Source organism: Sphingomonas sp. S1-29, assembly GCF_026167545.1.
Classification (GTDB): domain Bacteria; phylum Pseudomonadota; class Alphaproteobacteria; order Sphingomonadales; family Sphingomonadaceae; genus Sphingomonas.
In genome coordinates this window covers 475,715-591,057 of the sequence record NZ_CP110678.1, presented here as the reverse complement: position 1 = coordinate 591,057, position 115,343 = coordinate 475,715, and the positions used below count along the sequence as shown (strand labels likewise).

Below are 115,343 nucleotides of genomic sequence, written 5' to 3'. Positions count from 1 at the left end.
AGGCGACCAGCAGGAACCCCTTGGCGCGCGCGATCGCGGCATAGGCATCGAACGCCTGCGGGGTCACGAAATCCTCGACCTTGGCGTGGCGCGGGGTCGGCTGGAGATATTGGCCCATCGTCAGGAAATCGACATCGGCCGAACGCATGTCGTCCATCACCTGATGCACTTCGAGGCGCTGCTCGCCCAGCCCCATCATCACGCCCGATTTGGTGAAGATCGTCGGGTCGTGGCGCTTGACGCTTTCGAGCAACCGCAGCGAGGCATAGTAGCGCGCGCCCGGCCGGATCGTCGGGTACAGCCGTGGGACCGTTTCCAGATTGTGGTTATAGACGTCGGGCCGCGCGGTGACGATCGCCTCGACCGCCGCCTGCGCCTTGTTGCGGAAATCGGGAGTCAGGATTTCGATCGTCGTATCCGGGGTGGTCCGTCGCAGCGCCTCGATCACCTTTACGAACTGCGACGCGCCGCCATCGGGCAGATCGTCGCGATCGACCGAGGTGATGACGATATGCTGCAGCCCCAGTTCGGCGGCGGCGTCGGCGGTGTGCTGCGGCTCGAGCGGATCGACCATCCGCGGCATCCCGGTCTTGACGTTGCAGAAGGCGCAGGCGCGGGTGCACACGTCGCCCAGGATCATCACCGTCGCGTGCTTCTTGGTCCAGCACTCGCCGATATTGGGGCAAGCCGCTTCCTCGCACACCGTCGCCAAGTTCAGGCGGCGCATCAGCGCTTTGGTTTCGGCAAAGCCGGTCGAGGTCGGCGCTTTCACCCGGATCCAGTCGGGCTTGCGCGCACGGGGCGGGCTAATTGCGGGGTTTGCGAGCGCGATACCGTCGTTCATGATGGCCAGATAGCCACCAACGGGCTGCAAAACAATGCCGGGAACCGCCGCGTATCCCGTCCATTTGTTAGGTAGGGCTAACTTCGAGTAAGTCCCGCTCAACCCATCTCGAGAGGAGAACGATGACCTATTTCACGAACCTGGTAGAAGGCTATCACCGCTTCCGCACGTCCGACCTTCGCCGTCAGCGCGACCGCTGGCTCGAATTGCGCGAAGGGCAGAGCCCCAAGGTGATGGTGATCGCCTGCTCGGACAGCCGCGTCGAACCCGCGCAGATCTTCGATACGCTTCCCGGCGAGATCTTCGTGGTCCGCAACGTCGCCGCGCTCGTGCCGCCGTTCGAAACCCGCGCGGGCTTTCATGGCGTGTCGGCAGCGCTTGAATTTGCGGTGACCAAGCTGAAGGTCGAAGAGATCGTCGTGATGGGCCACGGCGCCTGCGGCGGTTGCAATGCCGCGCTGAGCGGCGCGTTCCGCGACGCCGAACCCGGCGAAGGCGGCTTCATTGCCAGCTGGGTCACCATCCTCGACGACGCGCGCGAAGCGGTGAAATCGCGCTGTGGCGACGGCGACGATGCCGTTCGCGAAATGGAATATGAGGCGGTCCGCACCTCGCTTACCAACCTCCAGACCTTCCCCTTCGTGCAAAAGGCGATAGCCGCGGGATCGCTCGCGCTCCACGGCGCCTATTTTGCGATCGAGGACGGCCAGCTACGCGTGATGGGCGAAGATGGCCGTTTCGCGTTCGCCCAGCCCGAGACGGTAGATATCGAGACCATGACCGTCACCGAGGGTTAAGTCCGCGGCTGACCGAGCGCCGCCCGCGCCATCGCCTCGAAATCGGGGTCGAGCGTGGGCGGCGTCATCGGCACCCTTGCTTCGAGCGCGTCGGCGATCGCGGTAAGTGCGGCGATTCTCGCTGCCTTGCGGTTGTTGCCGTCGATGATCTGCCACGGTGCCAGTTCGGTCGAGGTGCGCGCGAGCATCTCGTCGATCGCCACCAGATAATCGCCGCGCCGGGCGCGGTTGCGATAATCCTCGGCGCCGGTCTTCCACTGCTTCCACGGATCGTCGAGCCGCTCGGCGAATTCGCGGTCCTGCGTCTCTTGCGTGATATGGACGAACAGCTTGACGATCGTGGTGCCGATCGCCGCCTGCTGGGCCTCGAACGCGTTGATCTCGGCATAGCCGCGTTGCCATTCGGCTTCGCTGGCATAGCCCTCGACGCGCTCGACCAGCACGCGGCCATACCAGCTGCGATCGGCGATATAGATATGGCCATGCGCGGGCAGATGCTGCCAGAAGCGCCAGAGGAAATGCCGGGCCTTTTCGGCAGCGGAGGGCGCGGCGATCGGCACCACTTCGAAGAAGCGCGGATCCCAGTTCGACGTTAGCCGCTTGATGATCCCGCCCTTGCCCGCGGCATCCCAGCCTTCGAGGACGATGATCGCCGCGCGCTTGTGGACGATATGCGCGACCTGAAGCTGCCACAGCCGCTCCTGCACCGCGTTCAGCGCATCGGTATAGTCGCCCTTGAACTTCTTGCCGCGTTCATGGTCGGCAAGGTTCAGGTCGCCCTTGCGCTTGGGCGGGGATTCCTCGGGCGTAGTTTTCGATTGTTTGGCCATGCGCTGGACCATGCCCACCCCCGCCCCCTCCCGCAAGCGGGAGGGGGGAATGGGATCACGGCTTGGGCGCTGGCTCGACCACGCGGATGTTGAGTTCGCGAAGCTGCTTGGGCGACACCGCCGACGGCGCGCTCATCATCAGATCTTCGGCGCGCTGGTTCATCGGGAACAGCACGACTTCGCGGATATTGGGCTCGCCCGCCAGCAGCATCACCATCCGGTCGATCCCCGGCGCCGAGCCGCCATGCGGCGGTGCGCCGCACTTGAAGGCGTTGATCATCCCTGCGAAATCGCGATCGACATCTTCCTGCGAATAGCCGGCGATCTCGAACGCCTTGTACATGATCTCGGGCTTGTGGTTCCGGATCGCGCCCGACGACAGCTCAACGCCATTGCAGACGATGTCATACTGGTACGCCAGAATATCGAGCGGGTCCTTGCCCTCGAGCGCGGCCATCTCGCCCTGCGGCATGCTGAAGGGGTTGTGGCTGAAATCGACCTTCTTGGCGTCCTCGTCATATTCGAACATCGGAAAGTCGACGATCCAGCAGAATTCGAAGCGGTTCTGGTCGATCAGCTCGAGCTGCTCGCCGATCCGGGTACGCGCTGCGCCCGCGAGCTTGGCCGCCTGCAATTCCTTGCCCGCAGCGAAGACGATGCCGTCATCGGGGCCGAGGCCTAGCGCCTCGACGAGCTTGCGCGTCGCTTCCTCGCCGTGATTCTTGGCGATCGGCCCGCCGAACTCGCCGCCCTTCTGGGTGATGTAGCCAAGCCCCGCATGGCCTTCGCTGCGCGCCCAATCGTTGAGGTCGTCGAAGAATTTGCGGCTCTTGCCCGCGGTGTTCGGCGCGGGGATCGCACGCACGACGCCGCCGCCTTCGACGATCCGGTCGAACAGCCCGAAGCCGCTCCCGCGGAAATGGTCGGTCACGTCGGTGATGACGATCGGGTTGCGAAGGTCGGGCTTGTCGCTGCCATATTTCAGCATCGATTCACGATAGGGAATGCGCGCGAACGGCAGCGGCGATACCTGGCGGCCCCGGCCCTGCCAGTCGGCGAATTCCTCGAACACGCCGTGCAGCACCGGCTCGATCGCCTGGAACACGTCTTCCTGCGTGACGAAGCTCATCTCGAAGTCGAGCTGGTAGAATTCGCCTGGGCTGCGGTCGGCGCGCGCGTCCTCGTCGCGAAAGCAGGGCGCGATCTGGAAATAGCGGTCGAAACCCGCAACCATGAGCAGCTGCTTGAACATCTGCGGCGCCTGCGGCAGCGCGTAGAATTTGCCCGGATGGACACGGCTGGGAACCAGATAGTCGCGCGCGCCCTCAGGGGAAGACGCGGTCAGGATCGGCGTCTGGAACTCGGTGAAGCCCTGGCCGATCATCCGGTTGCGCAGCGAAGCGATCACGTTCGAGCGCAGCATGATGTTAGCGTGGATTCGCTCCCGGCGCAGATCCAAGAAGCGATAGCGAAGGCGGATATCCTCGGGATAATCGGCCTCGGCAGATACCGGCAGCGGCAGGTCGTGCGCCATGCTCTGGACCGTGGCATCGACCGCGCGAACCTCGATCGCGCCGGTCGGCAGATTGGGGTTCACCGCCTCGGGCGAGCGCGCGACCACCTTGCCGGTGATCGTCACCACCGATTCACTACGCAGCGATTCGATTACCGCGAAGGCTGGGCCGTCGACTTCGGTGACGATCTGGGTGATGCCATAATGATCGCGCAGATCGACGAACACCAGGTCGCCATGGTCGCGCTTCTTGTGGACCCAACCCGATACGCGGACTTCCTGTCCGACATCTTCGGCGCGAAGGGCACCGCAATGGTGCGTGCGATAGGCGTGCATGGCTGTTCTTCCGTTTTTCGTCACCCCGGCAAAGCCTGGGGTCTCGCGCCGCGAGCACGACGCCGGTGGCACGAGACCCCAGCTTTCGCCCGGGTGACGGATAATTCCGTGGTGGCCGCGCTTTCCCTTCCACCCCCACTTTGTCAACCCGGCAGACCTCGCTATGGGGGCCCGATGCACATTCATGGTCTTATCGACGACAACGCCGCCATCGCCAATCTCTGCCACCGCCTGGCGCAGTCGCCCTATGTGGTGGTCGATACCGAGTTCATGCGCGAAAACAGCTATTGGCCCGAGCTCTGCCTGATCCAGATCGCCGACGCGAACGAAGCCGCGGCGATCGATCCGATGCAGCCCGGGATCGACATGAAGCCGCTGCTCGACCTGCTGACCGAGAATCAGGACGTGCTGAAGGTCTTCCACGCCGGCGGGCAGGATATCGAGATCGTCTACAACCTCACCGGCAAGACCCCGCACCCGCTGTTCGACACCCAGGTCGCGGCGATGGCGCTGGGGCAAGGCGAGCAGATCGGCTATTCGAACCTGGTCGACAGCTATCTCGGCATCACCGTCGACAAAGGCGCGCGCTTCACCGACTGGTCGCGCCGCCCGCTCGATGCGCGGCAGATCGACTATGCGATCGCCGACGTGACCCACCTTGCCGAAATCTTCCCCAAGATGCTCGAAAAGCTCCGCAAGACCGGCCGCGGACTGTGGCTCGACGAGGAGATGGAGCGCCTGGCCGATCCGTCGAACTACTTCAACGATCCTAATGACGTTTGGCGGCGGGTGCGGATTGCCAGTCGCAAGCCCGAAGTGCTCGGCCGGCTCAAGGCGCTAGCGAAGTGGCGCGAGATCGAGGCGCAGGCAAAGGATCTGCCGCGCGGACGGATCGTCAAGGACGAGACGATCGCCGATCTGGCAGGCAATCCGCCGCGCAAGCAAAGCGACCTTTCGCGCGTCCGCGGGCTTTCGGCGACCTGGGGCGGCAACGACATCGGCGCGCGGCTGATGGCGGCGATCGAATCGGCGGTGCCGATGCCCGCCGACGAAATGCCCGGGCGCGACGATCGCAAGAATGGCATGGGCAAGGATGGCGCGCTGGTCGCCGACCTGCTGAAGCTGCTGCTCAAGATCCGATCGCGCGACATCAACGTCGCCTCGAAGTTGCTCGCGCGCAGCGACGATCTCGAGGCCTTGGCCGGCGGCCAACGCGAAGGGCTCTCGATCCTCGAAGGCTGGCGGTTCGAACAATTCGGCCGCGACGCGCTCGCGCTGGTCGAGGGGCATCTTGCCTTTGCGGTGAAGGGCGGCAAGTTGAAGATGACTCGCGCGGAGGATGCCGAATGACCCGTCTGTTTCCCTTGCTGCTGCTCGGCTGCGTCGGTTGCGCGCCGACCCAGCCACCCGTGACAGCGCCGGCGGCCCCTGGTACCGAGTGCGACGTGAGCAAGATGATCGGCTTGGTCGGTGAGCGCGCTACCCCTGCCCTGGTCGAACGCGCGCGGCAGCAATCGGGTGCACGCACCGTGCGCCGCTACCAAACCGGGTCGGCGCTGACGATGGACTTTCGCAGCGACCGGCTGAACGTCGAGGTCGGCGAACTCGACCGGATCGTGAAGCTCAGCTGCGGCTGACCGACCCGCCGCTGACGCACGCCGCGGTCAGGTCGAATACCGATGCGAGCGCCTTATGGCGGCGCTCGACCGCTTCGCCGTAAAGGTCGCCTGCGCCGTCTTCGAGCCGTAGTTCGAGCGCGGTCGCGGTCTGCACCAGCGCGCTCGAATGCAGCGGCGATGCGACGCCGCCGCTCAGCCGCTGGCCCAACCGCATCGCCAGCCCCCAGCGCATCGCGGTCTCTAGCGCGTCGGGATCGGCCAGGCGCACCAATGGATCGGGCGATTCGGTGCCGCCGCCGAAACAGGTGAACAGCGCCTGCGCCAGCAAGGCGCGACCATGCGCATCGATCGCCACCCAATTGCCGTGCAGCGCGACCTCGAGCCCGCGCTCGGCGCGGAAGTCGGGGTTTGCGAGCCAGGCGACATCGGCGAGCAGGCACGCAGCGTGGCGCAACCGCGCGAGCGCTTCGTCCTCGTCACCGAACAAAGGCGCGATCCAGCGATCGAGCAGGTCGCCATGCTCGGGAAAACGGCCCAGCCGTTGCCCCTCTGCGCGCGCGGCGGCGATCAGCGGGTCTTGCGCCTGGGTTTCGGCATCGAGGCCTTGGAACAACAGCCCCTCGCGCAGCCCATAGGCCGAGGCGACCGCCTCGGTGGTCCCCAGATGCCGCATCAGCGAGCTCAGTACCGAAGCCGCATCGCGCATCGTCGGGATCCGTCCGCTCGACAAATTGGGGATCGCGCGCAATTTCCCCTTGGAAAGATGGCCGAGCGTCCGGATGATCCGCGCGATCGTGTCGGCGCTCATCGTATAGCCGTGGATCACCGGCAGCGGATAGCCGGTGCGATACATGTCGAGCCGCGCCAGCGCACGCCACGATCCGCCGACCAGATAGAGCGGTAGATCGACGCCCTTCCCGGTCCAACCCGATTCACGAAGGTGCTGCGCGATGTTGCGGTCGAGCACGCCCTTGCCCTGGTCGCGCAGCGCGCCGATGCGCAGCACCCCGAGCGGGAACGACACGCGTTCGTGGATCGTGCCGCCGCGGACGCGCACCAGCTCGAGGCTGCCGCCACCCAAGTCGCCGACGATGCCGTCGGCATCGGGGATCGCCGACAGGACCCCATGTCCCGCCGCCATCGCTTCTTCTTCGCCCGACAGGATCTCGACGCTCAGCCCCGACCGCTTGGCCATCGCGATCAACTCGCCGCCGTTGCTCGCGTCACGCACCGCTGCGGTGGCGACGGTGCGGACTTCGGTCACGTCCATCTCGCGCGCCAGCATCGCGAAGCGCGCGAGCGCTGGGCGGGCGACCGCCAGCCCCTCGTCCGAAATCCGCCCGGTCTCGGCAAGCCCGCGCCCGAGTCCCGCCATTACCTTTTCGTTGAACAAGGTCGCGGGCAGCCGCGGCGGGCCTTCATAGACGACCAGGCGGATCGAGTTCGAGCCGATGTCGATGATCGCGGTGCGCTTGCGCTCGGTGCGCGCCTCGGCGTGCGGTTTGCGGAAGAAGAGGCTCACGCCGCGCCGCCGTCGCCGGCGGGGGTCCGCCGGCGCCGCAGCGACAATTTGGGCACCGCCTCGCGCGCCGACAACGCGGCACCGCGGCCCGACAGTGATGGGTTGGTCATGAAGTAGCGATGCAGGTTGAACGGCCGCGTGCCGGGTTCGTCGCGCTCATATTGGCCATCGGGCTGCAGCTCCCAGCTTTGTTCGGTGTCGAGCAGATTGGCGACCATCACCTGGTCGAGAATCTGGTCGTGGACGGTCGGATTGAGGATCGGCAGCATATATTCGACTCGCCGATCGAGGTTGCGCGGCATCCAGTCGGCCGAAGAAATATACAGCCGCGCGCCGTCATTGGGCAGCGCCTTGCCGTTGCCGAACGCCCAGATGCGGCTGTGTTCGAGGAAGCGCCCGACCACCGACTTCACCCGAATATGGTCGGACATGCCAACGACGCCGGGGCGCAGGCAGCAGATGCCGCGGATGATCAGGTCGATCTCGACCCCTGCCCCGCTTGCTTCGTACAATTTCTCGATCACCGCGGGGTCGACGAGCGAGTTCATCTTCGCCCAGATCGCGCCGGGCTTGCCCGACCGCGCATTGGAGATCTCGCGATCGATAAGCTCGATCAGCGAATTGCGCAGGTCGCGCGGGCTGATGCTCAATTGTTCGAGCCCGACAGGTTCGACATAGCCGGTGATGTAGTTGAAGATCTTCGCGGCATCGCGCCCCAGCCGCGGATCGGCGGTGAAGAAGCTCAGGTCGGTATAGATTTTGGCGGTGACGGGGTGATAATTGCCCGTGCCGAAATGGCAGTAGGTGCGGAATTCATTGCCCTCGCGCCGGACCACCATCGACACCTTGGCGTGGGTCTTCCAGTCGATGAAGCCATAGACCACCTGGACGCCCGCGCGTTCGAGCGCCGAGGCCCAGAGCAAGTTCTGCTCCTCGTCGAAGCGCGCCTTCAGTTCGACGACGGCCGTCACCGACTTGCCTGCTTCGGCCGCGGCGATCAGCGCATTGACCACCGCCGATTGCTTGCCCGCGCGGTACAGCGTCTGCTTGATCGCAACGACGTCGGGATCGCCTGCCGCCTGCTTAAGGAACGCGAGCACCACGTCGAAGGATTCGTACGGGTGGTGAACGACGATGTCCTTGGCCTTGATCGCAGCGAAGCAATCGCCGCCATATTCGCGGATGCGTTCGGGGAAGCGCGGCGAGAAGGGCGGGAATTTGAGATCGGGGCGATCTTCCTCGACCAGCGCTGCGAGATCGCCGATCCCGAGGAAGCCGCCGGTTTCGGTAAGCAAGGCGTCGCTGCCGCCCAATTCTTCCTTCAATACCGCTTCGAGCTCGGGGCTGATGCCGGTTTCCATCTCGAGCCGGATCACCCGCCCGCGCCGCCGCCGCTTGATCGCGGTGCGGAAGTACAGGACCAGATCCTCGGCTTCTTCCTCCAGCTCGATATCGCTGTCGCGCAGCACACGGAACGACGCCGCCGCCTTGATCTCGTAGCCGGGAAACAGCAGCGGCGCGAACCGCTTAAGCATCGCATCGACGGTGACGTAGCGCGCGGGCTCGGTCGGCAGGCGGATGAAGCGCGGCAGTGTCGATGCCAGCAGCACCAGTTCGCGGATCGCCTGCCCGTCGGACTTGCGCACCAGGTCGAAGATGACGCTCGACCCCTTGTTGGGGATGAACGGGAAGGGATGCGCGGGATCGAGCGCCTGCGGGGTGAGGATCGGGAAGATCTGTTCGCGGAAATGCCGTTCGAGCCATTCGCCCGATGGCCCGGCGATCGTGCCAGGCTCGAGCACGTCGATACCCGCCTGCGTCAGGTCACCGCGGATATCGTCCCACACCGACTGCTGCGCGTCCGCCAGGTTGCTCGCATCGGCGACGATCGCGCTCAATTGCTGGCTGGGGGTCAGCCCGTCGACCGAGCGGAGCTCGACCTCCTGCAATTGCTGGCCCTTAAGCCCGGCGACGCGGACCATGAAGAATTCGTCGAGGTTCGATCCCGAGATCGACAGGAAGCGCAGCCGTTCGAGCAGCGGGTGGGCGCGGTTGCGCGCTTCCTCCATCACCCGGCGGTTGAACGCCAGCCACGACAATTCGCGGTTGAAATAGCGGCTGCCGGTGCGCGCGACGAAGGGATCATCGTCGGTGATGTCGACTCCGGGCGTTTCGAAATTGGGGCGTACCGGCCGGGTCATGCTTCCTCGCGCGGTGTTGCGACCGGGCGATCGCCCAGGTCCAGTTCGCCGCGCATGTGGACCAGCAGCCCCGCTGCTTGCAAGGCCGATCGGGCCAAGGGCAGCGATATCCGCCGCGTGTCGCGCGCCATCGCTTCGTTATCGAGCGCATCGACGATCCGCGTCAGCGCCAGATAGGTGCGCTCGACGCGCTTGAGCATCCACGCAATCGCTTCTTCCCGAACGTCGAGTTCGTGTCGGTCGAACTGCTGTCGCAGGATCGCCGCGAACAGCCCGTCATCGGGTTCGTCGATCCGCAATACCGGGGTGGCGGCAAGGCGCGAGCGCAGGTCGGGAAGCCGCACGCTCCATTCGGGGGGCGCGAAATCGGCGACGAGCAGCAGCGGCTTGTGATCGGCCTGCGCCAGGTTCCAGGCGTGGAAGATCGCGGTTTCAGACGCGCGCTCGGCGTCGTCGATTATCTGCCCGCCCGCGCGCTTCGTGAACAGCCGCGCCAACAGGCTGCGGCCCGATTTGCGCGGACCGACCAGCAACGCCGCCATGACCGGCCAGGTGCCCCAATGTTCGAGATGGTGGACGACGCGGGCATTGGCGTCGCCGACGATGAACTCGTCCTTGCGCGCTCCCTCGGGTCGTTGGAGCGGCAGGCGAAGCTGGGTCATTCGTCCTCCGCCGCCTCCGCCGGGGCCGGAGGTGCCACGGGCGTTGGCGCCGCTGCCGGCGCGCGCCGAATCCGCAAGGTGGTGCCGCTTTGGTCGACGTCCCACCCGCGCGCGGCGAGCGCCGCCGCCAGCCCCTCGGCGCTGCCGTCATAATTGACCCGCATCACCGATACCCCGCCCAGCGCCAGGCTGCCGGTGATCGCCGACTGCACGCCGGGAATGCCGCGCAGCGCCGCCTCGGAGGACGCGACCGCCGCCGCCGAGGGGGTATCGAACTGGATGCTGAACGTCGTCGCGGTAGCGGTGGGCGTTTCGAACAGCCCCTCGAGATCGACCGGCGCGATCGTTTCGGTCGGCGCGACGACCGCGTTGGGGTCGGGCGGACTGATTCGCAGCAAGGCGTCGGGCTGCAGCATGCCGCTGCGGAGCCCGGCCTGATAGGCCTCGTCCATCCGCTTCACGCCGGCGTCGAGCAAGGCAGGCAAGCCGTCGCCATTCTCGACGCGCAGGGTGAAGCGGGTGAGTTCGCGATTATCGGGGCCATAGCCCGCGCGGAACGCGCCGATCACCGGCCCGCCGGGCCATTGGCGATACAGCCGCACCTCGGGGAACAGCACATCGTCGGCGCCATATTGATCGAGGATCGTCCGCCACCAGCCGCGACCCGGCCGTTCCTGCTGGCCCGCATTGAGCAGCAGCGAATCGGGACCGCTCCCCGCGGGGCGGATATAATCGACCGAGCTGTTGCCCGTCCGGAAGCGGGCCCACGCGGCCTGCCACGGCGTCGCGGCATCGAAGGTCGTGCCGACCCCGCCCGACCATACGATCGGCATCACCAGCATCGGCGGCGAGCGCACCAGGCTGTTCGACACGCCCAGGATCTGCGCTGCGCGCGCGCGGTTGAACAGGATGCCGAGCTTGGCGATGTAGCGCTTGGGGCCGATCTGCTCGTTTTCGACGATGATTCCGGTCACCAGCGAATCGAGCGCCGAATCGGATAGCGATCCGTTGCGCCCGGTCAGCCGTTGCGACAGCTGCGCCCAGCCCTTGCGCTGCGCCAGCCGCCAGCCGCCCAGCCGCGCCGCCTCGGCATTGCCGGCGACGACGTCGACCGCGACCCCCGACACTTCGAAGCTTCCCGAACTGTCGATCGGCGCCGCGCCGCGGCTGCCCTCGATCTGCGCGAGCGCGAACCCGCCCGCCCAGATCAGGGCAAGGCCCGCACCGAGGCGGAGAGCGAGGGAAATCGATGGCTTGCGCATATCGGCGCCCTTTTGGCGAAGCGGACGTGGAAATCCAAGGGCGATATGGCTAGGCGCTGTTCGATGAGCGATTCCGATCGGAGCGGCGGCTCCTATACCTACGCACAAGCAGGCGTGTCGATCGCCGCGGGCAACGCCTTGGTGCGCGCGATTGCGCCGTTGGCCAAGGCAACGCGGCGGCCGGGTGCCGATGCGTCGCTGGGCGGCTTCGGCGGCGTGTTCGACCTCAAGGCGGCGGGGTTCACCGATCCGCTGCTGGTGGCGGCGAACGACGGCGTCGGCACCAAGCTGAAGCTCGCGATCGAGCATGACCGCCACGATGGGGTCGGGATAGACCTGGTGGCGATGTGCGCGAACGACCTGATCGTCCAGGGTGCCGAGCCGCTCTTCTTCCTCGATTACTATGCGAGCGGAAAGCTCGACAACGCGGTTGCCGAGCGCGTGATCGCGGGGATCGCCGAAGGATGCCGCCAGGCCGGATGCGCGCTGATCGGCGGCGAAACCGCCGAAATGCCCGGCATGTATGCCGATGGCGACTACGACCTGGCGGGCTTCTGCGTCGGTGCGGTCGAACGCGAGGCACTGCTCGACGGGAGCGCGGTGGCGCCCGGCGACGTCATCCTCGGGCTCGGCTCGGCGGGGGTGCATTCGAACGGTTATTCGCTGGTGCGCCGGCTCGCCGCCGATCGCGGGTGGAAGATGGATCGTCCGTCGCTGTTCGATCAGGACGTGCTGCTGATCGACGCGCTGATGGCCCCCACCCGGATTTATGTCGCCAGCCTGTTGCCGCTGCTGCGCGCGCGCCGGATCCATGGCCTGGCGCATATCACCGGCGGTGGCTTGCTCGAGAACGTCCCGCGGGTGCTGCCCGAAGGCTGCCATGCGATGATCGACGCCGATAGCTGGCCGCTGCCGCGGCTGATGGCGTTCCTGCAGGCACAAGGGCGAATCGAGCCCGAAGAACTCGCGCGCACCTTCAACTGCGGGATCGGGATGGTGGCGATCGTCGCCGCGGATGAGGCCGACGCGGTTCGCGCCGAGCTGGAAGCCGCTGGCGAAACGGTCCACCGGATCGGTCGTATCGAAGCGGGCGACAAGGGCTGCACCGTCGCCGGATCGGTCGAAACCTGGAGCGCGCGCGCCGCGTGGACTGCGACTCATGCGGGATAAGGCCCGCGTCGCGATCCTGATTTCGGGCAGCGGCACCAATATGGCGGCGTTGCTCTATGCGTCGCGCGCACCCGCCTGCCCCTATGAGGTGGTTCTGGTCGCATCGAACAATCCCGACGCGGCGGGGCTGAAGCTGGCCTCTGCGGAGGGTGTTGCCACCTTTGCGCTTTCGCACAAGGGAATGGACCGCGACGGCCACGACGCCGCGATGGACGCGGCGATCCGCGCGAGCGGGGCCGATCATGTCGCGCTTGCGGGTTATATGCGCATCCTCACGCCCGGCTTCGTTCGCAAGTGGGAGGGGCGGATGCTCAACATCCATCCCTCGCTGCTGCCCAAGTACAAGGGATTGCATACGCACCAGCGCGCGCTCGACGCGGGCGATGCGCTGGCGGGATGCAGCGTGCATCTGGTGACCGCCGAGCTCGACGACGGGCCGGTGCTGGGGCAGTGCGCGGTCGCGATCCAGCCCGGCGACACCACCGATACGCTGGCCGCGCGCGTGCTGATCGCCGAGCATCAGCTATATGCGCGGACCCTCAGCGACTATGTGTCGCGAGAGGCCGACCCTGACTGGATCGTCGCCAAGGTTGGCGAACTCGCGCTCGCGCTGCCCGAAACCGACGCGCGGCCCTCACATGGCGCCCCCGGCTGGCGGGTAGGCGGCGAGAAGACGGGCAAATATTTCGCCTATGTCTCCATCCATCGTCATGGCGAGGACGCGATCGCGTTGCTGGTCAAGACCAGCGGCGCCGACGAGCAGGCGGCGCTCGTCGACCAGGACCCCGAGCTATATTATCTGCCCAAATTCTACGCGCCCTCGGGCTGGATCGCGATCCGCCTCGATACCGGTCGCACCGATTGGGACCATATCGCCGACTGGCTCGGCCGCAGCTGGCGCAGCGTCGCGCCCAAGCGGCTGACCAAGCTGATGGACGTAGCAGCGGAGTTCTGACTCATATGAACGAAGAACAATTCGGTCGAACGATTCAGCTGTTTCTAGTGGGCGGCACTGCCAATGGGCTCCGTAAAGCTACGATCCATGGTTGGACAGGTCTCACCTTCGTCGCAACAGGCGCGACATTCAGTGCCCTGACCAGCAGAGCAGAGCTAGATCGGACGGGCATTTATATCTTGGCAGGGCCAGACACCGACGCGGTCGGCGGACTCCGGGTATATATTGGCTCGGCCAATAGTGTCCGCGAACGCATTAAACAAAGCGCTCAGCAGCGAGACTTTTGGGAAACGGCAATCGCCGTTACAACCAGCGATGATGACCTGTCGAAGGGGCATGTGGAGTATCTGGAAGCCCGACTTATCGAAATGGCGCTCGTTGCCAACCGGGTGACTTTGGACAACGGCACCAGCCCGGCAGGGCAACGGCGCCGTCTGCCCGAAGCAGATCAGGCAAACATGGAGCAGTTTTTAGCGAACCTGAAGATCATCCTGCCAGTTATCGGGCTGGATCTGCTCAAGCCTCAACCACGCGCGGTGGCGTACGTAAATACGCCGCCAGAACAGCGAACAGCTTTCGATACCAAATTCGAAATCCGCCACAAGTCAGGTGTTTCGGCGGAGGCTGTCGAAGAAGACGGTGAGTTCGTTGTATTGGAAGGATCTCAGGCGCTCGGTAACACCGGCTATGTCCAACAGAGTTACGCAGGCTTAAAAGAGAATCTTATCAACCTAGGCGTTCTGGTGATGCAGCCCGATGGAAAGTATAGTTTCGTGAGACCCTATAGTTTCAAAAGCCCGTCGGCAGCAGCAGCGGTAGTACTAGATCGCAACAGCAATGGGCGATCGGAATGGAAGGTTAAAGGCGAACGCCGTACTTACCACGAGTGGCAGCAGGCGCTAGCGCCTACTGCCACTTCGGCAATCGCCTTGGATTAGCCGACGATCTCTTCGGGCTTGAAGAAGAACGCGATTTCGGTCGCGGCATTTTCTTCGCTGTCCGAGCCGTGGACGCTGTTGGCTTCGATCGATTCGGCGAGTTCCTTGCGGATCGTGCCGGCATCGGCATTCGCGGGGTTGGTCGCGCCCATGATGTCGCGGTTGGCCTGGACCGCGTTCTCGCCTTCGAGAACCTGGACGACCACGGGACCCGAGATCATGAACTCGACCAGGTCGTTGAAGAACGGGCGTTCGCGATGGACGCCGTAAAAGCCCTCGGCCTGTTCGCGGGTCATCTGGATGCGCTTCGAAGCGACGACGCGCAGGCCGGCTTCCTCGAGCATCTTGGTGACCGCACCCGTCAGGTTGCGGCGGGTGGCATCGGGCTTGATGATCGAAAATGTGCGGGTCGCGGCCATGGCCGTTCGGCTCCTGCTATAAGGCGTGAATGGAATGGCCGCGCCTTAGTCGGGCACAGGTAGCGATGCAAGCGCACTCAGGCGGCCTGTTCCCAGCCGCTTTCGGTCTGCTTCCAATATCGCCGATCGACACCCTCGCGCTCGGCCAATCCCTTCCACGCGGCGCGGGCGGGATGGATCGCGTCGTCGTCGAAGAAATGGAACGCGCGCTCGAACGCCAGCGCCTCGTCGCGCCAGGTGCCGTCGATCAGCGCGATCATCCGCGCGGCGTTGGCAGGTGCCGGCGCGGACGCGATCAGAATCGGCTGCACCGTGTCATCGCCCGATCCCGCGCAGGCGTGCGGCAGGAAGCTGTCGGCGGCATAAGTCCACAGCAGCCGGTCGATCGCGCCGCGCTGTTCTTCGCTGTCCGACACGATCAGCAGCCGCTGCCCGCTGCCGAGCACCTTCTGCGCGATCTGCGGCAGCGCGCGCGCGAGCGGCGTAAGCGTCAGATGATAGAAATCGACCTGCACCCTTACGCCCCTTCGCCCCGATGCCGCCCGTTAGCCGGGCGGCAGCATTCATCCCTCGAAATTGTCGCGCACCAACCGGTCGAGCACGCGCACGCCGAAGCCGGTCGCGCCCTTGTCGTAGGTGTTGCCCGGCTTGTCCGACCACACCATCCCCGCAATGTCGAGATGCGCCCAGCGCACGCCCGGATCGACGAAGCGCTGGATGAACTGTGCCGCGGTGATCGATCCCGCGCCGCGCGGCCCGACATTCTTCATGTCGGCGATCGGCGAATCGATCAGCTTGTCGTAGGCGGGCGACATCGGGAAGCGCCACAAGGCATCGCCCGACGCCCGGCTTGCCGCAAGGATCTGCTCGGCGAGCGAATCGTCGTTAGCGAACAATCCGCCATGCTCGCTGCCCAGGCTGATGATCATCGCGCCGGTCAGCGTCGCCAGGTCGACGATCGTCTTGGGGCGATGCGCGTGCTGGACCCAGGTGATGACATCGGCGAGCACCAGCCGCCCTTCGGCATCGGTGTTGAGAATCTCGATCGTCTGCCCCGACATCGACGTCACGACGTCGCCCGGCCGCTGGGCGTTGCCGTCGGGCATGTTCTCGACCAGCCCGACGACGCCGATCACGTTCGCCTTGGCCTTGCGCGTGGCGAGTGCCTTCATCGCTCCCGCGACCGCGCCCGCGCCGCCCATGTCCCACTTCATGTCTTCCATGCCCGGCCCGGGCTTGAGCGAGATGCCGCCGGTGTCGAAGGTCACGCCCTTGCCGACCAGCGCGATATCGGGATCGCCGGTGCTGTCGGTGCCGTTCCAATGCATCGCCAGGATCCGCGCTTCGCGCACCGACCCCTGACTGACGCCGAGCAGCGCACCCATGCCGTGCTCGGCCATCGCGGCCTCGTCGAGGATCGTCAGCGTGACGCCGAGTTCCTCGAGGTGGCGGCAGCGGTCGACGAAGCTTTCAGGGTACAGGATGTTGGGCGGCTCCGAGACGAGCGTCCGCGTCAGTTCGAGCCCTTCGTTCAGCGCTTTGGCCTTGGCCCATGCCGCATCGGTGCCGTCGGGGGCGCCGGCGATGGTGATCGCGGTGAGCGTCGGCTTCTGTCGCTCGGGTTGCTTCGTACGATAGACGTCGAACCGCCAGGCGCGTGCCGCCGCCGCGCCCGCGAAGCGCGCGACCGCCGCGGGGCTCGGGCTGGTGCCCGCGAAATCGACGACGATGCCGGCAATACCCGCGGTGAGGAATCGTCCGGCGAGCGCGCCGCCCGCCTTTTCATGTTCGACCTCGTCGCCCGAGCCGATCCCCACCAACAAAACCCGCCCGGTCCCCTGCCCGTTGGGCACAAAGATTTCGGCGATCGTCCCGGCTTCGCCGTCGAAACGCGCGGCGGCGAGCGCGCCGGTTATCAGCGACCGCGTCGCGTCGTCGAAGCGATCGAGCGCGGGCTTGCCGTCGCGCTCGACGATCAGGGCGATCGTTTCGGCGGTTTCGGGGGCGGTGGCGGTAAAGTCGATCTGCATGCGCGAATGCTCTCTCCATCGGGCGCGGGGGTGCGCTGGGTTGCCACCATCTAGGGACTGGCGGCGCGACACGCAAAAGGCGCCGATTGCGGAAGCCAGCGTGCGGTGCGATAGGGCGCTGCTGGCCGCTTGTATCTCGCGGCAAAAGGGGACCCTGACCATCGTGAAGCGCCTGGCCCTGTTGCGTACCGCCGCGCTGCCGCTCTCGCTCGGCCTTGCGGTCGCGGCGCAGGCGCAGGCGCAGGCGCAGGATCTGCAGGATCGCGCCACCCCGCCGCCCGCCCCCGAGCAGACCGGCGCCGACCCGCGCAACGAAGACGAAATCGATTTCAGCGCCGATCTGCTCGAATATAATACCGATGGCGACGTCGTCGATGCCAGCGGCGACGTCCGGCTGTCGCGCCAGGGCGAACGGTTGCGCGCCGACAAGGTCACCTGGAACCGCACCACCGGCCAGGTCGTCGCCGAAGGCAATATCGCGGTCACCAACCCGCAGGGCGACATCGCCTATGGCGACCGGATCGAGCTGACCGACAGCCTGCGCGACGGCGTGGTGCAGAACATGCTGGTGGTTCTCGAACAGGGCGGGAGGCTTGCCGCTGAACGCGGTGTGCGCGAGCAAGGCGGCATCATCCGCGTGACACGCGCGGCCTATACCCCCTGCACCGTCACCACCGCCGCGAACTGCCCCAAGGAACCGAGCTGGAAGATCAATGCGCGCGAGGTGACCTACGACCCTGCCCGCAGCCGGGTGCGCTACAAGGGCGCGCGGATCACCCTGCTCGGCCTCACTCTGCCGCTGCCCAGCTTCTCGCACACGATCGGCGGCAAGAGCGCGGCAGGCGTGCTCGCCCCCGAAATCCGCTATGGCCGAGTCAACGGGCTCGAATTCGCGCTGCCCTATCATTTCGAAATGGGCCCCAATCGCGACCTGACGATCACCCCGCGGGTGTTCACCGGATCGCTGCCGATGCTCCAAGCCGATTATCGCGAACTCAACAGCCTCGGCGCGTTCCGCATCAATGCCTATGGCACCTATAGCCGGCGCAGCGACGACTTGATCGTCACCGACGTGCCGGCCACCAGCGAGAACGCGTTTCGCGGCTATGTCGATGCTTCGGGCCGCGCGCAATTCACCCCCGAATGGAGCGCCTATGCCTCGATCCGGGTAGCCACCGATCGCACTTTCCTGCGGCGCTACGACATTTCGCGCGACGACCGGCTGCGCAGCAATGTCGGGGTGATGCGGATCACCCCCGACAGCTATTTCGCCATCAATGGCTGGGCGGTGCAGTCGCTCCGGCTCGACGGTACCGGCACCGCGCAGCCGCTGGCGCTGCCCGAGATCGATTATCGCAAGCGGATAGAGGACGGCGTGCTCGGCGGCCGCTTCACCTTCCAGCTCAACAGCCTCGCGATCGGTCGCAAATCGGGCCAGGACACCCAGCGCGCCTTTGCCTCGGCGCTGTGGGAATTGCGCCGGGTGACGACACTCGGCCAGGAAGTCACCTTCAGCGCGCTTGCCCGTGCCGATGTGTACAACACCCAGGATACGCTGCTGACCAGCGTCGTGTCGTATCGCGGCGACGAAGGCTTTTCGGCGCGCGCGATCGGCGCCGCCGCGGTCGACGTCAAATGGCCGTTCATCGGCGAGGCGCTGGGGGGCACGCAGCGCTTTACGCCGCGCGTACAGATGGTGGTGGCGCCGCATGTCGAAAATCTGTCGATCCCCAACGAAGATGCACGCGCGGTCGACCTCGAGGATTCGAACCTCTTCGCGCTCAATCGCTTCCCCGGCTATGATCGGTTCGAGGATTCGACGCGGTTTACCTACGGGCTCGACTATGCGCTCGACCTGCCGGGGATCGCGATCAATGCCAATGTCGGGCAAAGCTATCGCCTGACCGACCGGTCCGTCTTGTTTCCCGACGGGACCGGGCTCAACGATCGCTGGTCCGATTTCGTCGGCCGCACCGAAATCCGCTTTCGCCAGTTCGTCAGCCTCACCCACCGCTATCGCATCGACAAGGACGGGCTCGCGCTCCGCCGCAACGAGATCGACGCGACGATCGGTTCGCGCCAGACCTATGCCCAGATCGGCTATCTCCGCCTGAACCGCGATATCGGGATCGAGCTGGAGGATCTGCGCGATCGCGAGGAAGCGCGCGTCGCGGGGCGGGTGGCGTTCGCGCGGCTGTGGTCGGTCTTCGGTTCGGCAACGGTCGACCTCACCGATCGTAGCGAGGACCCGCTGTCGTTGTCGGACGGGTTCGATCCCGTTCGCCATCGGATCGGGGTCGAATATGAGGACGATTGCCTGCGGCTCGGCGTCGCGTGGCGCCGCGACTATACCGATATCGGCGACGCACGGCGTGGGAACAGCTTCCTGCTGACGCTGGCATTGACGAACCTGGGGCGCTAAGGCGAGGTTCAGGCACGTAATGACATGGCAACGCGGCCGGCGGGCATTCGCCCCGGCGCGTGATGGGGTAACCGGATTTGGGTACGAAGATGAAGCGCCTCGGCGCATTTGCCGCCGCCACGATGCTCGCGGGGATCGCCGCTGCGCAGACGGTGAGCGATCCACAGGCGGGAGCCGGGCAGGACACGCCGGCAACCAACCTGAACCTGCCGAGCAATCTGCAGGTGTTCGGCAAGGTCGATCCCAACATCCGCAAGGCGACCGCGATCGTCAACGAAACCGTGATCACCGGCACCGACGTCGATCAGCGCCTCGCGATGATCACCGGGCTTCGCGGCGTACAGGTAAGCGATGCCGAGCGCGATCAGTTGCGGCTGCAGGTGCTGCGCGCGATTATCGACGAGACGCTGCAAATCCAGGCCGCGGCCAACGAAGACATCAAGGTCGCGCCCGCCGAGATCGAACAGAGCTTCACGCGGGTGTCGCGCAATTTCCAGCGCACGCCCGAACAGATGAAGGCGTTTCTCGAACAGATCGGTTCGTCCGAGCGGTCGCTGCGGCGGCAGATCGAGGGCGAGCTCGCCTGGACGCGGCTGCTGCGCCGCCAGGTCGAGCCCTTTATCAGTGTCGGCGAGGAAGAGGTGAAGGCGATCATCGCGCGCCTCGAGGCCGCCAAGGGGACCGAGGAAGCGCATCTGAAGGAAATCTACCTCAGCGCCACCCCCGATCGCGCGGCTGAAGTGCTCGAAAACGGTCGCAAGATGATCGAACAGATGCGCGGTGGCGCGCCGTTCGAGTATTTTGCGCGCAATTTCTCCGAGGCGACGACCAAGGCGGTCGAGGGTGATCTGGGCTGGATCAATCCCGCCGTGCTCCCCGATCAGCTGGCGGCGGCCGCCAAGACGATGCAGGTCGGCCAGATCGCTGGCCCGATCGCGATCCCCGGGGGCTATTCGATCCTGTACATGGTCGACAAGCGTCAGGTGCTGACCGCCGACCCGCGCGACGCGCGGCTCAGCCTGCGGCAGATGTCGGTGAAGTTCTCCACCGCGCTCACCCAGGAGCAGATCCAGGCGCGGGCCGCCGAGTTCGCGCAGGTGACGCAGAAGATCCAAGGCTGCGGCAACGTCAACGCGGTAGCGCAGCAGATCGGCGCCGAAGTGGTCGACAACGACGCGATCCGCATTCGCGAGCTGCCCGCGCAGCTGCAGGACCTGATGATCAACCTGCAGGTAGGCCAGGCAACGCCGCCGTTCGGTTCGCCGACCGAAGGCGTACGCGTGCTGGTGCTGTGCGGTCGTGACGATCCCGCCACCGCCAATGCGCCCAACCCCGAGCAGATCCAGGCAGGGCTCGAGCAGGAGCGCGTGAACCTGCGCGCCCAGCGGATGCTGCGCGATCTTCGCCGCGATGCGATCGTCGAATATCAATAACCCCGCGAGCCCCGGCGCGATGATCCGCCCGCTCGTCGTGCCGCTGGGCGATCCCGCCGGGATTGGGCCTGAAATCGTCGCCAAGGCGTGGGCGCATCGGCAGCTGCACGGCCTCGCACCGTTCTTTGCGGTGGGCGATCCGCGATCGATCGAGCAGGTCTGGGACGGCCCGGTGGCGCGAATCGCTTATCCCGACGAGGTGGCGGGCGTATTCGACACCGCGCTGCCGGTGCTGGCGGTGCACGATGCCGGGATGGTGACCCCCGGCACGCCCGATGGCGAGGGCGCACGCAGCGCGCTCGAATCGCTCGAGCTCGCGGTCGGGCTGGCACGATCGGGGGCGGCGGGGGCGCTGGTGACGGCGCCGGTATCGAAGACGCAGCTGTATCGCATCGGCTTCCAGCATCCGGGGCAGACCGAATTCATCGCCGAGCGGTGCGGCGTGGCGCCCGAGAATACGGTGATGATGCTCGCCGGGCCGACGCTGCGCGTGGTGCCGGTGACGACGCATGTCTCGCTGTCGGCGGTGCGTGGGTTGCTGTCGATCGAGCTGATCGTCGCCAAGGCGCGGGTGACGGCGCGCGGGCTGACCAAGAATTTCGGGATCGAGCGGCCGCGGCTCGCCTTTGCCGGGCTCAACCCGCATGCCGGCGAGGACGGCGCGCTGGGCACCGAGGAGATCGAGATCATCACCCCGGCGATCGAGCTGCTACGCGCCGAAGGGATCGACGCGGTCGGACCGCTTGCCGCCGACACGATGTTCCATGCCCGGGCGCGCGCTGGGTATGATGCGGCGATCTGTTGCTATCACGACCAGGCGCTGATCCCGCTGAAGACGCTGCATTTCGACGAGGGGGTGAACATCACGCTGGGGCTGCCGATCGTGCGGACTTCGCCCGACCATGGCACCGCGTTCGGGATTGCTGGGAAGGACTGTGCCGAGCCCGGCGCGATGATCGCGGCGATCCGGATGGCGGCGAGTGCTGCCGAACGTCGTCTGACCCGCAGCGCATGACGGTGGCCTTGCCGCCGCTGCGCGAGGTGATCCGGGCGCATGGGCTGACCGCGAGCAAGGCGCTGGGGCAGAATTTCCTGTTCGACCAGCAGTTGCTCGACCGGATCGCTCGGGTGCCGGGCGACCTGGCCGGGGCCGAGGTGCTCGAAGTGGGACCTGGCCCTGGCGGGCTTACGCGGTCGCTGCTCGCCGCCGGGGCGCGGGTGACGGCGATCGAGCGCGATCGGCGGTGTATTCCGGCGCTGGCCGAACTGGGCGAAGCATATCCGGGGCAACTGACCGTCATCGAAGGCGATGCGCTGGCGATCGATCATGCGGGGCTGTTCGAGGGCAAACCGCACGTGGTGGCCAACCTGCCCTACAATGTCGGCACCGCGTTGTTCGTCGGGTGGCTGTCCGCCCCCTGGACCCCTTGGTGGGAGAGCCTGACGCTGATGTTCCAGCGCGAGGTGGCCGACCGGATCGTCGCACAGGCCAATGACGACGCCTATGGGCGGCTGGCGGTGCTGGCGCAGTGGCGCAGCATCCCCAGAATCGCGATGCCGGTGCATCGATCGGCCTTCACCCCGCCGCCCAAGGTGATGTCGGCGGTGGTGCATGTCATGCCCGGCGAGCAGCCCGAGGGGGTGCGGCTGCGGACGCTCGAGACGCTGACCGCGGCGGCGTTCGGCCAGCGGCGCAAGATGCTGCGCGCCAGCCTGAAGGGGATGCCGGGGGCGCTGGCGGCGGTCGAGGGGTTGGGGATCGATCCTACGCGGCGGGCGGAGACGGTGAGCGTTGGCGAGTTTTGTGCGATTGCGCGGGTAATCGATGCGGGGAAATAGGGGTTAGCCCCCTGCCCCGTTCGCCCTGAGCTTGTCGAAGGGCTGTTCTTTCTCTCCGGCGTTGCGGAAGAAGGACGGTGCTTCGACAGGCTCAGCACGAACGGGGGGAGGTTAGTTCTTTCCCGCCGCCGCCGCAGCCGGCGCTGTCGTAGTCGCTGCCGCCGTTGCCGTTACCGGTGGCCCTTTCGCGATCACCGCGGCCAGCCTCGTCGCATCGCCGCATTCCGCCTTGCAGAGCGTGCGGATCTTGGCGAGGTTTTCCTTTGCCTTCACCACCGCGCCCTTCTGCACCAGCGCCTCGCCCTGGCCGCGCAAGGCCGCCACGTCGTTGGGCTCTAGCGACAGCGTCTCGCGGTACAGGCGGATCGCCTTGCCGGGCAGGTTCTGCGCGCGCGCGACCTCGGCCAGCACGACAAAGGCCTCGCGGTTGCGCGGATCGACCACCAGCGCGGTTTCGAGCAGGTCGTTCGCGCCGGTCAGATTGCCCGCGGCGCGTGCCGCCTTGGCGCGTTCGACCAAGGCCACCGATCGCGCGTCGATCTGGTCGTCGGGGCGCTGGCCGTGGAGCGAGGTCGAGATGCTGACCGCGGCGAGCGACAGGGCGATGGTGACGGTGGTGAACCGCATGATCTTCTCCGAAACAGACACAGCTAGCTGGCTATCATGTGGTGCGCAGCATCGCGACAAAAAAGCCGTCGGTCGAATCCGATGCCGGCGTCAGCCGCATCCCCGCGCCGTGGCGGGTGCCCGCGGGCAGATCGATCGCCGTGGCCTGCCAGCCGGGATGGCGTTCGAGGAAGGCGGCGGCCTGGTCGGCGCCCTCGGCATCGAGCAACGAGCACACGACATACACCACCGCGCCGCCGGGCCGCACCAAGGTCGCCGCGAGATCGAGCAGGCGCGCTTGCGTCGCCTCGAGCTTGGTCAGCCGATCGGCGGTGAGCCGCCAGCGCGCCTCGGGATTGCGGCGCCAGGTGCCGGTGCCCGAACAGGGCGCGTCGATCAGCACGACATCGGCGCGCGCGGTCTCGTCGGCGAGCATCTCGGCCTCATGCCCCGGATTGAGCAGCAAGGTGCGCGCGATCGTCACCCCGGCGCGCTCGGCGCGCGGCGGCAGGCGCTGCAGCCGCCCGCGATCGGTATCGGTGGCGAGCAGATCGCCCTGGTTCGCCATGGCGGCGGCGAGCGCGAGCGTCTTGCCCCCTGCCCCCGCGCACAGATCGATCACGCGCATGCCGGGCGCGACGCCGCAGGCAAGCGTCACCAGCTGGCTGCCGGCATCCTGCACCTCGATCAGCCCCGAATCATAGGCGGGATGCTTGTCGACCGAGGTGTCGGGGGGCAGCCGCAGCGCATCGGGGGCGAAGGCGAGCGGCTGCGCGCCCTCGATCACGATATCGTCGCGCGCGGCGAGCAGCCGGTTGACGCGGATGTCGAGCGGGGCGCGTTCGAGCAACGCTTCCTGCTCGGCCTCGCCCAGCCCCGAAGCGGCGAGCGCGGTGACCAGCCAGGCGGGGGCGACGCCGGGAACCGCCGCCTTTTCATTGGGGTTGATCGCGGGCGGGCCATAGGTGGAGCCGTCGAACGCCGCGGCGACGCCGGGGAGGCGCTGCGCCAGCGCGAGCATCGCCGCGCGCCCGTCGCGCGGCAGCTCGCCGCACAGCCGGATCGCGTCATAGACCAGGTTGCGCACCGCGCGCCGATCCTTCGACCCGGCATAGCGCCGTGCGGCGAATCCGCGCGCGATGATCGTATCGGCCGCCGCCCCGCCCTCGCGCGCCGCGGCGATGATGAGGTCGAGCAGGTCGATCGCGGCCTGGACGCGTGCCGGCGGCGTCATGCCGAAATGCTCGGAAGGCTACAAAAGCTACAGTACGTACCCCCCGGATTCGCCCCTTCCGGGTGGTGGCGGGGGGTGCGGATGGCGGCGCGGCTTCGCGCGCGCGGGATGCGGCGGGGCGGGTTCGACGGGGTGGTCGTGGTGCGGGTGTTGTGGGGGTACATGGGTTCTGGCGTAGCCGAATGGGGGCTTGTAGGACAGGGGGTTGGGCGTTGGCCCATTCTCATCCGACCACGACCGAGCTGGGGGCTATAAGGATATTGACAGTTACGGGCCCGGTGACCGATATCGAAAGGGCTTACGCGAACAAGACCGTTCAACGGTTGGTCTGGCGCTTCGCCGGATCGTATATTATTGGTAAGAAATATGTGCCCCAAACGGACGAAGGCTTCGTCCGCCCAAGGGCCGCTCCGCTCGGACGAATCCTTCGTCCGTTTGGGGCTTAGGTAAGCGATCCGGATGCTGACTACGTTTTGCAACAACGTGAACGTAGGAAGCGTCCGGGTTTATCCCCCAAAGCGCTACATTTTACTATGCGGCGGCGAAGTGTCGCACATAAATGATGCGCGGCCTCTCTCTTTGCGTGACGCCTATCTTCGCGGCGGAGCGATCGATGCCTTAAAAAACTCTGAGCCACTGCAAATCGAAGAAATTGAAGATTTCTTCGATAAGGGTGCGCCCTATGTCGACCTAGTGAAGTTCGAATTAGATATCGCGCAGATTTGCGAGCTTGTCCTTCTGTTTTCCGAAAGTCCAGGCAGCTTTGCTGAGCTAGGTAGCTTTTCGATGCTTAGCGGCATATCGGAAAAGCTTTTACTGGTTGTTCAAAGCAAATACCTAAACAAATCTACCTTTATAACAAAAGGACCCGTGGCAAATCTTCGCAGAGATTATCCCAAGTCGGTATTCTCGTTTGCGGATAGCACGGTTGGAATGGCTTCCGGTCAGATTGATTCAGTTGATCCTAATTTGCTTGTAAGAACGCTCTCCTCGCCCGTTGAGCAGCGCTTGCAAGAAACGGAAAACAGAACAACTCTTGATGTCACCAAGTTCAACCATCTTTGCAAGGTATATGTTGGCCTGCTGAGGGAAGCATATTGCTTGAAGGACGACGAACTATTATTGCTCTTATCTGAGTTTGGATTTGAGGTCGATAATGAGTTGCTCGATCGGGTATCGTTTTGCTGTTCAGCAATTCGATGGGCAGCGAGCGCAACATCTGGTTTTGACCGGGTGCATTTCGCAAAACTAAATCTGAACGAAGCGGCCAAATTTGAATTTAAAGAACCCCTACTCGATAAAACGCGTCGCCGATCGGATTTCAGAGCATATTGGGAAGAAAACGATCCGGATCGAGTGGCTGCCGTCGATCAGGAGCGCCAACGGCCATGACATTGACGGAAACACTTCTACGAGAACTCCGGATCAGCGAGCGCGAGCTTGCTACGCTGGTGAGGACCGCACCCGAACGCTACAAAGTGTACACCATCCCGAAGCGCACCGGTGGTACGCGCGAAATTGCTCATCCTGCTTCGGAGCTAAAGACTGCACAGAGAGTTGTCGTCAAATCATATCTTGAAACGCTTCCGGTGCATCCTTGCGCAACCGCTTACCGACCCGGAGCCTCGATCCGACAAAACGCGGAGCGACATAGCCATAATCGCGCCATCCTAAAGTATGACTTTACTGAATTTTTTCCTTCTATAACTGAGCGAGCTTGGCTTTCTTATTGTGACGAAAACGAAACTTTCGGCCGCCAAGATGCTATAATGTCGGGAAGGTTGCTCTTTAGAAGACCGAAGGGCGGACGTATTCTCCGCTTATCAATTGGCGCACCTTCATCGCCGATATTGAGCAATGTGCTCATGAATGCCTTTGATCGTGCAATTTATGACCGGGTTACACCGCACAAAATAACTTATACTCGGTATGCAGACGATCTGACATTTTCCGCCGAACGAACTTGGAATCTTAAGGTTGTCGATGGCATTATTAGATCCGTCATAAATAGACTTTCATATCCTAAATTGACGATCAACAATAAAAAAACAATTTTGGTAACTCCGAAATACCACAGGCAGATTACGGGATTAGTGCTGACGTTGGACGGGCGCGTTTCGCTTGGCAGGGACCGCAAAAGAAATATCAGGTCAGCAATATTTCATTATTCTCAGGGCAAGCTCGACAGGAAGGCCGAAGTGAAGTTGGCCGGCACTCTGGCATTCGCTAAAGACGTAGAACCTGAGTTCTATACGAGAATGGAAAGAGTTTATGGAAAAGAACTGATAGACAATATTAAGTTTTCGGTGAACGGCTATCAGAGAGATCAATAGTCAAATACAACTTTTTAAAGATGGTTCTGCCCCTTCATTCGCAGTAGCGTAGCCGGCGCTATGTGAGAAGACCGGGGGTACGTCATAGTTGGCTAGGCCCCTCCCCCCTAGCCCTCCTCCGCCTTCCGCATTACCCCCTCCCCCATGACCACCGAAGCCGCCGACCCGCATCCGCTCCTCCATTGGTGGCGCAACCACGTCATCACCAGCGTCGATCACCGATCGGTGGTGGAGAAGGTGGAGGACGAGGAGGCGTTCGACGGGCGCTATGCCTTCATGATCCTGATGTCGGCGGGGATCGCGGTGCTGGGGCTGTTGCTGTCCTCGCCCGCGGTGATCATCGGCGCGATGCTGATCTCGCCGCTGATGGGGCCGATCATCGGGCTGGGCTTCGGCGTCGCGCTGTTCGACGCGGTCGAGATCCGGCGGGCGCTGGTCGCCATGGTGCTCGGCACGATCATGGCGATCCTGTTCTGCGCGGCGATCGTGTCGATGTCGCCGCTGCAGACGGTGACCAGCGAGCTGGCCGCGCGCACCCGGCCCAATTTGTTCGACCTGCTGGTGGCGCTGTTTTCGGGGCTGGCGGGGGCCTATGCGATGATCCGCGGGCGCGAGGGCGCGATCGTCGGGGTGGCGATCGCCACCGCGCTGATGCCGCCGCTGGCGACCGTCGGCTTTGGCTTGGCGACCGCGAACTGGACGGTGTTCTTCGGCGCGCTGCTGTTGTTCTTCACCAACTTCATGGTGATCGCGCTGTCGGCGGCGATCATGGCGCGGCTATACGGCTTCGGCCCCAGGCTGTCGCCGCGGCAGACCTTGTTCCAGACCGCGGCGATGCTGGCGGTGTTCGCGGCGCTGGCGGTGCCGCTGGGGCTGACGCTGCGCCAGATCGCGTGGGAGACCAACGCCTCGCGCCAGGCGCGCGACATCGTGTCGCAGCAATTCGGCGACAATGCGCGGGTGAGCCAGCTCGAGATCGACTATACCGCCGAGCCGGTGCGCGTCGATGCGACGGTGCTGACGCCGAGCTTCGTCGCGCAGGCCGAGCGGAGCGTGAAGGCGAAGCTCGAGGCGGCGCTGGGGCGGCCGGTGGGGCTGACGATCGAGCAGTTCCGCGTCGGGGTGGGCGATGCCGAGGCGACGCAGCTCGCGCGCGCGCAGGCGAGCGAGCGCGCCACCCGCGAGGCGCGCGCGGTGACCCAGATCGGCGAGCAATTGTCGCTGGTGGCAGGCGTGCCGACCGACCGGGTGCTGGTCGACCGCGACCATCGCCGCGCGGTGGTGACCGCGACGCCGCTGCCGGGGGCGGGGCTCGAAGTGTATCGCGCGCTCGAGGCGCGGGTGGCGGGCGCGGCGGAGGGCTGGACGGTCGAGCTGGTGCCGCCGCCCGCGGTGCCTGGCGGCGTGAGCTTCGGCGAGGATGCGCCCGATGCCGAGGGTAGCCGTGCGATCGCCACCGCGATCTGGGCGGCGCGGCGGCTGCAGCTGCCGATCGGGGTGTCGGGGGCGCAGGCCGATGTGGTGGTGGCGGCGCTGACCGAGGCGGGGGTGGCCGCCGAGCAGGTCGGGTCGGGCAATGGCGCGGTGGAGATGCGCTGGCTCGCGCCGCGGGTGGAGCCGGCGGGGTGAGGTGCAGGGACTAACCCTAGTCCGTTCGTGCTGAGCTTGTCGAAGCACTGTCCTTTCTTCTTCGACCCGCCGGCAAAAGAAGAACGGTGCTTCGACAAGCTCAGCACGAACGGTTGAGAGGTGGCCCGTTACCGCGTCGGGTAGTTCGGGGCCTCGCGCGTGATTGTCACGTCGTGGACATGGCTTTCGCGAAGGCCCGCCCCGGTGATCCGCACGAAGCGCGCCTTTTCGCGCAGCTCCTCGAGCGTCGCGGCGCCGGTATAGCCCATCGCCGCCTTCACCCCGCCGACCAGCTGGTGGATCACGTCGCGCGCGGGGCCCTTGTAGGGGACCTGGCCCTCGATCCCCTCGGGGACGAGTTTCAGCTGATCCTTGATGTCCTGCTGGAAATAGCGGTCGGCCGAGCCCCGCGCCATTGCGCCGACGCTGCCCATGCCGCGATAGGATTTATAGGCGCGGCCCTGGTAGAGGAAGGTTTCGCCGGGGGCTTCCTCGGTGCCCGCGAGCAGCGAGCCGACCATGACGGTCGAGGCGCCCGCGGCGAGCGCCTTGGCGATGTCGCCCGAGGTGCGGATGCCGCCATCGGCGATGACGGGGACGCCCGACTTGGCCGCCTCGCGCGCGCTTTCCATCACCGCGGTGAGCTGCGGCACGCCGACGCCGGCGACGACGCGGGTGGTGCAGATCGATCCGGGGCCGATGCCGACCTTGATCCCGTCGGCCCCTGCGTCGATCAGCGCGCGGGTGGCCTCGGCGGTGGCGACGTTGCCCGCGACGACCTGGACCGAGTTCGACAGCTTCTTGACGCGCTCGACCGCGCGCGCGACGTCGCGGTTGTGGCCGTGCGCGGTGTCGATGACGATCAGGTCGACCTCGGCATCGACCAGCTGTTCGGTGCGGTCGAAGCCCTTGTCGCCGACGGTGGTGGCGGCGGCGACGCAGAGGCGGCCGGTGCGGTCCTTGGTGGCGTCGGGGTAGAGCACCGCCTTTTCGATGTCCTTGACGGTGATGAGGCCGACGCAGCGATACGCATCATCGACGACCAGCAGCTTTTCGATGCGGCGGTGGTGGAGCAGCCGGCGCGCTTCCTCCTGCGACACCGCGGTCGAGACGGTGGCGAGATTGTCGCGCGTCATCAGCTCGGCGACAGGCTGCGCGGGGTTCTCGGCGAAGCGGACGTCGCGGTTGGTGAGGATGCCGACGAGCTTGCCCGATGCCTCGACCACCGGGATGCCGCTGATCTTGTGGCGCTGCATCAGCGCGCGTGCCTCGGCGAGCGGCGCCTGCGGGTGAATGGTGATCGGGTTGACGACCATGCCGCTTTCGAAGCGCTTGACCTGGCGCACCGCCGCGACCTGTTCGGCGACCGACAAATTGCGGTGGAGCACGCCGATGCCGCCGAGCTGCGCCATGACAATCGCCATGTCCGATTCGGTGACGGTATCCATCGCCGACGACAGGATCGGGATGTTGAGGCTCAATTCGCGCGAGACGCGGGTGCGCGCATCGGCCTGGCTCGGCACCACGTCCGACGCCCCCGGATACAGCAGGACGTCGTCGAAGGTGAGGCCGAGGGGAATGTCCATGAGGTGCCGAATCCTGCGCGGGGGAGAGGTTGGCGGCCCATGTAACCAAGGGGGGGCGCTGGCGCTAGGGGGCGCGTGGCGACGCCCGGTTGTGCTGGCCTCACGCGGCGATCCTGCTAGCATCGCCGCAACGGGCAAGCGGGGATGGCGGCATGGATGTGATTGCAGGGCTGTTGACGGTGATCGTCGCACTGGTGCTGGCGTATCTGTTTGCGAGCATCAAGATCGTGCGGCAGGGCTATAACTATACGATCGAGCATTTCGGGCGCTTCACCACCGTCGCGCGACCGGGGTTCAACCTGTATCCCGCCTTCTTCTATCGCGTCGGCCGCAAGGTGAACATGATGGAGCAGGTGATCGACATTCCGGGGCAGGAGATCATCACCCGCGACAATGCGATGATCTCGACCGACGGCGTGGTGTTCTTCCAGGTGCTCGACGCGCCCAAGGCGGCGTATGAGGTGTCGGACCTGTACATGGCGCTGATGCAGCTGACGACGACGAACCTGCGCACCGTGATGGGATCGATGGACCTCGACGAGACGCTGTCGAAGCGCGACGAGATCAACGCGCGGCTGCTGAGCGTGGTCGACCAGGCGACGACGCCGTGGGGGGTGAAGATCACCCGCGTCGAGATCAAGGACATCCGCCCGCCCGCCGACATCGTCAACGCGATGGGCCGCCAGATGAAGGCCGAACGCGAGAAGCGCGCCAACATCCTCGAGGCCGAAGGCACGCGCGCGAGCGAGATCCTGCGCGCCGAGGGGCAGAAGCAGGCACGCATCCTCGAGGCCGAGGGGCGCAAGGAATCGGCGTTCCGCGACGCCGAAGCGCGCGAGCGCGCCGCCGAGGCCGAGGCCAAGGCGACCGAATTGGTGTCGATCGCGATCGAACAGGGCAGCCCGCAATCGCTCAACTATTTCATCGCGCAGAAATATGTCGAGGCGATCGGCAAGTTCGCGACCAGCCCCAATGCCAAGACGATCCTGTTCCCGGTCGAGGCGACGCAATTGATGGGAACGCTGGGCGGGATCGGCGAGCTCGCCAAGGAGATCGTCGGCGGTGCGTCGTCGCCCCCTACCCCGCCCGAGCGCCCGCGGATCGAAGCGGCGGAAGACTGACACCGCATGGAATGGGACAATCCGGGGCTGTGGTGGATCGCCGCCGGTGCCGTGCTGGCGGGCGTCGAGCTGCTGGTGCCCGGGGTGTTCCTGGTCTTCGTCGCGATCGCCGCGGCGATCACCGGGGCCTTCGTGCTGCTATTTCCCGACCTGCCGCTGGCGGGCCAGCTCGCGAGCCTTGCCGCGTGGAGCGCGGTGACGATCGCGATCGGGCGGCGCTGGTATCGCGACTATTCGCCCGACAGCGCCGATCCTTTGCTCAACGATGTCGGCGCGCGGCTGCTCGGCGCGACGGTGACCGTCGTATCCTCGGGCGCCGATGGCAGCGGGCGGGTGCGCGTCGCCGATGGCGAATGGCCGTCGCGCGGTCCGGTTCTGCCGGTGGGCGCGATCGCACGCGTCGTCGGCGTCCAGAATACCACGCTCATCATCGAACCGATCGTCCTGGAGTAACTGCATGAATCTCGATCGCCGCCAATTATTGCTTGCGACCGGCGCGACCGCCGCGCTCACCGCTTTGCCGCTGCGCGCCGCGCAAGCCACTGCGGACGTCCGCGCGCAGGCGCTGATGGACGGAATCGCCGAGGAATATCTGCTGCGCTCGCCCGAGAGCGCGACGGGGCTCGGCATCGATACCGGCGCGCGCGCGGGGCTCAAGGCGCGGTCGTCGGATCGGTCGAGCGCGGGGCGGCTGCATAGCGCGGCGTGGACCAAGAGCGCGCTCGATCGGTTGCGCGCGGTCGATACCGCCGCGCTGTCGCCGGCGATCCGCACCGATGTCGAAGTCGCAATCACGGCTTATTCCACCGCGATCGATGGGTTCGCCTTTCCCTATGGCGCGGTGGCGGTCGGCGGGTGGCGCAACGGGCCGTATGTGGTGGCACAGAATATGGGCGCGTATCTCGACGTGCCCAAGTTCCTCGACGCGACGCACAAGGTCGAGACCAAGGCCGATGCCGACGCCTATCTGTCACGGCTGGCAGCGTTCGCCAAGAACCTGGACGGTGAGACCGAGCGGCTGCGCGACGCGCGTGGCCGCGGGGTGATCGCGTCGGACGTGCTGATGGACAAGACGCTGGCGTCGATCAAGATGACGCGCGAAGGGCCGGCGAAGGACTGGCTGATCGTCGAATCGCTCGCACGGCGGACCAAGGCGATCCCCGGCGACTGGGCGGCGCGCGCCGAGAAGATCGCGACCGCCGACGTCGCCCCCGCGCTCGATCGCCAGATCGCCGAGCTCGAGCTGCATCGCAAAGCAACCAACGCCGATGCCGGGGTTTGGAAGTTCAAGGACGGCCCCGATTATTACGCCTGGACGCTGCGCGCGGCGACAACGACGCGGATGACCCCCGACGAGGTCCACGCGATGGGCCAGGACGAGCTCAAGCGCCTGCAGGGCGAAATGGACGGAATCCTCAAGACTTTGGGCTATACCAAGGGCAGCGTCGGCGAACGGATGACGGGCCTGGGCAAGGACCCGCGCTTCCAGTTCGCCGCGGGGGACGCAGGACGCGCGGAAATCATGGCGATGATCCAGGCGACAATCGCCGATGTCCGCACCCGCCTGCCCCGCGCGTTCGGCGCGCCGGTGAAGGGCATCGTCGAGGTAAAAAGGATCGCGATCGCCGAGCAGGAAGGCGCGCCGCTCGCTTATGGCGGCGCGGGGACGATCGACGGATCGGTGCCGGGGCGTTTCTGGATCAACCTGAAGGACCCCGCGCTCCACACCAAATACAGCCTGCCGACGCTGACCTTCCACGAATCGATTCCCGGCCATGTCTGGCAGGGCGAATATGCCCAGAAGCTGCCGCTGCTGCGCTCGCTGATGGGGTTCAGCGCGATGGGCGAAGGCTGGGCGCTGTATGCCGAGCAGCTGGGCAACGAGCTGGGGGTGTATGACGACGATCCGGTAGGGCGGCTGGGCTATCTGCAATCGATCGCGTTCCGCGCGTGCCGGCTGGTGGTCGATACCGGGCTGCATACCAAGCGCTGGACCCGCGACTATGCGATCGACTGGTTCGCGCGGACCAACGGATCGTCGGTGGGCGAAGTGACCAGCGAGGTCGATCGCTATTGCGCGTGGCCGGGCCAGGCCTGCGGCTACAAGATCGGGCATAGCGAGATCAACCGGCTGCGGACCAAGGCGCAGACCGAGCTGGGGCCGCGCTATGACTTCAAGGCGTTCAACGATGCGGTGGTCGGCGGCGGTGGGGTGCCGCTGACGGTGCTGGCGGGGAATATCGACCGGTGGATGGCGACGCGGCGGGGGTGATTGGGGATCTAGGGGCGGTAGCCGCGACCTGCTCCCCTCCCTGATAAGGGAGGGGTTAGGGGTGGGTCGGCGCGTGGCGGGCGTTCCGGGTGCCTCGAACCTACCCACCCCCGCGCCCTCCCTTCCAGGGAGGGGAGGTATCGGGGCGGTCGGTCGTTGCCCCTCACCGCTCCGGACGGGGCGAAATCGGCTCGACCAGCGCGCGCGTTCTCGGCAGTGCTTCGGGCATCTCGTCGCGGATGAACGCCAGCAGCGCCTCGCGGATGTCGCAGCGCAGGTCGAAGGTGGTGCCGGCGTCCTTGGCAGTGGCGAGGATCCGGACCTCGATCGCGTCGGGCTTGCTGTCGGTGACCTGCAGCCCCTGCGCACGCCCGTCCCAGCGCGGGTTGGCGGCGATGACTTCTTCGGCCTTGGCGCGGAGGCGGGGGATGTCGGTGGCGGGGTCGAGCCAGAGAAACACCGACCCCAGCAGCTTCGAGGTGTTGCGCGTCCAGTTCTGGAACGATTCCTCGAGGAATTTCGACACGGGCACCACCAGCCGCCGCTCGTCCCAGATCGCGATGACGACATAGGTGAGGCGGATCTCCTCGACCCTGCCCCATTCGCCGTCGACGATGACGACGTCGTCGATCCGGATCGGCTCGGTGAACGCCATCTGGATGCCCGCGATCAGGTTCTTGAGCGCTGGCTGGGCGGCGGCGCCGACCGCGAGGCCGGCGATGCCCGCCGAGGCCATCAGCGTGACGCCGACGTTGCGGATGCTGGGGATGCTCAGCAGCATCAGGCAGATGGTGATGAAGCCGATGAGGAAGATGACGATCCGGCCGAGGATTGCGCTGCGGGTGCGGCGGCGGCGCGCGCGGAGATTGTCGGCGACGCTGATGTCGGCGCTGAGCTCGACGGTGCGGCCGACCGCGCGGACCATCGCGATCGCGAGCCAGCCGAGGATGCCGGGGACGATGAGGCCGGCGAGCTGGTTCCACAGCGCATCGCTGGTGTCCGACAGATCGAGGAAGCGGCGGACCAGCGCGAGCCCGATCGCCACTGCCAGCCAACGCGCGGGGCGGAACGCCTCCTCGACGAACACGTCGTCCGAGGTCGAGGCGGTGCGCGCGACGAAGCGGCGCTGGAGCTGGAAGCCGATCTTGTGGACGATCAGCGCGAGCAGCACCGCGAGCGCGGTGATCGCGAGGTTGATGACCGGGGTGGGAACGTCCCAGGCGGCGATGTCGAACGATGGCATGTGCTGGGGAACGGCGGGTGCGGGGCTGGGTTCCGGTTGGGGTGCGGTGGTGGTTGCCAGCTCAGGCTAGCGTCACCCCGGCCTGGTGCCGGGGTCCACGGCGCGGCGGGCGGTGCGCCCGGTCTTTGGACGCTGCGTTTGCCGCACGGTGGGCCCCGGCACCAGGCCGGGGTGACGGCGCGCGCTTAGTAGGCGGGCACCACGCTCCTTGGCGCGCTGGCGCGGACGCCTTCGTCGACATGGGCTTCGAACGGCGCGAAGTTTTCGACGAACAGGTCGACCAGCTTGGCGGCGGTTTCGTCATAGGCGGCCTTGTCGGCCCAGGTGTCGCGCGGGTTCAAGATCGCGGGGTCGACGCCGGGGACCGATACCGGCACCGCGAAGCCGAAATTGGGGTCGGTGCGGAAGTCGCCGTCGTTGAGGCTGCCGTCGAGCGCGGCATTGAGCAATGCGCGGGTCGCCTTGATCGGCATGCGGCTGCCGACGCCGTATTTGCCGCCGGTCCAGCCGGTGTTGACCAGCCAGCAATCGACCTGGCCGCGCGCGATCCGTTCCTTGAGCAGATTGCCATAGACCGAAGGATGGCGCGGCATGAAGGGCGCGCCGAAGCAGGTCGAGAAGGTCGCCTCGGGCTCGGTGACGCCCATTTCGGTGCCCGCGACCTTGGCGGTATAGCCCGACAGGAAGTGATACATCGCCTGGTCGGGGGTGAGCCTCGCAATCGGCGGCAGCACGCCGAAGGCATCGGCGGTGAGCATCACGATGTTGCGCGGCACCGGCCCCATATTGTCGGCGCTGGCATTGGGGATGAAGTCGATCGGATAGGCGGCGCGGCTGTTCTCGGCGAGCGTCGCATCGTCGAGGTCGAGGATTCGTGTGTCGGGGTCCATCACGACGTTTTCGAGCACGGTGCCGAAGCGCTGCGTCGTGGCGTAGATTTCGGGCTCGGCCTGCGCCGACAGGCGGATCGTCTTGGCGTAGCAGCCGCCTTCGAAATTGAAGACATGCGTGTCGGACCAGCCATGTTCGTCGTCGCCGATCAGCGTGCGGCTGGCATCGGCGCTCAAGGTCGTCTTGCCGGTGCCCGACAGCCCGAAGAACACCGCGGTATCGCCCTTGGGACCGATATTGGCCGAGCAGTGCATCGGCATCACGCCCTGTTCGGGGAGCAGATAGTTGAGCAGCCCGAATACCGACTTCTTCATCTCGCCGGCATAGCGCGTGCCGCCGATCAGGATCAGCCGGTCGGTGATGTTGACCGCGATCACCGTCTCGCTGCGGCAGCCGTGACGCGCGGGATCGGCGCGGAAATCGGGGAGGTCGATGATCGTATAGTCAGGCGCGAAGCCTGCCAGTTCGTGCGCTTCGGGACGTACCAGCATCGTGCGGATGAACAGGTTGTGCCAGGCGAGCGTGTTGATGACGCGGACGTTCACGCGATATTCGGGCTGCGATCCGCCGAACAGATCCTGGACGAACAATGTTTCCTGGCGAGCCAGATGGTCGAGGAAATCGGCCTTGAGCCGGGCGAAGGCATCGGACTCCATCGGCTTGTTGCTCGGGCCCCACCAGATGCTGTCGGTGGTGGCGGCATCGCGGACGGTGAACTTGTCCTGCGCCGAGCGCCCGGTGTGGCGACCGGTTTCGACGACCAGCGCGCCATGGTCAGACAAATGCCCCTCGCCGCGGCGCAATGCCTGCTCGACCAGGGCGGCGTTGCCGAGGTTCCAATGCTGCGTCGCGTCGGTAGCAATACCCTGCGCCGCCAGATCGTGGCGCGCGATCGGCTCATTTATCATATCATTCCTCTCCCACGACTATATTCGTCGCAGCTGTTATATTGTTAGCGCGCGCTTATGGGTTGCGCTGCTGTTCGTCAAATCGACGCGCTAGGCGGGGAATTGAGCCGCAACCGCGTTTGGGCTACGCCGTACCGATGGGCCGTACCACCGCGTGGAACCACGCATGACCACCGCATCGATCGCGCTCGTCGACGACGATCGCAACATCCTCACCTCGGTTTCGATCGCGCTGCAGGCCGAGGGGTTCGTCACCCGCGTCTATTCGGACGGCGAGGCGGCGCTGAAGGCGCTGGTCGACAATCCCCCCGATCTGGCGGTGCTCGACATCAAGATGCCGCAGATGGACGGGCTCGAGCTGCTGCGGCGGCTGCGCGAGAAATCGGCGGTGCCGGTGATCTTCCTGACGAGCAAGGACGACGAGCTCGACGAGGCGCTGGGCCTCGCGATGGGCGCCGACGATTATATCGCCAAGCCGTTCAGCCAGCGGCTGTTGATCGCGCGGATCCGTGCGATCCTGCGCCGCACCGAAGTAGTGGTGGCCGGCGAGCACGGCGAGGCCGCGCCGCCGCCGCAGCCGGTGATCGAGCGCGGCCGGCTGGCGATGGACCCGGCGCGCCACCGCGTGACCTGGGCGGGCGCCAACGTGACGCTGACCGTCACGGAGTTCCTGATCCTCGAGACGCTGGCGCAGCGGCCGGGAATCGTGAAGACGCGCAACCAGCTGATGGATGCCGCCTATCATGACGACATCTATGTCGACGACCGGACGATCGACAGCCACATCAAGCGCGTGCGGCGCAAATTCCGCCAGGTCGATCCCGAATTCGACGCGATCGAGACATTGTACGGAGCGGGCTATCGCTTTTCCGACGACTGACGAGAGCGAGTTTCCGCTTCGCTGGTCGGGCCGGCTGTCGCTCACGCCGCGCATCCTGTTCGTCAACATCTTCGCGCTGGCGCTGCTGGCGGGGGGGTTCTTCTACCTCGATTCGTACCGGCTGCGGCTACTCGACAGCCGGATGGAGCAAGCGAGCCGCGAGGCACGGCTGGTCGCGCAGGCGCTGATGGCGACGCGGCTGTCGGATGAGGAGGCGCTGGTCACCCGGCTCGCGCGGCAGACGGGCACAAGGATCCGCACTTTTGCCGCCGACGGGGTCGAGCGGAGCGACAGCCGCGCGCTCGGGGTGCGCAACTTCCTGCTGCGCGATCCCGACAAGGATCGCTGGCAGACCGAGGCGGCACGGCTGCTCGACGCCGGGATCGACACCGTCGTCGGCGCGGCGCGCGCGCCGCTGTATCGCGAACGCCCGCGCAATCGCGGCTTCGACTGGCCCGACGTGCGCGCCGCCTACCAGCACCACACCGCGCCCTCGACCTTGTGGCGTGCGCCCGATCGCACCCCGGTGATCACCGCCGCCGCACCGCTGGGCGCGCGCGGCACGCTGCTGACGACGGTCAACGCGCGCGACATCACCAGCGTGGTGCGGGTCGAGCGCTTCCGGCTGGGGGTGGTGCTGGGAATCGTTTCGTTGGTGTCGGTGCTGCTGTCGCTGTTTCTGGCGCGAACGATCGTCCGCCCGCTCCGGCTGCTCGCGCGCGCCGCGGTGCGCGTCCGGTTGGGGCGCGCGCGCGAGGTGGTGGTCCCCCGCCTGCCCTCGCGTCGCGACGAGATCGGGATGCTCGCGCGTGCGCTGTCGGACATGAGCCTGGCGCTGCGCGCGCGGATCGACGCGACCGAGGCGTTCGCCGCCGATCTGGCGCACGAGCTGAAAAACCCGCTCGCCTCGCTGCGATCGGCGGTCGAGGGGCTGGGTAATGTCCGCGACCCTGAGCTGCAGCGCCGGCTGCTGGCGATCGTCCGCGATGACGTGTTGCGGCTCGACCGGCTGATCTCGGACATTTCCGAAGCCTCGCGGCTCGACGCGCAATTGAGCCGTGCCAAGTTCGAGCCGGTCGACCTGGGGGCGATGCTCGAGGCGATGGTCGCGGGATGGCATGCGCGCGGGATCGAGCGCGGGGTCGAGCTGCGCTTCGATCGCACCCCCGATGTGGCGCTGACGGTACAGGGCGAAGGCGTGCGGCTCGAGCGCGTGTTCGAGAACCTGATCGAGAACGCGATTTCGTTCTCGCCCGATCGCGGCATCGTGACCGTCGCCGCTACCATCAACGACAATGCCGTCATCGTCTGCGTAGAGGACCAGGGCCCCGGGGTTCCCGCCGAGGCGAGCGAGGCGGTGTTCCGCCGCTTCCATTCGGTGCGCCCCGAAGGGGAGGGCTTTGGCCGCCATTCGGGGCTCGGCCTTGCCATCGCGCGCACGATTGTCGAAGGACATCTGGGCACGATCCATGTCGAATCGCGCGAGGACCAGGCGAGCGGCGCGCGGTTCGTGGTACGGTTGCCGGGGCCGCCCGCCCCATGAGCGCGGAGCATGCGGTGAGCCAGTTGTCGTCCGAAACGCTGCATGCCTCCTGCGTCGCGATCGACGGCCATGCGGTGTTGATCGAGGGGCCATCGGGGGCGGGCAAATCCGACCTGACGCTGCGGCTGATCGACCGCGGCGCGGTGCTGGTGAGCGATGACTATACGTTGCTGCTGCGCCGCAACGGCGTGCTGTACGCCGCCGCCCCGCAGACGATCCGCGGGCAGATCGAGGTGCGCGGGATTGGCGTATGCGAACTGCCCTTCGTCGAAGAAGCACCGACCGCCGCGGTGATCGTGATCGATCCGCATCCCGAGCGGATGCCCGAGCGCGATAACCTCCGCCTGATCGCGGGGATCGCGGTGCCGCAATTCGCGCTGCCCGCGCTCGAGGCGTCGGCGCCGATCAAGATCGAGCTGGTGGTTCGCCGCTTGCTGGCGACCCGCGCATGAGCCCCGCGTCGCGGCCACGCCGGCTGCTGCTGGTGACCGGCATGTCGGGGGCGGGCAAGTCGACGACGCTGCGCACGCTCGAGGATCTGGGCTGGGAAGTCGTCGACAATCTGCCGCTGCTGCTGCTCGACCGGCTGCTGGCGACTGAAAGCCCGACGCATGGCGAGCAGGACGACCGCCCGCTGGCGCTGGGGATCGGCGCGCAGACCCGCGGCTTCGATGCCGAGCGGATCGTGCGGCGAATCCGCAAGCTGAGCGAGGACCATGGCTTTGCCATCGGCACCTTGTTCCTGGAATGCAGCGGGGCCGAGCTCGAGCGCCGCTATTCGGAAACGCGGCGTCGGCATCCGCTGGCGCAGGACCGCCCGGCGAGCGACGGGATCGCGCGCGAGCGCGAGTTGCTCGCACCGCTGCGCGACTGGGCGAACCGGCTGATCGATACCACCGAACTGACCGCCAACGCGCTGGCGCAGATGATCCGCGACGGTTTTTCGGGCGATGGGCTCGGTGAGCCGACGCTGTCGATCCTGTCGTTCGGCTATTCGCGCGGGCTGCCACGCAACGCCGACCTGGTGTTCGACATGCGCTTCCTGCGCAATCCGCATTGGGTTCCGACATTGCGCCCGGGCACCGGGCGTGATGCCGGTGTCGCCGATTATGTGATGGGCGACCCGGCCTATGCCCAGGCGTTCGAATCGATCGCCGCGCTACTCGAACTGCTGCTGCCTCGCTACCGCGCCGAGGGAAAAGCGTATGTTACCATCGCCTTTGGCTGTACCGGCGGGAGACATCGATCGGTGCATGTCGCCGAACGCATGGCGTCACGGTTGCGTAACGCTGGATTTTCGCCCACGGTGATGCATCGCGACCTCGGGTCGGCGCCGCAGGACTCGCTCGCCAGCGCCCCGGTTACGCCATGAAGGCTATGGAAGAACAACATTCGATGATCGGCTTGGTACTCGTGACCCACGGGCGGCTCGCGGTGGAATTTGTCGTCGCGATGGAGCATGTCGTCGGTGCGCAGGAGCGGATCGCCACGGTGTGCATCGGTCCCGACGACGACATGGAAGAGCGCCGCGCCGACATTGCGCGCGCGATCGACGAGGTCGACGACGGCAAGGGCGTGATCCTGCTGACCGACCTGTTCGGCGGCACCCCATCGAACCTGGCGATCTCGCTGCTCGACACCGGGCGGGTCGAGGTGATCGCGGGGATCAACCTGCCGATGCTGATCCGCCTTGGCGGCGCGCGCAAGGCGATGAAGGTCACCGAAGCGGTCGCGGCAGCGCGCGATGCGGGGCGCAAATATATCTCGGTCGCGTCCGAAGTGCTGGGCGAGGCGGCGGCTTGAGCAAGGTGTCGCGCAGCGTGCTGGTGCCGAACCGGCGCGGATTGCACGCACGCGCCAGCGCCAAGTTCGTGACGCTCGCCTCGGCACAGGCGACCGAAATCACCGTCGAGAAGGACGGATCGTTCGTCACCGGCACCTCGATCATGGGGCTCATGATGCTCGGCGCGGCGATGGGCGACACGATCACGATCAGCGCCGAGGGCGAGCAGGCCGAGGGCGCGGTGGCGGCGCTCTGCGAATTGGTCGAGGCGCGGTTCGGCGAGGATTGACGGTCGAGAGCTTTGCCTAGCCCTTCCCAGCCACCACCCGTTCGTTTCGAGCGACGTCGAGAAACCTGACCGCGTGCTGGACCCACGGCTTCTCGACTTCGCTCGAAGCGAACGGGTAAGGGAGTGCGTCCGCATCGACTTCTCGACTTTTTTCGGGGCGAGCGGCTAAGGGGGCATAGTCTTACGGTCGGCAGCGACCGCCATCCCCTCCCCTAGCCCCTCCCGCAAGCGGGAGGGGAATCAGAAGACAATATGCCCCGCCAGATCACCGCCTTTTCCAACCCGCTCGTCAAGCGTATCCGCGGGCTGCGCGACAAGCGGCATCGCCGCGAGGAAGGGCTGTTCCTTGCCGAGGGGCTGCGGATCCTCACCGAAGCGCGCGAGGCGGGGATCCTGCCGCAATTCGTCTTCTATGCCGCCGACAGCGCGCAGCATCCGCTGGTGATCGCGCTGATCGAGGCGACCGAGGCGAATGGCGGCGAGGCGATCGAAACCGATGCCGACATTCTGTCGAAGCTGTCGGGCAAGGACAATCCGGGTGCCGTCGTCGGGGTGTACGCCGAATTCCTCACTCCGCTCGCTAGCCTCGATCGGACGCGCGCGGATCTGTGGCTGGTCGCCGAGCGGCTGCGCGATCCGGGCAATCTGGGGACGATCCTGCGCACCGCCGACGCGGTGGGCGCGGGCGGGCTGATCCTGATCGACGATTGCGTCGATCCCTTTTCGGTCGAGGCGGTGCGCGCGAGCATGGGGGCGCTGTTCACCGTGCCGATCGCGCGCGCTGCGTGGGGGGAGTTCCTGCCGTGGCTGCGCAGCGGGCCGGGGCAATTGGTGGCGCTGAGCCTCGATACCGAGGTCGATTACCAGGCACCGCGCTACGCCGCGCCGACCTTCCTGCTGACGGGGAACGAAGCGCAGGGGTTGCCCGCTGCCTATGCCGCCGAATGCGACTTGCGGGTGAAGATGCCGATGCTGGGCAAGGCCGATAGTTTGAACGCCGCGGTGGCGACGGCGGTGATGGCGTATGAGGTGCTGAACCAGCGGCGGTGAGCGGCTTGTTCCTCCCCCGCCAGGGGGAGGTGGCGGCCCGCAGGGCCGACGGAGGGGGAGGACTCACAACACCCGGCTCGTGTCCGCCCCCTCCACCACCGCTTCGCGGCGGTCCCCCTCCCCCTGGCGGGGGAGGATTGCGCCCCCTACTCCGCCTCGGCGCCGATCAGCGCGGTCTTGAGCTTCGACAGCGGGCGCGGGCTGCTTTCCACCATCGGCAGCGAATCGATCGCTTTGTCGCCGGTATCGACGTTGAGCGTCTCGAAACGCTTGGCCGAGGTCATCACCTGGCTTTCGATCGAGCCGACGAAGGCGTTGTACGCGCTGTTCGCGCTTTCGAGGTTCTTGCCCATCCGCGCGATGTGGTTGCCCATCGTCACGATTCGCGCGTGTAGCTCGCGGCCCAGATTGGCGATCTCGCGCGCCTCGCCCGCCAGCTTTTCCTGCCGCCACACCGCCGACACCGTCCGCGCGATCGCGATGAGATTGGTCGGCGTCGCGATCAGCACGCGCTTTTCAAACGCGAAGTCCCATAGGCCCGGCTCGTGCTCGAGCGCGGCCGACACGAAATGCTCGCCGGGGACGAACATGATGACGAATTCGGGGGTGTTGGCGAACTGGCCCTGATAAGCCTTGCTGCCCAGCGCGTTCACATGCGCCTTCATCGAGGCGACATGCGCGGTGAGGTGGCGCGCGCGTTCGCTCTCGTCGATCGCGCCATAGGCATCCTGATAGGCGTTGAGCGACACCTTGGCATCGATCACCAGCAGCGAATCGCCGGGGACGCGAATCGTCGCATCGGGGCGCAGCCGTCCGCCCTCGGCATCGACCGAGACTTCCATGTGGAAATCGGTGTGTTCGGTGAGGCCGCAGGTCTCGAGCACATTCTTGAGCTGCTGTTCGCCCCAGCGCCCGCGCGCCTTGGGCGCGGCGCGCAGCGCGTTGACCAGCTTGGCGGCCTCGCTCTTCACCGATTCCTGGCCGATCCGCATCGCCTCCATCAGTCCGGTCAGGTTGCCATAGGCCTCCGAGCGTTCCTTCTCGACGCGCTCGACCCCCGATTCATAGCGTTTGAGCGTCTGTTCGACCGGGGCGAGCAGCGCCTTGATCTTCATCTCGTTGTTTTCGCCGGCCTGGTGGAAACGCTCGTCGGCGCGCGCGAGGAAGGCCTTTTGCGCGTCGCCGAGCAGGCGGTTGGCGACGTCGGCGAACTGGTTGGCCATCGCGTCTTTGGCGGCCTTGAACTCCTCGAGCCGCGCCTCGAACGCGCGGGCGTCGGCCTTGAGCGTCGCGAGGTCGAGCCGCGCACTGTCGCGCTCGATCCGCAGCGTTTCGTTTTCAACCACCAGCGCGCCGACGCGCTCGGCGCGGTCCGACGCCAGCGCGAGATCGGTGATCGCCTTCTTGAACTCGGCCTCACGCGCGTCGCGTTCGGCGCGCACGCTCTCACGCCCGCGATTACCGAGGAACCAGCCGAGCACCGAGCCGACGACGAGCGCCGCCACCACCAGCAAAATTGCGAAAACAGGATCCATAAGCGGCGGCACTCCGGGTGAACGAAGCGCGAACCTACCGCGTCATGGCGTCACGCTCAAGCCGCCGCCTTGCGCGCCTTGGCGAGTTTGCGGAGCACCATGTCGCGTTTGAGCCGCGACATGTGATCGATGAACAGCACGCCGTTGAGATGGTCCATCTCGTGCTGGAGGCAGGTGGCGAGCAGGCCATCCAGTTCCTCCTCGTGGCTCGCGCCCTCGGGGTCGAGCCAGCGGACGCGGCAGCGCGCGGGGCGCTCGACCTCGCCATATTGGTCGGGGATCGACAGACAGCCTTCGTTGTAGACGCGCAGCTCGTCGGAGACTTCGAGGATTTCGGGGTTGATGAACGCCAGCGGGTTGCGCACCGGCTTGCCCTCTTCGTCTTCCTCCTGAAGGTCGATCACCAGCACGCGGCTCGGCACCGCGACCTGGATCGCCGCGAGCCCGATTCCTGGGGCGTCGTACATCGTCTCGAACATGTCGGCGACCAGCTGGCGCACCCCGTCGTCGATGTCGGCGACGGGTTCGGATACCAGCTTCAAGCGCGGGTCGGGAATTTCGATGATCGGGAGTATGGCCATATTGCCAAATTAAGTCTGCGCGGGCGGGGGGTCAAGCGCCGGTGGCGGCGTCAGGCAACCGGGCGACGTGCGCGCAGCGCCTGGGCCAGCGTCCCCTCGTCGAGATAATCGAGCTCGCCGCCTACCGGCAAACCATGCGCGAGCTGGGTGATGCGCACCGGAAAGCGCTCGATCCGCTCGGCGAGATAATGCGCGGTGGTCTGCCCTTCGAGCGTGGCGTTCATCGCGAGCACGACCTCGTCGATCCCCCCAGCCTCGATCCGGCGGACCAGCGCATCGATCGCGAGGTCTTCGGGGCGGACGCCTTCGAGCGCCGAGAGTTTGCCGCCGAGAACATGGAAGCGGCCGGGAAACAGCCGTGAGCGGTCGAGCGCCCAGAGATCGGCGACCTCCTCGACCACGCACAGCGCGCGCCCGTCTCGGCGCGGATCGGAACAGACGCCGCAGGGGTCGTTGGTGTCGACATTGCCGCAGGTCGAGCAGGTGACGAGCCGCTCGTTCACCGCATCGAGCGCGGCGAGCAAAGGCGCGAGCGCGGTTTCGCGGCGCTTGAGCAGATGCAGCACCGCGCGCCGCGCCGAACGCGGGCCGAGCCCGGGAAGCCGCGCCAGCGCCTGGGTGAGCGCGTCGATTTCGGGAGATGCCATCGCAGCCACAGATAGGGGGTTGCATGCCCGCCTGCCAAGCGGTTCAGAAGGGCGATGCGTATCGTCTTCATGGGCACCCCCGAATTCGCCGTTCCGATCCTCGATGCGGTGGTCGCCGCGGGGCACGACGTGGTCGCCGCTTATACCCAGCCGCCGCGCCGCGCGGGGCGGGGCAAGGCGCTCACCCCCTCGCCGGTGCAGGCGCGTGCCGAAGCGCTGGGGATCGGGGTGCATCACCCGATGAGCTTGCGCGATCCGGCCGCGCAGGCGGGGTTCGCGGCGCATGATGCCGATGTCGCGGTGGTCGCGGCCTATGGCCTGATCCTGCCGCGCGCGGTGCTCGACGCGCCACGCCACGGGTGCCTCAACGTCCATGCTTCGCTGCTGCCGCGCTGGCGCGGGGCGGCACCGATCCAGCGGGCGATCCTGGCGGGGGATGCCGAGACCGGGGTCGGGATCATGCAAATGGAAGCCGGGCTCGATACCGGGCCGGTGCGGCTCGAGGGGCGGACGCCGGTCGAGGGCAAGACCGCGGGCGAGTTGACCGCCGAGCTTAGCGCGATGGGGGCGCGGCTGATGGTCGAGGTGCTGGGCGATCTGGCAGGGTATCCGCCGGTGGCGCAAGCCGACGGCGCGACGCATGCGCCCAAGATCGACAAGGCCGAGGCTCAGTTGGACTTTTCGCGGAGCGCGGTCGAGGTGGAGCGCCAGGTGCGGGCGTTCAATCCGGCGCCGGGGGCGTTCTTCGAGGTGGGAGGCGAGCGGGTTCGGGTGCTTTCTGCCTCCGTCATCCCCGCGCAGGCGGGGATCCAGGGGACCGAAGGCAGTGGTGGGGCGGAAGCCCTCGCGACTCTGGGTTCCCGCTTTCGCGGGAATGACGAAGTGGGGGCGGTCATCGATCATGCTGCGGGCTTCGCCGTCGCGTGCGCCGATGGCTATCTCCTCCCCACTCTCGTCCAGCGCGCGGGGCGCGGGGCGATGACGCCCGCCGAGCTGCTCCGCGGATTCCCCATCCCAGCGGGCACGATCCTCGCGTGACCCGGTTCGCGCTGACGATCGAATATGACGGCCGCCCGTTCATGGGGTGGCAGCATCAGGCGCACGGCCCCAGCGTCCAGCAGGCGATCGAAGACGCCGCGCGGCGGATCCTGGGCGAGGATGTGCTGGTCTATGCCGCGGGCCGCACCGATGCCGGGGTGCATGCGCTGGCGATGCGCGCGCATGTCGATGTCGAGCGACCGATCGCCGCGTTCCGGCTGATGGAGGGGCTGAACGCGGTACTTCGCCCGCAGCCGGTGGCGGTCCTCGATTGTGTCGAGGTCGCGGGCGACTGGCATGCGCGGTTCGCCTGCACCGCGCGGCATTATGAATACCGCATCCGCGCGCGCCGCGCGCCGCTGACGCTCGAGCTCGGCCGCGCGTGGCGGATCGCCAATCCCCTCGATGCCGAGGCGATGGCGGCGGGGGCGCTTCAGCTGACCGGACGGCATGACTTCACCACCTTTCGCTCGACGCATTGCCAGGCCGACAGCCCGCTGCGGACGCTCGACCGGCTCGAGGTGGTGCGCGAGGGCGAGCTGATCCGAATCTTCGCCTCGGCGCGCTCGTTCCTGCACCATCAGGTGCGGTCGATGGTGGGGTGCCTCGCGCTGGTGGGCCAGGGGAAATGGACGCCCGACGATATCGGCGAGGCGCTGGCGGCGCGCGATCGGGCGGCGCTGGGGATGAATGCGCCGGCGGAGGGGTTGTATTTTGTGGCGGCGGATTATCCGGGTTAATCAAATCCGTTCGCACTGAGCTTGTCGAAGTGCCGTTCTTTCTTCGCCAAAGGAGGAAAAGAAGAACGGTGCTTCGACAAGCTCAGCACGAACGGTGTGAGGGTGTGGCCCCGATGATGCTCAGCGCGTGAAGCATCCCACGAGCTCGACATGCGTCGACCAGCGGAACTGTCCGACCGGCTGCACCCATTCCAGGCTATACCCACCTTCGCACAGCTTCTTGGCATCACGCGCGAAGCTGCTGGGATTGCACGAAACATAGGCCACGCGCGGCACCTTGCACATGGCAAGGTTGAGCGTCTGCTCGTGCGCGCCGGCGCGCGGCGGATCGAGCATGATCGCGTCGAAGCGGTTGAGCTCCTCGGCGGTGAGCGGGCGGCGGAAGAGGTCGCGGTGGTCGGCGAACAGCTGGCGCTGGACGCGCCCTGCCCCCGCCTTGAGCGCGAGCAGCGCCTCGCGCGCGCCCTCGGCGGCATAGACCTTGGTGGCGGGGGTCATCGCCAGCGCGAAGGTGCCGAGCCCGGCGAACAGATCGGCGACGGTGCGCGGTTCGCCGATGATCGTTCGGACGGTGTCGACCAGCGTCGCCTCGCCCTCGCGCGTCGCCTGGAGGAAGCCGCCCGCGGGCATCGGCACTGCAACACCCCCCAGCGTGATCGTGACCGGATCGGGCTCCCACCGCGCTTCGGGACCGAAGCCATCGTCGATCGACAGCCGCGCGAGTTTGTGGCGGCGCGAAAAGGCGGTGATCGCCTCGGCGGCGGCGAGCCCGTCGCGGAGCTGGCCCTGGAGCACCACGTCGATGCCCTGGTCGACCTCGGCGAGATGAACGTCGATCCGTCGCGATTCGGTGAGCTGCGCGGCGAGCAGCCCGCGCAAAGGTGCGAGCACCGCGAACAACGCGGGCGTCAGCACCCAGCATTCGTCGAGATCGACGAGGTGATGGCTCGCCCCCTGGGTGAAGCCGAGATGCACCTGGCGCCCGCGGCGTTCGGCGTGGAGCGTCGCGCGGCGGCGAGTGCGTGGCGGCGACAGGATCGGCGTGCGGATCTCGGTCGCCAGCCCTTGCGCCTTGAGCCCGCCTTCGATCCGATCGACGAGGAAGCGCGCATAGGCGGTGTCGTCGAGATGCTGGAGCTGGCAGCCGCCGCATAGCGGGAAGTGGCGGCAGGGCGGCTGCTGGTGGTGCGCGCCGGCGCTGACCACGCCGTCGCTGCCGACGACGTCGCCCGGCGCGGCCATCGGCACGTGGCGGCCAGAGGCGGTGACGCCCTCGCCGCGCGCGGCGACGCGGACGATCGGATCGGGGTCTACAGACATTCGGCGATGGCTTGGGGAAGATGCATGGCGAGCTCATCGGCCACGAACGCCGGTCCTGCAAGGCTTGCCGCACGCGCATGGAGCCAAACCGCTTCGATCGCGGCGCGCATCGGGTCGCGCGAAGCCGCCATTCGCGCGGCGGCAAGCCCGGCCAGCACGTCGCCGGTGCCCGCGGTCGACAGCCAGGCGGGCGGGTGCGCGACGATGGTTTGGCCATCGGGCGCGGCGATGACGGTGTCGGCACCCTTGTGGACGACGATCGCGCCCGACCGCCGCGCGGCGTCGCGGGTCCGATCTAGCTTGTTGCCGCCGCCGGTGCCGAAGAGCCGGTCGAACTCGCCGCTGTGCGGGGTGAGGATCGTCGGGGCGGTGCGGCGGGCGAGTTGCTCGATCGATGCCAGCGCGAGCGCGTCGCCGTCAATGACCAGCGGGCAATCGCTTGCAGCAGCTTCCTCAAAGCACGTGCGAGCTTCGTCGTCGCGGCCGAGCCCCGGTCCGATCACCACTGCGCCGAGCTTTGGGTCGGCCAGCATTGTCGCGATCGTGTCGGGCTTGCGCGAGACCACCGCTTCGAAGGGAACGCGCGCATCGTCCGAGGCCAGCACGACATAGCCCGCGCCGCCGCGCGCCGCTGCGCCTGCCGCGAGCCGGGCGGCGCCCGGCATCGTCCCGCCGATCACGAGCACCAGCCCGCGGGTATATTTGTGATCGGCGCGCGACGGCAGCTGCAGCACGGGGCGGGCGATCATCCGCGTGTCGCCCGGCACCGCGATTGCGAGGTCGGCGAGGATCACATGGCCGCAGCGCGCGGTGTCGCCGACGACATGGCAGGGCTTGAGCGCGCCGAGCGCGACGGTGATGTCCGCCTGGACGCCATCGCTCGCATCCTGGTCGGCAAAGCTTCCCGAGGGGACGTCGATCGCGACCACCAGCTCGGCGGCGGCGGCGAGCACGGCCAGTCGATCGCGTACCGGCGCGGCGATCGGGCGCGTCAGGCCGATGCCGAAGAGTCCGTCGACCAGCACCGGGCGCGGGGTGGCGTCATCGAGATCGGTGGCCGGTCCGGTCCAGCGATCGCGCATGACTGCGGCGGCGCCGTTCCAGTCTTGGCCTCGCGTTGCGACGGTTACGTCATGGCCCCACTGGGTCAAAAACCAAGCAACGCCAAAGCCATCGCCGCCATTATTGCCGGGGCCTGCGAGCACCAGCACCGACCGCGACCGGGCGAACCGCGCAACCTGCTGCGCCACCGCGCGCGCGGCGCTTTCCATCAGCGCAACCTGCGACACTCCCGCAGCGAAGCAGTCGGCCTCGGCAGCGCGCATCTGCGCTGCGGTGACGATCGGCGCGCCAGCGAGCGCGGGGTTCACGTCGGCGCGCCTTCCTCGACGATCGCGGGGAGGCGGAATTTCGAATCGCCGATCGCGACCTCGATCAGTCCGTCGGCGACGATCGCCACGCTGGCGGGTTCGGCGCCGTCGGCGGCGACCACGCCGCTCCCGTCGCTCGCGACGCGCAGCCGGTGGAAGCCGCCATCGGGCAGGCGGAGCGTCAGCAGCGTCCCCTTGTCGTCGACGATCCGCTCGATCGTGCAGTTGGGCGCGAAGCCCTCGGCGCCCCGCGGCGCGCACAGGATCCGGCTGTCGGCAGCGCGCGCGACGCGGACCTGTTCGTCGATATTGGCGATGACGGGTTCGTTGGCGATCGGGGGTTCGGCTTCGGAGCAGGCGGCGAGCGCGAGCAAGAGCGCTACCCCCCGCCCCGTTCGTGCTGGGCCTGTCGAAGCACGGCTCCTTCTTGTCGTGCGCTGCGAAAAGAAGAACGGCACTTCGACAAGCTCAGTGCGAACGGTGGTTGCAGGGCATTGGCGCTCAGATATCCGCATAGACATGGGTTTCGCTCGCCGCCCCCGGATGGGTGACCGCGCCGCGACTGGCGGGGCCTACCGTCCTGGCATAGCGCCACAAGGCCCCCGCCTGATAGTCGTTGGTGCGCGGGCGCCACGCCGCGCGGCGCTCGGCGAGCACGGCTTCTGGAACATCGAGGTCGATCGTCCCGGCTTCGGCATCGATGCGGATGATGTCGCCATCCTCGATCAGCGCGATCGGCCCGCCTTCGGCGGCTTCGGGGCCGACATGGCCGATGCAGAAGCCGCGGGTGCCGCCCGAGAAGCGCCCGTCGGTGATCAGCGCCACCTTCTCGCCCAGCCCCAGCCCGTAAAGCGCGGCAGTGGTCGACAGCATCTCGCGCATGCCGGGGCCACCCTTGGGGCCTTCGTAGCGGATGATCACCACCGATCCCTCGGCAATGTCGCGCGCCTCGACCGCGGCGAAGGCGTCTTCCTCGCAATCGAAGCAGCGCGCGACGCCTTCGAACTGCAGCCGGTGCAGCCCAGCGACCTTGACGATCGCGCCATCGGGGGCGAGCGATCCGCGCAGGCCGACCACCCCACCGGTCGGGGTGATCGGCGTCTTGACGTCGTAGATGACCTTCTGGTCGGGGTTCCAGGTGACCTGGTCGATATTCTCGCCGAGCGTGCGGCCGGTGACGGTGAGGCAATCGCCGTCGAGCAGGCCGCCCGCGAGCATCGTCTTCATGAGCATGTAGACGCCGCCCGCAGCGTGCATGTCCTTGGCGACATATCTGCCGCCGGGTTTGAGATCGGCGAGGTAAGGCGTTGATTTGAAAGCCTCAGCGACATCGAACAGGTCGAACTCGATCCCCGCCTCGCTCGCCATCGCGGGCAAATGGAGCGCGGCGTTGGTCGAGCCGCCGGTCGCCGCGACGACGCGCGCGGCGTTGACGAAGGCGGCGCGGGTGGCGATGTCGCGCGGGCGAAGGTTGCGCTCGACGAGGTGCATGACCTGCTCGCCGGCGGCGATCGCGATCGCCTCGCGGCTGTCATAGGGCGCGGGCACCATGTTCGAATTGGGCAGCGACAGCCCGATCGCCTCGCCCACGCACGCCATCGTGTTGGCGGTGAACTGACCACCGCACGCGCCGTGGCCGGGGCAGGCGACCTTTTCGAGCGCGGTCAGCTGCGCGAGCGGGCAATTGCCCGCGGCATATTGGCCCACCGCCTCGAACACGTCGACGACGGTGACGTCGCGCTCCTGGAAGCGGCCGGGCAGGATCGAGCCGCCATAGACGAAGATGCCGGGAACGTTGAGCCGGAGCATCGCCATCATCATGCCCGGCAGCGACTTGTCGCAGCCGGCGAAGCCCAGAAACGCGTCGTAGCAATGGCCGCGCATGCTGAGTTCGATCGAATCGGCGATGACTTCGCGGCTGACGAGCGAGGACTTCATCCCCTGGTGCCCCATCGCGATCCCGTCGGTGACGGTGATCGTGTTGAAGCGGCGCGGCATCCCGCCGCCGGCGATCACGCCGGCGCGCGCGGCATCGGCCTGGTCGTTGAGCGTGGTGTTGCACGGCGCGCTGTCGTTGCCCGCGCTGGCGATGCCGACAAAGGGTTGGGCGATGTCCTGCTCGTGCAGCCCCATCGCGTAATAATAGCTGCGATGCGGCGCGCGCTCGGGCCCGAGCGAAACGTGGCGGCTGGGGAGCTTCGTCTTGTCGAAGCGCGGTTTGGCTTGGTCGGTCATGCGCAAGCCTATTGCGTAGGGGCGACCCCGAACGCAAGACTGTTACGCGCCTTTTCGATCATCGGCGCCAGCAGCTCGGCCCAGCGCTCGACGCCTGCGGCATCGGCGATCAGGTCGTTGCGGACCTCGATCGAGACGCACGCGACCCCCCTGCCCTCGCCGTGGCGGTTGAGCGTCGTGTTGACCAGGCGCCCCGAATAGGGCGCGTTGTCGCCGGTTTCGATCCCCGCGGCGCGAAGCTCGGTGAGCAGCACGCGGGCGGCGCGATCGTCGCGATTGTAGAGGATGCCGGCATGCATCGCGCGCGCTTCGCCGCCGGCTTCGAGCCGGGGGGTGAAGCTGTGGATCGCCACCAGCAGCCGCGGGCGGCGTGCGGCGATCTCGCGGGCGAGCGCGGCGTGATAGGGCGCGTGGAAGCGCGCGATCCGGTCGAAACGGTCGATGCCGACATTGCCCGGCACCGCGTGGCCGTCGCTCGCGGCAGGAACGAGCGCGGGATGGTCGGTCTCGCGGTGGAGGTCGATCACCAGCCGCGACACCGTCCCCGACAGCGCGGGCGCGCCGAGCCGCGCGGCGAGCGCTGCGGTCAGCGGCGCGGCACCGATATCGACCGCGATATGCTTGGCGAGCAGCGCCGGATCGATGCCGAGGTCGATCCCCTCGGGCACCACGTCGGAGGCGTGATCGCACAGCAGCAGGATGTCGCTCGCGCCTTCGAGGATCGCGACCGGGGGATGGTTCATGGGAAATCGGGCTTTCGTTTACCTGCGAAGGCCGTAAGCCCCTCGGTGAAGGCGGCGGTGCCGAAGCGCGCCTCGAACGCGGCGTCGTGCCCTGCCTCGTCGGGGTGGCGGAGCACGCGCTTGAGCAGCCGGACCGCGGCGGGGGCGTTGTCGGCGATCGTCGCGGCGATCGCGTGCGCGGCGGCGATCGGATCGTCGGCGAGCTGCTCGACCAAGCCGATCCGCAGCGCTTCGTCGGCGGGGATCGGTTGCGCCGAGAATAGCAGCCGCGCGGCATGGCCTTGGCCGATCCGCGACGCCAGCCGCGCGACGTCGGTCGCGGGATAGCCGATCCCGAGCCGTGCGGGGGTGGTGGCGAAGGTGGCATCGGGGGCGGCGATGCGGATATCGGCGGCGATCGCCAGCGCGACCCCGGCGCCGTAGCATCCGCCCGCAATGCCCGCGATCACCGGCACCGGGCAAGCCGCCAGCGCCTCGATCGCGGTCGCCATCGCGATCCGGAAACGCGGGCGCATCGCGCTGTCGTCGCGCAGCGTCTCGAGTTCGCGCAGGTCGGCGCCAGCGCAGAAGCTGGCCCCGCCATGGAGCACCAGCGCGCGGACGGTGAGCGGCAGGTCGCGGATCGCGGCGGCGAGCGCGTCCCAATCGGCGATCCGCAGCGCGTTGCGCGCCGCAGAGCGATCGAGCGTCAGCGTCGCGATATGGTCGGTGGTCGAGATCGCGATCATGCGGGCACGTTAGGGCGGCACGCTTGCACGCACCGCCCTTCCGCTTTCCCACGACGTGGCCGTGAGGCGCAGGCCGTCAGCGAACGATCCGCTCCCGGCGTAGGATTCGCTTGTCCGGCTCCCAGCAAGATACGCGCCAAAGCGTTAACCGAACGATACCGGCGGGTCATGCGGCGGCCTGGTCCCGGCTTGGTACGCCAGGCTGTCCCGCGAGCACCGTTTCGAGACACCACCAGGGGCACGCGGCGCGCATCCGCGCGGCGGCGGCGGCGCGCTGATCGGCGGTATCGAACAGCGCGAAGCACGTCGCCCCCGACCCCGACATCCGCGCCAGCCGGACCCCCGGCTGCGCGGCAAGCAACGCCAGTATCTCGGCAATCACCGGCGCGAGCGCGAGCGCGGGCGGCTCGAGATCGTTGCGCCCGGCAAGCGCCGCGGCGAGCGGATCGCCCTGCCCGATCGGCCCGCGATCGATCCCGTCCCAGCGCGCGAACACCGCCGCGGTCGACACCGCGACGCCGGGATTGATCAGCAACGCGGGCAGCGCCGCCAGCCCATCGAGCGGCAGCAGCACCTCGCCGCGCCCGCGCCCGAGCGCGGTTCTGCCGAGCAAACAGGCGGGCACGTCGGACCCCAGCGCCTCGGCGCAGTCGAACAGCCGCGGATCGTCGATGGCTACCCCCTCAAGCCGCGCCAGCGCGCGCAGGGTGGCGGCGGCATCGGCCGAGCCGCCGCCGATCCCCGACGCCACGGGCAACCGCTTGTCGAGCAGTATCGCCATCGGTGGGCGATCGACGACACGCGCGCGGAACAGCCGTTCGGCGCGCAGCACCAGATTGTCGCCCTCGCCCGACAGGCCCGCGGCGAAGGGGCCGGTCAGCGTCAGCCCCGGCGCGCCGCCGGGGTCGATCGTCACGACATCGCCATCGGCGACGAAAGCGAACAATGTCTCGAGCTCGTGATAGCCGTCGGGCCGCCGTGCGCGGACGTGGAGCGCGAGATTGAGCTTGGCGGGGGCGGCTTCGACAATCATCGGGTCAGCGCGCCGCGGTCACCGGGGCAAGCCCGTCGGCGAGCTTGCCCGCGAGCCGCTTGGCATCGTCGCCCTCGGCATGGACCGCGGCGGCGCGCCAGGCATAGCGCGCCTCGTAGCGCCGGCCGGTGCGCCAATAGGCATCGCCCAGATGCTCGTTGATCGTGACATCGCCGGGCTCGGCGGCGGCGGCCTGTTCGAGCAGCGGCAATCCCTTGTCCCATTGGCCGCGCTGGACATAGGCCCAGCCGAGCGAATCGGTGATCGACGGGTCATCGGGGCGCAGCGCCCGCGCCTGTTCGAGCAGCTTCTGCCCCTCGGCCAGATTCTCGCCGCGTTCGACCTGCGCATAGCCGAGATAATTAAGCGCCACCGGCTCCTGCGGCGCGAGCTCGACCGCGCGGCGAAGAAAGGGCAGCGCCTCGTCCCAGCGCCCCGCCTGTTCGAGCGCGCCGCCGCGCTGGAGGTTGAGCACCCAATCGGCCCCCTCGCCCGCGCGCGCCATTGCCGTCGCATAAGCCGCGGCGGCATCGTCGAAGCGGTTCTGGTCGACCAGCAGATCGCCATAGGATTGCGCCTCGGTCACCGTTGCGCCGGGTGCGTCGGCGAGCGCCTTGGCTGCGGCGAGCGCCCCCGCCTCGTCCTCCATCCGCGTCAGCACCGTCACGCGCGCCGCCTGCGCGACGCTGGCGAACGCGCTTTTGGCGCCGATCGAATCGAGCAGCGCGAGCGCTCGGGTCCCCGCCCCCTGCTGCGACAGCGTGTCGGCGAGCAGCAACCGCGCGCGATCGTCGGTCGGATCGAGCAGCAGCGCGGTGCGGCCGAGCAGGATCGACAGCGGCGAGGCTTCGTCGCGCCCCAGGTCGGCGGCAAGCCGGGTAAACAGCCGCGAGGCACCGAACGCCGCCCCCGCCTTGGCGCCGCGCCCGAGCGACGATCGCTGCGCCACCAGCACCGGATCATTGCCGCCCAGCAGTTCGCGCGCGAGCTTGCCCTGGCGCTTGCCCTGGAACAGCTGCGCGGCGTTCAGCCGCAGGTCGAGGCTGGCCTGGTCGTTGCCGAGCAATGCGCTGAGCGCGTCGGCGGCCTGTGCATAGTCACCTTGCGCGATCAGCAGCAGCGCGCGGTTTTCGGCGGCGTAGCGGCGCGAAATGACATTGGCTTCGGCGGCGGCGAGCTCGGCAGCGGGGTCGGCGGCGCCTTCCTCGAACGCCACCCAGGCGAGCAGCACCGGGCCGACGAAATCGAGCGGGCCTTGCGCCACTTGCGCGGCGGCGGCGCGCGCGCCCGGCCAGTCGCGCGCGCGCACCCGATCGGCATAGCGCAGCATCACCGTATCGGCGGGCGCGACGTTCGAGCGTTCGAGCACCGCGAGCGCGCGGCGCGCGAGATCGAGATCGCCCACCGCAATCCCTTCGCGAAACGCGCGGATCGCGATGACTTCGTTGCCCGGATCGTCGGCGAGCGCGATCGCATAGCCGCGCGCGGCGATGTCGGCGGCGCCATCGGCGGCGGCGGCGCGCGCGCGGACATAGGCGGCGAGGCTGGCGCCGGTCGGCGGGTCGTTGGCGGCGAGCGCGGGCGACACCACCAACATCGCGGCGATCGCTGCGCCGGCGATTCCCACCCTACATGTTCGGATAATTGGGCCCTCCGCCGCCTTCGGGCACCACCCAGTTGATGTTCTGCGTGGGGTCCTTGATGTCGCACGTCTTGCAGTGGACGCAGTTCTGCGCGTTGATGACGAACTTCGGATCGCCGGTTTCCTCGCCCACCACTTCATACACACCCGCGGGACAATAACGCTGCGCCGGCTCGTCGTACAAGGGCAGGTTGTGCGCGATCGGCACGGCGGGGTCCTTGAGCGTCAGATGGACCGGCTGGTCCTCCTCGTGATTGGTGTTCGACAGAAACACCGACGAGAGGCGATCGAAGGTCAGCACGCCATCGGGCTTGGGATAGGCGATCTTGGGGACGTCCTCGGCGCGCCACAGGCTTTCGTGATCGGGATGGTGGCGCATCGTGCCGGGCATCTTCACCCCCAGATGCTCGGCCCACATATGCACCCCCGACAGCCCCGACCCGATCAGGTCGCCATGCTTTTTGACCAGCGGCACGACGTTGCGGACGCGGCGCAATTCCTCGCGGACCCAGCTGCTCTCATAGGCGCTGGCATAGGCGGCGAGCTCGTCGCCGCGGCGATCGGCGGCGACCGCTTCGAACGCCGCCTCGGCGGCCATCATCCCGGTCTTCATCGCGGTGTGGGTGCCCTTGATCCGCGGCACGTTCACGAAGCCCGCCGAACAGCCGATCAACGCGCCGCCGGGGAAGATGAGCTTGGGCACCGACTGGAAGCCGCCGTCGTTGATCGCGCGCGCGCCGTACGACACGCGCTTGCCGCCTTCGAGGATCGCGGCGATCTCGGGGTGGGTCTTCCAGCGCTGCATTTCGTGGAAGGGCGAGAGGTGAGGGTTCGAATAGTTGAGCCAGGTGACGAAGCCCAGCGCCACCTGGCCATTGGCCTGGTGATACAGGAAACCGCCGCCGTTCGATCCTTGCGTCTCGCTGAGCGGCCAACCCTGGGTGTGGATCACTCGGCCGGGGACGTGCTTGCCGGGGGCGAGGTCCCAGAGCTCCTTGACGCCGAGGCCATAGACCTGCGGGTCGCAATCATTGCGCAGGTCAAAGATGCGCATCAGCTCTTTCGACAGATGCCCGCGCACGCCTTCGGCGAAGAAGGTGTAGCGCGCGTGGAGCTCGAGGCCTGGCTGCCAATCGGACTTGCGCGTGCCGTCCTTGGCGATTCCCATGTCGCCGGTGGCGACGCCCTTCACTGACCCGTCTTCGTCGAACAGTATTTCGGCGGCGGCGAAGCCGGGGAAGATTTCGACCCCAAGCCCTTCGGCCTGTTCGGCGAGCCAGCGGCACAGGCTGCCGAGCGATCCGGTGTAGCAGCCTTCATTGTGCATGATGGGCGGCAGCGCGAATTCGGGGAGCGAGCTTTTGCCCTTTTTCGAGAGCACCCAATGGTGGTTCTCGGTCACCGGGGTCTGCGCGAGCGGACAACCCATCTCGCGCCATTCGGGCAGCAATTCGTCGAGCGCCTTGGGATCGATCACCGCTCCCGACAGGATGTGCGCGCCGACCTCGGAGCCCTTTTCGAGCACGCACACCGACAGCTCGCTGCCGGCGTCGTTCGCGAGCTGTTTGAGCCGGATCGCCGCGGACAGCCCGGCAGGCCCCGCGCCGACGATCACGACATCATAGGGCATCGACTCGCGTTCACTCATCCCAGTCTCCATTCGGCGGCGTGGTCCCGATGTGCCGCACTTCGCGTGCCGGCATTGACCGCCACCCGGTCGTCGCGCCAAGGCACCGCCCTGGCAGAAGTTCGGTGCACGCAGATTGACCCAAAGGTCAAGCTGCCGTCGGGTAGGTGGGTATGGGGGCAGATCAACACAACGACTGGCAGGCCGCCACCGCGAGTGCGCTCGAATGGTGGGCCGATGCCGGGGTCGATGTGCTCGTCGAAGACCAGGTCCGCGACTGGTTCGCGGCGCCGGTACGCGCGGCGCCCTTGCCCGCGGTTGCCGCCGCCGAACCCGCAGCCGTCGCGGTTGAGGCCGAATTTCCCGAAACGCTCGAGGCGTTCCTGGCCTGGCGGGTCGGCGAAGGCGCGCCCGAGGCGAAGTGGAACGCGCCGATCGTCGAGGGCGAAGGCGATCCGACCGCCGACCTGATGGTGATGCTCGACCATCCCGCCGGCGACCGGTTGCTGCTCGATGCCGAGGCGCGGCTGCTCGATCGGATGCTCGCGGCAATCGGGCGCAGCCGGGGGGACGTGTACCTGACGACATTGTGTCTCGCCGCGCCGCTCGCCCAGTCGATCCCCGCCGACGACCAGCCCGCCTTGGTCGCCCGCGCGCAGCATCTGGCGGCGCTGGCGGGCACCAAAACGGTGCTGCTGCTGTCGCAATCGGCGAGCCGTGCGTTCCTCGGGACGGACCGCGCTAACGCTCGCGGCTGTTTTCATGACATTAAGCACTGGCAGGCCAAGTTCTCGGCAATCTCCAGCGTGCACCCCCGGTTCCTGCTGAGCAGCCCGGCGCACAAGCGGGAGGCCTGGAAAGATTTGCAGTTGTTGCTTGGGGGAAAGCGCACGTGAGTATCCGCGCCATTATCGCCGTTGCCATGGTCGCCGCACCCGCGGCTGCGCATGCGACCGACGACGACCAGATCCCCACCCGCCGCGGCGCGACCGCCGCCGCGATCGCGGTGCCCAAGCAGCTCGATGACGCCGAGCGTACCGCCTATCGCCAGGTATTCGCGGCGATCCGCGCCGAGCGCTGGAGCGACGCGCAGCTCCAGCTCGACGCGATGCGGCCGGGCCCGCTCCACGCGATCGCGCGCGCCGAACTCTACACCGCCAAGGGATCGCCCAAGGTCGAGCTGCTGCCGCTCCAGGCGTTGCTCGCCGAGGCGCCCGAGCTGCCGCATGCCGAGAGCCTGGCGCGGCTCGCCAAGGTACGCGGCGCCGAGACGCTGCCGACATTGCCCACCGCCCAGCGGCTGATGTGGTTCGATGGCGCGCCCAACCGAATCCGGGTGAAATCGGTCGCGAGCGATGCCGCCGCCGCCGAACTCGCGCAGCGGATGGCGCCGATCATCAAGGACGATCTGGGCGCGGCGGGCGAAGCCTTGGTCGCCGAATATGCCGATCGCCTCAGCCCCGAATGCCTGACCGAATGGCAGCAGCGGGTGGCATGGATCCATTATCTGACCGGCGACGACAGCGCCGCGCGCCGGCTCGCCGCGCTCGCGCAGCGTGGCACCGGCGAATGGGTGCCGCAGGCCGATTGGGTGCAGGGCTTGGCGGCCTGGCGCCAGCGCGACTATGCCGCGGCGCAGATGGCGTTCACCGCGGTCGCGCAGCGCGCCAAGGACGTCGATCTGCGCGCCGCAGGGCTCTATTGGGCTTCGCGCGCCGACATGGCGGCGGCGCGCCCCGATCTGGTCCAGGCGCGGCTGCAAAGCGCGGCACAGTTCAACGAAACCTTCTACGGCATGCTTGCGCGCCAGGCATTGGGCATCGCCGAGGCGACCGACCGGGTGCCGACGCGTCCCGCGGGCGCCGACTGGACCGCGCTCGAGCGTCGCCCCAATGTTCGCATCGCTGCCGCGCTGATGGAAATCGACGAGGACGTGCTCGCCGCCAGCGTGATCCGCCACCAGGCGCGGATCGGCGATCCTGCCGAATATGCTTCGCTCGCGCGCGTCGCCGGGGCGATGAACCTGCCCGCGACGCAGATCTGGCTGTCGCACAACGCCCCGCGCGGATCGACCCCGCAGGTCGCGGCGCGCTACCCTGCCCCCAACTGGACCCCCGATGGCGGCTGGCGGGTCGACAAGTCGCTGGTCTATGCGCACGCGCTGCAGGAATCGCGCTTCCAGTCCACGGTGGTCAGCCCCGCGGGTGCCTATGGCCTGATGCAGATCATGCCTGCCGCGGCGACCGATATCGGCCGCAAGAAGGGGATCGTGATCGACCGTTCGGCGCTGTCGCGCCCCTCGACCAACATCGAGGTCGGGCAGAGCTATCTAGAGAAACTGCGCGACATGCCGACCACCGGCGGGCTGCTGCCCAAGGTGATCGCGGCGTATAATGCCGGCCCCACCCCGGTCGAGGCGTGGAACCTGTCGTCGCGCGATGGCGGCGATCCGCTGCTCTACATCGAATCGATCCCCTATTGGGAGACGCGCGGCTATGTCATGACCGTGCTGCGCAACTACTGGATGTACGAGGCGCAGGGCGGCAAGGCATCGGACAGCCGCATCGCGCTGTCGCAGGGGCTGTGGCCGCGCTTCCCCGGGTTGCCGGGCAAGAGCGCGGTGAATGGCAGCGCCGCGAAGGGGGCAAGCGCCAACTACCGTGTCCGATAGCGCGGCGGCGGCGCCGATCGCGGTGCGGATCGCGGTGCTGACGGTGTCGGATACACGCCAGTTGGCCGAGGATCGCTCGGGCGATGTACTGGTGCAGCGATTGACCGATTTCGGCCATGTCCTGGCTGCGCGCGACATCGTCCGCGACGATGTCGAGACGATCGTCGCGCGGCTCCACGCCTGGATCGAGGATCCCGAGATCGACTGCATCGTCACCACCGGCGGCACCGGGGTGACGGGGCGCGACGTGACCCCCGAGGCGGTCGAACGCGTCGCCGACAAGCTGATCCCCGGCTTTGGCGAACTCTTCCGCTGGCTGAGCTTCGACAAGATCGGCACCTCGACGATCCAGTCGCGCGCCACCGCCTGCGTCGCGCGCGGTACCTACATCTTTGCACTGCCCGGATCGACGGGCGCGGTGCGCGACGGGTGGGACGGGATCTTGGCGCAGCAGCTCGATAGCCGGCACAAGCCCTGCAATTTCGTCGAGCTGATGCCGCGGTTGCTGGAGCGGTAACTGCTCCCCTCCCTAGAAGGGAGGGGCTGGGGGTGGGTCGGGTCCTGAGGTACGGGTCCGACGAGCTTTGCTGTTTCCGTAACGCGAGCACTCGACCCACCCCCGCCCCCTCCCTTGCAGGGAGGGGAGCGATGTTCTTCCTTCGTTCCTGTCGTTGTGCTATGGCTCGGGCATGCCGCCCCCCCGCCCTACCCGTGGCGCAACGCTCAACACCGCCAGCGCGCGCTTCAACCTGAACGCGCGCGAGGATGACGGCGACTGGCTCGACGATCGCGACGGCATCGATGGAGCGCCGTCGCCGGTTCGCACCACCGTCACGATCGAAACCCCGCGGATGATCCTGGCGCGCAACAGCTCGCCCGACATCCCGTTCGATCGCTCGATCAATCCCTATCGCGGGTGCGAGCATGGCTGCATCTATTGCTTCGCGCGGCCGACTCATGCCTATCACAACCTGTCGCCGGGGATCGATTTCGAGACGCGGCTGTTCGCCAAGCCGATCGCGCCCGCGCTGCTGCGCGCCGAGCTCGCCAAGCCCGGCTATGTCTGCAAGCCGATCGCCTTCGGTACCAACACCGATCCCTATCAGCCGATCGAGCGCGAATGGCGGATCACCCGCGGCTGTATCGAGGTGCTGGCACAGGCGCGGCATCCGCTGACGATCACCACCAAATCGGATCGCGTGACGCGCGATATCGACCTACTCGCGCCGATGGCGGCACAGGGGCTGGCGGCGGCGATGGTGTCGGTGACCACGCTCGATCCGCGGATCGCGATGACGCTCGAGCCGCGCGCGCCCTCCCCTGAGAAGCGGCTGAAGGCGATCGCGGCGCTGGCGGCGGCGGGCATCCCCACCTTCGTGTCGATCTCCCCGGTAATCCCGGCAATCACCGATCACGAGATCGAGCATATTTTGGAGCGCGCAGCCGACGCCGGTGCCAAGGCTGCGTTCTTCATTCCGGTGCGGTTGCCGCACGAAGTCGCGCCGCTGTTCCGCGCCTGGCTCGACGCGCATTTCCCCGATCGCGCCGCGAAGGTGATGGCGACGGTTCGGTCAATGCGCGGTGGGCGCGACAATGATCCGGGGTTCGGCAGCCGGATGCAGGGCCAGGGACCATGGGCCGATCTGCTGCGCACGCGCTTCGCGATCGCCTGCCGAAAATATGGTCTCGACGGCGAGCGCGTCCGCCTGCGCACTGACCTCTTCCGGCGACCGCCAGGCGCGCAGGGCGAATTGTTCGGCTGAGCGGGGAGATTCGAGGTTATCATGCGGCGCATCGCGCTCTAACGTTTGGGCCATGTCTCTCGATCTTCAGAATAGCGGCCTTTCCGACGCGTTGGTGATCCTCGGTGCCGCCGGGCTGGTGATCCCGGCCTTTGCGCGCTTCCGCATCAGCCCGGTCATCGGCTTCATCCTGGTCGGCATCCTCGTCGGCCCCAATGCGCTGGGATCGATGATCGGCCAGGTCCCGTGGCTCTATTATGTCAGCATCTCGGACCCCGAGGCGATCGCGCCCTTCGCCGAATTCGGCATCATCCTGCTGCTGTTCTCGATCGGGCTAGAGCTCTCGCTTAAGCGGCTTTGGGCGATGCGCGGGATGGTGTTCGGGATCGGTGCCGCCGAATTGCTGATTTCGGGGCTGGTGATCGGCCTCGCGCTCCACCTGCTCGGCCAGCCCTGGGGCGGCGCGATCGGGCTGGGGCTCGCGCTTGCGCTGTCGTCGACCGCGCTGGTGCTGCCGATCGCGGGGATGACCAGCCCGGTCGGCCGCGTCGCCTTCGCGATGCTGTTGTTCGAGGATGTCGCGCTGGTGCCGATCATCTTCATGCTCGGCGCGCTGGCGCCCACTGCCTCGGGTGAAGGCTGGAAGGGCCTGACCGACGTGGCGATTGCCGGCGGGATCACCGTCGCGATCCTGTATATCGGCGGGCGGCTGATCCTGCCGCGGCTGTTCGCGCAGGCGGCGCGCACCAAGAGCCCCGAGCTGTTCCTTGCCGCCAGCCTGCTGGTGGTGATCGTCGGCAGCGTCGCCACCGCCGCCGCCGGGCTGTCGCCGATCGTCGGCGCGCTGCTCGCGGGGCTGCTGGTCGCCGAGACCGAATATCATGGCGAGGTCGAAGCGATCATCTCGCCGTTCAAGGGGCTGGCGCTCGGGGTGTTCCTGATCTCGGTCGGCATGCAGCTCGATCTGCGGATGGTCGCGCGCTACTGGCCCGAACTGCTCGCGGCGATCGCCGGGGTGATGCTGGTCAAGGCGGTGGTGACGACACTGCTGCTGCGCGTGTCGGGCGCGCGAGCGGGCACCTCGGCCGAAACCGGGGTGCTGATGGCGAGCCCTTCGGAAACCACGCTGATCGTGCTGACCGCCGCCACCGCCGCGGGGCTGATCCAGCCTTCGACCGCGACCTTCTGGACCACCGTCACCGCGATCGGCCTGACGATCACCCCGCTGCTCGCCAAGGGCGGTCGGTTGATCGCGCGCCAGATCGAGCGCCAGATGGGCGAAGAGGCGGTCCCCGCCGAGCTCGCCGACGAACAGGGCACCGTCATCATCGGTTTCGGCCGCGTCGGTCGCACCGTGGCCGACATGCTGCGCGCGCACGACAAGCCCTATCTAGCGATCGAGGCCGATATCGACGTGGTCAACGCCGCGCGGATCGAGGGCTATAATGTCCGCTTCGGCGACGTCGCACGCAGCGACATGGTCGATCGGCTCGACCTGGGGCATGCGCAGGCGCTAATCATCACGATGGACGATCCGGTGCTCAGCATCCGGCTAACGCGGCGCGTGCGCGGCTGGGTGCCCGCGCTGCCGATCATCGTCCGCGCGCGCGACGCCAACCACGCCGCGGCGCTGTACCGCGCGGGCGCGACCGACGCGGTGCCCGAGACGCTCGAAAGCTCGCTGCAATTGTCCGAGGCGGTGCTGGTCGATCTGGGGGTCGCGGTGGGACCGGTGATCGCGTCGATCCACGAAAAGCGCGATGAGATGCGCAAGGAGATCAAGCTGGCGGCGGGGCTCGACCGCGACCCGCGGATCCGGCGGGTGCGCGGCGAGCGCGCGGTGGAGGGTTGATGCCCCCCAAAAACCCGTTCGTTTCGAGCGTAGTCGAGAAACGCTGATGTTGGCGGACGGGGCGGTTTCTCGACTTCGCTCGAAACGAACGGGTTAGGGTCCGGTAAGCTCAGCCCGCGAGCAACCCCCGTACCGCCGCCAGCGCCTCGCCGCCCTTCGCGCCATCGGGTCCCCCACCCTGCGCCATGTCGGGCCGGCCGCCACCGCCCTGCCCGCCGAGTGCCGCGACCGCAGCCTTCACCAGATCGACCGCGCTGAAGCTAGCGACCAGATCGTCGCTCACGCCGACCGCGACCGAGGCGCGACCGTCGTTCACCGCGACCAAAGCCACCACGCCCGAACCGATCCGCGCGCGCTCTTCATCGACCGCGCCGCGCAGCGCCTTGGCCTCGAGCCCGTCGAGCACCTTGCCGATGAAATTGACCGACCCCACCAAATCGGGCCCGGCAGCAGCCGCGCCACCGCCGCCCAGCGCCAGCGCCTTCTTGGCATCGGCCAGTTCGCGCTCGAGCCGGCGGCGTTCCTCGACCAGCGCCGCGACGCGCGCCGGCACATCATCGGGGGTGGTCTTGAGTACCGATGCCGCCTCGCGCAATTTTTCGTCGCGCGCATTGAGATAGGCGCGTGCAGCTTCACCGGTCAGCGCCTCGACCCGGCGGATGCCCGACGATACCGCGCCCTCGCCCACCAGCTTGAAGACGCCGATATCGCCCAGCGCGCGGACATGCGTGCCGCCGCACAATTCGAGCGAATAGGTGCCGCCATCATCGTCGGTGCCCATCGACACGACGCGGACCTCGTCGCCATATTTCTCGCCGAACAGCGCCATCGCGCCTTCGGCGATCGCCTCGTCGGGGGTCATCAGCCGGGTCGAGACCAGGCCGTTGGCGCGGATATGACGGTTCACATCGGCCTCGACCGCCGCGAGTTGCGCGGGATCGATCGCGGTGGGCTGCGAAAAGTCGAAGCGCAGCCGCTCGGGCGCGACCATGCTGCCCTTTTGCGCGACATGCTTGCCGAGCGTCTGGCGCAGCGCCTCGTGCAGCAAATGCGTCGCCGAATGATTGGCGCGGATCGCGGCGCGGCGCGCGTGATCGACGGTGAGATGGACCGCATCGCCGATTGCGATCTCGCCGGCGGTGATCGTCGCCTGGTGCGCGAAGACGCGGCCGAGATATTTGCGCGTATCGGTGATCGTCGCCACCATGCCATCGCCGGCGACGGTGCCGGCATCGCCGACCTGCCCGCCGCTTTCGCCATAGAAGGGCGTTTGGTTGACGATCAGTTCGACACTGTCGCCCGGACCCGCGCGATCAACCTTCTGGCCGTCGCGGATGATCGCGACGACGGCGGCCTCGCCCTCTTCGGCGGCATAGCCGATGAATTCGGTCGCGCCATGTTCCTCGGCCAGGTCGTACCAAAGATCGTCCGACGCCTTTTCACCCGAGCCCTTCCAGGCGGCACGCGCGGCGCGCTTCTGCTCGGCCATCGCGGTATCGAACCCGGCGCGGTCGACGGTGAAGCCCTGCGCGCGCAGGGCGTCCTCGGTCAGGTCATAGGGGAAGCCATAGGTGTCGTAGAGTTTGAACGCGGTTTCGCCCGCGAGCGTCGCGCCGCTGGGCATCCCGGCCGTCGCCTCGTCAAGCAGGCGCAGGCCGTTGACCAGGGTCTGACGGAAGCGCGTTTCCTCCTGCAGCAACGTCGCCTCGATCAGCGGCTGCGCGCGCACCAGTTCGGGGAAGGCCGCGCCCATTTCGGCCACCAGGCTGCCGACCATCCGATGCATCAGCGGATCCTTGGCCCCCAGCAGATGCGCGTGGCGCATCGCGCGGCGCATGATCCGGCGCAGCACATAGCCGCGCCCTTCATTGGCGGGCAGCACGCCATCGGCGACCAGGAAGCCCGATGCGCGCAGGTGATCGGCGATGACGCGGTGGCTCGCCTGCGTCTCCGGCGTCGGCGCGCTGCCGGTGAGCGCGCTCGATTCGGCGATCAGCGCCTTGAAGGTGTCGGTGTCGTAATTGTCGGTGACGCCCTGCAGCACCGCCGCGACTCGCTCGAGCCCCATGCCGGTGTCGATCGACGGACGCGGCAGGTCGCTGACGATGACATTGGCTTCCTGCACATGCTGCATGAAGACTAGGTTCCAGATCTCGACGAAGCGATCGCCATCTTCGTCGGGGCTGCCCGGCGGGCCACCGGCAATATGATCGCCATGATCGTAGAAGATTTCGGAGCACGGCCCGCACGGCCCGTTTTCACCCATCGCCCAGAAATTGTCGGCGGTGGCGATACGGATGATGCGATGCTCAGGGAGGCCCGCGATCTTCTTCCACAATTCGAAAGCCTGATCGTCGGTGTGATAGACGGTCGCGGTCAGCCGATCGGGCGACAGCCCCCATTCGCGCGTCAGCAAGGTCCAGGCATGGACGATCGCCTGTTCCTTGAAATAATCACCGAACGAGAAATTGCCGAGCATTTCGAAAAAGGTGTGGTGGCGCGCGGTGTAGCCGACATTGTCGAGGTCGTTGTGCTTGCCGCCGGCGCGAACGCATTTCTGGCTCGACGTCGCGGTCAGATAGGGCCGGGTTTCGAGCCCGGTGAAGACGTTCTTGAACGGCACCATGCCGGCGTTGACGAACATCAGCGTCGGATCGTTTTGCGGGATCAGCGGCGCCGATGGCACGCGCACGTGCCCCTCCTTCGCGAAATAGTCGAGGAACGAGCGGCGGATGTCGTTGGTCGATGTCATGCGCGACGCTTATGCGAGGTGCGAGCGTGGCTCAAGTCGTCCGTGCGCGGTGGTTGAGACTGGCGCCTCCCCCCGTTCGCCCTGAGCTTGTCGAAGGACGCCCCTGGCTCGCCGCCGGGGGCACCCGCTGAGGGTGCGGGCCGGCCCTTCGACAAGCTCAGGGCGAACGGGAAGAGTGCCGGCTTTTCGCTTCGCGCGCTTGACCCGCGCGCCGCAATCCCCTTGGTTGGCAGCCTTGTACCCATTCGGAGTTGCCCCTTGGCCAAGCGCCTGACCCTCTACATCCTGATCGGCCTGGTGCTCGGCATCATCGTCGGCCTTGCGCTCAACCTGTCGCTCACCGACGGCGGCGGGCCGGGCGATGCGCAGCTGACGCAATATGCCGAATATTTCTCGATCGTCACGACGCTGTTCCTGCGGCTGATCAAGATGATCATCGCGCCGCTGGTGTTCGCGACTTTGGTCGCCGGCATCGCGCATATGGGCGATACCGCCGCGCTGGGCCGCGTCGGCTTTCGCGCGGTGGGGTGGTTCATCTGCGCCAGCCTGGTGTCGCTGACTTTGGGGCTGTTCCTGGTCAATCTGTTCGAGCCGGGCGTCGGGCTGGCGATTCCGATCCCGCCCGCCGATGCGGCATCGGGGGTCGAGCGCGGGGCGTTCAACCTCAAGAATTTCATCACCCACATCGTCCCCGCCTCGGGGGTCGAGGCGATGGCCGACAACGAGATCCTCCAGATCGTCGTCTTCTCGCTGTTCGTCGGCGTTGCGATCACCGCGGTCGGTGAAAAGGCCGCGCCGTTGGTGCGCGGGATCGAGGCGCTGGCGCAGGTGATCCTGCAGGTCACCAATTACGTCATGCGCTTCGCCCCCTTCGCGGTGTTCGCGGCGGTGGCGGGGACGCTCGCCGAGCGCGGGCCGGGGATCATCATGAGCCTCGCCTATTTCATGGGTACCTTCTACCTCGGCATGGGAATCCTGTGGCTGCTGCTGATCGGCGCCGGTTTCCTGGTCGTCGGCCCGCGAATCCTCCAGCTGGTGGGCTATATCCGCGCGCCGCTGCTGCTGGCCTTCTCGACCGCTTCGTCGGAGGCCGCCTATCCGCGCACGCTCGAGGCGCTCGACAAGTTCGGGGTGCCGCCGCGGATCGCCAGCTTCGTGCTGCCGCTCGGCTATTCGTTCAACCTCGATGGGTCGATGATCTACATGACCTTCGCGACGATGTTCATCGCGCAGGCCTATGGCATCGATCTGTCGCTGGGGCAGCAGATCACGATGCTGCTGGTGCTGATGGTGACGTCAAAGGGCGTCGCGGGCGTTCCGCGCGCGTCGCTGGTGGTGATCGCCGCGACGCTGGCGTTTTTCGACATCCCCGAGGCGGGGCTGTTGCTGATCCTGGCGGTCGACCATTTCCTCGACATGGGCCGGTCGGCGACCAACGTCGTCGGCAATGCGGTGGCGAGCGCGGTGGTGGCGAAATGGGAAGGCGGGCGGCTCGATCCCCCCGAGCCCGAGGATTACGGCACCCACATAGCGCCGCACGACCTTCCGCCGGTGACCGGTCCGACGAGCTTCGACGAGTTCGGCGAACCGGTCCGCCGCGGCTGACGATCAGGCGTAGGCGTAGGGGCCACCGGCCTGAAGCGCCGCCTGATAGGCCGGACGGGCATGGACTTTCTCGAGCCACGCGATCGTCGCGGGGCGCGAGGCGTTTAGCCCCGCGCGGCTGCGGGCGGCCTCGAGCGGAAAGCTCATCATCACGTCGGCGGCGGTGAAGGCGTCGCCGGCGAACCACGGGCGGCTGGCGAGCTCGGCTTCGACATAGTCGAGATGGACGTCGATCATCGGCTGGATCTTCTTCTGCGCCGCCTTCCCGAACAGCGGGACGCGCGCGAGCACGAGCTTCACGAGAAGCGGCGGCATCAGCGAGCCTTCGGCATAATGGAGGAAGTGGCGATAGCGCAGCAACGCCGCGCGGTGCGCCGGTTCGCCGAGCCGGCCATCGGCCTTGTCGACCAGATATTCGACGATCGCGCCGGTTTCGGCGACCACCTGCGGCGTGCCACCGCCCGCGGGCGCGGTATCCTCAATTACCGGCGACTTGCCGAGCGGGTGGACGCGGCGCAGCTCGGGCGGGGCGAGCATCGTCGCCTTGTTCCGCTCGTAGCGCTTCACTTCATAGGGCAGCGCCAGTTCCTCGAGCAGCCAGAGCACGCGCTGCGAGCGCGAGTTTTCGAGATGGTGGACGATGATCGTCATTGGCGGTCCTTCGGAAATGGCGCGTGGCTGCGCACCCGGTTGCGGCGATCATAACCGGGGCGCGGTCGGGAAAGCCACCATGGCGTCGGTTGGCGGCGATGCGGCTCGAACGGGCAAGACGGAGCGAGTGTTCCGGACCGGTACAGACGACCTATGCGCCGACCAGGACCGGGGCGTTTCCAGGCGCCCATACCGGCGCGCGGCGCATGATCGCGGCAAACAGATCGGATGCGAGATGCCCTGCCAGCCAGGTTTCGACGCGGGCAAGCCGCTGGGTTTCGAACCAGCCAGCGTCGACCGCGACGAACTGACGGATGAAGGGCATGATCGCGGCATCGGCCAAACCGCGCGCGCCGCCGCCGAGCTGGCCGCCATCGGCGAGCCGCTCGTCGATCTCACGGACGAAGTCGAGCGCGCGTTGGCGATGCTCGACCGCGACCGACCCCGAGCGTTCGGGATATTTGTACCGATCGAGGTCGTGCTTGAACGCGCCGTCATTGCGCGCGATCAGCGCGGGGTCGTCGCGGTCGAGCCACCCCTCGGGATCGCGCTGCGCCAGCGCATGGCGCATGATCGCGAGGCTTTCGTCGATCACCGTACCGTCGGGCAGCACGAGGACAGGGACGGTGCCCTTGGGCGACGCCGCGAGCATCGCGTCGGGCTTGGCCGACAGCTTGACCTCGCGCAGTTCGTGGCGCGTACCGCTCACCGCGAGCGCCAGGCGCGCACGCATCGCATAGGGGCAGCGGCGGAAGCTGTAGAGGATGGGGACCGGGGGCGGCGTCATCGCTGGGCCGGCTTTATTACGCCGACCCGCTCAGATAAACCGGGATGCGTTCGAACAGCCCAGCGACCGCGACCGCCCCGCCGTCGATCGCCAGCGCGGTATCGCCCCACCAATCCGCGGGCGGCACGAGCGCAGCACCATCCTGCAAGGCCGCACCGCACCGCAGTGCGACCGCGCAGATCAAACGTGCCGGGCCGTTGCGGCGCTCGAAGGCAAGGACATGCGCCGAGCGCGATCCGGTGACGCGGATCGGGGTGTAGCTGCCGCCTGCGAACAGCGCCGGATCGTCTCGGCGGAGCGCGAGAAGCCGGCGGATGAGCGCGAACTTTTCGGCCGCGTTTCCCTCCAGCATCGCGCGCAGTCGATCATAGTCGACCGGGCGGCGATTGTCGGGATCGACCAGGCTCAAGTCGAGCAATTCGGTGCCCTGATACAGATCGGGGACGCCGGGCACCGTGTAATGGAGCGCGGTCTGCACCAGGCTGTTCGCCTGCGCGGCGGGCGCGGCTAGCGCGACCAGGCTCGCCATGTCGCCGAGGAACTCGGGCGATCGCGCGGGATCGAGCAGGCGGTCGACTAGGGCGCGGGCGTTCGCCTCATAGTCCTGATCGGGGGCTTCCCATGACGAGCGCAACTTGGCTTCGCGCAGTGCCTTTTCCTGCCACGCATTGACGCGGTCGGCGAAGGCCGCGAGGCCTGCGGTATCGGTCGGCGCGAGCCCCTCGGGCCAGGCGCCGAACAGCGTCTGGTACAGCATGTAGCGATCGGCGGGGTCGATGCCGCCGTCGCCGATGATCCGCTCCCAGGTCGCGACGTGATCGCGCCAGATTTCGGGGATTTCGCTCAGTACCGCGAGGCGTGCGCGGACGTCTTCGCCGCGCTTGTGGTCGTGCGTCGCGGTCGCCAGCATCGCGCCGGGAAAGTCCTTGCCGCGCGCCGCCGCGACGGCGTGGAAGCGCTCGATCGGCATTGAGAAGCACGCCGCGTCGAAGCCGACATCGTTGCGCGAGAGCAGCCGGCCATAGCGATAGAAAGCGGTATCCTCGACCGCCTTGGCGGCGATCGGCGCAGACAGTTGCTGGCAGCGGCGCACCGCGTCGGCGACCTGCGCGGATTCGCCAGGGCCATTGCCCGCGAGCCAGGCGAGCATCGCATCGATCACCGGCCCCTCGCCCGGCGGCACGAAACGCGCGACGCGGCGGCGTGCCTCGGCGCGGATCGCTTCGTCGATCGCGGGCGCGGCATCGCCGGTGCCATAGGTGCGATAGACCGGGAATACCCACAGCAACCGCTCGATCGCGCGGCGGACCATGGCGGCGGTGAACCCCAAGGGCTCGGCCAGCGGCGCGAACGCCGCGACGCAGCCCGAAAGCTGGCCCTCGAACTGCCACGACAGCATGTCCTGGCGCGCCTGCAATTCCTCGGGGGCGAAGGCGGCGGAACGTCCGCTGATCTCTTCCCACAGCGCGCCGAGCGGGGCTTCGCCGTCGGGGGCGTGCAGCACCGCAGCGACTTCCTCCATGAAGTCGTAGCCGCTGGTGCCGTCGATCCCCCAGTCGGTCGCGAGCGGTTCGCCTGGGCCGAGGATCTTCTCGACGACGATATAGGCTGGGCCGGCAGAGGCATCGGCGGGGCGTTCGATCGAATCGAGCCGCGCGCGCAACTGGCGGCAATAGCCCGCGGGATCGGTGAGCCCGTCGACATGATCGACGCGGACGCCGTCGATCAACCCGTCGGCGTACAGCCGGAAATACAGCGCATGTGCCGCCTCGAACACCGCCGGATCTTCGATCCGCACCCCGGCGAGTTCGTTGATCGTGAAGAAGCGCCGCCAGTTGAGTTCGTCGTTTGCCGTGCGCCATGATGCCAACCGGTACTGCTGGCGATCGAGCAATGCCGCGATGTCCGCCGACGCCTCGAGCCCGGCGTGATCCTCGGGCCGGATCGGAAAGCGATGCTCGCCATAGGCCGAGATGAGCCATGAATCGCCGTCGCGTTCGAGCGTGATGTCGCCCTGCGCCAGCGCAGTCGGCAGCGGATCGCCCAAAATCGGCAGCACCAGCTTGCGCCGCCAGTCGATGTCGAACACCCGCGCATGCTCACTCGCCTGTCCCCGCGCGAGCACGTCGTTCCACCAAGCATTGCCGCCGCCCGCGACCCCCATGTGATTGGGGACGATGTCGATGATGATGCCCAGCCCGTGCGACCGCAGCGCCGCGACCAGGCTGCGGAACGCCGGCTCGCCGCCCAGTTCGGGGTTGATCGCGGTCAGATCGACGACGTCATAGCCATGCGTCGACCCCGCGCGCGCGGTGGTGACTGGCGAGGCATAGAGGTGGCTGATGCCGAGCTCGGCAAGATACGGCACCAGCGCCTCGGCATCGGCGAAGGTGAAGTCCTTGTGGAACTGGAAGCGATAGGTGGCGCGCGGGGTCATGTGCTTCTTTCGGCGTCGAACGCGGCAAGGCGTGCGGAAATGTCAGGACGTGCGAGCAGCGCGTCGGTGGCGGCGGGCATGCGGCGGCGCCAATTGGGATGTTCGTCGATCGTGCCGGGCAGATTGGGCTGCTCGACCGCGCCGATGACGTCCTCCATCGGCACGATCGCCAGCACCGATGGCGTGCGCGCGATGAAGGCCAGCGCGGCGGCGAGGACGGGCGCGCTGTCGTCGGGGGCGGGCTGCGGCCCCTTCGCCACGCCGGCGGCGACAAATGCTTCCCAAAGCCTGGAGCGTTCCTCGGCGCGGGCGGCGTGATCAGCGGTTTCGTCGGCGGCGCGCGAGGTGCGGCCAAGCTGCCACTGCCATTCGATGTCGCGTCCGCGCCACCAGCCGGCAACGGTCGCCAGGTCATGCGTGCCGGTCATCGCCGCGGCATCGGCGGCGTACCCTCCGGCGGGCAGGAACCCGCCGTCCTCGTCGCGCTCGAACCACAATACGCGCATGCCGAGCATCGCGAGATCGTCCATCGTCGGGCGGAAGCCCTCGGGGACGGTGCCCAGATCCTCACCGATCACCACCGCGCGCGCGCGGTGGGATTCGAGCGCGATCAGCCGGAACAGGTCGTCGACGGGCATCGCCAGATATGCGCCTTCGCTGGCCGACGCCCCCTCGGGCACCACCCACAGCCGGCGCAGCCCCAGCGCGTGATCGATGCGAATACCGCCGGCGTGATCGAGCGCCGCGCGCAACGTCGCGATGAAGGGTTCGAACCCGGTGCGCTGCAAAGCGATCGGCGAAAATCCGGTGATTCCCCAGCTCTGGCCATCAGGGCCGAGCAGGTCGGGGGGCGCGCCGATCGACAGTCCGGTGAGCAGATCGTCGGGCCGGCTCCACGCATGGCTGCCCCCCGAATCCATCCCCACCGCCAGATCGGCGATCAGCCCCAGCGCCATGCCGCCATCGACCGCGGCGCGCTGCGCGGCATCTAGGCTGCGCTTGGCGAGCCATTGCAGGAACAGATAGAAGCCGACCGCATCGTCATGCTCGGCGGCGAAGCGCGCGACCGCAACACCATCGGGGTCGCGATACTCGACAGGCCAATCGCGCCAGCCCTGCGCGCCGGTCGCTTCGAAAAAATGCGCGTGCAGCGCATCGAAGCGCGCATGGCGTTCGAGCTCGTCGCCGCCCTTGGCGGCATAGGCCGCCACCTCGGCGCGGACGGCGTCGGATCGGCGGTCGTAAGCTTCGCGGAGCGCGCGCAACCGGGCGGGGATCGCCTCGGCCCAGTCGATCAGGTCGCCGTTGTCCGAAGTCGCGGTTTCTGCGCCGACCAACGCCGGATCGGCATAGAGGACGTTCAGGAACAGCCGCGTCGAGGGCGCGTAAGGGCTGAACCGGCTGGCATCGGCAGGAAACAGCGCATGCACCGGGCTGATCGCGATCGCATCGGCCCCGCGTTGGGCAAAGGCGCGCGCGGTGCGGTCCAGCGTGCCGAAATCGCCGAACGCGCTGTCGCTGTCGTCGCGAAGGGCGGCGATCTGAACCGCGGGTCCCCACAACCGCCGGTCGCCGGCCGCATCGGCGACCGAAAAGCAGCGCGGCGGCGCGATCGCGACGCCGATCTCGCGCGTGCCGAGGATCAGGCGGTGGTAGCCGATCGCATCGATCGCGGGCACTCGAAGTCCCGCAGGCGTCGTCTCGACGATAATCTCGCGGCGGGTGCCGTCTTCGAGCACCAGTTGGGCGGGCCCAGCCCCGCCGCACGCCGCGGGCAACGCAAAGGCCTCACCCACCACCGCCGACACGAAGCTGCACGCTGCGCCTCGGTCATGCGCGATACGCGCGATGCTGTCGGCGATCGCGGCGTCGCTGTCGGCGGGGTAGCCGAGCGCCGCAAGGATCGCGATGAGCGACCCATCGGACACGCGCTGCGCCTCGCCCAGCGCATCTTCCCAATCGATCTGCAACCCGGCGGCCTCGGCCAGCTTGTGGAGGGTGCTCATCGCTCGATCCACGCGCCGAAGCTGCCAGGCGCGCCGGCTTCACCGAGCACGAACAACGGATCTGCGATCTCGGGAAAGCCGACGCTCGCGTCGGCTAGGTTGATCGCCAGCGTCAACGTCCCGCCATCGCCCATCCGCCAACGCGCCACCACCGCGCCCTCGCCGACCACCTCGGCGCCGATCGATCGCGCGCCCTTCAGGCGGGGTACGATCGCCTCGCGCCGCAGCGCCAGCAGCCGCGCGTACAAGGCCCGCCACTCGGCCGCTGCCGGCCCCGGCAACGCGCGCGATTGGACGAAGGTCGTCTCGGCATTGGGATCGGGAATCCGCTCGCGCGCCGCCGGATCGGCGAACGCCGCGAACTGCGCGAATTCGCGGCGACGCCCTTCGCGCACGGCGTCGGCCAGATCGTCCTGGAAATCGGTGAAGAACAGGAACGGCGATTCGCTGCCCTCCTCGTCGCCCATGAACAGCAACGGGATTTGCGGCGAAAGCAGCAGCAAGGCGGTGGCCGCGCGCAGCTTCGCGGGATCGGCCAGCAGCGTCAGCCGCTCGCCCATCGCGCGGTTGCCGATCTGGTCGTGGTTCTGGAGGAACGACACGAACGCGGTCGGCGGCAAATGCCCGCTCGGCTTGCCGCGCGGCTTGCCTGCGTGGTTGGGCGATCCCTCGCCCTGGTAGATGAAGCCCTCCCCCAGGCAGCGCGCGAGCCGTTCGACAGGACGCTCGGCAAAATCGGCATAATAGCCGCTCGTCTCGCCGGTCAGCAGCACGTGCATGACGTTATGAAAATCGTCGTTCCACTGCGCGTCATAGCGATCGGGGGTCAGCCGATCGGCGTCGTTATGTTCGTTTTCCAGCACCAGATGGACATGCCGGTCGGGGCCGACCGCGGCACGCAATTCGCCCGCGAGCTGGTCGAGGAAAACCTCGTTGCCGATCGCATGCACCGCATCGAAGCGCAGCCCGTCGAAGCGATATTCATTGAGCCACATCGCCGCATTCTCGCGGAAGAATGCATGCACCGCGGGCGTCTCGACCGCCACCGCGCCACCCCAGGGCGTATCGACTTCGGCATCGAAGAAGCGGCTGGCATAGGCGCCTAGATAATTCCCGTCGGGGCCGAAGTGATTATACACCACGTCGAGGAACACCATCAGCCCCAGGCCGTGCGCGCGATCGATCAGCGCCTTGAGATCATCGGGGGTGCCATAGCTTTCGGCGGGCGCGAAGGGCAGCACGCCGTCATAGCCCCAGTTGCGCGTGCCGCCGAACGCGTTGACCGGCATCAACTCGATCGCGGTCACGCCCAATTCGGCGAGCGCGGGCAAGGTCTCGGCAACCCCGGCGAACCCGCCGAGCGTGCCGACATGCACCTCCTGGATCACCGCCTCTTCCCAAGGCCGGCCGCGCCAATCGGCGGCCTGCCAGACATAGGCTTCGGGATCAGTCACCACACTCCACTCGTGAACGCCCCCCGCCTGCGCGCGCGATGCCGGATCGGGCACCGCAAGATCGGCATCGAGCCGGAAGCGATAGCGAGTCCCCGCCCCCACCGCCGCCTCGACGCCGAACCAGCCATCGGCCCCGCGCGCCATCGCCACCGGCGCACCCCCGTCGATCTCGAGCGTCACCGCTTCGCGATCGGGTGCCCAAAGGCGAAAGCGCGCGCGATCGGCCGCAAGCAGCGTCGGTCCCCACAAGGTCATTCGGGAGCCATCGTCCGCGTGGCCAGCGCCGCGCCCTGCGGGCCGACCTCATATTCGTCCTGGACCTCGATCGCTCCTTGGTCAGGCTTGGCGCTGTCGATCACGATCATCCGCGCGCCGCCGGGCGACGGCATCTTGAACACGATCGGCTCGGGCGATGCGTTGAGCAGCAACGACACCAGCTCGATCTCGCCATTTTCGAGCCGCATCGACCGGCGCATCACCAGCGCACGACCCTGGGGATTGTCCCAATCTTCGGGCGACAATTGTTCGCCGCGTTCGTCCCACCATTCGAGGTCGTCGATCCCCTGCCCCGGCGCGCCATCGCCGTAGAGGAAATTGCCTGCCCGCAGCATCGGGTAGCGGCGGCGGAGTGCGGCTAGCCGCGCGGTGAAGTCGATCAGCGCCTCGCCCTCGGGCGAACGCGCCCGTTGCCAATCGAGCCAGCTGATCTCGTTGTCCTGGCAATAGGCGTTGTTGTTGCCGTTTTGCGTCCGTCCGAACTCGTCGCCCGCGACCAGCAATGGCGTGCCGAGCGACGTGAACAAGGTCGTCAGCATCGAGCGCATCACTCGCTGGCGCGCGTCGTTGATATCGGGATCGTCGGTCGGCCCCTCGGCTCCCCAGTTGCGCGAATAATTCTCCGAATGGCCGTCGCGATTATCCTCGCCATTGGCCTCGTTGTGGCGTTGTTCATAGGCGACGGTGTCGAATAGCGTGAAGCCGTCATGCGCGCCGATCAGGTTGACGCTGGCCCAGGGACGCCGCGCGCGCCGGTCGAACAGATCGCCCGACCCAGCCAGTCGCGCCGCCAGGTCCCCGCGCTGCGAGGGATCGCCGCGCCAGAACTTGCGCACCGTATCGCGATATTTGTCGTTCCATTCGGCGAACGACGGCGGGAAATTGCCGAGCTGATAGCCGCCCGGACCGATGTCCCACGGCTCGGTCATCAGCTTCAGCCGGCCCAGCACCGGATCCTGGCGCAGGACGTCGAAGAACGCCGCCCCCGGATCGAACCCGTCATCCTCGCGCCCCAGCGTCAGCCCCAGATCGAAGCGGAAGCCGTCGATCCCAAAGCTGGTCGCCCAATAGCGAAGGCTGTCGGCGACCATCTGGATCACCCGCGCCTTGGTGAGGTTCAGCGTGTTGCCGGTGCCGGTGTCGTTGATCGCATAGCGCGGATTATCGGGCAGCAACCGGTAATAGGTGGCGTTGTCGAGCCCGCGCCACGACAAGGTCGGCCCGCGCTCCGAGCCTTCGCAAGTGTGGTTGTAGACGACGTCGAGGATCACCTCGATCCCCGCGGCATGCAGCCGGCGGACCGCGCGGCGCAATTCGTCCTGGGTGTCGGTCGCGAAATAGCTCTGCTCGGGCGCGAAGAAGCCCAGCGTGTTATAGCCCCAATAGTTGCGCAGCCCCTTTTCCTGCAGGAAGCGGTCCTGCGTGAAGGCATGGATCGGCATCAGCTCGAGCGCGGTCACGCCGATGCGCTTCAAATGCTCGATCACCTTGGGATGGCCAAGCGCCGCATAGGTGCCGCGCTCACGCGGCGGCACCAGGTCGAACAGCTTGGTCAGCCCCTTGACGTGCGCTTCGTAGATCACCGTCTCGGACCAGGGGGTGTTGGGCTTCACGTCGCGCGACCAGTCGAAATGATCGTCGACCACCACTGCCTTGGGCATCGCGATCGCGCTGTCGCGGCGATCGAAGCTCAGATCCTCACGGCGCGACCGCACCTGATAGCCGTGCAGCGCATCGGTCCAGCGCACCGGCCCCGAAAGCTTGCGCGCATAAGGGTCGAGCAGCAGCTTGTTCGAATTGAAGCGATGCCCTTCCTCGGGCGCATAGCGGCCATGCGCGCGATAGCCGTAGAGCAGCCCAGGTCCAGCCTCGGGCAGATAGCCGTGCCAGACTTCGTCGGTCCATTCGGGCAATTCGTAGCGGCGAAGCTCGCGCTTGCCCGTCTCGTCGAACACGCACAGTTCGATCTTCTCGGCATGCGCCGAAAACACCGCGAAGTTGACGCCAAGGCCGTCGAACGACGCGCCCAAGGGATAGGCAGACCCGGATTCGAGCCGGTCGGGTAGTGAATTCAACTGTCGGTTCCTTCGAAACGGAGCACCATGCCGGCAAGCGGCGGTACGACGATGGCGGCGCTGGCGGGCTGGCCGTCGGCCGGGTCGTCGGTGGCAAGAACCATCCCGCCATTGCCGATGTTCCCGCCGCCATAGATGTCGGCGTCACTATTGAGCACTTCGCGCCACCGCCCCGCGTGCGGCAGGCCGATGCGATAGCCATGCTGCGGTTCGGGGCTCATGTTGATGACCACCACCACCGGCGCGTCGCCCGGCCCGCCGCGGCGCGCATAGACGAGGATGCTGCGTTCGGCATCGGCGCCGACGATCCACTGGAACCCCGCCGGGTCGGTGTCGTGCGCATGGAGCGCGGGCTCGGCGGTGTAGAGGTGGTTCAGGTCGCGCAGCAGCCGCTGCATCGCTGCATGTTCGGGCTGGTCGAGCAAATGCCACGCCACCTGGGTGTCGTGGTTCCATTCGATGTCCTGCGCGATCTCGCAGCCCATGAAGAGCAATTTCTTGCCCGGATGCGTCCACATGAAGCTGAAATAGGCGCGCAGGTTGGCGAATTTGCGCCAGCGATCGCCGGGCATCTTGCCGATCAGCGAGCCCTTGCCGTGGACGACCTCGTCATGGCTGATCGGCAGCACGAACTTTTCGGAAAAGGCATAGACCATCCCGAAGGTCAGCTCGCCATGGTGCCAGCGGCGATACATCGGATCGCGCTCAGCATATTGGAGCGTGTCGTGCATCCAGCCCATGTTCCATTTGTACGAAAAGCCAAGGCCCCCTTGTGGCACCGGCGCCGACACGCCCGGCCACGCGGTCGATTCCTCGGCGATCGTCATCGCGCCGGGGAAGCGTTCGGCGACGACGCTGTTCATCCGCTTGAGGAACTCGACCGATTCGAGATTCTCGCGCCCGCCATGGATGTTGGGTACCCATTCGCCGGCGTTGCGGCTGTAATCGCGGTACAGCATCGAGGCGACCGCATCGACGCGCAGCCCGTCGATATGGAAAGTCTCGAGCCACCAAAAGGCCGAGGCGAGCAGGAAGCCCGACACTTCGCGCCGCCCGAGATTGTAGATCAGCGTGTTCCAATCCTGGTGGAACCCCTCGCGCGGATCGGCGTGTTCGTACAGCGGCGTGCCGTCGAACTGCGCCAGGCCATGCGCGTCGGTCGGGAAATGCGCGGGCACCCAATCGAGGATCACGCCGATCCCCGAGCGATGACACGCATCGACGAACGCGGCGAACTGGTCGGGCCGCCCGAACCGCGCCGAGGGCGCGAATTGCGACAATGGCTGATAGCCCCACGACCCGCCGAAGGGATGCTCCATGATCGGCAGCAATTCGACATGCGTGAAGCCCATATCGACCACATAGGGGATCAGCCGATCACCCAGCGCCTGCCAGTCGAGCGTGCCCGTCGGATCATCGCCGGGCCGCAGCCACGACGCAGGATGGACTTCGTAGATCGAAATCGGCGCATCGGGCGCATGGCGCGCGGCGCGTTCGGCGAGCCAGTCGCCATCGGACCAGGCATAGTCGGGCACCGGCGCGACGATCGATCCGGTCGCGGGCGGCAATTCGGTCTGGCGCGCGAGCGGATCGGCCTTTTGGACGATGCTGCCATCGGCCCCAGCAATTTCGAACTTGTAATGCGTGCCGGCACCGATGCGCGGCACGAACAACTCCCATACCCCGGTGCCCCGGCGCAACCGCATCGGATGCCGCCGGCCGTCCCAGCCGTTGAAGTCGCCGACCACCGACGCGCGGCGGGCATTGGGTGCCCAGACCGAAAAGGCGACGCCCTCGATGCCTTCGATCGACCGGGGATGCGCGCCCATGACGCGCGCCAGATCGAGATGGCGGCCTTCGTTGAACAAATGCAGGTCGAGATCGCCGAGCACCAGTCCGAAGCCATAAGCGTCTTCGGTCTCCTGCACCGCGCCGCCCGGCCAGGCGATGCGCAGCGCATAGGGTACGTCCTCTTCCAGCCGACCGACGAACAGCCCGGGGGCAAGTTCGCCCAACGCGCCGATCGCGCGGCCATCGTCGCGGGCGATCAGCGTCACCGCCTCGGCCCCCGGCTGGAAGGTGCGAACCTCGCCATCATGCGCGCCGAGCATCGCGAACGGATCGTCGAGCCGGCTTTCGAGCAACGCAGCGGTCGCGCTTAGCAATTCGTTGCGACCGCTCACGATGCATCCTCCTGCAACAGGCGACGGGCGGCGCGCGCAAGTCCCGCGATCGGCACGCCGATCCAGGCGGGGCGGTTGGCCGCCTCATAGGCGACCTCATACGCCGCCTTTTCGAGCACCATCAGGTCGAGCAACGGTTCGTCGATCGCTTCCGACACGCCCTGATAACCTTGCAGGAACGCTTCGGCGGCGCTGCGGCGGAACGCATCGTAGCGCGCGTCGGTGCGGGCCTCGTCGGACTCGGCCATCGCGGGGCGCGCATGTTCGGCGACCGCGGCGGCATAGTCGAACGAGCGCAATACGCCGGCGATGTCACGCTCGGGCAGATCCTTGGCGCGGCGCTCGTCGAGCGAGCGAACCGGCTCGCCTTCGAAGTCGATCAGCATCACGTCGCTGCCGGTCACCAGCATCTGCCCCAGATGCAGGTCGCCATGGATGCGCGTGCGCGTGCGCCCTTCGGCCTGCCGCGCGACCGCCTTGATCCGTTCCATCAGCGCCGACCGATTGTCGCGCAGATAGGCGGCGGCCTCGGCATCATTCTCGCCCAGCGTCGCGGTGGCGAGCGACCCCAGTGCCTTGTCGACCTGCCCTTCGATCCGTCCCGACAGGTTGTCGGCATCGGCGAGCGTCATCGCCTCGGGGGCGAAGGCGGCATCGTCGCTCGGTGCCGCCAGCACGGCGTGCATCTGCGCCAGCCGCCGCCCGATATTCGCCGCGAAATTCTCGTAGTTCGACGAATTCCAATCGGCATCGGTCGCCAGCCGGTCGAGCACGCCAAGCGTCCACGCCCAGCCATCGCCCTGATTATAGACGAAACGCTGGACCAGCATCAGCAAGGTCGAGGCATCGCCTTCGTCGAGCCAGACCTCGCCCAGGATCGCGGGCACATTCTCGAAACCATTGGCGGCGAGATAGCGCACCATCTCGGCATCGGGATGGATGCCCGGCTGCACCTTGCGCAGCAGCTTGAGCACCGCGCGTTCGCCCAGCACCATCGTGCTGTTCGATTGCTCGGCACCGATCCATTCGGGCACCGCATCGGGCTCGATATCGAGCGCGTCGCTGCCAGTGAAGCGCAGCGTACCGCCCTCGATCGCGACGCTATCGCCGCGCTTGAGCGCACCGATCACCGCCTCGGCGAATTCGGCCACCGCAAAACCATCGGTAAGCAGCCCAACGCGTCGCTCGCGCCGCACCCGGCCGATCGCCAGGTTCGAGGCGAACGGTCCATGCTGTTCGCCTTCCCAGGCGATTCCCAGCGGCAGCGTATAAATCTGCGTCCCCGCGCCGGTGCTGACCTCGATCAGCGACAGCACCAGATCGGTCGCCTGCGGCAGCGCGATCGTCCGTGCGACGCGCACCTGCCCAATCGTCTCGTCCTTCTCGCCGAACCAGCGGCGATGCGCGACATAGCTCGGCAGTATCTCGCCCTCGAGCACCTGCGCGTTACGCCCCTGCGTCACCCCAGACAGTTCGGGGCGAAGCACGAAGGTGTAGCGTTCAACATCGGCCCCCGGCGCGGCGCTCGACCATTCGGGCGCGGCTTCGTCGGCCGACAGCTTGAACCACAGGAAGCCGTAGGGCGGCAGCGTCAGCAGATAGGGCAGTTGGCCGATCGCCGGGAAGGTCGCCCCGCCCGACATCTCGACCGGGGTGCGCCCGACGAAATCATGCAGGTCGAGCTCGACCGCCTGCGCGGTGCGCCCCAGATTGGCGACGCACAGCAGCACTTCGCCACTGAACTCACGCAGATACGCCAGGATCTTGCGGTTGGCTGGCCGCAGGAAACGCTGCGTGCCGCGCCCGAACGCCTGGTGCTCGCGGCGCACCGCCAGCATCCGCTTGACCCAGTTGAGCATCGAATGCTGGTCGCGCTCCTGCGCCTCGACGTTCACCGCTTGATAGCCATAGAGCGGGTCCATGATCGGCGGCAGCGTCAGGCTGGCGGGATCGGCGCGCGAAAAGCCGCCATTTCGATCCGACGACCATTGCATCGGGGTGCGAACGCCATCGCGATCGCCGAGATAGACATTGTCGCCCATCCCGATCTCGTCGCCATAATATAGCACCGGCGTGCCCGGCATCGTCAGCAGCAGCGCGTTCATCAGCTCGATCCGCCGGCGATCGCGCTCCATCAAGGGTGCCAGGCGGCGGCGGATGCCCAGGTTGATCCGCGCGCGCTTGTCGGCCGCATAGGTGTTCCACAGGTAATCGCGTTCCTGATCGGTCACCATTTCAAGCGTCAGCTCGTCATGGTTGCGCAGGAAGATCGCCCATTGGCAGTTGTCGGGAATGTCTGGCGTCTGGCGCATGATGTCGGTGATCGGGAAGCGATCCTCCTGCGCCACCGCCATGTACATCCGCGGCATCAGCGGGAAATGGAACGACATATGGCATTCGTCGCCATAGCCCTGGTCGTTGGTGTCGCCGAAATATTGCTGGGTATCCTCGGGCCACATATTGGCCTCGGCCAGCAGCATCCGATCGGGATAATGCGCGTCGAGATTGGCGCGGATTTTTTTCAGCACCTCGTGCGTTTCGGGCAGGTTCTCGTTCGAGGTGCCGTCGCGCTCGATTAGATAGGGGATCGCGTCGAGCCGCAGCCCGTCGACCCCGGCGTCGAGCCAGAAATGCATCACCGACAGCACTTCTTCGAGCACCTTCGGATTGTCGAAATTGAGGTCGGGCTGGTGCGAATAGAAGCGATGCCAGAAATACGCCTGAGCCTCGTCGTCCCAGGTCCAGTTCGACTTCTCGGTGTCGCAGAAGATGATCCGCGTGCCCGAATACAGCTTGTCGCTGTCCGACCAGACATAGAAATCGCGCTCGGGGCTGCCCGGCGGTGCCTTGCGCGCCGCCTGGAACCAGGGATGCTGGTCCGACGTGTGGTTGATCACCAACTCGGTGATCACGCGCATCCCGCGCGCATGCGCCGCCTCGATAAAGGCGCGCGCGTCGTCCATCGTCCCGTAATCGGGGCTGACCTCGCGATATTCGCCGATGTCATAGCCATCGTCGCGGCGCGGGCTGGGGTAGAAGGGCAGCAGCCAGATCGCGGTGACGCCCAATTCGGCGATGTAATCGAGCTTCGCCATCAGCCCGGCGAAATCGCCGATGCCGTCGTCGTTCGAATCGTAGAAGGACTTGACGTGCACCTGATAGATGACGGCGTCCTTGTACCAGAGCGGATCCTGGTTCAGCGCGGTCATGCGGTTTCTCCGGGCGCGATGCGCCAAATGCGATAGGGTTGGTCGGGATCCAAACGGATGTGTTGGGTCTTGCCGTGCCAGTCGAAGCGATGGCCCTCGGCAAGGTCTTCGACCGCGATGCTCGCGGTGTCCGACAGACCGAACTCCCAAAGCGGGACCTCGAAATCGGCTTCCTGTGGGTTGTGTGGGTCGAGGCTGACCATCACCAGGATCATGTCGGCGCCGTCGGGCGCGGGCTTGGCGAAATAGATGATCCGGTCGTTGTGCGCGGCATAGAAGCGCGTGTTCAGGTGCGTCTGCAGCGCCGGATAGGCGCGACGCAGGCGGTTGAGCATCGTGATGTCAGCGATGATGTTGCCCGGCGCGGTCCAGTCGCGCTGGCGGATCTCGTACTTCTCCGAATCGAGATATTCTTCCTTGCCCGGCACCGGCGCGGCCTCGCACAGTTCGAACCCTGAATAGACGCCGAACAGCCCCGACAAGGTCGCCGCCAGCACCGCGCGGATGCGGAAGCCCGGACGGCCCGAGGTTTGCAGAAACAGCGGGTTGATGTCGGGGGTGTTGACGAAGAAATGCGGCCGGTAGAATTCCTTGGGCGGCGTCGTCGTCAGCTCGGTGATGTAGTCGGTCAGCTCGGCCTTCTCGTCGCGCCAGGTGAAATAGGTGTAGCTTTGCGAGAAGCCGACCTTGGCCAGCCGGTACATCATCGCTGGCTTGGTGAAGGCTTCGGCGAGGAAGATCGCCTCGGGATGCCGAGCGCGGACATCGCCGATCATCCACTCCCAGAACGGCAGCGTCTTGGTGTGCGGATTGTCGACGCGGAAGGTCTTCACCCCACGCTCGATCCACAGCAGCACGACGTCACGCAGCGCGGCCCAGAGACCTGGCACCGCGTCCTTGGCGTAGAATTCGACGTTGACGATATCCTGGTATTTCTTGGGAGGATTCTCGGCATATTTCATCGATCCGTCGGGCCGCCAGGCGAACCAGCCCGGATGCTCCTTGAGCCAGGGATGATCGGGCGAGCACTGGATCGCGAAATCGAGCGCGATCTCCATCCCATGATCGCGCGCCGCATCGACCAGCCGGAGGAAGTCCTCGAGACTGCCCAGTTCGGGATGGATCGCGTCATGCCCGCCCTCGGGCGCGCCGATGGCATAGGGGCTGCCCGGATCGCCCGGTGCGGGCGTCAGCGTGTTGTTCGGCCCCTTGCGATTGGCGGTGCCGATCGGGTGGATCGGCGGGAAATACAGCGTGTCGAACCCCATGTCGCGGATCGCGGGCAAGCGCGGGATGACGTCGTCGAAGCTGCCATGCTGCCCCGGCACGGTCGATTGCGAGCGCGGGAACAGTTCGTACCAGCTCGAAAAGCGCGCGGTCAGCCGTTCGGCATCGACCGGCTGCACCGCCGAGCGCAGCCGGTGCGGGCGGTCATCGGCGCGTGCCATCACGGCGGCGAGTTCGTCCGACAACAGCAGCGCGGGGTTATCGTCGCGCTTCAAGCTGGTCGCGAACTTGCCCAGCTCCTTCTTGGCCGACCCCTTCGACCGGTCGCGCGCCTGCTCGACCAGCAACCGCCCCTCGGCATGATCGACCGACGTCGCCACTCCGGCATCGAGCTTCTTGCGAAAGTCGCGCGTGAAGCCACCGAAGCGGTCGAGCCACGCCTCGATCACGAACTCGTGCCGCCCCATCCGCGTGGTCGCGAAGCTCGCCTGCCAGCGAAGGTTCGGCAGCTCCGCCATCGGCACCGTGGTCCATTCGCTGGCGTCGGCCGCGCGCCACAGCAGTTCGACCGCGAGCTGTTCGTGCCCGTCGGCGAAGACGGTGGCACCGACGGTGATTGCTTCGCCGACGACGCGCTTGACCGGGAACCCACCCTCGACGATCGGCGAGACATCCTCGATCACCAGCCGCGCGGTCTGCGCCGCCGCGACCGCGCCATTGGCGGCTGGGTTCAACAGGATCGGCTTTGCGCGATCGGTGGTCATCATTCGTACTTCCCCGGGTTGCAGTTCGACGAACGCATCGTCGCCGAGGGGCTCGAACGCGGCCCCCGCTGCCGACAGCAGGTCGGCCGGCGCCGGCGCGGGCTGCGCCTTGGCGGTCGTGTTGACCAGCACCAACATCGCCGCGCCGCAATTACGAACGTCGCCCGTGTCGGCGCGCAGGAACGCCGCCACCGCGCTCCCCGCGCCGTTGAGCCGTCGCATCTCGCCGGCGAAACCCGCCGCCTGACGAATGACTCCAACCGCGCGGTTGGCAAGGTCGGGATAGCGCACCAGAACATCGAGCGGCACGATAAGCCCGTCCGACAGCGCGGCGGCGGCGGTAAGGCTGCGCTCGATATGCGCGTCGGCGAGTTGCCCGGGCGAAGGCTCGGCGATCAGCGCCGCAGCCGAACCCTGCCGCTCCTCGACCAGCCGGGGCGAACGAAGGTCGCACACGCCGAACGACGAAACCACGCCGTCGAGCCCGGTGTTCGCCAGCGCCTGCGGGCCAGCCGCGGCTCGGGCGATCGTCATCACGTCGGGCTTGTGCGCGCGCAATTGCGCGACCAGCGCGGTCAGGAATTGGGGCGCGATCCGGTCGGCATCGAAAAAGCGAAATCCTTGCGCGCCGGCGTCGAGCAGCGCGATCAGCCTGTCGGCGATCGCCGGCAACAATGCCTCGATCGCACCCTCGGCTCGCAGCCGTGCGCGCGCTTCGCCCGACGCTGGCATCGACACGCGCGGATCGACCGGCCCCTCGCGCTCGGTGCTCCGCCGCAGCGCGAACAAAGCCGGCTGCTTCGTCACCAAGGGATGCTCGATCGGAAACCGCGCAAGGTCGATATCGAGCAGAAGCGCCAGTCCGGCATCATCGCAGCGGCGCTGCAACCCCACGGGCAGGCCACGTTCGGCGCCGAATGCACCCTGCGCCATGGGCCAAAGCAATGCACCGAACCCGGCTGCGGATCCTGCCTTCAACACGCCTGCATCTATTCGATCGACCTCCGCACTAGCGTCCGAAGGGGCAGAAAGGATGCAGGTCGTTTGTAACAGCAAGGGCAATCTCCGGTAGGGCTGGATACAAGGGTAACCATCCGCCCGCCGAACACGTTCCGACTAAACTGAATGAAATTCCTGATCGGCGAAACGCGGCGTCTCCAACGCACGGGCGGCGAGTTCGATCGATCCGAGCGGGCCGGCGTCGGCGCCCAACGCCGGCGCCACCACCATGCGCTCGTCCGGCAGCTCGAGATAACCGTTCAGGCTGAGTCGCAGCGCGGCCTCGATCCGCGCCAGCAGATGCGGCTGGCCCGAAACCACCCCCCCGCCGATCGCGATCCGGCGCGGCCCGGTTGTGCAGAGCAATGCGTGGCACATCGCCGCGATCGCATCGACCATCGGCACCCACACCGGATCATCGGGAGCGACGTCGCGCAGCGCGCGTCCGCCGAGCCGCGCGCGAAGCGCGGTGCCCGATGCCAGCCCCTCGACGCAATCGGGATGGAAGGCGCAAACGCTTTGGAGGTGATCGCCGGGCGTTCGCGGCAGCCGCACATGGCCGATCTCGCTATGCCCGATCCCGCGCGTCGGCCGGCCATGAACGATCAGCCCGACCCCGATCCCCGTTCCTACCGTCACATAGGCGAAATCGTCCAAGCCCTGCGCGCAGCCCCAGCGAATCTCGGCGAGCGCGGCACCGTTGACGTCGGTATCCAGCCCGGTCGGCACGTCGAAGCGCGAGGACAGCACCCCCAGCACATCGGCGCCCGACCAGCCGGGCTTGGGTGTGTTGAGTATCCGCCCATGCCGTGGCGATCGCGGATCGAGGCCCAACGGCCCGAACGATGCGATTCCAAGCGCGCCAAAGCCCTGCGTCCGATGCCACCCCTCGAGCACCGCGACGATCGCCGGCAACGTCTCGGCGGGCAGCGTCGTGGCCACGTGATGCTGGTCGAGGATCGCGCCGGGGCCGTGCGCCAGCGTCACGATGCATTTGGTGCCGCCAAGCTCGACGCCCGCAAGCGGCAGCATCGCGGTCGATCGCGTGTCGGATGCCATGGTCACGTCCTTCCCTGCCCGGCCGATCCGAAGCGCGCCGATGATCGGCGCGCGTTGTTCGCGCTATTTCGCCAACGTGCAACCCGCCTGAAACGACGGAAGCCCGACCCTCTTGCGAGGGCCGGGCTTCCATAAATACTCACCGAGTGGCGCGAGTGACGGGGCTCGAACCCGCGACCTCCGGCGTGACAGGCCGGCACTCTAACCAACTGAGCTACACCCGCTTGCTCGGTGAGGAGGCGCGTCTAACCGGGCCTCGCAGGGGTGTCAACTCGATTGCTCGCGCTTTTGCACAAAGGCTGTGGATGAACGCGGCGGCTCCTTCACCAGCGTGCCGTGTTCGAAGAGGAATCCGGCGATATCGGGCTTGCCCGCAGCCTTGAGGACGGTCTGGATGATGATCAGCAGCGGCACCGCCAGCAGCGCGCCGGTGGTGCCCCACACCCAGCCCCAGAAGCTCAGCGACACCAGAATCATGATCGGGTTGATCGTCAGCCGGTGGCCGACGATCAGCGGGGTGATCGCATTCGCCTCGATCAGATGCGCGCCGATCATGATGATCGCGGGCAGCGAGGCCAGCCAGATATCGTCATAGGTCATCAGCCCGCCCAGCGCGAGTAGCAGCGCCGCCATCACCGGCCCGAAATAGGGGATGTAGTTGAGCAGCGCGACGATCCCGCCCCACATCAACGGCGTCGGCATGCCGATGACGTACAGCGCCGCGGCGACGATCAGCCCCAGCAGCAGGTTGATGACGGTGATCGTCCCCAGATAGGCCGAAGTGTCGTCGACCACGTCCTGGATCACCCGCGCAGTGGCGATCGCGCCGCCGAAACTCGTCCGGCTGGTGATCGCGTTGCGCCGCAGCCGCGTCCAGCCGCTCAGGAAGAAATAGATCACCAGGATCGCGAAGAACATCTCGATGATCGCCGAGGGTGCCGAGGTGCCGACCAGATCGAGCAGCCCGGTCGGCGGCGCGGCGGTGGTGACCTCGGCGGTCTTGCGCGCGGGGGCGGTCGCGAAATTCTCGATCGTCCGGTTCACGAACCGCTCGGCGTTCGAATAGAAATCGATCAGCGGCGCGATGTTCGACTGAATCTGTTCTATCCGCTCGGGCAGGATTCGCACCCATTGCCACGCCGGCACGACGATCGAGGCGAGCGCGCCATTGGCGACCCCCAGGAACAGGATGACGCAGGTCAGCGACGCCAGCGGCGCGGGCACCCGCCGCCGCTCGAGCCATTCGAGCAACGGCACCAGCGCGATCGCGATCACGATCGCCGCGGTGAGCGGCATGAAGAATTCGGACCCTGCCTTGAGCGCGAAGGGAATCGCCAGGAACAGCCCCACCCCCGCCATCAGCGTGAGCGCGGCGAGCAACCGGTCGCGCCGCATCGGTTCGTCGGGCACCTCCTCTTCAGGCGGCGAGGCGGGGACGGTGCCGGGGACCGCAACGGGGTCGGTCGGCTGCTGCGCGAAGGCGGGTTCGGCGGGCGGGGAAAGATCGTTCACGCGGCAACCCTAGCGCGATTGCGGGGACGTGTAATCCTGGTTCGATTGCCGAAGGGATTTCCCCCACCCCGTTCGTCCTGAGTAGGGGCTGAGCTTGGCGAAGACCCGTATCGAAGGACATTGCCCCAAGCGAGCGATCCTTCGATACGCCCCTTCGCCTTCGCTCAGTGGCTACTCAGGACGAACGGTTGTGGTGTTGCCAATACCATTGGCCGTCGCCGCCCGTACCGCTAGCCTCCGACGATGTCCGACTACATCCTCGTCATCGACGCCGGCACCACCTCGACCCGCGCGATGCTGTTCGCGCGTGACGGCGGTTGCCACGCCGCGACCGCCGCCGACATCACCCAGCATTATCCCCAGCCCGGCCATGTCGAACACGACGCCAACGAAATCTGGCAGCGCTCGCTCGGCGTAGCCCAAGCGATGGTCGAGCGCGCGGGCGGACCCGATCGGATCGCCGCGATCGGCATCGCCAACCAGCGTGAGACGATCGTGTTCTGGGACCGCGACACCGGCGAGCCGCTGGCGCCCGCGATCGTCTGGCAGGACCGCCGCACTGCGGCGATGTGCCGCGCCTGGCGCGAGGCGGGTGAGGAACCCGGCGTCCAGGCGCGCACCGGGCTGCTGCTTGATCCCTATTTCTCGGGCACCAAGATCGCCTGGGCGCTCGAGCATTGGCCGCAGCTGCGCGCGGCGGGGTCGCGGCTGGCGATCGGCACGGTCGAGAGCTGGCTGGTGTGGAAGCTCTCCCACGGCGAGCATATCACCGACGCCACCAACGCCTCGCGCACCTTGTTGATGGCGCTGGGCAGCGGCAGCTGGGACGACGGGCTGATCGACCTGTTCGGCGTGCCGCGCGCCGCGCTGCCGCGCATCGTCGACAATGCCGGCCACCTCGCTGACACGACCCTCTTCGGCGGGCGGATCGCGATCTGCGGCATGGCGGGCGACCAGCAGGCGGCGACGATCGGCCAGGCCTGCCTCACCCCCGGCCAGAGCAAGGCGACCTTCGGCACCGGCGCCTTCGTGCTCGCCAATTGCGGCCACACCCCGCCCACCTCGCGTCACCGGCTGCTTGCGACGGTCGCGTGGCAGCTCGGCGGGCGGCGGACCTATGCGCTCGAAGGATCGGTGTTCGTCGCGGGCAGCCTGATCCAGTGGCTGCGCGATTCGCTCCAACTCATCGCCAGCGCCGACGAAACCGAAGTGCTCGCGCGATCGGTGCCCGACAATGGCGGCGTCTATCTCGTGCCCGCGCTGGCGGGGATCGGCGCGCCCTGGTGGGAGCCCGCCGCGCGCGCCGCGATCATCGGCCTCAGCTTCGCCACCGGGCGCGCGCATCTGGTGCGCGCCGCGCTCGAGGCGATGGCGCACCAAAGCCACGACCTGAAGACCGCCTTCGCCGCCGATGGCGCCGATTGGGCGACGCTTAGGATAGATGGCGGCATGGTGGCAAACGACTGGATGGCGCAGGACCTGGCCGACATGTTGGGCCTGCCGGTCGAGCGGCCGGCGTTTACCGAAACCACCGCGTTGGGTGCGGCGATGCTTGCGGGCGTCGGCTGCGGCTGGTTCGCTACGCTCGATGAAGCCGCGGCGATGCGAGGGAGCGTCGAGACCTTCACCCCGGCGCTCGACGAAAATGTGCGCCAGGCACGGCTCGACGGCTGGCGTATCGCGATGCGGCAGGTGATCGAGCCGCTACGCTAAGCTTTCGGTGACGTTTCCGCGCTACGGTTCGCCTTCGTACAAAGCGTATACACCGCGAAGGAGCGCATCATGCGCAACACCGCAGACGAACCGAGCGAACAGCGCGCCAATTGCCGCATCTCGCTGTCGGCACAGGGCCGTATTTCCGAACCCTATCAGGGGCAGCATGCGGTCGAGCTGCTCGATATCTCGGCGAGCGGCGCGCGGATCGCCACTTTTCGCCAGTTCCAAATCGGTCAGGCGATCTATGTAACGATCGATAAGCTGCAGGCGATCAAATGCGACGTCCGCTGGGTGAAGCCCGGCGAGATCGGGGTCAGCTTCGATCGCCAGCTGCACGTATCGGTGGTCGATCACATCGCGGCCGCCAACCGTGCGCGGCGTTGAGCCTTCTCCACCCCGCCCCACCGGGCGAGATCGCTAACCGAAAATTTGCCAACTAATGCGCAGTTTCATGGGTCATTAGCTTTCGCCCCCTAAAAACAAGGACCGCTAGAGAGGATAAAGCGTGCCGGCTGGTTGTCAGGGTTGCAAATCGAAGAGCCATGCCATGGATCTTGCCATGGCGTTTCAGCCGATCGTCGATGCGCAAACCGGCGGTGTTTTTGCGTATGAAGCGCTGGTGCGCGGCGCCGACGGTTCAGGCGCTGCCCATGTGCTCGCGCGCGTTACCGACGAGAATCGCTATTCGTTCGACCAGCAATGCCGCGTCGCCGCGATCGAAGGCGCGGTCGCCGCGGGGATCCTCGATACTGATGCCCGGCTGTCGATCAATTTTCTCCCCAACGCGGTCTATTCGCCCGCGGCCTGCATCCAGCTCACCCTCGAAACCGCCGCCGCGACCGGCTTTCCCCCCGAACGGCTGATCTTCGAGTTCACCGAGGGCGAGGAGATGACCGACACCGATCATGTCCAGCATATCGTCGAAAGCTATCGCAAGATGGGCTTCGCCACCGCGATCGACGATTTCGGCGCGGGTCATGCGGGGCTGGCACTGCTCGCAAAATTTCAGACCGACATCATCAAGCTCGACATGGAACTGGTGCGCAATCTCAACGCCAGCCTGCCGCGCCGGCTGATCCTCGACGGCATCGTCCGGATCGCCGCCTCGCTCGATATCACGCTGATCGCCGAGGGGATCGAGACCGAGGCCGAATATGCCGCGATCCGTGCCTTGGGCATCCGCTACATCCAGGGCTATCTGCTGGCGCGTCCGGGCTTTCGCGAACTCCCCGCGGTCACGCTGCCGGGCGCCGATTACGCCGCGGTCGCCTGACCGGCACGCCGCCCCCCGAGTCGGAAAACCGCTTCGCGCCCGCCTGTTACCGGCATCGTTACCGCCACCGAAAATATAGTTTGGCCCGGCCCGGGCGGGGTGACTGCACCTAGGGCGTTAACGAACACGTTGATAATGTTTCACATTCCATCGGCGCGTTACTTGACGGCCTGCCAGTAGCGCGGGCGACGTTACTTGCGGGCACCGCCAATATAAACGAGTTGTTATTGCATCGGGCATAGCCCGACGGGGCAATCCGATCCTTAGCGGTGTTCAGCTAGGCTACGGAAAGCGCTTTTACCCCCCTTCTCGCTGCGGGTGGGTCGGGGCTTATCTAGTGCGGCCGAATGTCGAGGCACTCTTGTTCAAATTCGGAATAGTATGCGTTGCGTTGATGACTTGTTCGACCGCTGCGATCGCGCAGTCGATCGGCGCGGGCCAGCAGCTGCAGCAAATCCCCCCTGCCCCGCTGATCCCCAAGGCGACCCCAGACATTGATCTCCAGCCGCGCACGCCCGCGCCGCAGCCCGAGCTGTCGGGTGAGGCGATCCGGATCGACGCGCTGCGCATCACCGGCGCGACGCTGTTCGCGCCCGAAACCTTGCTCGCCGCCAGCGGCTTCGTTCCGGGCAGCACGCTGACGCTGGGCGAAATGCGCAGCGTCGCGGGGCGCATCTCGGCCTATTATCAGGCGCGCGGCTATTTCCTCGCCCAAGCCTATATCCCCGAGCAGGACGTCCAGTCGGGCACCGTCACCGTCGCGGTGATTGAGGGCCAATATGGCAAGATCGACGTCAACAACACCAGCCGGGTGTCCGACGGGGTGGTGCAAAGCCGGCTCCGGGGGCTGAACGGCGGCGACATCGTCACCGGCGCGCCGCTCGAGCGGCGGCTGCTGCTGCTTTCCGACCTGCCCGGCGTCGGCGTGCGCTCGACGCTCAGCCCCGGCAGCGCGGTCGGCACCTCTGACCTGCTCGTCGACGTCACCCCCGGGCGCAGCATCAGCGGCAGCGTCGAGGCCGATAATGCGGGCAATCGTTACACCGGCGAATATCGCGGCGGCGGCACGCTCAACCTCGCCAATCCGCTCGGCATCGGCGACCTGATCAGCGCGCGCATCCTCGCCTCGAGCGGCGGGTTGGCCTACGGGCGGCTGGCGTATCAGCTTCCCGTCGGCGACCTGACCCTGGGCGCCTCCTATGCGCATATCCGCTACGAGCTCGGCCGCGAATTCGAACGGCTCGATGCCGATGGCGCCGCCGACATCGCCAGCCTCTACGCACGCTATCCGGTAATCCGGTCGCGCGATCTCAACGTCTATCTGACCGGCGCGCTCGACGCCAAGTGGTTCGAAGACCGGATCGGGCTCGTCTCGACCCAGTCGAACCGCAACAGCCGGATCGCCTCGCTCGGCATCGATGCCGATGGCCGCGATGATTTCGCCGGCGGCGGCATCAGCTCGGTCTCGGCGCGGCTGAGCTATGGCGACCTCAACATCCTCAACGCCGACGAACGCGCGATCGACGGCCGCACGGGGCGCACTCAGGGCGGGTTCGGCAAGCTCGATTTTGCCGCCGCGCGGCTGCAGACGATCTCGGGACCGCTGTCGCTCTACACCTCGGTGCGCGGCCAATATGCCTTCGACAATCTCGACACTTCGGAAAAGATGCAATTGGGCGGCGCTTACGGCGTCCGTGCCTATCCCGAGGGCGAGGCGTTCGGCGACCAGGGGGTGATCGTCACCGCCGAGGCGCGGCTTGGCCTGAGCGACCTGATCGCGTTCGATGCCGTCGATCTCCAGGCGTTCGGTTTCATCGATGCCGGCGTCGTCGACTTCGCGCACGATCCCTATTTCACCGGTCCCAATCGCAGCAGCCGCAGCGGGATCGGTGCGGGGCTGAGCGCCGGCCTGCCCGGCGGACTGATCCTGCGCGGCACCTACGCGCACCGGCTCGGCGACCAGCGAGTCACTTCGGGCCCCGACCGCGCGGGGCGCTTCTGGTTCCAGATCGTCAAACTCTTCTGACGGCAGCGTCGCATCCGCGGCGCACCGCCACCTCAAAGCCTAGGACCGTCAGCATGAACATCCACCGCACCCGCACCAGCCTCTCCTGCTCCACCGCCTTGGTGGGGCTCGCACGTATCGCGCTGACCACCGGTGCGCTCGCCTTTGCCGGGACCGCGTGGGCGCAGACGCTGCCGACCGGCGGCACCGTGGTCGCCGGTGCCGCGAAGATCTCGACCGGCGCGCGATCGGTCACCGTCGACCAGTCGAGCGCCGCCACCGCGATCGATTGGTCGAGCTTCAACATCGGCGCGGGCAACAGCGTTCGCTTCAACCAGCCCAATGCCAATGCTGTCGCGCTCAACCGCGTGACCGGCACCGACCCCTCGGCGATCCTCGGCAACCTGTCGGCCAACGGCAAGGTCTTCCTCGTCAACGCCAATGGCGTGCTGTTCGGCCAGGGCGCGCAGGTCAATGTCGGCGGCTTCGTCGCCTCGACGCTCGACATCGCCAATGCCGATTTCATGGCCGGGCGCTATACTTTCTCGGGCGCGAGCGGCGCGGCGGTGCTCAACCGCGGCACGATCACCGCGCGCGACGGCGGCTATGTCGCGCTGCTCGGCGCCAATGTCAGCAACCAGGGCACGATCGTCGCGCGGCTGGGCAGCGTGGCGCTCGCCGCGGGCCAGGGCGTTACGCTCGACGTCGCGGGCGACGGGCTGCTCAACGTCACCGTCGATCGCGGCGCGATCAACGCATTGGTCGAAAATGGCGGACTGATCCGCGCCGATGGCGGCCGGGTGATGCTCACCGCGCAGGCGGCGGGCCAGCTGCTGCGCACCGTGGTCAACAACACCGGGGTGATCGAGGCGCGGACGCTCGGCAGCCGCAACGGGCGGATCGTGCTGCTCGGCGACATGCAGAGCGGTACCGCCAATGTCGCGGGGGTGCTCGATGCCAGCGCCCCGACCGGGGGCAATGGCGGCTTCATCGAAACCTCGGCGGCGCGCGTCAACATCGCCGACGGCTTCCGCGTCACCACCGCAGCGGCTGCAGGCACGACGGGCACCTGGCTGATCGATCCCGCCGACTTCATCATCGCCGCGACCGGGGGCAATATATCGGGCGCGACGCTGTCGGCGCAGCTGGTCACCAGCAGCGTCACGATCAGCACGATGGTGCCCGACACCACCGGCGGCAACGGCGACATCTTCGTCAACGATGCGGTCGCCTGGAGCGCATCGGGCGCGCCGACGACGCTGACGCTCAACGCCTTTCGCGACGTCAACATCAACGCCGCGATCACCGCGACCAACGGCAATCTGGTCGCCTGCTGCGGCCGCGACATCAATGTCGATGCGCCGGTGACCACGACCAATGGCAGCGTCCTGCTCAATGCCGGCCGCGACGTCCATGTCCGCCGCGCGATCACCACGACCGACGGCAACATCGCGCTGTGCTCGGGCAACGACGTCCATATCGAAGCCGCGGTGACGCTCACGCGCGGTTCGACGATCCCTGCACAAAGCCTTGGTTTACCAGTCGGGATGACCTTGATCAGCGGCGGCAACGGCACCGGCCTCGGCACGATCATCTTCGCCCCGCTGGCGCCGCCGGTGACGGTCACCGTCGCGCCGGTGACGCTCAACTACAATCCGATCTCGTACGCCGCGCCGACCGACTTCGCCAACCGCTTCGTCCTCACCGAAGGCGCGACGCTGACGCAGCGGATGCTGGTCTTCCCCAACGGCAACAAGGTCGACGACGGCAGCCCCAACACCGTGCTTAACGGCTTCAACACCACCGGCGCGGGGCTGCCCACCGGGGTGACGCTGGTCGCCGGTCCCGACGCGGTGGCGACCTTCAACGACCCGACGGTGGGCGTGAGTGGCGGCATCACCTTCAGCGGCTATACGCTGGGCGGCCCCAACGCCAATCTCTACGCGCTGGCGGGGTCGTGCTGCGTCGCGACCTTCGCGACCTTCGGGACGATCACCCCTGCGCCGGTGGTGATCCCGCCGCCGGTCGTGGTGCCACCGCCCGTCGTGGTGCCACCGCCGGTCGTGGTGCCACCGCCTGTCGTGGTGCCGCCGCCTGTCGTGGTGCCGCCGCCCGTTGTGGTGCCGCCACCGCCCGAAGAGCCGGTGCCGCCGCCCGTGGTTCCCCCGGTCGTGACGCCGCCGCCGCCGGTGGTCCCACCTGTCGTGCCGCCGCCCGTGGTGCCACCGGTGGTGCCGCCGCCGGTCGTGCCTCCCGTCGTACCGCCGGTGGTGACGCCGCCGCCGGTCGTGCCTCCCGTCGTGCCGCCGGTGGTAACGCCGCCGCCGGTCGTCCCGCCGGTTGTCCCCCCCGTGGTACCGCCCGTCGTGGTCGTCCCGCCCGTCATCGTGCCGCCGGTCGTCATCGCGCCGCCGGGCACCGTTCCGCCGGTGGTGGTGATCCCGGGGGTTCCCGTCGTCCCCGTCCCCAGCCCGGTGCCGCCGGTCGCGGTGATCCCGGTGGTCGTCCCGCCGCTCTACACCGCGGTCCTCACCGGGGTCGGGCCCCTAGTCCCCACCGCGCCCGCGATCGCGCAGCTCAGCGTCAACGGCATTGGCGTCACGATGCCACCGATGCAGACCGCCTGGACCCAGCCGGCGATCGAACAGCCAGCCGTCGTCCGGCCCGGCACCCGCCCGAGCGGCAACGCCTTCCTCCCCGCGCCCGCGGTGCCGGTCTATCCGCGCAAGCAGGCGCGCAATTAAGGCGATGCAACGCGCGGTGATCGCGGTGGTGCTGGCGATCGCCATCGCCTCGCCGCTGGTCGCCGCGCGCGCCGATCCCGGCGGCGAGCCCCCGCGCCGCGCCGATTTCAAGGTCGAGGTACCGTCGGACCAGGCGCGCACGCTCGCCGACTGGGTGGTCGCCTCGCGCGACCATCAGAATCTGCCCTTCGCCATCATCGACAAGACCGCCGCGCGCGTCTTCGTCTTCGCGCGCGACGGCAGCGTCGCGGGCGCCGCCGCGGCCTTGCTCGGCTCGGCGGTCGGCGACGATTCGGCGCCCGGCATCGGCCAGCGCCGGCTGACGGCGATCCTGCCGCACGAACGCACCACCCCCGCGGGCCGCTACCAGGCGGCGCTCGGCCACGATCTCGATCAGGATATTCTCTGGATCGATTACGACAAGGCGCTGTCGCTGCATCGCGTGATCGACGGCAAGGCCAAGGACCGCCGCCGCCAGCGACTCGCGACCCCGACCGCGGGCGACAACCGGATCTCCTATGGCTGCATCAACGTGCCCGAGGCGTTCTACGACGGCGTCGTCGCCCCGGCCTTCGCGGGCACCGTCGGCATCGTCTATATCCTGCCCGAGACGCGCGACCTGGCCGAGGTCTTCCCCGCGATGCGCGCGCCTCAGCGCTGAGCGGACTGCCCGGTCGCTTCGGCGACCGCGGCGGTCAGCAACGCGATCCGACGCTCACCCGCCGGGTGGGTGTCAGCCGCCGCCTGCGCGATGCCGCCCTTGACCAGCAGCCGTTCGAGGAACGGCGCCGCCTGCGCCAGGTCATAGCCCGCGGCCCCCGCGATTCCGACCGCGAACCGGTCAGCCTCCTCCTCGGTCTCGCGCGCCGCCTGCATCGCCGCGGGCGATCCGGCACCCGGCAGCAGCGCGCTTTGCGCCGCACTCGCCCCAAGCTGGCTGCGGTGGCGCAGGATATTATGCGCCATCTCGTGCGCGATCACGATCGCCAGCTCATCGTCGGTCTGCGTCTCGGCGACGATGCCGGTGGTGAGCATCACGCGCTCGCCATCGGCCCAGGCATTGACCCTTGTATCGGTGAGCAGTTCGGCGCGCGTCGGGCAACCACGCTCGGCGGCAAGGCGAAGCTCGCGATTGCCGCCGCCGCGCGCGACGACGATCGTCGTCGCGCCCTGCGCAAGCGCATCGGCCAGCAGCCTTGCCGCGCTACTCGGCGTAGCGTCAACGAGCACGGCCCCGCCGATCGAAAGCACCACGTCCTTCGCCGACAGCCCGGCGCGGTCGGCAGCGCTTCCCGCAGTGACCCCCAACACCGTCACGCCATCGCCCAGCCCCAGGTGCTCGGCCGCGGCCGCACGGTCGCCTTCGGCATATTGCGCGAGGCTGTGCAGCACGATCCCCGATTGCGGCTCGGTCGCCGTGGGGCACAACGCGCTGCCCGAAACCGCCAACCGATAGGCGACGCTCGCGACGCGCAGGTCCTGCGCGCGCAGCTGCTGGAACCGTTCCCCCTGCGCCGCTGCAGGCACGCACGGCAGCATCGTGCTGATCGCTATTGCCGCGGGGAGAAGTGGTAAACGCATTCCTAACGGTAAGCGCTGGCACCGCGGTTACGAACGCTATTCGGCGGGCCTCGGCGCCCAGTCTTGCATTGGTACAAATCGCGCGAGCATTAGCAATATCCCAATTTACCATCGGCAGGGACAATGATCTCAACGATGTACGGCGGCATTCATACACCGGCAGCGAGGTATTAAGCCTCAACCCCCTCGAACATCGCGCGCAATTCCTTCTTCAGGATCTTGCCATTGGCGTTGCGCGGCAGCACCGAATCGACGAACTTCACCGCCACCGGCACCTTGAACCCCGCCAGATGCTTCCCGACCCAGGCCTGTAATTCAGCTTCGCTCGCCTCGCAGCCGGGGCACAGATGCACCACCGCGGCGGGCTCCTCGCCCAAGATTCGGTGCGGCACCCCGACCAGCGCGGCGTCGGTCACCGCGGGGTGCGCGTAGAGGACATTCTCGACCTCGATCGAATAGATATTCTCGCCGCCGCGGATGATGATGTCCTTGGCGCGATCGACGATGTAGCAAAAGCCTTCGTCGTCGAGCTTCGCCAGGTCGCCGGTGCGCACCCAGCCGTCGATGAAGGTTTCGGCGGTCGCCTCGGGCTTCTCCCAATAGCCCTTCACGATCATCGGCCCGCGCGCCCATAATTCGCCGACCTCGCCGACGCCGAGCTCGGTCTCACCATCGGGCGCCATGATCTTGAGCTCGGCAACGGGCACCGGCGGGCCGCAGCTGTCGGGGCGGTTGAGATAATCCTCGCCCTGATGGCTGGTCACCGTCGCCATCGTCTCGGTCATGCCCCAGCCATTGCCGGGCAGCGCGCCGAACTCTTCATAGATCCGCCGCACCAATTCGGGTGCCGAGGGAGCGCCGCCGTACGAAATCGTTTCGAGGCTCGACAGGTCATATCGCGCGCGATCGGGATGTTCGAGCAACTGCCAAGCGATCGTCGGCACCCCGCCGGTGGCATGGATGCGCTCGCGCTCGATCAGCTTGTAGGCCTCGATCGTGTCCCATTTGCGCATCAGCACGATCGTCCCGCCGGCGACGATATTACCCATCAGGAACGCGCTGCATGCGGTGACGTGGAAAAAGGGGATGACGATCAGGCTGGTCTTGGGCTCGGGCGCGGGCGGCGGCATCTCGCCCCGCCGGAGCATCATCCGCGCCGATGCATAGCCCGCGGTGAAGATGTTCGACAGCATGTTGCGATGCGTGCCGATCGCGCCCTTGGGGTGGCCGGTGGTGCCGCTGGTATAGAAGATCGCGACCTCGTCGTCGGGCTGGATCGTCATCGCGATATCGGGCAGCGCGAGCTCGCCCAATGTCGCCCAGTCGGTCGGCGCGCCCACCAGCGCCTCGAACGGCTCGGCTTTCCCTTCGAGCGGGGTCTTGGCGCGGGTCACCAGCACCCGTTCGACCGCGGGCATCGCGGGGTAGTGCCCCGCGAGCCGCACATGCCGCTCGCCATCGACGATCAGCAGCTTGGCGCCCGAATCATTGACGCCATATTCGAGCTCGCCGCCGGTCCACCACGCATTGAGCGGCACCGCGACCGCGCCGATCGCGGTCACCGCGAAGAAGACTTGCGTCCATTCGGGCAGGTTGCGCATCGCCAGCGCGACGCGGTCGCCGCGGCCGATCCCCACCGCCACCAATTTGTGCGCCAGATGCGCGACGCCGCGGAAATGCGCGTCGTAGGTGATCCGCTCGTCCTCGTGGATCAGGAACTCGCGCGCGCCATGGCTGCGCGAGAACATCGTCAGCAGCGCCAGGCTCGCGGGCGCCTGCTTCCACACCCGCGTCGGCACGCCTCGAATGTCGACAGTCTCATATTCGAATCGCTGCCCCGGCGCGGTCAGCAGCGCCTCGACCTGCGCCAGCGACATCTTGGGCCAGGCGGGATCAAGCGCGACGAGCGGGTCTTGGGCCAAGGCATTCTCTCCGATAGTTGAATGTCGGGTTTGGGCTGTTACCCTATTGCGTTAGGTTAGTATTGATTCGCCGCACACTCAAGGCAATAGAGGAACCAAGCCTGCAGGCAGCGACCGGTTGCGCCGGTTTCGAATGAAAGGTACGCATTTCGCATGACGATCGCCGCGCCTGTCCCCCACCCTGCTCAACGCCATCCTACGCCCCCAATTCCCTTCGCCGGACCATCGGAGAAACCACGCTTATGACCTCGCCCATCACCACCGCCCGCCACGGCGACATCCTCGTCGTCACCTCGGACAATCCCCCCGTCAACGCGCTCGGCGCCGCGGTCCGTACCGGGATCGACGCTGCGCTAAAGGAGGCGGCCGGCGACGATTCGATCCACGCGGTCGTCATCACTTGCGCGGGCAAGACCTTCTTCGCGGGCGCCGACATCACCGAATTCTCCAAGCCCCCGGTCGAGCCGCTGCTCCCGACGCTGGTCGATTCGATCGAGGCGCTCGACAAGCCCGTGATCGCGGCGATCCACGGCACCGCGCTCGGCGGCGGCTGCGAGGTCGCGCTGGCGTGCCATTACCGCATCGCGGTGCCCTCGGCGAAGCTGGGCGTACCCGAAGTGAAGCTCGGGCTGCTTCCCGGTGCCGGTGGCACCCAGCGGCTGCCGCGCGTCGCCGGCGTCGCGCTCGCGCTCGAAATGACCGCCAAGGGCGATCCGATCTCGGCGAGCCAGGCGCACGAGGCCGGGCTGGTCGACCGCCTCGCCGGCGAAGCCAGCCTGCTCGACGACGCGCTCGCCTTCGCCGCCGAGGTCGCCGCTGCGCGCCCGTTGCCGCGCGCCAGCGAGAAGACCGCCACCGCCGACGCTCAGGTCTTCGCCGATTTTCGCAAGACCAACGCCCGCCGCTTCCGCGGCTTCGACGCGCCCGAGGCGAACATCGCCTGCGTCGAAAAGGCGACGCAGGTGCCGTTTGCCGAAGGCATCCAGTTCGAGCGCGAAAGCTTCATGAAGCTGATGTTCGGCGTCCAGTCTGCAGCGCAGCGGCACATCTTCTTTTCCGAGCGCAAGGCCTCGAAGATCGACGGCATCGCACCCGACATCGCGCTTCGCGACATCAAGCGTGTCGGCGTCATCGGCGCGGGCACGATGGGCGGCGGTATCGCGATGAACTTCCTGTCGGCGGGCATTCCGGTGACGATCGTCGAGATGCAGCAGGAAGCGCTCGATCGCGGCACCGGCGTCGTCCGCAAGAATTACGAGGCATCGGCGGCCAAGGGCCGGATCAAGCCCGAACAGGTCGAACAGGCGATGGGCGCGCTCAACCCCACGCTTTCGCTCGACGACCTTGCCGATTGCGACCTGATCATCGAGGCGGTCTATGAGAATATGGACGTCAAGAAGGAGCTGTTCGGCAAGCTCGACAAGATCGCCAAGCCCGGCGCGATCCTTGCGTCGAACACGTCGTATCTCAACGTCGACGAGATCGCCGCGAGCACGTCCCGCCCGCAGGACGTGCTGGGGATGCACTTCTTCTCGCCCGCCAATGTGATGAAATTGCTCGAAGTCGTGCGCGGGGCCAAGACCGCCGACGATGTGCTCGCCACCGTCATGGCGCTGGGCAAGACGATCCGCAAAGTCGCGGTCGTCTCGGGCGTCTGCCACGGCTTCATCGGCAACCGCATGCTGATGCCGCGCCAGGTAGAGGCGATGAAGCTGCTGATGGAGGGAGCCACTCCCGAGCAGATCGATAAGGTGCATGTCGCCTTCGGCATGCCGATGGGGCCGTTCCAGATGAGCGATCTGGCCGGCGTCGACATCGGCTGGCACCGCGATCCCACCCGCATCGAAAATATCCGCGACGCGCTCGCCGCCGAAAAGCGCTGGGGGCAAAAGACCCAGGCGGGCTTTTATGACTATGACGAAAAGCGGAACCCCTCGCCCAGCCCCCGCGTCGCCGAGATCATCGAGGAATTCCGGGCGAAATCGGGTGCCGTGCAGCACGACATCACCGATGAGGAGATCGTCGAACGCACACTTTACACGATGGTCAACGAAGGCGCGCTGATCCTTGAGGAAGGCATGGCACAGCGTGCGAGCGACATCGATGTCGTGTGGATCTATGGCTATGGCTGGCCGGTCTATCGCGGCGGCCCGATGTTCTGGGCCGATACCGAGGGGCTGAAGAAGATCGTCGCCGGGCTGGAGAAACACGGCTTCGAGGTCGCAAAACTGCTGCGCGACAAGGCCGACAAGGGCGAGCGCTTCAATTGAACGCGGCAAGGGGGGAAATGGCGCCCCCTACCCCGTTCGTGCTGAGTAGCGACCGAGTAGCCCTCGCAGAGGGCGTAGCGAGGGCGCGTATCGAAGCACCGCCGCGCGCGGCGACCCATCCTTCGATACGCCGCCTCGATACGCGGCTTCGCCGCTACTCGCCGGCTACTCAGGACGAACGGGATCGTTAGATGACCAGCACCCCGCCCCTCACCGCCCACGCCACCGCCGCCGCGATCCGCGCCGGCACCACCACCGCGCGTGAACAAGCCCTCGCCGCGATCGCGCGGATCGAAACGCTCGATCCGGAGATCAACGCGGTGCCGGTGCGTGATTTCGATCGCGCGCTTGCCGCCGCCGACGCCGCCGATGCGCGGCTGGCCGCGGGCGATACCGCGCCGCTGCTCGGCGTGCCGATGACGGTGAAAGAGGCGTTCGATATTGCCGGCCTGCCCACCCATTGGGGCTTTGCCGAGCATCGCAACAACGTCGCCACCACCGACGCGCATGCCGTCGCTCGCCTGAAGGCGGCGGGCGCGATCATTTTGGGCAAATCCAACGTGCCCAAGGGGCTGGGCGACTGGCAATCGGTCAATTCGATCCACGGCCGCACCAATCATCCGCTCGATCCCGCGCGCACCTCCGGTGGCAGCTCGGGCGGCGGCGCCGCGGCGGTGGCGGCGGGGATGGTGCCGATCGAGCTTGGCAGCGACGTCGGCGGCTCGATCCGGGTGCCCGCGCATTTCTGCGGCATATGGGGGCACAAGCCGAGCTGGAACGCGATTTCGTCCGACGGCCATCGCTATCCGGGCACCGATGGTACCGAAACCGTGCTCGGCGTGATCGGCCCGCTGGCGCGTGATCCGCAGGACCTGGCGCTGATGATCGACCTGCTCGCCACGCTGCCACTGCCGCGCCCGGCGGCGCGCACACGGCGCGTACTGGTCCTCGCCCAGCATCCCGAAACCCGCACCGCGCATGCGGTGGTCGAGGGTGTCGAGCGCGCCGCAGCGGCGCTTGCCCGCGCCGGTGTCGAGGTCGTTCGCCACAGCGATCTGCTCCCCGATCTATCGCGCCAGCATAGCGCCTATGGCGATCTGCTGAACGTCACCTTCGCGCGCAGCAATCCCGCGCTGCACCACACGCTGCCGTCGTTGCTGAAATGGCTCAGCATGCTCGATGCACAGGCGCGCAGCACTCGCGCCTGGGGCGCGCTGTTCGGTGAGTTCGACGCGGTGATCGCGCCGCCCGCCGCGACCCAGGCATTCGCGCATGACCACAGCCCGCTTGCCGACCGCACGCTCGCCATTGACGGCACCCCCGGCCCTTATGACGCGCATCTCGCCTGGGCCGGCCTCGCCACCTATCCCGGCCTGCCCGCGACCTGCATGCCGGTCGGGCTGATCGACGGGCTGCCCACCGGGGTGCAGGTCATCACCGAGCTTCACCAGGATCATCGCGCGATCGAAATTGCCGCGCTGATCGCCCAGCATCTTTCCCCGTCTCCACAAGGAGCAATCGCATGACCGATCTGGCCACCTTCCGCAGCGAAACCCGCGCCTGGCTCGAAGCCAATTGCCCGCCCGAAATGCGGGCACCCGTGCGATCGGACAAGGACATATGCTGGGGCGGACGCAACCCCGATTTCCAGCCGGGGCAGCGCGAATGGCTCGAGGCAATGGCATCGCGCGGCTGGACCGTCCCCGATTGGCCGACTGAATATGGCGGCGGGGGCTTGAGCCCCGCCGAAGCCAAGGCGCTGCGCGAGGAAATGGCGGCGCTGCATTGCCGCAACCCGCTCAACAGCTTCGGCATCTCGATGCTCGGGCCGGCGCTGCTCAAATACGGCACCGAGGAACAAAAGCTCGACCATCTGCCCAAGATCGCACGCGGCGAAATCCGCTGGTGCCAGGGCTATAGCGAACCCAATGCCGGCTCCGATCTCGCCAGCCTCGCCGCCTCCGCCGAAGATGCGGGCGATCATTATATCGTCAACGGGCAGAAGGTGTGGACCAGCTATGCCGACAAGGCCGACTGGATCTTCTGCCTGGTTCGCACCTCGAAGGAATCGAAGCAGGGCGGCATCAGCTTCGTGCTGTTCGACATGGCCAGCGAAGGCGTGTCGACCAAGCCCATCCTGCTGATCTCGGGCTATTCGCCCTTTTGCGAAACCTTCATGGACAATGTCCGCGTCCCCAAGGCCAATCGCATCTATGACGAGAATAAGGGCTGGGACGTCGCCAAATATCTGCTGGGGCATGAGCGCGAGATGATCTCGGGCATGGGCCTTGCGAGCGCGGGCGGCGGCAACCCACTGATCGAGGGCGCGATCGCTGCGGTTGGGCTGGACGCGAATGGCCGGCTCGCCGATCCGTTGCTGCGCGCCTCGATCGCCATGTTCGAAGTCCGCGCGCGCGCCTTTGGGGCGATGTCCGAGCGTTTTATCGACGAACTCAAGGCAGGCCGCGCGCATCCGGCACAGCCGAGCATGATGAAATATTACGGCACCGAACTGAACAAGGCGCGCCACGAACTGCAAATGGCGGCGGGCGGATCGGACGCGCTCGAATGGGAAAGCGGCGCGTCAAATGGCGGCGCGGCAGCGCGTGCATGGCTTCGCACCAAGGCCAATTCGATCGAGGGCGGCACGAGCGAGATCCAGCTCAACATCGTCGCGAAACGGATTTTGGACTTGCCGGCGTAACTACCCTCTCCCGCCTGCGGGAGAGGAGCGAGACTTGGAGAGCGAAGCGAACCTAGTCGCAGCGGTGAGGGCCTTCTCGTCCGTTGCGACAGGAAACAGGCCCTCACCCAACCCTCTCCCGCACGCGGGAGAGGGCTTTGAGAAGAAAAGAGAAGAATATGCCCCTGTATCTCGACGATCAGCAGACGATGCTCCGCGACACCGCGCGCGACTTCATCGCCGAGCACGCGCCGCCCTCGCACCTGCGCGCGCTGCGCGACGCGAACGACCCCACCGGCTTCAGCCGCGACCTGTGGAAGCAGTTCGCCGAGATGGGCTTCACCGGCATCCGGATCCCCGAGGCGCAAAGCGGCATGGGGCTCGGCCATGTCGAGGCTGGCGTGGTGCTCGAGGAAATCGGCCGCAACCTCTCGCCCTCGCCCTTCCTCACCACCGCGGTCGCCGCGGTCGAGGCGCTGCGCGGCACCGCGCACGCCGATCGCTATTATCCCGGCATCCTGGCGGGCGACACGATCGCCGCGCTGGCGATCGACGAGCGCGCGAAATTCGGCGACGGCATTTCGCTCACCGCGCAGCGATCGGGCAATGGTTTCCGGCTTTCAGGCACCAAGCAATTCGTCGCGCACGCGCATGTCGCCGACCTGATCCTGGTCGCCGCGCGCACCTCGGGAGCCGAGTCCGACCAGGATGGCGTGACGCTGTTCGCGGTCGATTCCAAAACCGCCGCGCCTGACATCCGGCCAGAACGCCTTGCCGATTCGAGCCTGGCGTCGCGGATCACTTTTGCCGATCTGCAACTCGATGCCGACTCGGTCGTCGGCGAGGTCGACAATGGCCGCGAAGTGCTGAACCGTCTGCTGGCGGCAGGCCGCAGCGGCGCTTCGGCCGAGCTGCTGGGTGTGGGTGGCGGTGCGATGGACCTGACCGTTGCGTACCTCAAAGAACGCAAGCAGTTCGGTCAGACGATCGGCAGCTTCCAGGCGCTCCAGCACCGCGCCGCGCACCTCTATGCCGAAATGGAAGTCGCGCGCGCCGCGGTGCTCAAGGCGCAGCAATTGCTCGATGCCGGCAGCGCGCTCGCGGGTCAGGCGGTGGCGGTCGCCAAGGCGATGACCGGGCTCGCCACCACGCTCAGCGTGCAGGAGGGTGTCCAGATGCACGGCGGCATCGGCATGACCGACGAATATGACATCGGCTTCTATATGAAGCGCGCGCGCGTACTCGCCGAGATGTTTGGCGATGCGAATTATCATGCCGATGCGCTGGCGCGCGAAAGCGGCTATTGAGCGCCCACAGTATGACCGACCCCAACGAACGCGCCACCACCCCGCAAGCGCTCGTCGCGCAACTCATCGACCTGCTCGACGTCGAGGAGATCGACACCGACCTGTATCGCGGCGCGCGCCAGCCTGGCGGCACCGGGCGGGTCTTTGGCGGGCAGGTGATCGGCCAGGCGCTCCAGGCGGCGCAGCGATCGGTCGACTCGCCCAAGGTCGCGCATTCGCTCCACGCCTATTTCATGCGTCCGGGTAACGAGGATCACCCGATCATCTACCGCGTCGTGCGCGATTTCGACGGACGCAGCTTCGCCAACCGCCGGATCATCGCGATGCAGCGCGGCGCGCCGATCCTCAACATGATCGCGTCGTTCCATGTCCCCGAAGAAGGGCTGCACCATCAGGATGCGATGCCCGACGTCCCCGATCCCGACACGCTGCGCAGCGACAGCGAGCTTCGCGAGGAAATCCGCGAACAGGTGCCCGAAAAGCTCCGCCGCTTCTTCCTGCGGTCGCGCCCGATCGAGATCCGCCCGACCAACCCGCGCAATTGGTTCGCGCCCGAACCCTCGGCGCCGCAGCAGCATAGCTGGTTCCGCGTCGCCGCGCCGCTGCCCGACGATCCCGCGCTCCACCGCGCGATGCTCGCTTATGCCAGCGACATGAGCCTGCTCGGCACGTGCATGCTGCCACACGGGGTCAACTGGATGTCGGGCCGGCTGCAGACCGCCAGCCTCGATCATGCGGTGTGGCTGCACGAGCCCTTCCGCTTCGACGAATGGCTGCTCTACACCACCGACAGCCCCTGGGCGGGGCATGCGCGCGGCTTCAATCGTGGGCGCATCTTCACCCGCGACGGGCGACTGGTGGCGAGCTGCGCGCAGGAGGGACTGATCCGCTTGCGCGACTGATCGCGGGCACCGAACCGCAGCGTGCGCGTTATAGGCTGATGATCGAAGCGCTCTTTCCCCTCGGCATCGCCGCCGCCGTCCAGGCCGCTCCCGCCTCGCTCGATTCGCTGCAATGGGAACGCCGCGTGCTGATCGTCTTCGCGCCATCGCGCGACGATTCCGATCTCGCGAGCCAGCGGCGGCTGCTCGACAAGCGCGCGATGGCCGAGCGTGATCTGCACGTCATCGAAGTCGTCGGCGATTCGGTATCGGGGGTGCGCGACGATGCGGGGCGCCTCCGCCAGCGTTACGGCGTGTCCGAGCGCGAGTTCCAGGCGGTGCTGCTGGGCAAGGATGGCGGGCTGAAACTCCGCCGCGCCGATCCGATCGCGATGGCGCTGCTGAGCGATACGATCGACGCGATGCCGATGCGCCGCGCCGAAGCCGCGCGAATCAGTCGCTAGTCATCGCGAAACGAACGCGCTCGGTGCAGCCCGACGCGCCGGTCTCCGACGCCATCTTGCGCGATTGCTCGACCACACGCTTGGCGGCGTCGCCGAAATCGCTCGTCGGCTCGGCCGCGAGCACGCGGACATTGCCCGTCGCGCCCCAGGGCGCGACGTCGAACGCGATGATCGCCCAGCCCTCGATCGCGCGCTTGCGATAGGGATCAGGGAAAGTCAGCACCGGTGGCGTCTGCCATGCTTCCGCGGTGTCGCAGCGCGCCGCGGGATCGCGCAGTGCTGCGGGATCGGGTGCCTCGGGCGGCGCCAGCGGCACCTGCTGCCTGCGGTGGTAGGGATAGGTGCAACCGGTCCGCGGCCCCTGCGCATAGCGCCACTTGGCGATCGCCTCGCGCCCAGCCACATCGAGCGCAGCGTTGCCGTCGCTGTCGAGCGTCCGGATGTTGGTCGGCACCCCCTCGGCATCGATGTCGAACCCCAGGAAGGTTGCCGAGAGCGACGCGGGCGGCGCGGCAATCGTATCGAAACGCGGGAAGCTCTGAGTCAGCAGTTGCGGCCAACGCTGGACGCATCCTCCCGGCAGCTGCGCCCGGTCCCACAATGGTCGCGGCGCCTGGCCGGGCCGAAACCCGCCGAGCGCTAGATAGCGGCGCGCAGCGGCTGGGCTCACCCTTTCGATCGGTTCGGCAACCGGGTAGAAGCTGATGCTGCAATCAGCACGTGCGCCATCGGGGAATTGCCATGCTGCAAAGCTCGGCAACAGATCATCGTTCTCGGGGAAACGCTCGCTCTCGCGAACAATGCTCAGCGGCCGTCCTGTACTATCGATACGGAACCGAAGCATGATCGGAATCGCCGGCACGTCGCCATAGCGCAACATGGTCAGCGGGCGTTCGACGCGTTCGGGACGGATCGTCTCGCTGCCGCAGCGCACGTCGCCCGGGCGGTAGTCGAGGAGCTTCTGCCGGTTGATGATCTGCCCGCTCGATGTCGCCACGACCGGCGGCGGCACCGAAGGCGGTGGTGGTGGCGGCGGCGGCGACACTATGGGAGGTCGCTGCTGCGCGGCGGCGGGCGACAGCGCCAGGACGACGCCGATAAGGGCAAGGCGATGGCTCATGGCATTAGTCTGCCGCGACAAAATGACGCTGGCAAGACAGGCGCTAGGCCGCGGTCTTGCCGAACTCCTGCCGCGTCACCGGATGGCTCGACGAAAGCCCGCCATCGACCGCGATCGCCTGTCCGTTGACATAGCTCGCCTCGTCGGAGGCGAGGAACAGTACCACCCGCGCGATCTCGTCGGGCTCGCCGCCGCGCCGCAACGGGTTCAGCCGGCCAATCCGGTCCTCGACCCCCTTTTCGCGCGCATAGTCATAGGCGCGCTTGGTCATGCCGGTTTCGATCAGTCCGGGGCAGACCGCGTTGACCCGCACATTGCTGCCTGACAATTGCTGCGCGCTGGTCTGCACAAGGCTGATGACCCCCGCCTTCGACGCCGAATAAGGCACCCCGCCCGCCCCCGATCGCAAGCCGGCGACGCTCGCGGTACAGACGATCGCGCCGCCGCCGCGCTCGACGATCCGCGGCGCGGCGTGCTTGATCGCCAGAAACGGCCCGATGAGGTTGACGCGCAATATCTCAGCCCATTGCTCGGGCGTGCCCTCGAACAGGCCGGCGATACCGCCCGAAATGCCGGCATTGGCGTGGATCATATCGACCCCACCATGCGCTTCGCACGCCAGCGCGACCATCCGCTCGACATCGGCCTCGCTGCCGGCATCGATCCGGATCGCCAGCGCGGTGCCGCCATCGGCAGCGATCATCGCTGCGGTCTCCTCGCACCCCTCGGTCAGGTCGGCACAGACCACGCGCCCGCCCTCGGCGGCGAAGGCGCGTGACACCGCGCGGCCGATCCCCGATCCCGCGCCGGTGACGATGATCGACTTGCCCTCGAACCGTGCGCGCATCGTCATGCTCCTGCTTTCACCGCGAAGCCCCATGCCGCCTCGGCCAGTGACGGCACCCGCGCCGCGGTCGCCTCAGCGGCGGCGTTCGATGCGTTGCCGTCGAGCCAGCGCTTCTTGATCCCCTGGACGATGCCCATCAGCCGGAACAGATTATAGGCGAAATACCAGTTGAGGTCGGGGACGTCGTCGCGCCCCGTCCGCGCGCAATAGCGCTGGGTCACTTCCTCGAGCGTCGGGATACCGGTGTCGCCGCCGGTCTGTCCCATCACCCCCGAACGCCCCTCGGGCTCGGTCACCCAGTTCATCGCGAAATAGGCGAAGTCGGCGAGCGGATCGCCCAGGGTCGACAGCTCCCAATCGAGCACCGCCAGGATGCGCGGCGCTTGCGGCGCGAAGATCATATTGTCGATGCGATAATCGCCGTGGACGATCGCGGTGCGCGTTTGCGGCGGCACGGTGCGCGCGAGATAGTCGATCAAAGCTTCCGCGGCGGGAATGTCGTCGGTTTGCGCCGCGCGATATTGCCGGGTCCAGCGCGCGACCTGGCGCTCGAAATAATTGCCGGGCTTGCCGAAATCGCCCAGACCCGCCGCCGCGTAATCGATCGCGTGCAGGTCGGCGAGCGTATCGACCATTGCCTCATAATGCGCGCGGCGGTCGGCGGGGGGCATGTCGGGCAGCGTCCCGTCCCACAAGGTTCGCCCCTCGACCAATTCCATCATGTAGAATGTCGACCCGATCACCGCCGGGTCTTCGCACAAACCGAAACAGGGTCGCGCGACCGGAAAGCCGGTGGGATGGAGCGCGGCGATCAGCCGATATTCGCGGTCGACCGCGTGCGCCGATGGCAGCAGCGCGCCGAAGGGCTGGCGACGCAGCACATAGCTGCCCCCTGGCGTATCGACGCGATAGGTGGGGTTCGATTGCCCACCGGCGAATTTGGTGAGCGTCACCGGCCCGGCAAAGCCGGGGTGTTGCGCGACCATCCACCGCTCGAGCGCGGCGGTGTCGATCGTTTCTTCAGCCAGCGCGCTCATGCGAACACGATCACCGACCGCGCGGTGTCGCCGGTCCGCAGCTTCGCCATCGCGTCGTTGACCTGGTCGAGGCTGATCCGCTCGGCGACCATCGTGTCGAGGTCGAGCTTGCCGTCGAGATACATCTGCACCAGCCGCGGCATGTCGATCGGGAATTGGGTGGATCCCAGCAGCGATCCTTGCAGCTTCTTGCCCGTCAGGAAGGTGTGGCCGGGGATGCTCACCGACTGGCCGGGGGAGATCATCCCCAGGATCGTCGCGGTGCCGCCGCGCCGCAGGAGGTTCCAGGCAAGCTCGGCGGTCGCGGGACGCCCCACCGCCTCGATCGCATAATGCACCCCGCCATCGGTGAGCTTCAGCACCGCCTTAGCCAGCCCGTCTTCGGCGGAGTCGAACACATGCGTCGCGCCCATCTTGCGGGCCAGCTCGCGCTTCTCGGGCACCGGATCGATCGCCACGATCATGCCCGCGCCGGCGATCTTGGCGGCGTTGATCGCCGACAGACCGATCCCGCCCGCACCGATCACCGCGACGCTCTCGCCGGGCTTCACCTTGCTGTCGTTGAAGATCGCCCCCGCGCCGGTGATCACCGCGCAGCCGAGCAGCGCCGCGCGATCGAGCGGCATGTCGCGGCTGATCGCGACACAGGCATGTTCGTGCACCAGCATCATCTCGGCAAAGGCCGACAGGTTCAGGAACGGCGCCAGCGCCTGCCCGCCCGCCAGCCGCAGCCGTGGTTCGGCATCGGGAGGCCGCCGCGTCGAGGAATCGATGCAAAGCGAAGGCCGGCCCGAGATGCAGAATTCGCATGCGCCGCAAAAGGCGGTGAAGAAGGTGATGACATGGTCGCCGGGCTTCACGCTCGACACCCCCTCGCCCACCGCCTCGACCACGCCCGCCGCCTCATGCCCGGGGATCGTCGGCACCGGATGCGGGAAACCGCCATCGATGAAGTGCAGGTCCGACCGGCACACCCCCACCGCCGAGGTGCGGATCAGCACCTCGCGCGGACCGGGCTTGTCGACGCGCACCTCCTCGATGACCAGCGGGGTCTTCGCCTCGTGCAGAACGGCTGCTTTCACCTGCATCCCTTCAAACCAATGCCGTCACCCCAGCGAAAGCTGGGGTCTCTCGGTTACTAAGCGCGCCCCTCGCCGCACGAGACCCCAGCTTTCGCTGGGGTGACGGGTGACGGCTCAAACCGCATATTTCCCGAACTCGGCGCGCGCGATCGCGCGATTATGCACCTCATCGGGCCCATCGGCGAAGCGCAGCGTCCGCAGGCTCGCCCACGCGCCGGCCAGCGGGGTGTCGCCCGACACCCCCGCGCCGCCATAGGCCTGGATCGCATCGTCGAGCAGCTGCAGCGCCATCATCGGTGCCTGCACCTTGATCATCGCGATTTCGAGCTGCGCCGATTTATTGCCCGCCTTGTCCATCATGTCGGCGGCCTTCAGGCACAGCAGCCGCGTCATCTCGATATCGATCCGTGCGCGCGCGATCCGCTGCTCCCAAACCGATTGGTCGGCAATCCGCTTGCCGAACGCGGTGCGGCTCAGCAGCCGCTTCGCCATCAGCTCGATTCCCATCTCGGCGGTACCGATCGTGCGCATGCAATGATGGATCCGCCCCGGGCCGAGCCGCCCTTGCGCGATCTCGAACCCGCGTCCCTCGCCCAACAGCAGGTTGGCGGCAGGAACGCGCACATTATCGAGCACGACCTCGCCATGCCCGTGCGGCGCGTGATCATACCCATATACCGAAAGCATCCGCTCGATCTTCACGCCCGGCGTGTCGAGCGGCACCAGGATCATGCTCTGCTGTGCGTGGCGCTTGGCTCCCGGATCGGTCTTGCCCATCACGATCGCGACCTTGCAGCGCGGATCGCCGGTGCCCGACGACCACCATTTGCGCCCGTTGATGACATAGTCGTCGCCATCGCGGACCATCGCGGTTTCGATGTTGGTCGCGTCGGACGAGGCGACCGCGGGTTCGGTCATCAGGAACGCCGACCGGATCGCGCCGTCCATCAGCGGCTTCAGCCAGCGCTCCTTCTGCGCCAGGCTGCCATAGCGATGGAACACTTCCATGTTACCCGTGTCGGGCGCCGAGCAGTTGAACACCTCGCTCGCCCAATGGATTCGCCCCATTTCTTCGGCGCACAGCGCATATTCGAGGTTGGTTAGCTGCGTCCCTTCGAACGCGAAGCTGTCGTCGACATGGACCTGTCCCGAATGCGGCGGCATGAAGAGGTTCCAAAGCCCCGCTTCGCGCGCGAGCGGCTTGAGCTCCTCGATCAGCTTCGACGGCGCCCAGCGGTCGCCCGCGGCGATGTCGGCGTGATATTCGGCGTCGCGCGGCGCGATATGGCGGTCGATGAACGCCTTCACCCGATCGCGGAAATGCGTCTCGCGGTCGCTCAGCGTGAAATCCATCGGCCATCCTCTCGCGCGCATCGGTTTTTTCCCGATTAGACCATACCCGATCTTCGGTAAAGCGCCGCCCTGTGCCTTTTGCCGTTACGGTGGCCACGCCTACCGCTGATGAAAAAAACACTGTTTCTTCGAAACGAACCAGCTACTCTGGTTCGATGAACGCCCCGCAGAGCGTCCGACAGGGGACGGAAACAGGTACCAAACGCTTCCAGGCCAAGCGCGACGCGATCCTCGCGGCGGCGGCCGAGGCGATCAACGAACAATCGGCCAAGGGAATGACCTTCGCCGACGTCGCGCGGCGCGTCGGGCTCAACACCACCAGCGTCACTTATTATTTCAAACGCAAGGAAGACCTTGCCGCCGCCTGTTTCGATCAGACGCTCACCACCTTGCTGGCGATGCTCGACGAAGCACTGCAATTGCCCACCCCCGAACAGCGCGTCGAACGCTTCCTTGCGATTAACATGGCGCGCCTCACCCGAATCCGCACCGGCGAGGAGACCGACTTCGCGATCCTCTCCGACCTTCGCGCGATGGAGGAGCCGCTCAAGGCGCAATTGCTCGCCGGGTGGCGCGAGGTGTTCCGCAAGACGCGCAGCCTGTTCGGCACCCCCCAATCGCGCGCGCATACCGATCTCAACGGCGCGCGCGCGCATGTGCTGCTCGAGAACAGCTTCTGGCTCAACGTGTGGCTGGATCGCTACGGCATCGATCAATATCCGCGCGTCGAGGCGCGGGTGATGGACGTCTTCCGCCACGGCATTGCCGGCCCCGGAGAGCATTGGGCGCCCGCCACGCTCGACCTCACCCATGGCCAGTCGACCTCGAGCCGAGAGAGCTTCCTGCTCGCCGCCACACGGCTGATCAACGAGCTCGGCTATCGCGGCGCCTCGGTCCAGCGCATCGCCTCCGAACTCAACGTCACCAAGGGCAGCTTCTACCACCATCTCGACGCCAAGGACGATCTGGTGATCGAATGCTACAAGCGCAGCTTCGGCACGATCACCGATGCCCAACGCGAGGCCGACGACCAGGGCGGCAGCCATTGGCAGCGGCTGACGGCGACGCTGGCGACGCTGCTCGACATCCAATTCTCCGAACGTGGCCCCCTGCTGCGCACCACGGCGCTGTCAGGCCTGCCGATCGAGGTGCGCCAGACGATGATCGACCATTCGAACCGAATCGCTCGCCGCTTCGCGGGCACGATGAGCGACGGCATCGCCGAAGGCTCGATCCGCGCGATCGACCCGCTGGTGGCGAGCCAGATCCTGATGGCGCTGCAGAACGCCGCCTTCGACATGCGCAAATGGGCGGGCACCATGCCCCGCGACCGCGCGGTGGCGTTCTACGCCTCGACGCTGGCGTTCGGGCTGTTCGACGATCGGGTGCTTGGGGGATAGCGCAGGTTGAACCGCAACTTCCCGCGGTCGCGACCGCCCATGGGGCAGGTGAGCAGGTCCTTGATCGCCAGCCTCAACTTCTTGAGGCGTAGAATTCCCCATTCGTCGGGGATCGGGCGGCGCGCTTCGCACCGGATCGCCTGGTCGAGGCGATGTTGGAGTACGCTTAAACTAAATCGATCGGCATTCATGCTGCAATGCTCCGTTCGATCAGCGGTGCTGGCCTTTCAAGGTGAGGTACCCCAGCCGTACCGCGGTTCTTGCCGACAAACCCGCCGGGTACGCGGGAGCCAGATCGCGCCGGAAGCGCCGCGCCAATGCCAGCAGTGAGCAGCGATCGGGTGCGCCAGCGTCGCGGATCGATGCGATCAACGCTGCCGGGAACAAGGGCGATGCGGCCGCCGCCGGGTCATCGGACGACATAGACGAAATCGGCGATCGTGCGCCCAGTCCGGGCTTCGCAAACCGCGCTGCCGACGCGCTCTGCGCGGGGCTTGAGTTTCTTCCAACTAGCCGAATGATCGGTCGCGGCGACGTGGAAGATGCAACCATTGCCCGCGCCGTCGGTGTACTGCAGACGAATCGCTTCGGCCCTGCTCTGCGCGTGCGGCACCAGGACTTTGCCTCGGCGGCTGATGGACCGCACCGAAGCCGTTGGCAGGAGCGCCTCCGATGGCAACGGCTCGTAATGACTTGGCATTTCGGCCGCCATCAGCGTCATCGCGTGCTGCGAGCTGTTCTCGACGACGATCGTGGGCCCATTGCCGGCAAGCAGCGCAAACGCGGTGAGTATCGGGCTCATGGCATCACTCCGTTGGAGGCGAACATCGGCGATCGGTGTACCACCGCGCCCTGATCGATCAGCGTTTCGATATGCGGCGCCGATCCAGGATACGGATCACCGTCTAGGATCAGCGCGGTCGTCCAGCCTATGCTCCCGCGCAGCGCATCGAGCCGGATCAGCCAGTGACCGATCCATTTGGATCGCGACCCTTGCC

94 protein-coding genes and 1 tRNA gene (2 of these 95 running past the window's edge) are annotated in these 115,343 nt (G+C 67.1%); 44 read left to right on the top strand and 51 right to left on the bottom strand.

Annotation, left to right across the window (positions count from 1 at the left end):
- On the bottom strand, positions 1-844 hold the 5' portion of the coding sequence (lipA, locus tag OKW76_RS02720; protein ID WP_256507317.1) for a lipoyl synthase. 95 nt of this gene lie to the left of the window's left edge; the window shows 844 of its 939 coding nt (coding positions 1-844); its start codon is at positions 842-844; its stop codon lies beyond the left edge, outside the window.
- Positions 845-966: 122 nt separating this feature from the next.
- Between lipA and OKW76_RS02715 the strand changes: the two genes are divergently transcribed.
- Entirely contained in the window at positions 967-1,641 is a 675-nt protein-coding gene (locus tag OKW76_RS02715) for a carbonic anhydrase (protein ID WP_265550925.1), read from the top strand.
- On the opposite strand, the gene OKW76_RS02710 is transcribed toward OKW76_RS02715, so the two are convergent.
- Positions 1,638-2,471, bottom strand: a complete 834-nt coding sequence (locus OKW76_RS02710) for a polyphosphate kinase 2 family protein (protein ID WP_265550923.1) — start codon at positions 2,469-2,471, stop codon at positions 1,638-1,640. The two genes, OKW76_RS02715 and OKW76_RS02710, sit on opposite strands and share 4 nt — an antisense overlap.
- 55 nt (positions 2,472-2,526) lie before the next feature.
- Positions 2,527-4,320, bottom strand: a complete 1,794-nt coding sequence (gene aspS, locus OKW76_RS02705) for an aspartate--tRNA ligase (protein ID WP_265550921.1) — start codon at positions 4,318-4,320, stop codon at positions 2,527-2,529.
- Between the two features lie 174 nt (positions 4,321-4,494).
- On the opposite strand from aspS, the gene rnd reads away from it, so the two are divergent.
- Together rnd and OKW76_RS02695 are read left to right on the top strand one after the other, a co-directional pair.
- Positions 4,495-5,670, top strand: coding sequence for a ribonuclease D (rnd, locus tag OKW76_RS02700; RefSeq protein ID WP_265550918.1), 1,176 nt, complete (start codon positions 4,495-4,497; stop codon positions 5,668-5,670).
- Positions 5,667-5,957, top strand: coding sequence for an I78 family peptidase inhibitor (locus OKW76_RS02695; RefSeq protein WP_265550915.1), 291 nt, complete (start codon positions 5,667-5,669; stop codon positions 5,955-5,957). The genes rnd and OKW76_RS02695 overlap by 4 nt, the downstream gene beginning before the upstream one ends.
- On the opposite strand, the gene OKW76_RS02690 is transcribed toward OKW76_RS02695, so the two are convergent.
- The 4 genes from OKW76_RS02690 to OKW76_RS02675 are packed head-to-tail and all read right to left on the bottom strand — an operon-like array spanning position 5,944 to position 11,586.
- Positions 5,944-7,461, bottom strand: coding sequence for a Ppx/GppA family phosphatase (locus OKW76_RS02690; protein ID WP_265550913.1), 1,518 nt, complete (start codon positions 7,459-7,461; stop codon positions 5,944-5,946). The two genes, OKW76_RS02695 and OKW76_RS02690, sit on opposite strands and share 14 nt — an antisense overlap.
- Complete coding sequence (locus tag OKW76_RS02685; protein ID WP_265550911.1) at positions 7,458-9,662, bottom strand: RNA degradosome polyphosphate kinase; 2,205 nt, start codon at positions 9,660-9,662, stop codon at positions 7,458-7,460. Before OKW76_RS02685 ends, OKW76_RS02690 begins: the two co-directional genes overlap by 4 nt.
- Positions 9,659-10,324 (bottom strand): HdaA/DnaA family protein, encoded by a 666-nt coding sequence (locus OKW76_RS02680; protein WP_265550909.1) that lies wholly within the window; start codon positions 10,322-10,324, stop codon positions 9,659-9,661. The genes OKW76_RS02685 and OKW76_RS02680 overlap by 4 nt, the downstream gene beginning before the upstream one ends.
- On the bottom strand, positions 10,321-11,586 hold the full coding sequence (locus tag OKW76_RS02675) for a heavy-metal-associated domain-containing protein (RefSeq protein WP_265550907.1): 1,266 nt from the start codon (positions 11,584-11,586) through the stop codon (positions 10,321-10,323). Before OKW76_RS02675 ends, OKW76_RS02680 begins: the two co-directional genes overlap by 4 nt.
- 63 nt (positions 11,587-11,649) lie before the next feature.
- Between OKW76_RS02675 and purM the strand changes: the two genes are divergently transcribed.
- The 3 genes from purM to OKW76_RS02660 are packed head-to-tail and all read left to right on the top strand — an operon-like array spanning position 11,650 to position 14,649.
- Positions 11,650-12,756 (top strand): phosphoribosylformylglycinamidine cyclo-ligase, encoded by a 1,107-nt coding sequence (gene purM / locus OKW76_RS02670; RefSeq protein WP_265550906.1) that lies wholly within the window; start codon positions 11,650-11,652, stop codon positions 12,754-12,756.
- Complete coding sequence (gene purN / locus OKW76_RS02665) at positions 12,746-13,711, top strand: phosphoribosylglycinamide formyltransferase (protein ID WP_265550903.1); 966 nt, start codon at positions 12,746-12,748, stop codon at positions 13,709-13,711. The genes purM and purN overlap by 11 nt, the downstream gene beginning before the upstream one ends.
- Positions 13,712-13,716: 5 nt before the next feature.
- Positions 13,717-14,649, top strand: coding sequence for a GIY-YIG nuclease family protein (locus OKW76_RS02660; RefSeq protein WP_265550901.1), 933 nt, complete (start codon positions 13,717-13,719; stop codon positions 14,647-14,649).
- Here the strand turns inward: OKW76_RS02660 and ndk are convergent.
- The 3 genes from ndk to OKW76_RS02645 all read right to left on the bottom strand — a co-directional run bounded on the left by ndk (position 14,646) and on the right by OKW76_RS02645 (position 17,098).
- Entirely contained in the window at positions 14,646-15,068 is a 423-nt protein-coding gene (gene ndk / locus OKW76_RS02655) for a nucleoside-diphosphate kinase (RefSeq protein WP_265550899.1), read from the bottom strand. The genes OKW76_RS02660 and ndk overlap by 4 nt on opposite strands.
- A 77-nt stretch (positions 15,069-15,145) precedes the next feature.
- Complete coding sequence (locus tag OKW76_RS02650; protein WP_265550897.1) at positions 15,146-15,583, bottom strand: DNA polymerase III subunit chi; 438 nt, start codon at positions 15,581-15,583, stop codon at positions 15,146-15,148.
- Positions 15,584-15,631: 48 nt separating this feature from the next.
- A complete protein-coding gene (locus OKW76_RS02645; RefSeq protein WP_265550895.1) occupies positions 15,632-17,098 on the bottom strand; it encodes a leucyl aminopeptidase in 1,467 nt (488 codons plus the stop codon).
- A 163-nt stretch (positions 17,099-17,261) separates the two neighbouring features.
- Here OKW76_RS02645 and OKW76_RS02640 point away from each other — a divergent pair, with 163 nt between their 5' ends.
- The 4 genes from OKW76_RS02640 to rsmA all read left to right on the top strand — a co-directional run bounded on the left by OKW76_RS02640 (position 17,262) and on the right by rsmA (position 22,792).
- On the top strand, positions 17,262-19,520 hold the full coding sequence (locus OKW76_RS02640; protein WP_265550893.1) for an LPS-assembly protein LptD: 2,259 nt from the start codon (positions 17,262-17,264) through the stop codon (positions 19,518-19,520).
- Between the two features lie 89 nt (positions 19,521-19,609).
- A complete protein-coding gene (locus OKW76_RS02635; protein WP_265550889.1) occupies positions 19,610-20,953 on the top strand; it encodes a peptidylprolyl isomerase in 1,344 nt (447 codons plus the stop codon).
- Entirely contained in the window at positions 20,931-21,968 is a 1,038-nt protein-coding gene (pdxA, locus tag OKW76_RS02630) for a 4-hydroxythreonine-4-phosphate dehydrogenase PdxA (RefSeq protein ID WP_265550886.1), read from the top strand. Before OKW76_RS02635 ends, pdxA begins: the two co-directional genes overlap by 23 nt.
- On the top strand, positions 21,965-22,792 hold the full coding sequence (gene rsmA / locus OKW76_RS02625) for a 16S rRNA (adenine(1518)-N(6)/adenine(1519)-N(6))-dimethyltransferase RsmA (RefSeq protein ID WP_265550884.1): 828 nt from the start codon (positions 21,965-21,967) through the stop codon (positions 22,790-22,792). The genes pdxA and rsmA overlap by 4 nt, the downstream gene beginning before the upstream one ends.
- A 111-nt stretch (positions 22,793-22,903) precedes the next feature.
- On the opposite strand, the gene OKW76_RS02620 is transcribed toward rsmA, so the two are convergent.
- On the bottom strand, positions 22,904-23,419 hold the full coding sequence (locus tag OKW76_RS02620; protein ID WP_265550882.1) for a tetratricopeptide repeat protein: 516 nt from the start codon (positions 23,417-23,419) through the stop codon (positions 22,904-22,906).
- A gap of 34 nt (positions 23,420-23,453) precedes the next feature.
- Positions 23,454-24,632, bottom strand: a complete 1,179-nt coding sequence (locus tag OKW76_RS02615) for an RsmB/NOP family class I SAM-dependent RNA methyltransferase (RefSeq protein ID WP_265550881.1) — start codon at positions 24,630-24,632, stop codon at positions 23,454-23,456.
- Between the two features lie 459 nt (positions 24,633-25,091).
- On the opposite strand from OKW76_RS02615, the gene OKW76_RS02610 reads away from it, so the two are divergent.
- The 3 genes from OKW76_RS02610 (at position 25,092) to OKW76_RS02600 (ending at position 28,594) form a co-directional block, all read left to right on the top strand.
- Positions 25,092-26,024, top strand: coding sequence for a retron St85 family effector protein (locus OKW76_RS02610; RefSeq protein WP_265550878.1), 933 nt, complete (start codon positions 25,092-25,094; stop codon positions 26,022-26,024).
- Positions 26,021-26,965 carry a retron St85 family RNA-directed DNA polymerase gene (locus OKW76_RS02605; protein ID WP_265550876.1) on the top strand — a complete coding sequence of 315 codons (945 nt, stop codon included), beginning with the start codon at positions 26,021-26,023 and terminating at the stop codon, positions 26,963-26,965. Before OKW76_RS02610 ends, OKW76_RS02605 begins: the two co-directional genes overlap by 4 nt.
- A gap of 144 nt (positions 26,966-27,109) precedes the next feature.
- On the top strand, positions 27,110-28,594 hold the full coding sequence (locus OKW76_RS02600) for a DUF389 domain-containing protein (RefSeq protein WP_265550874.1): 1,485 nt from the start codon (positions 27,110-27,112) through the stop codon (positions 28,592-28,594).
- Positions 28,595-28,722: 128 nt separating this feature from the next.
- Here OKW76_RS02600 and guaB read toward each other — a convergent pair whose 3' ends face one another.
- Positions 28,723-30,180 carry an IMP dehydrogenase gene (gene guaB / locus OKW76_RS02595; protein ID WP_256507342.1) on the bottom strand — a complete coding sequence of 486 codons (1,458 nt, stop codon included), beginning with the start codon at positions 30,178-30,180 and terminating at the stop codon, positions 28,723-28,725.
- A 152-nt stretch (positions 30,181-30,332) separates the two neighbouring features.
- Here guaB and OKW76_RS02590 point away from each other — a divergent pair, with 152 nt between their 5' ends.
- From OKW76_RS02590 to OKW76_RS02580, 3 genes are read left to right on the top strand one after another with little or no spacing between them, the layout of a single operon-like run.
- Positions 30,333-31,301: an SPFH domain-containing protein gene (locus tag OKW76_RS02590; RefSeq protein WP_265550871.1), complete on the top strand. Its 969-nt coding sequence runs from the start codon at positions 30,333-30,335 to the stop codon at positions 31,299-31,301.
- Between the two features lie 6 nt (positions 31,302-31,307).
- On the top strand, positions 31,308-31,754 hold the full coding sequence (locus OKW76_RS02585; RefSeq protein ID WP_265550869.1) for an NfeD family protein: 447 nt from the start codon (positions 31,308-31,310) through the stop codon (positions 31,752-31,754).
- Positions 31,755-31,758: 4 nt separating this feature from the next.
- Positions 31,759-33,573 (top strand): DUF885 domain-containing protein, encoded by a 1,815-nt coding sequence (locus OKW76_RS02580; protein WP_265550867.1) that lies wholly within the window; start codon positions 31,759-31,761, stop codon positions 33,571-33,573.
- Positions 33,574-33,736: 163 nt separating this feature from the next.
- Here OKW76_RS02580 and OKW76_RS02575 read toward each other — a convergent pair whose 3' ends face one another.
- Together OKW76_RS02575 and OKW76_RS02570 are read right to left on the bottom strand one after the other, a co-directional pair.
- Positions 33,737-34,816 (bottom strand): mechanosensitive ion channel family protein, encoded by a 1,080-nt coding sequence (locus OKW76_RS02575; RefSeq protein ID WP_265550866.1) that lies wholly within the window; start codon positions 34,814-34,816, stop codon positions 33,737-33,739.
- Between the two features lie 185 nt (positions 34,817-35,001).
- A complete protein-coding gene (locus tag OKW76_RS02570; protein WP_265550864.1) occupies positions 35,002-36,615 on the bottom strand; it encodes a phosphoenolpyruvate carboxykinase in 1,614 nt (537 codons plus the stop codon).
- A 166-nt stretch (positions 36,616-36,781) separates the two neighbouring features.
- Between OKW76_RS02570 and OKW76_RS02565 the strand changes: the two genes are divergently transcribed.
- The 7 genes from OKW76_RS02565 to OKW76_RS02535 all read left to right on the top strand — a co-directional run bounded on the left by OKW76_RS02565 (position 36,782) and on the right by OKW76_RS02535 (position 42,160).
- Positions 36,782-37,495 carry a response regulator transcription factor gene (locus OKW76_RS02565; protein ID WP_265550862.1) on the top strand — a complete coding sequence of 238 codons (714 nt, stop codon included), beginning with the start codon at positions 36,782-36,784 and terminating at the stop codon, positions 37,493-37,495.
- A complete protein-coding gene (locus OKW76_RS02560; RefSeq protein ID WP_265552730.1) occupies positions 37,434-39,038 on the top strand; it encodes an ATP-binding protein in 1,605 nt (534 codons plus the stop codon). Before OKW76_RS02565 ends, OKW76_RS02560 begins: the two co-directional genes overlap by 62 nt.
- Positions 39,035-39,490 carry an HPr kinase/phosphorylase gene (locus tag OKW76_RS02555; protein ID WP_265550860.1) on the top strand — a complete coding sequence of 152 codons (456 nt, stop codon included), beginning with the start codon at positions 39,035-39,037 and terminating at the stop codon, positions 39,488-39,490. Before OKW76_RS02560 ends, OKW76_RS02555 begins: the two co-directional genes overlap by 4 nt.
- Positions 39,487-40,410 carry an RNase adapter RapZ gene (rapZ, locus tag OKW76_RS02550; RefSeq protein WP_265550858.1) on the top strand — a complete coding sequence of 308 codons (924 nt, stop codon included), beginning with the start codon at positions 39,487-39,489 and terminating at the stop codon, positions 40,408-40,410. Before OKW76_RS02555 ends, rapZ begins: the two co-directional genes overlap by 4 nt.
- 23 nt (positions 40,411-40,433) lie before the next feature.
- Entirely contained in the window at positions 40,434-40,841 is a 408-nt protein-coding gene (locus OKW76_RS02545) for a PTS sugar transporter subunit IIA (protein WP_256508007.1), read from the top strand.
- Positions 40,838-41,110 (top strand): HPr family phosphocarrier protein, encoded by a 273-nt coding sequence (locus OKW76_RS02540; RefSeq protein ID WP_265550854.1) that lies wholly within the window; start codon positions 40,838-40,840, stop codon positions 41,108-41,110. The genes OKW76_RS02545 and OKW76_RS02540 overlap by 4 nt, the downstream gene beginning before the upstream one ends.
- A gap of 252 nt (positions 41,111-41,362) precedes the next feature.
- Positions 41,363-42,160: a TrmH family RNA methyltransferase gene (locus OKW76_RS02535; RefSeq protein ID WP_265550852.1), complete on the top strand. Its 798-nt coding sequence runs from the start codon at positions 41,363-41,365 to the stop codon at positions 42,158-42,160.
- A 146-nt stretch (positions 42,161-42,306) separates the two neighbouring features.
- On the opposite strand, the gene rmuC is transcribed toward OKW76_RS02535, so the two are convergent.
- The 3 genes from rmuC to recR are packed head-to-tail and all read right to left on the bottom strand — an operon-like array spanning position 42,307 to position 44,923.
- A complete protein-coding gene (rmuC, locus tag OKW76_RS02530; RefSeq protein WP_265550848.1) occupies positions 42,307-43,695 on the bottom strand; it encodes a DNA recombination protein RmuC in 1,389 nt (462 codons plus the stop codon).
- 56 nt (positions 43,696-43,751) lie between these two features.
- Positions 43,752-44,276: a peptide deformylase gene (gene def, locus OKW76_RS02525; RefSeq protein ID WP_265550846.1), complete on the bottom strand. Its 525-nt coding sequence runs from the start codon at positions 44,274-44,276 to the stop codon at positions 43,752-43,754.
- 50 nt (positions 44,277-44,326) lie between these two features.
- Positions 44,327-44,923: a recombination mediator RecR gene (recR, locus tag OKW76_RS02520; protein WP_265550844.1), complete on the bottom strand. Its 597-nt coding sequence runs from the start codon at positions 44,921-44,923 to the stop codon at positions 44,327-44,329.
- Between the two features lie 54 nt (positions 44,924-44,977).
- Here recR and fmt point away from each other — a divergent pair, with 54 nt between their 5' ends.
- Together fmt and truA are read left to right on the top strand one after the other, a co-directional pair.
- Complete coding sequence (gene fmt, locus OKW76_RS02515; protein WP_265550842.1) at positions 44,978-45,961, top strand: methionyl-tRNA formyltransferase; 984 nt, start codon at positions 44,978-44,980, stop codon at positions 45,959-45,961.
- The gene (gene truA, locus OKW76_RS02510) at positions 45,958-46,701 is read left to right on the top strand and encodes a tRNA pseudouridine(38-40) synthase TruA (RefSeq protein WP_265550840.1); all 744 of its coding nucleotides are present in this window, start codon (positions 45,958-45,960) and stop codon (positions 46,699-46,701) included. The genes fmt and truA overlap by 4 nt, the downstream gene beginning before the upstream one ends.
- Positions 46,702-46,821: 120 nt before the next feature.
- Here the strand turns inward: truA and OKW76_RS02505 are convergent, their stop codons facing one another.
- The 9 genes from OKW76_RS02505 to OKW76_RS02465 all read right to left on the bottom strand — a co-directional run bounded on the left by OKW76_RS02505 (position 46,822) and on the right by OKW76_RS02465 (position 57,420).
- The gene (locus tag OKW76_RS02505) at positions 46,822-48,021 is read right to left on the bottom strand and encodes a class I SAM-dependent RNA methyltransferase (RefSeq protein WP_265550838.1); all 1,200 of its coding nucleotides are present in this window, start codon (positions 48,019-48,021) and stop codon (positions 46,822-46,824) included.
- Positions 48,012-49,391 (bottom strand): NAD(P)H-hydrate dehydratase, encoded by a 1,380-nt coding sequence (locus OKW76_RS02500; protein ID WP_265550837.1) that lies wholly within the window; start codon positions 49,389-49,391, stop codon positions 48,012-48,014. The genes OKW76_RS02505 and OKW76_RS02500 overlap by 10 nt, the downstream gene beginning before the upstream one ends.
- A complete protein-coding gene (locus tag OKW76_RS02495) occupies positions 49,388-49,765 on the bottom strand; it encodes a hypothetical protein (protein WP_265550835.1) in 378 nt (125 codons plus the stop codon). The genes OKW76_RS02500 and OKW76_RS02495 overlap by 4 nt, the downstream gene beginning before the upstream one ends.
- Before the next feature lie 127 nt (positions 49,766-49,892).
- Positions 49,893-51,626, bottom strand: coding sequence for a dihydroxy-acid dehydratase (ilvD, locus tag OKW76_RS02490; RefSeq protein WP_265550833.1), 1,734 nt, complete (start codon positions 51,624-51,626; stop codon positions 49,893-49,895).
- 8 nt (positions 51,627-51,634) lie between these two features.
- Positions 51,635-52,369, bottom strand: a complete 735-nt coding sequence (locus tag OKW76_RS02485; protein ID WP_265550831.1) for an N-formylglutamate amidohydrolase — start codon at positions 52,367-52,369, stop codon at positions 51,635-51,637.
- Positions 52,366-53,097, bottom strand: a complete 732-nt coding sequence (locus OKW76_RS02480) for an enoyl-CoA hydratase/isomerase family protein (protein ID WP_265550829.1) — start codon at positions 53,095-53,097, stop codon at positions 52,366-52,368. Before OKW76_RS02480 ends, OKW76_RS02485 begins: the two co-directional genes overlap by 4 nt.
- A 166-nt stretch (positions 53,098-53,263) precedes the next feature.
- Positions 53,264-54,130: a 4-(cytidine 5'-diphospho)-2-C-methyl-D-erythritol kinase gene (locus OKW76_RS02475; RefSeq protein WP_265550828.1), complete on the bottom strand. Its 867-nt coding sequence runs from the start codon at positions 54,128-54,130 to the stop codon at positions 53,264-53,266.
- Between the two features lie 4 nt (positions 54,131-54,134).
- Positions 54,135-55,757, bottom strand: coding sequence for a tetratricopeptide repeat protein (locus OKW76_RS02470; RefSeq protein WP_265550826.1), 1,623 nt, complete (start codon positions 55,755-55,757; stop codon positions 54,135-54,137).
- A 1-nt stretch (position 55,758) separates the two neighbouring features.
- Complete coding sequence (locus tag OKW76_RS02465; RefSeq protein ID WP_265550824.1) at positions 55,759-57,420, bottom strand: electron transfer flavoprotein-ubiquinone oxidoreductase; 1,662 nt, start codon at positions 57,418-57,420, stop codon at positions 55,759-55,761.
- A 152-nt stretch (positions 57,421-57,572) separates the two neighbouring features.
- Here OKW76_RS02465 and OKW76_RS02460 point away from each other — a divergent pair, with 152 nt between their 5' ends.
- The 5 genes from OKW76_RS02460 to OKW76_RS02440 all read left to right on the top strand — a co-directional run bounded on the left by OKW76_RS02460 (position 57,573) and on the right by OKW76_RS02440 (position 63,664).
- On the top strand, positions 57,573-58,295 hold the full coding sequence (locus OKW76_RS02460; RefSeq protein ID WP_265550822.1) for a uracil-DNA glycosylase family protein: 723 nt from the start codon (positions 57,573-57,575) through the stop codon (positions 58,293-58,295).
- A gap of 26 nt (positions 58,296-58,321) precedes the next feature.
- Entirely contained in the window at positions 58,322-60,070 is a 1,749-nt protein-coding gene (locus tag OKW76_RS02455) for a lytic transglycosylase domain-containing protein (protein ID WP_265550820.1), read from the top strand.
- On the top strand, positions 60,060-60,587 hold the full coding sequence (gene moaB / locus OKW76_RS02450; protein ID WP_265550818.1) for a molybdenum cofactor biosynthesis protein B: 528 nt from the start codon (positions 60,060-60,062) through the stop codon (positions 60,585-60,587). Before OKW76_RS02455 ends, moaB begins: the two co-directional genes overlap by 11 nt.
- A gap of 172 nt (positions 60,588-60,759) precedes the next feature.
- On the top strand, positions 60,760-61,833 hold the full coding sequence (locus tag OKW76_RS02445; protein WP_265550816.1) for a PA0069 family radical SAM protein: 1,074 nt from the start codon (positions 60,760-60,762) through the stop codon (positions 61,831-61,833).
- A gap of 52 nt (positions 61,834-61,885) precedes the next feature.
- Positions 61,886-63,664, top strand: a complete 1,779-nt coding sequence (locus OKW76_RS02440) for a cation:proton antiporter (RefSeq protein WP_265550813.1) — start codon at positions 61,886-61,888, stop codon at positions 63,662-63,664.
- A 109-nt stretch (positions 63,665-63,773) separates the two neighbouring features.
- On the opposite strand, the gene alaS is transcribed toward OKW76_RS02440, so the two are convergent.
- Positions 63,774-66,416 (bottom strand): alanine--tRNA ligase, encoded by a 2,643-nt coding sequence (alaS, locus tag OKW76_RS02435; protein WP_265550811.1) that lies wholly within the window; start codon positions 66,414-66,416, stop codon positions 63,774-63,776.
- Positions 66,417-66,674: 258 nt separating this feature from the next.
- On the opposite strand from alaS, the gene OKW76_RS02430 reads away from it, so the two are divergent.
- Positions 66,675-68,021, top strand: a complete 1,347-nt coding sequence (locus tag OKW76_RS02430) for a dicarboxylate/amino acid:cation symporter (protein WP_265550809.1) — start codon at positions 66,675-66,677, stop codon at positions 68,019-68,021.
- A gap of 3 nt (positions 68,022-68,024) precedes the next feature.
- Here the strand turns inward: OKW76_RS02430 and OKW76_RS02425 are convergent, their stop codons facing one another.
- The 12 genes from OKW76_RS02425 to OKW76_RS02370 all read right to left on the bottom strand — a co-directional run bounded on the left by OKW76_RS02425 (position 68,025) and on the right by OKW76_RS02370 (position 88,558).
- Positions 68,025-68,672 carry a glutathione S-transferase family protein gene (locus OKW76_RS02425; RefSeq protein WP_265550807.1) on the bottom strand — a complete coding sequence of 216 codons (648 nt, stop codon included), beginning with the start codon at positions 68,670-68,672 and terminating at the stop codon, positions 68,025-68,027.
- A gap of 151 nt (positions 68,673-68,823) precedes the next feature.
- A complete protein-coding gene (locus OKW76_RS02420) occupies positions 68,824-69,459 on the bottom strand; it encodes a glutathione S-transferase N-terminal domain-containing protein (RefSeq protein WP_265550805.1) in 636 nt (211 codons plus the stop codon).
- Positions 69,460-69,475: 16 nt separating this feature from the next.
- Positions 69,476-71,896, bottom strand: coding sequence for a malto-oligosyltrehalose synthase (gene treY / locus OKW76_RS02415; protein ID WP_265550803.1), 2,421 nt, complete (start codon positions 71,894-71,896; stop codon positions 69,476-69,478).
- Complete coding sequence (gene malQ, locus OKW76_RS02410) at positions 71,893-73,902, bottom strand: 4-alpha-glucanotransferase (RefSeq protein ID WP_265550801.1); 2,010 nt, start codon at positions 73,900-73,902, stop codon at positions 71,893-71,895. Before malQ ends, treY begins: the two co-directional genes overlap by 4 nt.
- Positions 73,899-75,611, bottom strand: a complete 1,713-nt coding sequence (gene treZ / locus OKW76_RS02405; RefSeq protein ID WP_265550799.1) for a malto-oligosyltrehalose trehalohydrolase — start codon at positions 75,609-75,611, stop codon at positions 73,899-73,901. Before treZ ends, malQ begins: the two co-directional genes overlap by 4 nt.
- The gene (gene glgX, locus OKW76_RS02400; protein ID WP_265550798.1) at positions 75,608-77,707 is read right to left on the bottom strand and encodes a glycogen debranching protein GlgX; all 2,100 of its coding nucleotides are present in this window, start codon (positions 77,705-77,707) and stop codon (positions 75,608-75,610) included. The genes treZ and glgX overlap by 4 nt, the downstream gene beginning before the upstream one ends.
- Positions 77,704-79,890: a 1,4-alpha-glucan branching protein GlgB gene (gene glgB, locus OKW76_RS02395; RefSeq protein WP_416221835.1), complete on the bottom strand. Its 2,187-nt coding sequence runs from the start codon at positions 79,888-79,890 to the stop codon at positions 77,704-77,706. Before glgB ends, glgX begins: the two co-directional genes overlap by 4 nt.
- On the bottom strand, positions 79,887-83,099 hold the full coding sequence (treS, locus tag OKW76_RS02390; protein ID WP_265550796.1) for a maltose alpha-D-glucosyltransferase: 3,213 nt from the start codon (positions 83,097-83,099) through the stop codon (positions 79,887-79,889). The genes glgB and treS overlap by 4 nt, the downstream gene beginning before the upstream one ends.
- Positions 83,096-86,023, bottom strand: coding sequence for an alpha-1,4-glucan--maltose-1-phosphate maltosyltransferase (locus OKW76_RS02385; protein WP_265550794.1), 2,928 nt, complete (start codon positions 86,021-86,023; stop codon positions 83,096-83,098). The genes treS and OKW76_RS02385 overlap by 4 nt, the downstream gene beginning before the upstream one ends.
- 183 nt (positions 86,024-86,206) lie before the next feature.
- Positions 86,207-87,148, bottom strand: a complete 942-nt coding sequence (locus OKW76_RS02380) for an ROK family protein (RefSeq protein WP_265550793.1) — start codon at positions 87,146-87,148, stop codon at positions 86,207-86,209.
- Positions 87,149-87,295: 147 nt separating this feature from the next.
- Positions 87,296-87,372 (bottom strand) — tRNA-Asp (locus tag OKW76_RS02375).
- A 43-nt stretch (positions 87,373-87,415) separates the two neighbouring features.
- Positions 87,416-88,558 carry an AI-2E family transporter gene (locus tag OKW76_RS02370; protein ID WP_416221855.1) on the bottom strand — a complete coding sequence of 381 codons (1,143 nt, stop codon included), beginning with the start codon at positions 88,556-88,558 and terminating at the stop codon, positions 87,416-87,418.
- A 345-nt stretch (positions 88,559-88,903) separates the two neighbouring features.
- Between OKW76_RS02370 and OKW76_RS02365 the strand changes: the two genes are divergently transcribed.
- From OKW76_RS02365 to OKW76_RS02340, 6 genes are all read left to right on the top strand, one after another.
- A complete protein-coding gene (locus OKW76_RS02365) occupies positions 88,904-90,373 on the top strand; it encodes a glycerol kinase (protein WP_265550788.1) in 1,470 nt (489 codons plus the stop codon).
- Positions 90,374-90,442: 69 nt separating this feature from the next.
- A complete protein-coding gene (locus OKW76_RS02360; RefSeq protein WP_265550786.1) occupies positions 90,443-90,760 on the top strand; it encodes a PilZ domain-containing protein in 318 nt (105 codons plus the stop codon).
- Between the two features lie 163 nt (positions 90,761-90,923).
- Complete coding sequence (locus tag OKW76_RS02355; protein ID WP_416221834.1) at positions 90,924-91,649, top strand: EAL domain-containing protein; 726 nt, start codon at positions 90,924-90,926, stop codon at positions 91,647-91,649.
- A 394-nt stretch (positions 91,650-92,043) separates the two neighbouring features.
- Positions 92,044-93,675, top strand: a complete 1,632-nt coding sequence (locus OKW76_RS02350) for a ShlB/FhaC/HecB family hemolysin secretion/activation protein (protein WP_265550782.1) — start codon at positions 92,044-92,046, stop codon at positions 93,673-93,675.
- 53 nt (positions 93,676-93,728) lie between these two features.
- Positions 93,729-96,398, top strand: a complete 2,670-nt coding sequence (locus tag OKW76_RS02345) for a filamentous hemagglutinin N-terminal domain-containing protein (RefSeq protein ID WP_265550779.1) — start codon at positions 93,729-93,731, stop codon at positions 96,396-96,398.
- Positions 96,399-96,402: 4 nt separating this feature from the next.
- Positions 96,403-97,059 (top strand): L,D-transpeptidase, encoded by a 657-nt coding sequence (locus OKW76_RS02340; RefSeq protein ID WP_265550777.1) that lies wholly within the window; start codon positions 96,403-96,405, stop codon positions 97,057-97,059.
- Here the strand turns inward: OKW76_RS02340 and OKW76_RS02335 are convergent.
- Positions 97,050-97,979, bottom strand: coding sequence for a M48 family metallopeptidase (locus OKW76_RS02335; protein ID WP_265550776.1), 930 nt, complete (start codon positions 97,977-97,979; stop codon positions 97,050-97,052). The genes OKW76_RS02340 and OKW76_RS02335 overlap by 10 nt on opposite strands.
- A 170-nt stretch (positions 97,980-98,149) precedes the next feature.
- Complete coding sequence (locus OKW76_RS02330) at positions 98,150-99,856, bottom strand: class I adenylate-forming enzyme family protein (RefSeq protein WP_265552726.1); 1,707 nt, start codon at positions 99,854-99,856, stop codon at positions 98,150-98,152.
- Between the two features lie 287 nt (positions 99,857-100,143).
- Between OKW76_RS02330 and OKW76_RS02325 the strand changes: the two genes are divergently transcribed.
- The 6 genes from OKW76_RS02325 to OKW76_RS02300 all read left to right on the top strand — a co-directional run bounded on the left by OKW76_RS02325 (position 100,144) and on the right by OKW76_RS02300 (position 107,506).
- A complete protein-coding gene (locus tag OKW76_RS02325) occupies positions 100,144-102,171 on the top strand; it encodes a 3-hydroxyacyl-CoA dehydrogenase NAD-binding domain-containing protein (RefSeq protein WP_265550774.1) in 2,028 nt (675 codons plus the stop codon).
- Between the two features lie 191 nt (positions 102,172-102,362).
- Positions 102,363-103,697, top strand: a complete 1,335-nt coding sequence (locus OKW76_RS02320; RefSeq protein ID WP_265550772.1) for an amidase family protein — start codon at positions 102,363-102,365, stop codon at positions 103,695-103,697.
- Positions 103,694-104,875 (top strand): acyl-CoA dehydrogenase family protein, encoded by a 1,182-nt coding sequence (locus OKW76_RS02315; RefSeq protein ID WP_265550770.1) that lies wholly within the window; start codon positions 103,694-103,696, stop codon positions 104,873-104,875. The genes OKW76_RS02320 and OKW76_RS02315 overlap by 4 nt, the downstream gene beginning before the upstream one ends.
- A 158-nt stretch (positions 104,876-105,033) precedes the next feature.
- Positions 105,034-106,161, top strand: coding sequence for an acyl-CoA dehydrogenase family protein (locus OKW76_RS02310; protein WP_265550768.1), 1,128 nt, complete (start codon positions 105,034-105,036; stop codon positions 106,159-106,161).
- 11 nt (positions 106,162-106,172) lie between these two features.
- Positions 106,173-107,063 (top strand): acyl-CoA thioesterase, encoded by an 891-nt coding sequence (locus OKW76_RS02305; protein WP_265550765.1) that lies wholly within the window; start codon positions 106,173-106,175, stop codon positions 107,061-107,063.
- Between the two features lie 38 nt (positions 107,064-107,101).
- Positions 107,102-107,506: a DUF4174 domain-containing protein gene (locus tag OKW76_RS02300; protein ID WP_265550763.1), complete on the top strand. Its 405-nt coding sequence runs from the start codon at positions 107,102-107,104 to the stop codon at positions 107,504-107,506.
- Here the strand turns inward: OKW76_RS02300 and OKW76_RS02295 are convergent.
- The 5 genes from OKW76_RS02295 to OKW76_RS02275 form a co-directional block, all read right to left on the bottom strand.
- Positions 107,496-108,626 (bottom strand): energy transducer TonB, encoded by a 1,131-nt coding sequence (locus OKW76_RS02295; protein WP_265550761.1) that lies wholly within the window; start codon positions 108,624-108,626, stop codon positions 107,496-107,498. The genes OKW76_RS02300 and OKW76_RS02295 overlap by 11 nt on opposite strands.
- A gap of 43 nt (positions 108,627-108,669) precedes the next feature.
- Positions 108,670-109,473 carry an SDR family NAD(P)-dependent oxidoreductase gene (locus OKW76_RS02290; RefSeq protein WP_265552724.1) on the bottom strand — a complete coding sequence of 268 codons (804 nt, stop codon included), beginning with the start codon at positions 109,471-109,473 and terminating at the stop codon, positions 108,670-108,672.
- A 2-nt stretch (positions 109,474-109,475) separates the two neighbouring features.
- Positions 109,476-110,510, bottom strand: a complete 1,035-nt coding sequence (locus tag OKW76_RS02285) for a phosphotransferase family protein (RefSeq protein ID WP_265550759.1) — start codon at positions 110,508-110,510, stop codon at positions 109,476-109,478.
- On the bottom strand, positions 110,507-111,592 hold the full coding sequence (locus tag OKW76_RS02280) for a Zn-dependent alcohol dehydrogenase (protein WP_265550757.1): 1,086 nt from the start codon (positions 111,590-111,592) through the stop codon (positions 110,507-110,509). The genes OKW76_RS02285 and OKW76_RS02280 overlap by 4 nt, the downstream gene beginning before the upstream one ends.
- Before the next feature lie 114 nt (positions 111,593-111,706).
- Positions 111,707-112,945 carry an acyl-CoA dehydrogenase family protein gene (locus tag OKW76_RS02275; RefSeq protein ID WP_265550754.1) on the bottom strand — a complete coding sequence of 413 codons (1,239 nt, stop codon included), beginning with the start codon at positions 112,943-112,945 and terminating at the stop codon, positions 111,707-111,709.
- A 155-nt stretch (positions 112,946-113,100) separates the two neighbouring features.
- On the opposite strand from OKW76_RS02275, the gene OKW76_RS02270 reads away from it, so the two are divergent.
- Positions 113,101-114,345 (top strand): TetR/AcrR family transcriptional regulator, encoded by a 1,245-nt coding sequence (locus tag OKW76_RS02270; protein ID WP_265550752.1) that lies wholly within the window; start codon positions 113,101-113,103, stop codon positions 114,343-114,345.
- On the opposite strand, the gene OKW76_RS16195 is transcribed toward OKW76_RS02270, so the two are convergent.
- The 4 genes in view from OKW76_RS16195 to OKW76_RS02250 are tightly spaced (at most 19 nt apart) and all read right to left on the bottom strand, a layout consistent with a single transcriptional unit that may run on beyond the window.
- Positions 114,291-114,536, bottom strand: coding sequence for a YdcH family protein (locus OKW76_RS16195; protein ID WP_265550751.1), 246 nt, complete (start codon positions 114,534-114,536; stop codon positions 114,291-114,293). The two genes, OKW76_RS02270 and OKW76_RS16195, sit on opposite strands and share 55 nt — an antisense overlap.
- Positions 114,537-114,555: 19 nt before the next feature.
- Positions 114,556-114,768: a hypothetical protein gene (locus tag OKW76_RS02260; protein ID WP_265550749.1), complete on the bottom strand. Its 213-nt coding sequence runs from the start codon at positions 114,766-114,768 to the stop codon at positions 114,556-114,558.
- Positions 114,755-115,147, bottom strand: coding sequence for a hypothetical protein (locus OKW76_RS02255; RefSeq protein ID WP_265550747.1), 393 nt, complete (start codon positions 115,145-115,147; stop codon positions 114,755-114,757). The genes OKW76_RS02260 and OKW76_RS02255 overlap by 14 nt, the downstream gene beginning before the upstream one ends.
- Positions 115,144-115,343, bottom strand: the 3' portion of a protein-coding gene (locus OKW76_RS02250) for a hypothetical protein (protein ID WP_265550745.1). It continues 88 nt past the right edge of the window; only the last 200 of its 288 coding nucleotides appear in the window; the start codon falls outside the window, past its right edge — the gene reads right to left on this strand; it ends in the stop codon at positions 115,144-115,146. The genes OKW76_RS02255 and OKW76_RS02250 overlap by 4 nt, the downstream gene beginning before the upstream one ends.

Bases quoted from the DNA above. Each gene is read 5' to 3' on its own strand.
- OKW76_RS02270 (WP_265550752.1), top strand. From the start codon at position 113,101: ATGAACGCCCCGCAGAGCGTCCGACAGGGGACGGAAACAGGTACCAAA.
- OKW76_RS02460 (WP_265550822.1), top strand. From the start codon at position 57,573: ATGGGGGCAGATCAACACAACGACTGGCAGGCCGCCACCGCGAGTGCG.
- OKW76_RS02615 (WP_265550881.1), bottom strand. From the start codon at position 24,632: ATGACGCCGCCGGCACGCGTCCAGGCCGCGATCGACCTGCTCGACCTC.
- OKW76_RS02290 (WP_265552724.1), bottom strand. From the start codon at position 109,473: ATGCGCGCACGGTTCGAGGGCAAGTCGATCATCGTCACCGGCGCGGGA.
- OKW76_RS02635 (WP_265550889.1), top strand. From the start codon at position 19,610: ATGAAGCGCCTCGGCGCATTTGCCGCCGCCACGATGCTCGCGGGGATC.
- OKW76_RS02620 (WP_265550882.1), bottom strand. From the start codon at position 23,419: ATGCGGTTCACCACCGTCACCATCGCCCTGTCGCTCGCCGCGGTCAGC.
- OKW76_RS02320 (WP_265550772.1), top strand. From the start codon at position 102,363: ATGACCAGCACCCCGCCCCTCACCGCCCACGCCACCGCCGCCGCGATC.
- OKW76_RS02465 (WP_265550824.1), bottom strand. From the start codon at position 57,420: ATGAGTGAACGCGAGTCGATGCCCTATGATGTCGTGATCGTCGGCGCG.
- treZ (WP_265550799.1), bottom strand. From the start codon at position 75,611: ATGACCTTGTGGGGACCGACGCTGCTTGCGGCCGATCGCGCGCGCTTT.
- OKW76_RS02660 (WP_265550901.1), top strand. From the start codon at position 13,717: ATGAACGAAGAACAATTCGGTCGAACGATTCAGCTGTTTCTAGTGGGC.
- treS (WP_265550796.1), bottom strand. From the start codon at position 83,099: ATGACCGCGCTGAACCAGGATCCGCTCTGGTACAAGGACGCCGTCATC.
- OKW76_RS02310 (WP_265550768.1), top strand. From the start codon at position 105,034: ATGCCCCTGTATCTCGACGATCAGCAGACGATGCTCCGCGACACCGCG.
- def (WP_265550846.1), bottom strand. From the start codon at position 44,276: ATGGCCATACTCCCGATCATCGAAATTCCCGACCCGCGCTTGAAGCTG.
- OKW76_RS02535 (WP_265550852.1), top strand. From the start codon at position 41,363: ATGCCCCGCCAGATCACCGCCTTTTCCAACCCGCTCGTCAAGCGTATC.
- OKW76_RS02605 (WP_265550876.1), top strand. From the start codon at position 26,021: ATGACATTGACGGAAACACTTCTACGAGAACTCCGGATCAGCGAGCGC.
- rnd (WP_265550918.1), top strand. From the start codon at position 4,495: ATGCACATTCATGGTCTTATCGACGACAACGCCGCCATCGCCAATCTC.
- OKW76_RS02295 (WP_265550761.1), bottom strand. From the start codon at position 108,626: ATGAGCCATCGCCTTGCCCTTATCGGCGTCGTCCTGGCGCTGTCGCCC.
- OKW76_RS02260 (WP_265550749.1), bottom strand. From the start codon at position 114,768: ATGTCGTCCGATGACCCGGCGGCGGCCGCATCGCCCTTGTTCCCGGCA.
- purN (WP_265550903.1), top strand. From the start codon at position 12,746: ATGCGGGATAAGGCCCGCGTCGCGATCCTGATTTCGGGCAGCGGCACC.
- OKW76_RS02345 (WP_265550779.1), top strand. From the start codon at position 93,729: ATGAACATCCACCGCACCCGCACCAGCCTCTCCTGCTCCACCGCCTTG.
- guaB (WP_256507342.1), bottom strand. From the start codon at position 30,180: ATGGACATTCCCCTCGGCCTCACCTTCGACGACGTCCTGCTGTATCCG.
- OKW76_RS02315 (WP_265550770.1), top strand. From the start codon at position 103,694: ATGACCGATCTGGCCACCTTCCGCAGCGAAACCCGCGCCTGGCTCGAA.
- OKW76_RS02580 (WP_265550867.1), top strand. From the start codon at position 31,759: ATGAATCTCGATCGCCGCCAATTATTGCTTGCGACCGGCGCGACCGCC.
- OKW76_RS02420 (WP_265550805.1), bottom strand. From the start codon at position 69,459: ATGACGCCGCCCCCGGTCCCCATCCTCTACAGCTTCCGCCGCTGCCCC.
- aspS (WP_265550921.1), bottom strand. From the start codon at position 4,320: ATGCACGCCTATCGCACGCACCATTGCGGTGCCCTTCGCGCCGAAGAT.
- OKW76_RS02380 (WP_265550793.1), bottom strand. From the start codon at position 87,148: ATGGCATCCGACACGCGATCGACCGCGATGCTGCCGCTTGCGGGCGTC.
- OKW76_RS02710 (WP_265550923.1), bottom strand. From the start codon at position 2,471: ATGGCCAAACAATCGAAAACTACGCCCGAGGAATCCCCGCCCAAGCGC.
- OKW76_RS16195 (WP_265550751.1), bottom strand. From the start codon at position 114,536: ATGAATGCCGATCGATTTAGTTTAAGCGTACTCCAACATCGCCTCGAC.
- OKW76_RS02645 (WP_265550895.1), bottom strand. From the start codon at position 17,098: ATGCAGATCGACTTTACCGCCACCGCCCCCGAAACCGCCGAAACGATC.
- OKW76_RS02285 (WP_265550759.1), bottom strand. From the start codon at position 110,510: ATGAGCGCGCTGGCTGAAGAAACGATCGACACCGCCGCGCTCGAGCGG.
- OKW76_RS02715 (WP_265550925.1), top strand. From the start codon at position 967: ATGACCTATTTCACGAACCTGGTAGAAGGCTATCACCGCTTCCGCACG.
- OKW76_RS02600 (WP_265550874.1), top strand. From the start codon at position 27,110: ATGACCACCGAAGCCGCCGACCCGCATCCGCTCCTCCATTGGTGGCGC.
- OKW76_RS02300 (WP_265550763.1), top strand. From the start codon at position 107,102: ATGATCGAAGCGCTCTTTCCCCTCGGCATCGCCGCCGCCGTCCAGGCC.
- alaS (WP_265550811.1), bottom strand. From the start codon at position 66,416: ATGACATCGACCAACGACATCCGCCGCTCGTTCCTCGACTATTTCGCG.
- rmuC (WP_265550848.1), bottom strand. From the start codon at position 43,695: ATGGATCCTGTTTTCGCAATTTTGCTGGTGGTGGCGGCGCTCGTCGTC.
- OKW76_RS02480 (WP_265550829.1), bottom strand. From the start codon at position 53,097: ATGATCGCGATCTCGACCACCGACCATATCGCGACGCTGACGCTCGAT.
- OKW76_RS02505 (WP_265550838.1), bottom strand. From the start codon at position 48,021: ATGTCTGTAGACCCCGATCCGATCGTCCGCGTCGCCGCGCGCGGCGAG.
- fmt (WP_265550842.1), top strand. From the start codon at position 44,978: ATGCGTATCGTCTTCATGGGCACCCCCGAATTCGCCGTTCCGATCCTC.
- OKW76_RS02565 (WP_265550862.1), top strand. From the start codon at position 36,782: ATGACCACCGCATCGATCGCGCTCGTCGACGACGATCGCAACATCCTC.
- OKW76_RS02685 (WP_265550911.1), bottom strand. From the start codon at position 9,662: ATGACCCGGCCGGTACGCCCCAATTTCGAAACGCCCGGAGTCGACATC.
- OKW76_RS02335 (WP_265550776.1), bottom strand. From the start codon at position 97,979: ATGCGTTTACCACTTCTCCCCGCGGCAATAGCGATCAGCACGATGCTG.
- rapZ (WP_265550858.1), top strand. From the start codon at position 39,487: ATGAGCCCCGCGTCGCGGCCACGCCGGCTGCTGCTGGTGACCGGCATG.
- recR (WP_265550844.1), bottom strand. From the start codon at position 44,923: ATGGCATCTCCCGAAATCGACGCGCTCACCCAGGCGCTGGCGCGGCTT.
- OKW76_RS02340 (WP_265550777.1), top strand. From the start codon at position 96,403: ATGCAACGCGCGGTGATCGCGGTGGTGCTGGCGATCGCCATCGCCTCG.
- ndk (WP_265550899.1), bottom strand. From the start codon at position 15,068: ATGGCCGCGACCCGCACATTTTCGATCATCAAGCCCGATGCCACCCGC.
- OKW76_RS02440 (WP_265550813.1), top strand. From the start codon at position 61,886: ATGTCTCTCGATCTTCAGAATAGCGGCCTTTCCGACGCGTTGGTGATC.
- OKW76_RS02590 (WP_265550871.1), top strand. From the start codon at position 30,333: ATGGATGTGATTGCAGGGCTGTTGACGGTGATCGTCGCACTGGTGCTG.
- purM (WP_265550906.1), top strand. From the start codon at position 11,650: ATGAGCGATTCCGATCGGAGCGGCGGCTCCTATACCTACGCACAAGCA.
- OKW76_RS02555 (WP_265550860.1), top strand. From the start codon at position 39,035: ATGAGCGCGGAGCATGCGGTGAGCCAGTTGTCGTCCGAAACGCTGCAT.
- rsmA (WP_265550884.1), top strand. From the start codon at position 21,965: ATGACGGTGGCCTTGCCGCCGCTGCGCGAGGTGATCCGGGCGCATGGG.
- treY (WP_265550803.1), bottom strand. From the start codon at position 71,896: ATGACCCCGCGCGCCACCTATCGCTTCCAGTTCCACAAGGACTTCACC.
- OKW76_RS02325 (WP_265550774.1), top strand. From the start codon at position 100,144: ATGACCTCGCCCATCACCACCGCCCGCCACGGCGACATCCTCGTCGTC.
- OKW76_RS02475 (WP_265550828.1), bottom strand. From the start codon at position 54,130: ATGATTGTCGAAGCCGCCCCCGCCAAGCTCAATCTCGCGCTCCACGTC.
- pdxA (WP_265550886.1), top strand. From the start codon at position 20,931: ATGCGATCGTCGAATATCAATAACCCCGCGAGCCCCGGCGCGATGATC.
- OKW76_RS02330 (WP_265552726.1), bottom strand. From the start codon at position 99,856: ATGTCGCTGGCGCAGGTCGAGGCGCTGCTGACCGCGCCGGGGCAGCGA.
- OKW76_RS02485 (WP_265550831.1), bottom strand. From the start codon at position 52,369: ATGAACCATCCCCCGGTCGCGATCCTCGAAGGCGCGAGCGACATCCTG.
- OKW76_RS02365 (WP_265550788.1), top strand. From the start codon at position 88,904: ATGTCCGACTACATCCTCGTCATCGACGCCGGCACCACCTCGACCCGC.
- OKW76_RS02675 (WP_265550907.1), bottom strand. From the start codon at position 11,586: ATGCGCAAGCCATCGATTTCCCTCGCTCTCCGCCTCGGTGCGGGCCTT.
- OKW76_RS02305 (WP_265550765.1), top strand. From the start codon at position 106,173: ATGACCGACCCCAACGAACGCGCCACCACCCCGCAAGCGCTCGTCGCG.
- OKW76_RS02570 (WP_265550864.1), bottom strand. From the start codon at position 36,615: ATGATAAATGAGCCGATCGCGCGCCACGATCTGGCGGCGCAGGGTATT.
- malQ (WP_265550801.1), bottom strand. From the start codon at position 73,902: ATGAGCACCCTCCACAAGCTGGCCGAGGCCGCCGGGTTGCAGATCGAT.
- OKW76_RS02255 (WP_265550747.1), bottom strand. From the start codon at position 115,147: ATGAGCCCGATACTCACCGCGTTTGCGCTGCTTGCCGGCAATGGGCCC.
- OKW76_RS02610 (WP_265550878.1), top strand. From the start codon at position 25,092: ATGCTGACTACGTTTTGCAACAACGTGAACGTAGGAAGCGTCCGGGTT.
- OKW76_RS02680 (WP_265550909.1), bottom strand. From the start codon at position 10,324: ATGACCCAGCTTCGCCTGCCGCTCCAACGACCCGAGGGAGCGCGCAAG.
- ilvD (WP_265550833.1), bottom strand. From the start codon at position 51,626: ATGACCGACCAAGCCAAACCGCGCTTCGACAAGACGAAGCTCCCCAGC.
- OKW76_RS02275 (WP_265550754.1), bottom strand. From the start codon at position 112,945: ATGGATTTCACGCTGAGCGACCGCGAGACGCATTTCCGCGATCGGGTG.
- OKW76_RS02545 (WP_256508007.1), top strand. From the start codon at position 40,434: ATGATCGGCTTGGTACTCGTGACCCACGGGCGGCTCGCGGTGGAATTT.
- OKW76_RS02385 (WP_265550794.1), bottom strand. From the start codon at position 86,023: ATGGCGCAGGGTGCATTCGGCGCCGAACGTGGCCTGCCCGTGGGGTTG.
- OKW76_RS02455 (WP_265550820.1), top strand. From the start codon at position 58,322: ATGGTCGCCGCACCCGCGGCTGCGCATGCGACCGACGACGACCAGATC.
- OKW76_RS02575 (WP_265550866.1), bottom strand. From the start codon at position 34,816: ATGCCATCGTTCGACATCGCCGCCTGGGACGTTCCCACCCCGGTCATC.
- OKW76_RS02445 (WP_265550816.1), top strand. From the start codon at position 60,760: ATGCCGCCCCCCCGCCCTACCCGTGGCGCAACGCTCAACACCGCCAGC.
- OKW76_RS02695 (WP_265550915.1), top strand. From the start codon at position 5,667: ATGACCCGTCTGTTTCCCTTGCTGCTGCTCGGCTGCGTCGGTTGCGCG.
- OKW76_RS02350 (WP_265550782.1), top strand. From the start codon at position 92,044: ATGACTTGTTCGACCGCTGCGATCGCGCAGTCGATCGGCGCGGGCCAG.
- OKW76_RS02355 (WP_416221834.1), top strand. From the start codon at position 90,924: ATGGATCTTGCCATGGCGTTTCAGCCGATCGTCGATGCGCAAACCGGC.
- OKW76_RS02360 (WP_265550786.1), top strand. From the start codon at position 90,443: ATGCGCAACACCGCAGACGAACCGAGCGAACAGCGCGCCAATTGCCGC.
- OKW76_RS02585 (WP_265550869.1), top strand. From the start codon at position 31,308: ATGGAATGGGACAATCCGGGGCTGTGGTGGATCGCCGCCGGTGCCGTG.
- OKW76_RS02425 (WP_265550807.1), bottom strand. From the start codon at position 68,672: ATGACGATCATCGTCCACCATCTCGAAAACTCGCGCTCGCAGCGCGTG.